Here is a 114,432-nt window from a genome sequence, read left to right on the forward strand (position 1 = left end):
GCTCGCGATGGCGAGGTTTTTTATTTCAGGCAAAACGATTAATTTTACTCAGCAACCACTGTGCTACCCACGCCACGGTTGTTGAACTCCCATAGACGGTTAGCATTCGCATCATTCAAATCGCGTTGGATTTCGCCTTTCTCGCCTTTAGTACCGATATTGCCGGTAAACGGACGCTTAGAACCAGCGGCATCACCCCAGGGTTTTGCACTGTTAAAACCTTCGTTAATCACGCTGTCACGGATAACAACCTGGCCGTTAGATGTCTGGCCTGCGGTATAACCATTTTCACTTGCTTCCACATCCCAGGCGCGACCCAGTTGGGCGACGTTATCGCCAGCTGCAGTGAAGCGGCTGTTGATGGCCAGGAAACCGTAATAAATATTCGGCAGTGTAGCTGGCGCAAATACGGTGCCTTCTTTTGTGCGGCTGTTAACCAGGCGGAAGTCGGTATTTTCGAACACCACAGCACCACGACCTGCAACCACATCCACATCACCTTCAATGTAGCTGTTAGTCACTAACGTACGTGTCTGGCGGTCATTTAACAGGCGGTTTTGTACATCGCTGTTAGTAACGAAGAAGGTGTTCTGGCGGCCCAGCAGGTGAACATTGTTCAGCTGTACTTTATCGCCATCAGTACGCAGTGCTACAGCCTGATGATTACCAGCATCTACGCTGTCACCTAAAGTGTTAGCGATAGTCAGGTTTTGCATCTGCAAGCCGCTGTTCTGAGACCAGACAGCAGCAGAACACATAATACCTACAGTGGCAGTACGCTTATTCTGGCAGCTATCAAACATGTACCAGGCGGGTTTACCTGGCATATATTTACCACCTGGGTTAACGGCACGACGCCAGGTATTCGCATCGATTTCAGAATCCAGTGGCATAGTGATTTTCACATCACTTGCATTATCAGTGGTGCCGTACAGCGTTACGCTGCCAGAAGCAGCCGGAATATAAACGGTGCCAACATATTCACCTGGCTCAATAGCGATGTATTGGCGGGTGTTGCTATGTTTCATGATGGCTGCATCAACGGCAGCCTGGACAGACGTATGGGTCACACCTGCGCCACCGGCAGCACCAACAACAAAGTCAGGTTGCTGCGGAATACGAATAGATGACGGCGCCCAAGGGGCTTCGTTTTTATTTTTGGATGAGAAGTAACGTGCCTGAACAAAGTTCTGGGCTTCATCGGACGATAAAACTGGACGAGATTGGGTGCCTGGTGCCACTTGCGTGGACGGTTTATCTTCTGGCGGTGTTGAACTACAAGCCGATAGCGCTACAGCAAAAGCGAGCACAGCTGCCCGACGAGAAACAGAGAAAGTGTTCAAGGGTTGCTCCTTGCAGTGCAAATTTAAAAGGGGATCTGAAAGCCTGCTTTTTTATACTAAGTTGAGCGAAACGGGAAGCCGAAACGTAAAATACTTATGAGTTATACTATTTTCCTACCATAGGTAAGGGAAGCATTATGACCAAACTGTATTCGTACATTCGCTGGAGTTCCGCAAAGCAAAGCTTAGGAAGTTCGCAGGCACGACAAACGAAAAAAGCTCAAGAGTTTGCCATCCTAAAGGGGCTTGAGTATACAGAGATTTTTGATCGTGGAGTATCTGCATTTCGCGGAAAAAATATACGCTCAACTGCGGCTTTGGGGCATTTTATAAAGGAAGTCGAGAGCAAGAGTATTCCAGCAGACTCATGGTTATATGTAGAAAACTTAGACCGCTTATCCCGTGATGATGTAACAAACGCAAACGAGCTTTTTCTCAGATTACTAAATCTCGGTCTGACGATTGTTACAGGTATGGACAACAAGGTATATACAAGAGAAAGCGTCAATCTAAATCCTGCTGACTTGATGTTTTCAATCATGATGTTCATGCGAGCAAACGAGGAAAGTCGTACTAAATCGGCTCGCGTGATTGGTCACGTTAACAAACTTCTCGAAAGTCATAAACAGGGGCTTCCGGTTAATATTAAAAGTGCAGGGAATTGCCCTTGGTGGATTGATGATAGTGGCCTACAAAACGAATCACCAAAACCACATCCAATTTACTTTGATATCGCCAGAGAAGTCATTCGATTGTTTCTTGATGGGCACGGTTCCTATCGTATTGCAAAGATGCTTAACAGAGATCGTGAAAAGTATCCCGCCCCTTCTGGTTGGTCAAAGAAAATATCTCGTACATGGTCGGTTCGAAAACTTGAGTACATGCGCCGCAGCAAGGCTCTAACGGGTGAATATGTAATCACTGTACGTGGAGTTAAGCACACTTTGGCGAAATACTATCCAGCAGTGTGTACAGAGACGGAATTTGCAAGGCTGCAAGACTCAGTTAGAAATAATCGAATTACACAATCTGAAGATCGAGAGCGTATCGCATTACTTTCAGGTATGAATATGCTCCGCTGTGCGAACTGCGGAGGTGCTATGTCGTTCTATCTCATGGAGGGTAAGATTCGTTATTGTTGCGGGCAAGCTCGGAACCAGGCTGAGGACGGATGTTCCTTTTGGAGTGTGGCAGGTGCGCCCATAGAACATGCTGCTTTTTATGCTCTTATGTATGCAGCTTTTGATTATGAGATGGGTAACAGCCGTGTTGTAGACACTGAAGCATTAAATCACGATCAGGATGCAAGAAGACTGAGGCTTCAAAAAATAGATAGAGATCTTGCTTATTTTACCGAAGCAATCTCTTTGGGTACTGGCCCGCTCATAACATTGGTCGAAAAAATCCAAGAGTTAGAGCAACAAAAGAGCTGCCTTCTTTTGGATATTGATAATGGGAATAACCAGTTGTTACTGGCTGAGCAAGATGATGTCGGAAGTAGAATAACAGATATAATTGAATTGCTTAGGTCAGAAGTATTAACGGATATAACTCATCCCATAAGGTTGAAAGTTCGGGAGATAGTGCGGAGGACGATTCAGCATATTGCAGTTGCGAAGCGAGAGGATAAATCGATTATCGCGATTTTCTGCTTGCCAAATGGAGAGTATTTTATCGCTAACGGGATTAAGCATGAAGTCAATGGCAGTATCGCTAAAGATGTCGGGGTTTTTAAAGGTGCTTTGGATGAAAACGGCGCCCCTTTAGAATTGAAGGCACGCACAAAAGCAGATGCAAAAGTGATTATTAAACTTCTCGATGCGGAAAAGTCCCTTAGACGGAAAATTGATGCAATTGCGGAACAGTTAAAGATCCCACCCTTAAATGGGAAAGATTTTTTTGCTCAACGATGAGCATAAATTTGGAACAGGCCTGCGAAGCTGGTCGTTAAACAAGCGCTTCTCGATATGAGGTTGTCAATGAGATCAATCAATCGCCTTCATGAACGTAGATCTTTTTTTAAATATATGCCATTTGATACAGCGAAGATTGTACTGGCTAACACAAGTTTACGGTGGAGTTCACCTATTATATTTAATGATCCATTTGATGTTCCAAGAGAACTGCTTCCTGATATAAATGAAGAGCACATTAGTAGGGCTCTTGCTCAAAAATTAGTTACTGAGCTTAAGAATCCAAGAGATAATTTCAATGGGATCAATTTGCGACTAAGAGGATTGCTCGAACTCTTTCAGAGAGCATTCCCTCAAGGACTTACTCCCGAACAAATTGCTGATTTTGCAAATTTCGTTGCCAACCCCCCTGTTGGTGCAGGCGCATCAGTTGCTATTAATGAACTTAAAGAGTTATGGCGAGTTCAGTTGGAAGGTAGAAGAATATTGTGCCTTTCTGAAAGCCCTCTAATATTGCCAATGTGGAATCATTATGCTCTTCAATACACTGGAATAGCTTTGGAGTTTGCATGTGAAGATGAGCTGGAAAGTGCTTGGCTGAGAGCGAAACCAATCGATTATACGGATGAAAAACCACTCACTTACAGTGCTGAGGGTATGGCGGAACTGCTTTTTTTAGAGGATGGCAGTGGGGTTAAATATTTAAACGATAAAATCACATACATTAAAACAACTGCATGGGCATATGAGCACGAATGGCGGGTTTCATCTTACAAAAGAACCGAGGATGCTGGTTTGTACAGTGACTTCCGATTTCATCCCCTTGAGTTGAAATCAATTATTTTAGGGCCTCAATTTGATATGGCTAAATTAGCATCTATCCTTGAGCTTGCTAAAAACTACCCAAATGTTAGTGTTCAGCAGGCGACTCTTAACGCTCGTAGAGATATATTCTTGGAGCCGATCTTTTAGCAGCAACTTGCCGCAATACATCCGAACATCTACAGCGCTGCGGTTTATATTGTGCCGCAGGTTGTATCGCAATTGACTCCGCAAAAAAATCAATTTTCCTATACAGGCTAGTACGATTTTCACTCAGAGTTCTCTGTGTTGAATGTCTTGCTATATGGGCAGCGCTTCGACTTTGCTTTATAGACGAAGCTGAAAATGCTATTGCTGTAAACGCATAGCGTTTGCCCGTTTTCGGTAGTTGACTGTTCTGGGTTGCTCATCGTGATCCACCCTGCATCGGCGCTAAACGTCAACATCAGCCCGCTAAATAACACCGGTAAGTAACCTCTCATTCCTCTATTGTCCCAATTTTTCAGGTACTTTGCACAAACATAATCTAGGATATTATCACATCAATCGATCGATAAAAATGATCGATAAGATCGATTTTATTTATTAAAGCGGTTAGAGTATCTTACCGAAAATGATGAGTTGGCTGTGTTAAGGAGAAGGTTTTGAAGAAGTTACTTTTGTTAGCTCTGGCACTGAGTACGGGCAATGCATATGCCGATGATGGATCACCTCAACTTAAAACTGAAAGTCAGGCTGTGGTTCGTAACGCAGGCTATCAATGTGACAAAGTGAATGGTGTTTACCCTGCGGCTTTTGGTGGCTCGGTCACTGTGTTCTGTGATGACGTATATCAGTACACAATTAAAGACAAGGGCGGGCGCTACAGTGTGGAAGTTGACGACTAAGGAAAAGTAATCATGGCAATGAAGTCTTGCAAGGAGTGTGGTCAGCAAGTTTCGTCCAAAGCTAGGGTTTGTCCTGGTTGTGGAGTCAAGAAGCCATATGATTCACCAGTGCGCGGTTTTATTTTTATAGGTATTGTAGTCTTTGCTGTCATCAAAGGTTGCAGTGGCGGCAGTAGTAGCTCAGACAGCTCATATCATTCAAATGATGTTGCCAGCAGTAGTACGCCGACAAGCCAGCCTTTCGTATCGCCTGATGTTGCAAAAGTTAAAGCAGCAGTGCCTGTAAATATGGCCCCAGCAGATACAAAACCGTTTTCAGCTTCTCAGGTATGTAAGGCTACAATTGCTTCGTTGTTTAGCCCTATGCTGGGTGATATCAAAGCAGCAACAACGAAGCAAGAAGGAGTATATCGGCTTACCTACAAGCGTCGTTTAGATGGCGAGAAGTATTCATATGACTGCAAATTGTCTGACGATAGCGTTATATGGACTGAAACAGGCCAAAGCACGAACCGCTGGCGTGGGACAGGTAATGTTGGGTACAGCGTAGCCTTCACCGTTAAGGGTTCGGATCTAATTATCACCGAACTATATGCTGACGCTGATAATGTGACGCACAAGTATGCACTGAAAGACTTCCGCTAAGCATCCCATGAGGCGGCTTTTTGTCGCCTCATTTCCCCCCAGCGCAGAAATTCCAACATATCCCCATCCTATTTACCTCAAATGTGAAAAATATCATCGGTGCAATGTCTGATCTGTCAGGCAGATATGCATCATTCCAGAAAGTTGTACATGATCTTCTGGAAATATCAGGGAGATCACGACGTTGAGCTGCTTTAGGTTCCAATACTTGCTCGTGGGAAAAATCGGGGATATAACATTTTTATGGCACTGCTCGTCTATGCAGATGCAGTTTGTTGTTGAGAACATCGTACTCAACGGCATTTGGATATCAGGCATCGTGCACTACTTAAGCCGAGCGCAGCAAATTTGATTAATCAGTTATGCCAAGGGGGGGTTATTGGCGCATGGATAAAGATTGGATTCTTCAACAGAAAGAGACTCGCCGTACTTTTTCTAAATCAACTTGGATTCCTTTGAGAGCATCGTCAGATAATGAGCAAGGAAACGTTAAGTATATAGGTTACATGAATGAGTTCTTTGGATGTGGGTCAGTTGCGTTCCCACCAGAGAATCGTGAAGTCGCCGAAAGATTAAGCTGGGGTGACATCGGGATTAGCACAACGATCGCCCCTTACGCCTACACGGATGGATACTATTCTGCTATTGATGAATATGAGTATAACGACAAAGACCCGATCGGTGTTCACTTAGTTTTGGAAATGCCTCAGCCAGTAGTCGGAGGCAGACAATGGATACTCAATCCTGACCTTATTGCAGCACTTCGTCTCATAAAAGAGGGAGAACAATGGGTCAGACCTGAAGAAAATTTTGTAGTTGTCGCTCGTGAAGTTCTCGATGAAAAAGGTGAGCAACGTCTTATCGAAATAAAGAGAGAATACTTGCTCGATTACTTAGCTGCTAGGAATCTATCGTTACGACTGTCTTACTACCGTCAAAGAGTGGAAAATGTAGCCTCTCTTGAAACTAGCCAATATGAAAATTTAGATAGCCATCAAGAACAGCGTGATGGTGGTCGATACGAGCTACTGATTCGCGAAATAAATGATGTTTTTGGTGGTAGTTGGGCTATGTTCCGTACATGGAGAACTGACATAGACGAAGATGAAGATGCACCCGTGATGGGGCCAGAAACTGACAAAAACACCGATTATGAAAAATCTCAAGGGCGCAAAGGTGGCTATGAAGGTGTTCGAGTAGAGGGAGAATTCTGGCGAGACGAGTGGATAGAACACCAAGGAATTAGTACGCGCGTAAGAGGTGATTCAGAAAAGAGCCTACCTCAGTTCATAGTCGAAACCGACGGAACACGTTTGGCATCTGCCGAATTAAATAATGAAGATATTGGAAGATGGTTGTGGTTTCGATCCAGCATTGTTAACGAGCTTCTTGATCTCCGAGGGTTTTCACTTAAGTGGTATACAGCAGAAACTGGGTGCATCATTTCTACTTCCGGATATTCGATCCACTTCGGTATAAACTCTTCTGATTTAATCACCATTTACGCTTATGACGTAGCTCGCCTTCCCGCTTGGGAGCAACACATTTGGGCTGCCCATAATGTTGTTCCCGATGGGAAAGTTTCAAGCGAGTTATTGGACTCTCAGGTGAAAACTCAACCAGCATCTACCCACGCTGTGGAGGAGCTTTTTTTCGAAGTAATAGATATGCTCGAGGGTGGCTTTCGCGAGGTTTTCGACGTTCCGCTTTTCACTCATGACATTAATCGCGCTGAGGCTATGAAGCACATATCCCGCTTCGCAAGCAAGGATCAGGCGTCTCTTTTGAGGTTAGCTAAAGAGCTTGTACGTATTTTTACTGATCGGTTGGACGTACGCGAACTTCGTAAACTTTCGACACACCCGAACAAAGATAAACTGGGTTCAAATAAACTCCTTGAGGACGTGCTGGCTCAAAAAGTTGGAGCCGACAATGCTCGAAAGGTATTTGGCTCCATTGCTGGGGCATACGATATGCGAGTAGGCGATGCTCATCCTACTAGTTCCAAAATCGGGGATGCATTAAAGCTGGCGGGTATTGATGACAACAATTCATATTTGAGGCAAGGTGAGCAGCTAATATCCAATTTTGGTCAATCAATTTGGTGGATTGGAAAGTTACTGTTTAAAGAAGCCTAAAACGATAATATGTAGACTCGCGGCAATAACATAGCCCCTATCGGACAAACTTTAACCCCTCTCCGAGTTATCCGCAGAAACAGTTATTGGCAAAGTCGGCTATTAACTTTTAGCCGACACTCAGAAACTTCGTTGTTATCCATGTACACGGGATAAAGTGGTATGTAACGAATATCCTGTCGTCTCGTTTGGGTATACCTGATATAGACTGAGATACAAAGTCTCACTAGGGTTTCATGACACTCTATTGACTATAAAAATGCATGATGTATTATTTGAGTATTGTTTATATATTTAAATGAGACTCACATGGCAAATGTCCGTATTTATTGTCGCGCATCAACAGAAGGTCAACATGCAGACCGCGCCTTGGTAAGTCTGCGTGAGTTCGTAGCGGACAAAAATTGGCAGATTGCCGGGGAGTATATCGAGAACGCCAGTGGTGCAAAGCTGGATCGCGTGGAGCTTATGAGCCTGCTAGATGATGCACAACCCGGCGACCTACTATTGATTGAAGCAATCGATCGCCTTAGCCGTCTGCAACATAAAGAATGGGCTGAACTCAAAGCTGCATTGAAGAAGAAAGGGTTAGTAATCATTTCAATGGATTTACCGACCAGTTGGCAGATGGTTGAAATGGCTGGAAGCGACCTTACCAGCGGGATTCTTCGCGCCGTAAACGATATGCTGATCGACATCCTTGCTACGATGGCGAGGCAAGACTACGAGACACGCCGCAAGCGTCAGGCTCAGGGGATTGAGAAAGCAAAAGAGGCTGGTTTGTACACCGGGAAAGAAAAGGATATGCAAGCCCGTGAGACGGTACATGAAATGCTGGCACAGAAGGTTAAGCCAGCCCTTATTATGAAAGCTGCGGGTATCAGTCGCGCTACGTTCTACCGTATCAAAAAGGAACTGGCTGAGATGCTGTAAGTAAGCCCACTACCATATTCTATCAATGAGCCTCGCATGTGTGCGGGGCTTTATTTTGCCCGTTATTTGAGGGTTAAATATGAGAAAATCCTGCGACTGCCGCCGTAGCCAATCACCAAATGGTAGCGCTTGGCACCTTCGTCATTGAGAATGCCAGCCCGAATTTTTATGTGCGAGTGACGCTGGCTGATGGAAGATAACCCTGTTAAACGAATTAGCCTAACAGCAGAAATTGACGTTTCACGTCAGGATTTGCATATGCGGCTATACCTTTCCTTCGTGCCTTACTAACGTGCGTCACAGTAACTAACGTTGTATGTAAAAGGTTAATGGGATTATTGGGATTTAGGGGGTTAATAATTTAAAATATTGATAATAATGGAAATAAAATTTATGGTGCGTGGGATTAACTAGGGCTTTAATGCTTCAGGGTGGGATTTTTTGCCTTAGAAAAAGAAAGGGGGCAGTTAAGCCCTCTTTAAAATGGTGTCGATCTGACATCGCAGCCAGTCTGTAAATTTTCTATCCACTGCGCCGCCTGTTTTGGTTTCCAGTTCCGTGGGAACCAGTAGCGGGAACGGTCTACGTTCTGCCCGTTGGTATAGATTCTCGCCTGACGGTAGCCCAGTTCTTCCAGCTTGCGCTTAACCTTATCAGGGCTTTCATTGAATACGTTTTTCAGCATATCCATTTTGAAAACCTTGTTGGATTCCAGCCAGTCGGTCAACTCAATATCCAGCATCGATCGTGATTGCTCTATCATGCTTGTTAACGTCGCTGTATGTTCGCAGCGGTTCGGGTTAAAGCCAGCCAGGTCATATTGCTGAAACCAGAAGTAAAGCGCGTCAAGATTCCCTTGCTCCTGCAACCATTTATCCAGGCGGTCAATAAATTGCGTGGTATCTTCGCGATCCTGTTGGTGCTCAAGGTAGCTGACTGCATACCAACGCCGTTCGTTAGCATCCAGTTTTAGGGGGCGCTTCTCGTTACTGGCGAGAATAAAGCGGGTACAGGTATCAATCATCTGCGCCTGGGCGTATTTTTCTTCAATCTGCTGTCGTCGTTCGGTCAGTAGCGACTTAAGCTGTGTTTGCAAAGTTTTCGACATTGACTGGCAGTCATCCAGGAAGACCAGTAGGCTGGACGAAAGCACGGAGCTAAACTTCCCGGTCAGCTTTTCATAGGAATTAAGCAGTGATGCCTGCTTGTTCAGCAATGGGTATAAAATCTGATTGAACAGGAAACCTTTCCCGGTTCCGGTGTCGCTTGTCAGCATCAGATGCCAGCTTGGCTTTTCTTCAGGGTGCTGGAACATATGCCCCAGCCACTGGCAAACGGTATGGCGCTCCTGAACTACAGGGAAGAGTCGCTCCAGATACTCAAGCCACAGCGAAAGATCCGCATCTGGCATGGCTTCAGCTTCTGGTTCGTATGGCTGCCATGTATTGAGCACTGGCACACCATCAGCTTCATAGATTAGCGGAACCGCTTTACCCGGCGCGAAGGTCTTACCGGAAACAAACTTTAGACGCTGGGCAAGAGTTTCATGAACCATTGCCAGATTAGGCTTCACGTTTGCATCAGACTGCTTTTTGTACCATTGAATAAATAAATTGTACTCCGCATGGTAGTGGTATGTTCTCTTAGTCTCAATGCTGTAAAGCTCTGGACCCTGCGAAGAATTTAAGTAAATAAAACCCTTGTTTTTCATGTGATTAGCAAAATTTTGGGCATGTAATTTCTTAGTTTCTTCCAACTCGCTATCGTAAACATCAACATCGTTTGCGGCGCGGTCTTTGGTCAGGTCGTTTGCTGTCTGGTTCTGCATGTATCCTCCACTGAGGTGTTAAAAATAGCATTGATAAGGTCAGTATGGTCTGTTGGTGTACTGGCGATCTCGGTGAGCAGGCGGCGTACAAAAACAGGCAGCGGCATGTTTCCCCGTGTGTCCGTCAGCCACTCGGCAACACTACTTGGTATAGTGATGTCATAGATTTTCATGGTCCTTTCTCCTCTCGGGCGGGGATTGATTTATAACGTTCTGGATCTGCCTCCCTGAGCCTTCGCGCTGCGGCTATAGCTCTTGCCAGAGCTTCCGGGTCGATAGTGCTGTCAAGGCATTTACATCCCCGTGCCGTGTTACTCATACTATCGCCCCGGTTAACAGGTTGCGAAGCTGTTTTCTCATTGCTAATTGATCGGTGGCAACCTGTTCATCTGCTTTGCGTTTAGCATCCTCTGCCGCTTCGGATATAAGTATGTCAATCTCTGCCTCCATCGCGTTAAAGAGTTCGGTGTGGTACTTCTCAGATATATTAGCCCGAAGGGTTTCGAGTTCCTGAGCAACCAACGAATCCGGTTTTTGAAGGGTGACCGATAGCATCGATGTATTGGACATTACCGGTTGGGGATTCGTCGTGCTATAGCGCCAGCCGTCGAGGATTAGGGACTGAAGTTTTTCCACCAGCCGCACAGGAATGTCTCCAAAGTTCTGATACTTGTTATAGCGGGCTTCTGCATTATCCATGTGGCGCTTTAAAACCTCATCGTTTGGTTGGTACTTTGCTGCGATCTTGTCGAGATAGATTTGTAATTCTGGGGCAATTTGATTTTGCATATTTCTCTTCGTTGCCATGTCGTTCTCCGTAGCGGTAATAAATAGGCGTAGCAATGTGCTGGCGCTGGTTGTGTGCGTCAGTCGTACCGTTTTACGGTTATTTTATTGAGTGTCAGTAGACGACGTTGAATGCTTGGTTGCAGGTCGGACAAAAGTTAGCGCGTTCGGTGTTCACTAGGAACCAACGGCAAACGCCCGAACGGTCAACGATGTAATCCACAACCCGAAAGTCGGCCAGGGTCGATAAGTTGCGGTGAATGGTCGAAAGGGGCGCACCCACCAATTTCGATAGGTCAAAAGCGGTGAGTGGGATTGTGGTTTGTGTCAGGTAGTGCAAAAGGTGAATCCGGGAAGTTGTTAGGGTTAGTCCCGTGGATTTTAGGATATTGACCAGCTTTTTACGTTCCTTAGTTAGCGGTGGCAAAAAATCTGGATGGGGAAAATTAAAACACAAAAGATCCTCTCATAAGTTATTCATCATAATAGCTATTTTATCATGAGTAGTGATAAAAATCAACTTAAATGAGAATTATTATCATTATAGAATTACAATAAATGCTACTCGTATGTAAAAACGAAACGGGAAGCCGATTGTGCAAATCGGCTTCAGAAAGATGGGATTAATTGAACATAGCGGTAATAGAGGCGCTGCCTAATGAATGGAAATGGACGTTGTAACCCACCATTGCGCCGGATGCACTCTCCGCTACATCTAGTTTTTCAACATCAAGCGCATGAACCGTGAAAATATAGCGGTGTACTTCACCTTTCGGTGGTGCTGCACCACCATAGCCCGGTTTGCCAAAGTCGGTGAATGTCTCCATGGCCGGTTCTGGCAGTTCAGCCAGGCCTGAACCTGCACCTTGTGGCAGAACGCGCGTATCGGCTGGTAGATTGATTACGACCCAATGCCACCAACCTGAACCGGACGGTGCGTCAGGATCGTAACTGGTCACGACAAAGCTTTTGGTTCCTGTAGGAACGTCATCCCACGCCAAATGCGGCGAAATATTATCGCCATCGTAACCCATACCATTAAGTACCTGACGCCATGGGAGTTTACCCCCATCTTTGAAATCCTGACTGACCAGTTTCATCTCAGCTCCTTGCGTTTAAATATTCAGTAATTTTAGTAACTCTTCGGCAGCAACTGTCGAAGAAGCTGGATTTTGCCCGGTAACTAAATGCCCGTCGACTACTGCGTACTCGCCCCAGTCGTCGGTGCGCTCAAATAAGCCACCTGCTTTTTTCAGCTCATCTTCTACCAGGAAGGGCACTATTGCGGTTAAACCTACACCCTCTTCTTCACTATTGGTAAATCCGGTTACCCGTTTGCCTTTGACCAATGGTGAGCCGTCAGGTTTTGTCACTTTGCGCAACACTCCGGGGGCATGGCACACCGCCGCAACGGGTTTGCCTGCGGCCCAAAATTGCTCAATCAATTTAATGGAATGTGGATCTTCCGCGAGATCCCATAATGGCCCGTGACCACCAGGATAAAACACTGCGTCATAATCATCGGCATGGATGTTTTCAAGTTTTTCGGTGTTGGCTAATAGTTCTTGTGCGGCGCTGTCGCTGCGAAAACGGCGCGTGTCATCGGTTTGTGCATCCGGTTCATCACTTTTGGGATCAAGCGGAGGTTGCCCGCCTTTTGGTGAAGCGAGAGTGATTTTCAACCCGGCATCGTGAAAGACATAATACGGCGCGGCAAACTCCTCAAGCCAAAAGCCTGTGGGTTTGCCGGTGTTGCCGAGCTGATTGTGCGAGGTTAAAACCATGAGGATTTTCATCTGAATCTCCCTGTTGGGGACGTGAAAAGATCCTCGAAGTGTAGTGCATACCGGAGAGGCTTGCTGATGCTCAGCTTCTGAAAAATGTCGGATTTTGCACCGCACACGCCACAGCTTGAATCAATTTACCCAGTTGTTCAGGGCTAATAACGTATGGCGGCATCAGGTAAATCAGGCGTCCAAACGGACGAATCCAGACACCTTGTTCAACAAAGAATGCCTGAAGGGTTGCCATATCTACCGGTAGATGAGTTTCTACCACGCCAATGGCGCCGAGCACGCGTACATCCGCCACTTGCTCACAGTCGCGTAAAGGCTCCAGCCCTTCCTGCAACTGCCCCTCAAGAGCTTTGACTTGCTGCTGCCAGTGGCCTTCCTCCAGCAACGCAAGGCTTTCGGTGGCAACAGCACAGGCTAGTGGGTTGCCCATAAACGTCGGCCCATGCATAAAGCATCCGGCCTCGCCGTCGCTAATGGTTTCTGCCACCAGGCGGGTGGTGAGCGTTGCGGAAAGAGTCATAGTGCCGCCCGTCAGCGCTTTGCCAAGGCACATAATATCTGGTGAAATTCCCGCGTGTTCACAGGCAAACAGCTTACCCGTACGGCCAAAGCCGGTCGCAATCTCATCGGCAATCAGCAAAATCCCTTCGCGGTCGCACATGCGGCGAATGCGCTTTAGCCATTCCGGGTGATAGAACCGCATACCGCCAGCCCCCTGAACAATCGGCTCAAGGATAACTGCTGCAATTTCCTGGCGATGAGCGGCCATTAAACGTGCGAATGGCACGATGTCCATCTCATCCCATTCATCGTCAAAACGGCAATTTGGCGCGGGAGCAAACAGGTGCTCAGGCAGGTAACCTTGCCACAGGCTATGCATCGAATTATCCGGATCGCACACCGACATCGCACCAAACGTATCGCCGTGATAACCGTGGCGGAAAGTGAGGAAGCGCTGGCGAGGTTCGCCTTTAGCGTGCCAGTACTGCAATGCCATTTTCATTGCGACTTCAACGGCAACAGAACCTGAGTCTGCAAGAAATACGCATTCGAGATTTTCTGGCGTCATGGCGACCAGTTTACGACATAGCGCCACTGCTGGTGGATGGGTGATACCACCAAACATGACGTGCGACATCTGGTCAATCTGGTCTTTCATTGCCTGATTTAAGCGTGGGTGATTGTAGCCATGAATTGCCGCCCACCAGGACGACATCCCGTCAACAAGGGCTTTACCATCAGCAAGTTGTAGTTCGCAGCCTGTTGCCGCCACAACCGGATAAACCGGTAGTGGTTCAGTCATGGAGGTGTAAGGGTGCCAGATATGTTGCTGGTCGAACGCTAAATCAGCAGGGGTCATAGGGTGACTTGTAAACCATTTGAAAAAGATTTAGGTTTACAAGTATAACGTCAATCAATGGCTAACAACACCCTTTTTGGAGATGCCCCATGGCTCACCACGCACGCTGGTCAATGTCGCAGGTCACTGCTTTATTTGAAAAACCTTTCCTCGAACTGATGTTTGAAGCACAAAAGGTGCATCGTCAGCACTTCGATCCCCGCCACGTTCAGGTCAGTACGCTGCTGTCGATCAAAACCGGCGCATGCCCGGAAGACTGTAAATATTGCCCGCAAAGCGCGCGATACAAAACCGGGCTGGCTTCAGAACGTCTGATGGAAGTTGAGCAAGTGTTGGACTCGGCACGCAAAGCGTTAAATGCGGGTTCTACTCGTTTCTGCATGGGGGCCGCGTGGAAAAACCCTAACGATCGCGATATGCCGTACCTTGAACAAATGGTGCAGGGCGTGCGCGAAATGGGGCTTGAAACCTGTATGACGCTCGGCACATTAACCGATACGCAGGCACAACGCCTGGCGGCGGCAGGGCTTGATTACTACAACCATAACCTCGACACCTCACCAGAATTCTACGGCAATATCATCACCACGCGTACCTATCAGGAACGCCTCGACACGCTCGATAAAGTACGTGATGCCGGGATTAAAGTTTGCTCCGGTGGGATTGTTGGTTTGGGGGAAACGGTGACCGATCGTGCCGGATTGCTGCTGCAATTAGCCAATTTACCAACGCCGCCAGAAAGCGTGCCAATCAACATGCTGGTGAAAGTGAAAGGCACCCCGATGGCCGATAACGAAGACGTCGATGCGTTTGATTTTATTCGCACTATTGCTGTTGCTCGTATCATGATGCCGACCTCTTTCGTGCGGCTTTCTGCCGGGCGTGAACAGATGAGCGAGCAAACTCAGGCCATGTGCTTTATGGCTGGTGCAAACTCGATTTTCTATGGCTGCAAACTACTGACTACGCCAAACCCGGAAGAAGATAAAGACCTGCAATTGTTCCGTAAACTCGGGCTTAATCCACAGCAAACAACCACTCATGCAGGCGACAACGAGCAGCAACAACAACTGACCGATCAATTGCTCAACGCGGATACGGAGAATTACTACAACGCGGCGGCTGTATGACCTGGCAGCAACGCATTGATAGTGCGCTTGCCTGGCGGCGGGCAAGCGACAGTTTTCGCACCAGGCAGGCCAACCAACAAGGTAGCGGGCGCTATCTTATCCAAAACGATACCCGTTATCTGAATTTTTCCAGTAACGATTATCTGGGAATCAGCCACCATGCTGAAGTGGTGAATGCCTGGCAACAGGGTGCTGAGATTTATGGAATTGGAAGTGGTGGTTCCGGGCATGTCACCGGGTATCACGAAGCCCATCAGCGATTTGAACAGCAGTTAGCTGACTGGCTGGGTTATCCGCGTGCATTACTGTTTATTTCAGGTTTCGCGGCAAACCAGGCACTGATTGCTGCACTGACAGAAAAATCAGACCGAATTGTTGCTGATAAACTTAGCCATGCTTCACTTCTGGAAGCAGCAATGCACAGCCCGGCGCAGTTACGTCGTTTTGCTCACAACGATATCGCATCGTTGCAAACGCTGTTGGCCTCGCAAACTGACGGTCAACAACTGGTCATTACCGAAGGTATTTTCAGCATGGACGGTGATGCCGCACCGTTGGCTGAAATTGCGCAGGCTACCCGCGAAGCACAAGGCTTGTTGATGGTTGACGACGCCCATGGCATTGGCGTGATTGGTGAAGAGGGGCGTGGCAGTTGCTATCAGCAACATGTTAAACCAGATTTGCTTGTCGTAACGTTCGGCAAGGCATTTGGTGCGAGTGGTGCCGCTGTATTGTGTAGCGAATCGATGGCTGATTATTTGCTGCAATCGGCCCGACATCTTATCTACAGCACCGCAATGCCACCTGCACAGGCGTGTGCACTGTCGGCGGCGTTGAATGTTATCCGCAGTGAAGATTCCCGGCGTACTCAATTACACGCCAATATTGCCCATTTCCGCGCAGGATCAGCACAACTACCGTTGCAATTAATGGCCTCACAAACTGCCATCCAGCCATTGATCGTAGGGGGAAATCAGCCTGCACTGAACCTTGCTGCGACCTTACGCGAACGCGGATTCTGGCTAACAGCGATTCGTCCACCTACGGTGCCAGCGGGTACGGCGCGGTTGCGTGTGACGCTCACTGCCAGTCACACCCGTGAAGACATCGACAAGCTTTTGGAGGCGCTGTATGACGCGACTCGTTGATAAAGCGGCTATTGCCGCTGCATTTGGCCGTGCGGCAAACACCTACGACAGCCACGCCGAATTGCAACGCACCAGCGGGGGCTTGCTGATGGGAATGCTTGAAGGCCGTAATATCAGCGACGTGTTAGATGCCGGATGCGGTACGGGTTGGTATAGCCGCGCCTGGCGTGAAAAAGGCTGCCATGTCACGGCTCTGGATCTTTCCCCGGCGATGCTGAACCACGCTGCACTTCAGGGGTCAGCTGATAACTATCTCGAAGGCGATATTGAAGCCATCAACCTTGCAGACCAGCAGGTCGATCTCGCATGGAGTAACCTGGCGGTGCAGTGGTGCAGCGATTTACGCAGCGGCTTAAGTGAGCTTTACCGTGTCACTCGCCCAGGCGGTTGCGTGGCATTTACCACGCTTGCGGCAGATTCAATATGCGAGCTGCATACCGCCTGGCAGGTGGTTGATGAACGATCTCATGCCAACCGATTTATGACGTTTGAACAGATTCAGGGCGCGTGTGAAGGGTGGTGCTGCTCTCTAAAAATTCATGAAATTAGCCAGTCTTACGAAAGCGTATTGAGTGCCATGCAATCGCTAAAAGGCATTGGTGCAACGCACCTTCATGATGGGCGTAAAGCATCGTTGATGACTCGCCAACAATTGCAAAAATTAAGCCTTGCCTGGCCGCAGAAACGGGGCCAATTCCCTCTGACGTGGCAACTTGTTTGTGGAGTGATTGAACGTGATTAAAAAATGGTTTGTAACCGGAACGGATACGGAAGTGGGTAAAACCGTTGCCAGTTGTGCTTTGCTGCAGGCCGCAGGAGATGCGGGTTACCGTACTGCAGGATATAAGCCCGTTGCCTCTGGCAGTGAAATGACCGCTCAGGGTATTCGTAACAGTGATGCGCTTGCTCTGCAGCGCAACAGTAACGTCAAATTAAGCTATGCCCAGGTAAACCCATTTGCATTTTTAGAGCCTACATCACCGCATATCGTTAGTGCGGAAGCACTGCAACCCATCGAATTTTCGCAGATGTCAGCAGGTCTTGAAGCGCTCGCTTCTCAGGCCGACTGGGTACAGGTTGAAGGGGCGGGCGGCTGGTTTACACCTCTTTCAGCAACGACCACTTTTGCTGATTGGGCAATACAAGAGCAGTTGCCAGTGATTTTGGTCGTGGGGGTAAAACTTGGCTGTATCAATCATGCCATGCTAACGGCGCATGCCGTGCAAAATGCAGGCTTGCGCCTGGCGGGCTGGATTGCCAATGATGTTCAACCTACCGGGAAGCGCCATGCTGAGTATCTCGCAACGTTACGTGATGTTTTAAAAGCCCCTATGTTAGGTGAGATCCCGTTCTATCCGCATATCGACGAACAAACTTCGGCAGGCCGCCACCTGGATATTTCCCTTCTTTCGCTGTAACTCGTAAATCCACAGTTCATTTTTGCAACGCCCGATAATTCTTGCGGGCGTTCTTCCAGATATCGCTAATTCTCAGATCTTCTCCTTGAAGAAAAATAGTTCGCAGGTAAATTGTTTCTCAATTTCCAGTTGTCATATGACAACTTATTTGCGAGTATGGACAGGAGGTTTTATGAAGCGGCGCATACACCCCAATAAGGACATTGAAGCAGCATTAAGTTATGCCGAATGTCAGGGCTGGCAAGTGCGGCCGGGTGGGGCACATTGCTGGGGGAAAATGTATTGTCCGTGGAACGACAAAGCCTGCCGTTGCGGTGAGTTTTGCATTAGCTGCATCTGGAGCACACCGCGCAGTGCTTATAACCATGCAAGGCAGATACGTCGTGTCGTCGATAACTGTAGCCAGCAAGGCTCGCCACCTTCCATCAGGCATTAATTTTCAAGGAGCAGAATATGTCAGAATTTAGCTTCACGTTGATTTTCACCCTGCCAGAAAATGGCCAGAATCCAGAGCAATGGGTCGAAGCTTTGGGTGCGCAAGGTTGCGATGACGCGCTGGTTGGTGTAGGTGTCACAGGGCGAATTGCACTGAATTTCATCCGCGAAGCATCGGCTGCGAAACTCGCCGTTGTTTCAGCTATTCAGGATGTAAAACGTATTATTCCAGGCACCACGTTGGTAGAAGTGATGCCAGATCTGGTTGGGCTAACCGATATTGCTGAGCTGCTTGGTTTTTCCCGGCAGTATATTCGCAAAGTGATGGTAAGCCGTGAGGCTTTTCCGCAACCAGTACACGACGGTAAAACCGCTATCTGGCATTTGGAACCGGTGCTGCGTTGGATGCGTGAAGCTGGTGTTTCAAAAGTACCTTTGCCGCTGGTGGAATTATCTGCTGTAACCCGGCAATGCAACTTACAACGGGAGCTCGCCGACCTCGATAGAAATATGCAAAAGCAACTTGGTAAGTTGTGACGGCAGAACCTGAGAGGCTGTTCATGCCGCCGTTTGAGGAACAATCATAGATCTATCCAACTGGATACCAGCTTGTCATCCAGAAGCGCGACATTTCCCTGAGCTACATTACGGCCCCGGTGTAGCAAGCAGAAACGGTCCGCCACACGGCGAATGAACGACAAGCGCTGTTCTACCAGCAGTATTGTGAGGCCAAAATCACGACTCAGACGGTGGATAATATTGCCCAGCTCATTGATAAAACGTTGGCCGCTGCCAAAAGTGGGCTCATCAAGAATCAATAGTTTTGGTTCTGTCACCAGGGCTCTTGCCAATGCCAGTTGCTGCTGAAGATCGCTTGTTAGCTCGCCACCGCGCATGTGTCTTAAGCTGTAGAGTTCAGGGAAAAGTTCATAAATCATGCCTGGAATGCTACGGGAACCCACGCGGGCAGCCAGTAGCGCAATTTGCAGGTTTTCCTCAACGCTTAGTTGGGAGAATATTCGCCGGTCCTGCGCGACATAACTCATTCCCAATGCGGCTCGGCCTTCTATAGGTTGGGTGAGAAGATCCTGTGGTGGGTGACCTGCCTCGAGCCAGGTCATAGTGCCACTTTGTACGGGTAAGTAACCCGTAATGCAGTTTACCAGCGTTGTTTTTCCCATCCCCGGCGCGCCAAAAACACAGGTGCACTCTCCAGGCGCCAACTCAAGATCCAGATTCCACAGTATGTGGCTTTCACCATAAAACTGATTAACAGCACGGAGGCTCAACATCGACATACTCCTTCTGGCAGGGTTAACGACCCAGGCTGCTTCTGCAACACGAAGCAAGAGTTACAAACTTTGCAATTACCTTGCCATTAACCCGTTTACTGCCCAGAACAATGCAACTTTGAGAAAAGCCTCATGAAAATGGTTGAATAAACCTTCGGCTTCTACGACTCGAAAAACAGAATGCACTTTGTCGGTGCCTCGTCTTTGGTGTGTTTGGTGCAACTCCAGACGACTGCTCCATACAAATGCGCAATTCGTGAGCAGGATCATAAGAACTGGCTGGCTTCAGACCAGTCCAAAAAGGGTAAAAATAATGAAGAAAAATATTTTTGGGCCCTGGCACAGAGAATTTATGGTTTTTTGCGGTGTGCGCTGCAAAAGGGCTGAGAGCAGTTATCCACTATTCCTGTGGATAACCATGTGCATTAGAGTTAGAAAACTTGCGGTAAGCGAGAGCGGGCGCGGGTTGCGCATGAATTGGCGCGAAACCAGACTTTCCTAAATAACATTTCTAAATCAACTAGTTGAATAAAATCAATCGTTGCAATAAAAGTGCCACGAATGTTCCTTACGCTTTTATGACACAGCTTGACAAATGTTAAAAGGTAAAAAAATCTGGGGATAACCATTTTGGTCAGCTGAAATATCTGTGAGTTGAGTATTTTACCGGCAAACCAGACGTTAAAGAGGGTAAGTATCATAAACTCGGCAGTGAGGAACTGGTTTTTCATCCAGTATTATTTTCTGGCAAAATTTTCTGTGCCGAGTAAAATTATCCTCCGGCCCGCTCGTTTCTTCATCAGGTAGCCTCTTCATGAGTAAAGCGTTCAAATTAAATTCAGCATTCAAACCTTCTGGCGACCAGCCGGAAGCTATTCGCCGCCTTGAAGAGGGGTTACAGGATGGGCTTGCTCATCAGACGTTGCTTGGTGTAACCGGCTCTGGCAAAACATTTACCGTGGCGAATGTGATTGCAGATTTGCAACGCCCCACTATGGTGCTGGCTCCTAATAAAACGCTGGCCGCGCAGTTGTATGGTGAGATGAAAGAGTTCTTTCCGGATAACGCGGTAGAATTCTTCGTCTCTTATTATGACTACTACCAACCAGAAGCTTACGTCCCAAGTTCCGATACATTTATCGAGAAGGACTCTTCGGTTAACGAGCACATCGAGCAGATGCGTCTGTCTGCGACCAAAGCGTTGCTCGAAAGACGAGATGTTATCGTGGTGGCGTCAGTCTCAGCGATTTACGGTCTGGGTGACCCGGACCTTTATCTGAAGATGATGCTGCATCTGACCAAAGGGATGATTATCGATCAGCGATCAATTCTGCGCCGCCTGACGGAGCTGCAATATACCCGTAACGATCAGGCATTCCAGCGCGGCACTTTCCGCGTGCGCGGTGAAGTGGTTGATATCTTCCCGGCTGAATCAGACGATCTCGCCTTACGCGTAGAACTCTTCGATGAAGAAGTAGAACGGCTGTCGCTGTTTGACCCGCTGACCGGTCAAATTGACCAAACTATTCAGCGCTTCACTGTCTATCCCAAATCGCACTACGTCACACCGCGTGAACGTATTCTGCAAGCCATGGAAGAGATCAAAGTTGAGCTGGCAGACCGCCGCAAGGTTCTGTTGGCAAACAATAAACTGCTTGAAGAACAGCGCCTGACGCAACGTACTCAGTTCGACTTAGAGATGATGAATGAACTTGGTTACTGCTCAGGGGTAGAAAACTACTCGCGATTCCTCTCTGGTCGCGGCCCTGGCGAGCCACCCCCTACGCTTTTCGATTACCTACCAGCAGATGGCTTGCTAATTGTTGATGAATCTCACGTAACAATTCCGCAAATCGGCGGTATGTACAAAGGTGACCGTTCGCGCAAGGAAACACTTGTGGAGTATGGCTTCCGTTTGCCATCAGCACTTGATAACCGCCCGCTGAGATTTGAAGAGTTTGAAGCGCTGGCACCGCAAACCATTTATGTTTCGGCAACGCCGAGCAATTATGAGCTAGAAAAGTCTGGCGGCGATGTTGTTGATCAGGTTGTCAGGCCTACCGGCTTGTTGGACCCGGTTATCGAAGTTCGTCCGGTCGGTACTCAGGTTGACGATCTGCTCTCTGAAATTCGCAAGCGCGTTGAAGTTAACGAACGCGTGTTGGTCACGACGCTGACTAAACGCATGGCCGAAGATTTGACGGAATACCTGGAAGAGCATGGTGAGCGGGTGCGTTACCTGCACTCAGATATCGATACCGTTGAGCGTATGGAAATCATCCGTGATTTACGACTTGGCGAGTTCGATGTGCTGGTGGGCATCAACTTGCTTCGTGAAGGGTTGGATATGCCTGAAGTGTCGCTGGTGGCGATTCTGGATGCCGATAAAGAGGGTTTCCTGCGTTCTGAGCGTTCACTGATTCAGACTATTGGCCGTGCGGCACGTAATATCAATGGTAAAGCGATTCTGTATGGCGACAAAATCACACCGTCAATGGCTAAGGCTATCGGTGAAACAGAACGTCGCCGTGAGAAGCAACAGCGCTATAACGAAGAAAACGGTATTACTCCGCAAGGGTTGAATAAAAAGGTTGTGGATATCCTTCAGCTTGGTGAAGGAATGGCGAAAACCAAAGGCCGGATGAAGAGTAAAGCGCGCAGCGTGATTGAAGATGATGAAATCATTCTAACGCCAAAAGCTTTGCAGCAAAAAATTCACCAGTTGGAAGGGAAGATGCTGGAGCATGCGCAAAATCTGGAATTTGAAGAGGCCGCTCAGATCCGTGACCAACTCCATCAGTTGCGGCAATTGTTCATCGCGACTTCGTAGTTCACTTCACAGTGGCGGATGTCGCTTACGCTAATCCGCCCTACGAAAAACGGTTTTGTAGGTCGGGTTAGCGCAAGCGACACCCGACAAAACGCTACCCCAATTGCTGAAGCGCTTTCTCCAGCGCCTGGCGAAGGAGGTGCCGGTCATGGCGGTAACGAATATCGCGAGCTTCCAGCGGTTCCTGAATCACCACACGGTCGGTAATTTCAGACACATCAACCTGCGGGCCAACCACCACCGCATCGATAATACGTTTCCCGACGCGCTGTTCCATGATGTCTAAAGTTTGCCCAAGCGACAAACTGGCTGCGGCGGTGCTCAACTCTTTACCCAAATTACCGATAAAAACCACTGGCGCAGGAGTGCGGCGCAGTGCTTGATCCATATCCTCAAGCAGCAGTATCGGCATCAGGCTGGTGTAAAAACTACCTGGGCCAATCAGAATCAAATCCGCTTCGGCAATGGCCTGCACCGCTTCGCGAGTAGCGTGCGCCTTGGGATAAAGTGATAACTCCTGCGGCGGCGAGGAGAGTTGGTCAATATCCACCTCACCATAAATAAAATGGCCATCTGCGTCTGTTGCCATCAAATCCACAGGGTGTTCAGACATCGGGATGAGAAATGCATCCACTTTTAGCAGGTTACGAATTAAATTAATGGCTTCTAAAGGCCTCACGCTCAGGTGATCCAATGCCTTTAACATCAAGTTTCCGAGGTTATGCCCGGAAAGTTCACCATTGCCGCCAAAACGGTACTCAAACATAGACGAAGCAACGCTTTGTTCAGTAATTAACTGATTTAAACAGTTGCGCATATCACCCCAGGCGATGCCTCCCTCAGAGCGCCTGATACGACCTGTGGAACCGCCGTTATCGGTTGTAGTTACAATGCCGGTTAAGCGTGAACCTAGAGAGGACAGAGATGACATAACCCTGCCCAGACCGTGCCCACCACCAAGGGCGACCACCCGGTCTAAATCCGCAAACGTACGATTGCGCATAACTATTCCTTATGACGAACTATCGAAATAAGGTAGCGCAAAAGAGTGCAGAATACGATTCAGCCTCGGAGGTTAATGATGTATATCAAAGCAAAAGTTCACTTTTCGCGTAGTCTGTGGCGAAATTGAACGATTAGCTCGTTATATATAGATTTATATAGCGAAAGCTGCTATGGCGAATAACTTCCCCACGCGCTACTATCGCTCTAAACACACTAAGCCTATGGACCTAAGTCGAAAGATACGGTGCTTTGGCCGTGACCTTGAGTCACCAGGGTGCAGAAAGAAATGACTGCATCTCCCGAATTTGGAAGGTGTACATGGCTACTCAGCTTACCGATGCATTCGCACGTAAGTTTTTTTACCTGCGTCTGTCTATTACCGATGTTTGCAATTTCCGTTGCAACTATTGCCTGCCTGATGGCTACAAGCCTTATGGCGTGGCAAACAAAAGTTTCCTCAACGTCGATGAAATTCGCCGTGTTACCCGCGCTTTTGCCGCCCTGGGTACTGAAAAAGTACGCCTGACAGGTGGTGAACCCTCTTTGCGTAAAGACTTCACTGACATAATCGCCGCGGTGCGTGAAAACCCAGGTATTCGCCAGATTGCCGTGACAACGAACGGCTATCGCCTTGCGCGTGATGTGCAGCAATGGCGCGATGCAGGGTTGACCGCTGTGAATGTCAGCGTCGATAGCCTCGATGCCCGCCAGTTCCAGGCCATTACCGGGCAGGATAAATTCCGCCAGGTAATGGATGGTATTGATGCCGCTTTCAGCGCCGGTTTTGAACGCGTAAAAGTGAATGCCGTGCTGATGCGCGATGTTAACCACCACGAACTCGACACCTTCCTTGCGTGGATCAAACCCCGTCCAATCCAACTGCGTTTTATTGAGCTGATGGAAACCGGCGACGGCGGCGATTTGTTCCGTAAACACCACATTTCTGGCAAAACCATTCGCGACCAGCTTCTGGCTCGCGGCTGGATTCACCAGCTTCGCAGCCGCAGCGACGGCCCGGCACAGGTCTTTTGTCACCCGGATTACGCGGGTGAAATTGGCTTGATCATGCCGTATGAAAAAGACTTCTGTGCCACTTGCAACCGCCTACGCGTGTCGTCGGTCGGCAATTTGCATCTGTGTTTGTTTGGTGAACAGGGTATTTCATTGCGGGATTTGCTGGCGGATGACGGGCAAATCGACGAGCTTGAGGCGCGCATTGCTGAAGCTTTAACGCACAAGAAACAGACCCATTTCCTGCATGACGGTGATACCGGCATCACTCAAAACCTGTCTTATATCGGCGGCTAAAATTCGCTGTATCCCAATGATTTGGGTATAAAAAGGAAGATAACAATGAGCCAGATAAGTAACGAATTTATCCCGGTACATATTGCCATTCTGACCGTCTCAAGCCGTCGTGGCGAAGAAGACGATACCTCCGGCCATTATCTGCGTGAGGCGGCAACAGATGCGGGCCACCACGTGGTTGCCAAAGCTATTGTGAAAGAAAACCGTTACGCGATTCGTGCCCAGGTTTCCCAGTGGATTGCTGATGATGAAGTTCAGGTGGTGTTGATTAACGGTGGTACTGGTTTTACCGATGGTGACCAGGCTCCAGAAGCGTTACTACCGCTGTTTGATCGCGAAATCGAAGGTTTTGGTGAAGTGTTCCGTATGCTCTCTTTTGAAGAGATCGGCACATCAACGCTGCAATCGCGCGCGCTGGCTGGCATCGCGAACCGTACGCTGATTTTTGCTATGCCAGGTTCAACCAAAGCATGCCATACCGCATGGGAAAATATCATTCAGCCACAACTGGATGCCCGCGTGCGCCCTTGTAATTTCCACCCACATCTCAAGAAATAAACTATGTCGCAACTGACTCATATTAATGCGCAAGGCGAAGCGCACATGGTTGATGTTTCCGCCAAGGCAGAAACCGTGCGCGAGGCGCGTGCGGAAGCATTTATCACGATGGAAGCTACAACGCTTGCCATGATTATTGAAGGCAGCCATCACAAAGGTGATGTATTTGCCACGGCGCGTATTGCCGGAATTCAGGCTGCAAAGCGCACCTGGGATTTGATTCCGCTCTGCCACCCGCTAATGCTCAGTAAAGTCGAAGTAAATTTAGCCGCTGAGCCTGAACATAACCGCGTGCGCATTGAATCTGTATGCCGTTTGACGGGTAAAACCGGTGTTGAAATGGAAGCCCTGACCGCAGCATCAGTCGCGGCGTTAACCATCTACGATATGTGCAAAGCCGTGCAAAAAGATATGGTGATTGGCCCGGTGCGTTTGCTGGCAAAAAGTGGCGGCAAGTCTGGCGACTTTAAGGTAGAGAGCAATGATTAAGGTCCTGTTTTTTGCCCAGGTGCGTGAATTAGTCGATTGTGACCAACTGCAACTGGATGCCACTTTTAGCGATGTCGAACAGTTACGCGAGAGCCTTGCAGCCAAAAGCGATCGTTGGGCGTTGGCTCTGGAGTCCGGGAAATTGCTGGCCGCCGTAAACCAGACGCTGGTGAGTTTCGACCATCCACTTACCGACGGTGATGAAGTCGCTTTCTTCCCACCAGTGACCGGAGGTTGAAATGGAAAACACCCGAATCCGCGTAAGCCATGAAAATTTCAACGTTGGTGATGAATATCAGTGGCTCTCGCAGTGTGATGAAGACGGTGCAGTTGTGACCTTTACCGGCAAAGTGCGTAACCACAATCTTGGTGATAGCGTGAGTGCGTTAACCCTCGAACACTATCCGGGCATGACGGAAAAAGCGCTGGCTGAAATTATCGAAGAAGCTCGTCTTCGCTGGCCACTGCAACGAGTAAGTGTGATTCACCGCATCGGTGAATTGTGGCCAGGTGATGAAATCGTTTTTGTCGGGGTCACCGGTGCACACCGTAGTTCGGCATTTGAGTCTGCGCAATTCATCATGGATTATCTGAAAACTCGTGCTCCGTTCTGGAAGCGTGAAGCCACTGCAGAAGGCGACCGTTGGGTCGAATCACGCGAAAGCGATAAGCAGGCGGCCAAACGCTGGTAACAGGCACCTTCGCGCAGTTGTGTTAATCTTAAGGTACAGGCTGGCAAGCCTGAAATTCGGTCAACGTAATTCACTTAAGGAAGCATCATGGATCGATTCCCACGTTCCAATGACACCATCGTGCAGCAGGCCCGTACCGGTTTGCAGGCATATATGGCACAAGTTTACGGCTGGATGACCTGCGGCCTGTTACTGACGGCATTTGTCGCCTGGTATGCTGCGAATACGCCAGCCGTAATGGAATTCGTCTTTTCCAGTAAAATCACTTTCTTCGGGCTTATCATCGTGCAGTTGGGTTTAGTGTTTGTGCTCTCGGGCATGGTGCATAAGCTCAGCGCGGGTATGGCAACCAGCTTGTTCATGCTCTATTCGGCATTAACGGGCCTGACGCTTTCCAGTATTTTTATTGTCTACACCTACTCGTCCATCGCCAGCACCTTCGTTGTCGCAGGCGGGATGTTCGGGGCCATGAGCCTGTACGGTTATACTACCAAGCGTGATCTCAGCGGTTTTGGCAATATGCTGTTTATGGCGCTGATCGGTATTGTGTTGGCTTCACTGGTGAACATGTGGCTGAAAAGCACGGCGCTGATGTGGGCTGTAACATATATCGGCGTGATTGTGTTTGTTGGTCTGACAGCCTATGACACCCAGAAGCTGAAAAACATCGGTGAGCAAATTGATACCCGTGATACGCAAACCATGCGCAAATATTCCATTCTTGGCGCATTGACCTTGTATCTCGACTTCATCAACTTGTTCTTGATGTTGTTGCGTATTTTCGGCAACCGCCGTTAATTTCGATTTATATAGGGTGGATTAGCGTAAGCGACATCCACCCTGATTGTTACGAACTCTCCTGAATATTCTTCTCGTTCTTCACTCGCATCTTCTTCGCCCGACTCTCAAGCCCTAAATAGCAAATAATCGCCAGCAGCAGTGGGGCGATAAAATAGAGCATTCGATAGGCAATCAAGGCGGCGATAATAGTACCGTTGCTTACATGCTCCCCTGCCAGTAGTGCGATAAACACCGCCTCTAGCACACCGATCCCGGCAGGAATATGCACAATCACCCCGGCAATACTGCTGACCAAAAGTACGCCTAATACGAAGAAGTAATTCACATCCTGACCCAGCAACAGCCAGATAATCGCGCCCATAACCATCCAGTTGCCGCCCGAAATTGCTAATTGCAACAGAGCAAACTTAAAGGATGGGAGCACCAGACGCTGGCCTTTTATCGTCATATGGCGATGTTTAGCAAAGGCGCAGAACCACAGATACACCGCGATAATCGCCAGTAGAACGGCACCTAAAATCCGCAGCGTCGTCTCATCGATATACCAGTGCTCTGGCAGTTGCACCACGCCGACGGTAAAAATCATACCTGCCAGCAGAATATAGCCGAGCCAGTTAGTGGAAATACTTAACGAAAAAATACGTGTGATGGTGGCACTGGGCAGGCCAAGCCGAGAATAGAGCCGATAGCGCATGCCAATGCCGCCAACCCAGGTACTCAGCGTTAAGTTAAAGGCATAACAGATAAACGACACTAACATCACCTGGCGCTTTGCCAGTTTATGCCCGCAATACGATCGTGCCAATAAATCATAACAGCCATAAATCAGGTAGCTCAAAATAACCAGGCCGACTGCGCTAAACAGTGCGAGGCGGTTGTAGTTGCGGATAACCTTCCACACCTCCTCCCAGTCAACCTTCGTTGCATACACCGTCAGCAGCACGATCACAGCGATGAAAAACAGCCAGGTGAGTATCTTCTTTGCTTTGCGCCATTTTGGATGCGAGTGCGACATCAGTATTTCACCCCCGGATTATCTGTCTCAACCCGATCCTGCGTTTCCATATGCGGCTGCGCGGGCGGCATCACTTGCGCAAGTTTTGGTGTATGCGCAGGCAACCAGCCGACCATCGCCGGGAAGTGGCGTAAGAAGTGGAACGCCAGCACGCTCTTACCCAAATTCCACCAGGTGCGTTTTGGCAGCATCGACTCAACAACCGGGTGACAATCTTTGGCAATCAACCCGGTTAGATTGGCACGCAGAGTGTCATTGAATGTGCGGTCGTGAATAATCAAATTCGCTTCAAGATTTAGCGACAAACTCAGCGGGTCAAGATTGCTGGAGCCGACCGTTGCCCAATGGTCATCCATGATGGCGACTTTGCCGTGCAGCGGGCGGCGGTGATATTCATAGATTTTCACTCCGGAACGCACTAAGTAGTTGTACAGCAGGCGTGCACCGACTTTGACAATCGGCATATCAGGCTCGCCCTGCACAATCAATTTCACGGATACACCACGGCGAGATGCAGTACGCATTGCATGAAGCAGCCTGTAGCCAGGGAAGAAATAGGCATTGGCAATAATCACTTCTCGCTTCGCTTTACTGAGCATTTTCAGGTAATAACGTTCGATATCATCGCGGTGCTGGTTGTTGTCACGCCAGACAAACAACGCTTGCGCTTCACCGGGCGTCAGGTTTTCTTGCGCCAGATTACGGCGGCGTCGCCACCAGTGGCGTTTATCTTCGTGGCCGGGCAGGTTAGAAATCACGTACTGGTAAATATCATCCACCACTGGCCCTTCAACTTTGGCCGAATAATCTTGCTTCGCCTCAGGGCCGTAATCACTCATCTGTTCTGCGGAATAGTTAATACCGCCGACAAATGCAACGATGCCATCCACCACCACGATTTTGCGGTGCATACGGCGGAACAAATTAGTACGCATGCCAAACACCAACGGGCGCGGATCGTAATAGCGGAACATCACTCCGGCGGTAGTCAGTTGGTTGACAAAATCATCGCTTAAATCTGGTGAACCATAGCCATCAAGCAAGACTTCGACACTCACACCGCGACGGGCAGCATTAAGCAAAACTTCATGTAATTGCTTTCCGACATCATCTTCAAACCAGATGAATGTCTCGAGAATCACTTTGCTGCGTGCATTTTCGATGGCTTTAAATACCGCCGGGAAAAACTGGTCACCGTTTTCGAGTAATGTAATTCGGTTCCCGTCACGCCAATTATTTTTCATATATGAATCTCCACGGCTAATGGCGCATGGTCGGAGAGATGTCGCCACTGCCGCAATGGCAGCGCTGTTGGTGCACTCGCGGACGCATTTTTCACATAAATTCTATCGAGGCGAAGCAGCGGAAAGCGGGCAGGGAAGGTGCGCGCCGGGCGGCCAGATGCGCGAGTAAATACTTCATCTAATCCGGTTTGCTTTAATTGCCGGTTAGCGCGTTGCTGCCAGTCGTTAAAGTCGCCAGCCACTATGACAGGCTCACCTTCAGGAAGCTCATTTACCAGTTGGCAGAGCAGATTGAGCTGAGCCTTACGATGAGCGTCATGCAAACCAAGATGCACACAAATGACATGCGCACGAATATTGGCTCCCGGTAGGTTTATCTGGCAGTGCAGCATGCCGCGTTTTTCGTGGCCTTCTACCGAGATATCGCGATTTTCAAAATGACTAATAGGAAAGCGAGACAAGACGGCATTGCCGTGATGACCTTCGGGATAAACCGCATTGCGCCCGTAGGCAAAATCGCTCCACATTGTATCAGCCAGATATTCGTAGTGGCTGGTATCTGGCCAGTTATCAACGTGCACAGAGTGGGCTTCATGAGCACCCATTACCTCCTGCAAACAGACAATGTCAGCAGAAACTGCACGTACTGCATCACGCAACTCAGGCAAAATGAAACGCCGGTTGAGTGCGGTAAAACCTTTGTGTGTATTAATTGTGAGCACTTTAAAGGATAAGTGCTGAGTCTTATTACTCATGCTTCTCCCGGCATTGTTAACATCCTGATGAAAATAAAGTGTAGTCTCTGTCACAAATAGGTGCCGGGTTACAGAATTTTCCGCATACTGCGGTACTCTGAATGACAAGAAATAGCGGCCAGGAGAGAAATAATGAAATGGCAACAACGCGTACAAGTGACAACAGGCCTAAGTTGCTGGCAGATAATGCTGCATCTTTCTGTGCTTTGTTTACTGCTCGTTGGCTGGAAAACTGCCTCCCTCATACCGGTCGGCATTGGCTTATGTTTGCTCTATGCAGCAACAGTAATTTTAATGTTCGCCCTGCAGCGTGTGCGCAGCGGGCGGTTACGTGACATTGGTGATTTTCTTGAAGAGCTGACTACCACCTGGTATTTCGGCAATGCGATGATTGTGCTGTGGCTGTTGTCACGCGTGGTCGAAAACAAATTCCTGCTGGCAGGCGCAGGCCTGGCAATGATTGCCGGGCCGATTATTTATTCACTGCTGGTTAAAGATATGCCCAAAGTTATTCGAGTTGCAGGAAGGCGGTAACGCAGTGAGTCCCCAGTCACTTACTTGAGTAAGTGACTGGGGTGAGCAAGGATACCAACGCACAGGCAACTTGAAGTACGTCGGGCATCAGGCGATTTTGCGCCGAAACATCCAATACGCCGCTGAACCCGTTGTGACCGCTATCACCAATAGTGGCCACACACTTCCCCACACAATGTCAAAACTCGCGTTCTTCAAATAAATCTGTTTAGTGATATCGGTGAAATGCCGTATTGGATTTACCCATGTCAGATTCTGCAACCACACTGGCATATTCTCGACGGGCGACACATAACCCGACAGTAAAATCGCTGGCATCATAAAGACAAATACCCCGATAAACGCCTGCTGCTGTGTTGAACACAGAGACGAGATAAGCAAACCAAACCCCACCAGCGACAAACCGTATATCAGCATCGTGAAGTAAAACAGTAGTAGCGAGCCGGAAAACGGAATGTGATAACCCCATATCCCAACAGCCAGCACGATAGTTGCCTGGCCAAGCGCTACAATTTGCGCAGGCACCGCTTTGCCGACAAAAATTTGCCAGGTTGCGAGTGGGGAAACCAGAAGTTGATCAAGGGTGCCTTGTTCACGCTCACGCGCTACGGAAAGCGAGGTCACAATCATCACGCCGATGGTGGTTATCATTGCAATCAGCGACGGCACCACGAACCATTTGTAATCCAGATTTGGGTTGTACCAGTTGCGGACCACCAGTTCGCTGTTATTCGGTTTTGGCTGCCCGGATACCAGTTCCTGCTGGTAATTCTTGACGATCTGTTGCAGATAATTTGCCGCAATCTGTGCGCTATTGGAGTTACGCCCATCGAGAATAATTTGCAGTTTGGCTTGCTGCTGGCTGGCAATATCACGTGAAAACTCGGCCGGGAAGCGAATCAAAAGCAGTGCCTTTTGGTTATCAATTGTCGGCTGGATCTCCTGCGGGCTTTTCAGCAGCAGGACATGACTAAACGCTTTAGCGCGCGCAAAGCGCTGAGTCAGTTCAACGGAGTGGCTGCCGTTATCTTCGTTATAAATGGCAATGGTCGCATTCGTGACTTCAAGCGTGGCGGCAAACGGAAACAGAACTACCTGCAACACCACAGGCAGAATTAAAATCGCGCGCGTTTGCGGTTCGCGCAGCAGGGATTGCAGTTCTTTGCGGATCAGTGTCCAGAGTCGATAAAACATGTCGTTCCCCATTAACAGGCTATTTTTTTGCCATTTTGGGTTTGGGCAGTGCTCGGAATCCTCACGTACTTCATGTACGCCCGGTTCCTCCGCGCTGTCCGCGCCCAAACTGACCGCAACTATTACGCCTTTAGCCAGTTGTGCCTAATCAAGACGACGTTTGGTTTTCAGTGCCGTCAGGCCGATAAACATCACCGCTGAGCCAATTAAAAACAGCACGTTGATGATTAACACGGTTGTGATATTCCCCGCCAGAAACAGGCTTTGCAGCGTACTGACGAAATAGCGCGCCGGAATGATATAGGTCACCGCGCGGATAATCGCGGGCATGCTGTCAATCTGGAAGATAAAACCCGACAGCATAATCGACGGCAGAAACGCGGCGTTTAGCGCCACCTGGGCTGCGTTAAACTGGTTGCGGGTGATGGTTGAAATCAGTAGCCCCATACCGAGTGTGCTGAGTAAAAACAGGCTGGTGATAAAGAACAAAATCAGCAGCGAACCGCGATAAGGCACGCCAAGAATAAACACCGACACCAACATGCACAGCAACATTGCCAGCATACCCAGCACGTAATAAGGCAGCAGTTTGCACAGCAGTAGTTCAGTGCGTGTCACCTGGGTGGAGAGTAGCGCTTCCATGGTGCCGCGTTCCCATTCGCGCGCGACGACCAGTGAGGTCAGGATCGCACCAATCACCGTCATGATGATGGTAATGGCTCCCGGAATAATAAAATGCTGGCTAATGGCCGCCGGGTTAAACCAATAACGTAGTTGCACGTCAATTAACGGCTCAAACTTTTCACCCCGGTCTTCTGCGCGCTGTTGTTGCCAGATTTGCCAAATCCCCTCCATGTAACCCTGCACGAAGTTGGCGGTATTGGGTTCGCTGCCATCGGTTATCACCTGCACCGGCGCGGTGGCCCCGGTTCGTGCCATATTTTGTGCAAAATCAGTAGGGATAACGACCAGCCCGCGAATTTTCCCCGCCTGCATCAGTTGAATCAGGTGCTGGCGGTTATCGCTGATGGTCGGGTCGATGTAGGGGGAGGCTGTAATGGTATGGGCGAAATCCAGAGCTTCCTCGCTTTGCTGCTCCAGCAGCACGCCAACGCGTAGACGGCTGGAGTCGAGGTTGATGCCATAGCCAAAGATAAACAGCAGCAACAGTGGGATAACCACCGCAATCAACCAACTGCTTGGGTCGCGCACGATCTGGCGTGTTTCTTTCACGCACAGAGCACGTACGCGCCGCCAGGAAACGGCTTGGTTATGTTCGCGCATTTTCGTGCTCCTTATCCCACTGATGGATAAGCGTAATAAATGCCTGCTCCATAGTCGGGTCAGTTTGCTCGTCGTCGGCGGCTTGTTCTTTCAGGTCATCCGGCGTGCCGCTGGCTATTAACTTACCGCGATAAACCAGCCCGATGCGGTCACAGTATTCGGCTTCATCCATAAAGTGCGTGGTCACCATAACGGTCACGCCTTTCTCCACCATGCTATTGATATGCAGCCAGAACTCACGGCGGGTGATCGGGTCAACGCCCGATGTTGGCTCATCAAGAAACAAAATATCTGGCTCGTGCATCAGCGAACAGGCCAGCGCCAGGCGCTGCTTAAAGCCCAGGGGGAGCGCATCTGTTGAGCTGTTCATGATTGGTTTTAGGCTGAAAGCTTCACTCATACGGTTAATTTTCTCCTCCTGAGCTTTGCCGCGCAGACCATAGACGCCGGAGAAAAATCGCAGGTTTTGTTCTACGGTAAGGTTGCCGTATAACGAAAATTTCTGTGCCATATAGCCAAGATGCTGGCGAGCTTTTCCTGAGCTGGTTTTCAAGTCCATATCCAGCACCAGAGCTTTGCCGGAGGTGGGTACCAGCAGGCCACACATCATTTTAAAAGTAGTGGATTTCCCGGCACCATTTGGCCCTAACAGACCAAAAATCTCCCCGCGCTGGACGGTAAAATCAACGTTATCGGTGGCTGCAAAATCACCGAATTTTTTGGTTAGTGATTCGGCTTTGATAACGGTTTCCCCTGGCTTCCCTTCTACAGTGTGCAGAATTTTCCCCAGTGGAGATTCCTGGGTTGCCGCGCCGCCTAGCAGGTCGATAAACGCATCTTCAAAGCGTGGTTCGGTTTGTGAAATATTTTCTGGCGACACATTCAGCGCCTGGGTGAGTTCTTCAACAGAGGCGTCTTTGGCGAGTATCAGGCGCACCGAACGGCCCTGAATCACACCGTCGCTGACCTGCGGCAATTTCAGCGCACGTTGCAGCAACTTGCGGTTGTTCTCATCACTATGAGTTACCAGCAGTGAGCGCCCAGCCATTTGCTGCGTCAGTTCTTTAGGGGCACCGTGATACAACAGTTCGCCTTCGTTCATCAGTAGCACGTCGCGGCATTGTTCGGCTTCGTCGAGGTACGAGGTACTCCAAAGAATCAGCATGCCGTCGCCTGCCAGTTCATGCACCATTTGCCACAATTCACGGCGCGAAATCGGATCGACGCCAACGCCGGGTTCATCAAGCAATAGCACTTTTGGCTGGCCGACAAGTGTGCAGGCGAGGCCGAGTTTCTGCTTCATCCCACCGGAGAGTTTCCCGGCAAGGCGGGTGGTAAACGGGCCGAGCGCGGTAAATTCCAGCAGCCGCTTAAAAGTTTTTTCGCGTTCCTCCCCGGTCACACCACGTAAATCGGCGTACAGCGTCAGGTTTTCCATCACGGTTAAATCTTCATACAGGCCAAACTTTTGCGGCATGTATCCCAGAACCGCATGTAACGCACGGTCATCTTCTATGGGATCAAGCCCGATGACGTTGGCATTCCCTTCGCTTGGTTTTAACAGCCCCGCCAGCATGCGCATCAGCGTGGTTTTCCCCGCGCCATCCGGACCGACCAAACCTGTCACTGAACCGGTATGAATCTCACACTCAAGGCGTGCCACAGCCGGTTTTTCCTGGCCGGGGAACTGCTTCATTAGCCCTTGCAGGCGAATGATACCGTCCTGGCTACTCATGCGCTTTCTCGTCATTGAATTTCACGGTGACCGGCATTCCCTGGCGCAGCGCGTCGTCGGCATCGGTGACGATAATTCGCAGGCGATAAACCAGGTCGGTGCGTAAGTCAGGTGTTTCGACCGTTTTCGGGGTGAACTCTGCGGTTGGGGAGACAAAGCCAATCTTGCCGTGATACGGCTTATCCGGGCGACCATCGGTGTAAACCAGCAGTTCTGTACCTGGTTTTGCCTGATTCAGACTCACCTCGTTGACGTAAGCACGTACCCAAACCGGGCGGGTGAGGGAGAGGGTAAACACGGTACTTCCGGCGTTCAACATGGTGCCAGGTTCAACCGCGCGGGTCAGCAGCGTGCCGTCAGACGGCGCGATCAGTGTGGTGTCTTGTAAATCCAGTTGCGCCTGAGCAAGCTGGGCTTTCGCCTGTTGCAAGCTGGCTTGGGCCTGGGCAATTTCCTGTGGGCGGTTACCGGTACGATACTGGCTTAACTTATCGCGCGCGGCTTTCAGCGTCGCTTTCGCCTGGTCGCTCGATGAGCGGGCATTTTCCAGTTCGTTGGCAGAAATCACGCGGCGTGCCCACAAACCTTGCTGGCGCTGATAAAAGTTCTGCGCGTAATCAAAAGCGGCCTGGGCCTGGTTTACCTGCGCTGCGGCCTGAGCGATTTCTTCGTCACGGTAACCGGCGATGATCAAATCAAATTTTGCCTGCGCCGCTGCGGCATTTGCCTGTGCCTGAAGAAGCGCATTTTGATACGGCCCTTGATCCAGCTCGCCCAGCGTTTCTCCCGCTTTGATTACATCACCTTCGTCAACCTGTAACGCCGCAAGACGCCCGCCGACGCGGAAGCTCAAATTAACGGTGCGAATATCCACGTTTCCATACAATGTCAGGCCCTGGTCTTGCTGGCTTTTGTACCAGTACCAACCGCCAAGTCCCGCCGCGATAAGCGCCACCAGCGCCACGATAATTATCGGCTTTTTACTTTTCATTGCTGGCATTTCCTCGTTCCATTGATAACCCCTGCAAAATGAAATCGATATGGCTGCGTACCACATCGCTGATTTGTTTCACGTTCTCTTTATCAAACGTCGGCCAGCCGGCGCGCAAAAGAATGGTTTCTCGCCCGAGTCGAAAAGCCAGTATTTGTCCAAGCAGCGCATGGGTATGGAGAATTGTTTCGGTATCATCCGGATGGCGCCCGGTATATCGCCCGACCAGGCATGTCAGATGCGTATGCATCGGCGCAATCACTTGATCGTGAATCAGTTGGTAAGCGGGAGTTGGCGAGAGCTGTTCGCGGGAAATAAACTTGCTGAGGTTCAGCGTTTCATCGGCGGTCAGCAGGACAATCATGTGTTCACAAGCGGTATGAATGAGCTCGCGAATTTGTGATTTATCGGGTTGTTGCTGGTTGAGAATAGCCTCGGCTCGTTCGACATGAGGCTTGAAATTTTGCGTGATAAAGTCGGCTATCCATTGCGCGGATGCCATATACAACTCTTCTTTTGAACCAAAATAGTAGGTGATGGCAGCAATATTTTGCCCGGCAAGGGCGGCAATATCGCGAGTGGTGGCATGTAGACCATACTCACCAAACTGGGCGATAGCGGAAGCAATCAGCGTATTTTTTGCCTGTTCACCGCGGGAAGTTGCAGGCGTCGGTGTTGCATTCATACCGACCTCTTAAAAAAGTTAATCAATCGATTGATTAAGAGTAGGCGCCTGAAACCCAGGTGTCCAGTTCCCAACAATTATCTTGTGATTGCGTCGAAAAATAGAATTTGTGCGCAGAGTCACAAAACCTGTTACACTGCGCGGCTTACGGCACCGTGGTTTGTGCCCCTCTCTCGCGCCAGAATGACTGGCGTCATATGAACCCCTGGAAACTACACCGCACCTCGCGGTCAGGGCGATTCTGGAGTACCTATGTCTTTTGATTCTCTCGGCCTGAACGCCGATATTCTGCGTGCAGTGGAAGAGCAGGGCTATCGTGAGCCTACCCCTATTCAACGCCAGGCGATCCCGGTCGTCTTAGCAGGTCGTGACCTGATGGCTAGTGCCCAAACCGGTACTGGCAAAACAGCAGGCTTTACCTTGCCGCTCTTGCAGCGCCTGGTAGACAAACAACCGCATGCCAAAGGTCGTCGCCCGGTTCGTGCGCTCATCCTGACCCCAACTCGTGAGCTTGCCGCTCAGATTGGCGAAAATGTGCGTGACTACAGCAAGTATTTAGATATCCGTTCGCTGGTGGTTTTCGGCGGCGTGAGCATTAACCCGCAGATGATGAAACTGCGCAGCGGTGTAGATGTACTGGTGGCGACACCTGGCCGTCTGTTAGATCTGGAACACCAGAACGCTGTGAAACTCGATCAGGTAGAAATCCTGGTGCTGGATGAAGCCGACCGTATGCTGGATATGGGCTTTATCCACGATATCCGTCGTGTGCTGGCTAAATTGCCTGCGCGCCGCCAGAACCTGCTGTTCTCTGCGACCTTCTCTGACGACATTAAAGGTCTGGCTGAGAAGTTGCTGCACAATCCGGAAGAAGTTTCCGTGGCGCGCCGCAACACCGCTTCAGAGCAAGTGACTCAACACGTTCATTTCGTAGATAAGAAACGTAAAAGAGAACTGCTGTCACAGATGATTGGTGAAGGTAACTGGCAGCAAGTGCTGGTGTTTACTCGTACCAAGCATGGCGCCAACCACCTGGCAGAACAGTTGGGTAAAGACGGCATCACTGCTGCGGCTATCCACGGTAACAAGAGCCAGGGTGCGCGTACTCGTGCATTGGCTGACTTCAAAAACGGTGGCATTCGTGTGCTGGTGGCAACTGACATTGCCGCGCGTGGTCTTGATATCGAAGAACTGCCACATGTTGTGAACTACGAACTGCCAAACGTGCCGGAAGATTACGTGCACCGTATTGGCCGTACTGGCCGTGCAGCAGCAACTGGCGAAGCGTTGTCTTTAGTTTGTGTTGATGAACACAAACTGTTGCGCGACATCGAACGTGTGCTCAAGCGTGAAGTACCGCGTATGGCGATTCCTGGTTATGAAGTCGACCCGTCGATTCCTGCCGAACCTATCGTGAACGGTCGCCAGCAGCAGCGTGGCGGCGGTCGTGGCAACGGCGGTGGTCAGGGTCAACGTCGTGGCGGCAATGGCGGTGCATCATCCGATCGCAGCAGCGCTCCGCGTCGTCCATCACGCCCACAGGCTGATGGTGCCGCTAAACCAGCTGGTAGCAATGCCCGTCGCCGCCCAGCTCGTAAGCCTGCATCAGCATAATTAATTAGGCTTTGCCAACTCAAACAGAGGCGCTAACATAGCGCCTCTTTTTTTACCGGAAAAACGCTATGCGTGTACTACTCGCGCCGATGGAAGGGGTTCTCGACTCACTGGTTCGTGAACTGCTGACAGAGGTTAATGACTACGACTTGTGTATCACCGAGTTCTTGCGCGTGGTCGACCAGCTTTTGCCGGCAAAATCCTTCCATAAACTTTGCCCTGAACTTCATCAGGCGAGTCGTACATCCTCCGGTACGTTAGTTCGTATTCAACTCCTGGGGCAACATCCGCAATGGCTGGCTGAAAACGCTGCGCGTGCGGTGGAGCTGGGTTCCTGGGGCGTTGATCTTAACTGCGGCTGCCCATCCAAACTGGTGAATGGCAGTGGTGGTGGCGCTACACTGCTCAAAGACCCCGACCTGGTTTACCGTGGTGCGAAAGCGATGCGTGAAGCCGTACCTGCGCACTTACCCGTCACCGTTAAAATTCGACTCGGTTGGGACAGCGACGCACGGCAGTTTGAAATTGCTGATGCGGTGCAGCAGGCGGGTGCCACCGAACTTGTCGTTCATGGGCGCACCAAAGAAGATGGCTACAAAGCCGAACGTATTAACTGGGCGGCGATTGGTGAAATCCGCAGGCGGTTATCGATCCCGGTGATTGCCAATGGCGAAATCTGGGACTGGCAAAGTGCACAAGATTGCATGGCGGCAACGGGCTGTGATGCCGTGATGATTGGCCGAGGTGCGCTGAATATTCCCAATTTAAGCCGCGTGATCAAATACAACGAGCCACGTATGCCATGGCCGGAAGTAGTAAAACTTCTGCAAAAATATAGCCAGCTGGAAAAACAGGGCGATACCGGTATGTATCACGTTGCGCGTATCAAACAGTGGCTGGGTTACTTGCGTAAAGAATATGTTGAAGCAACGGACTTGTTTACTGAGATTCGTACACTCAAGCATTCTGCGGACATCGCCCGGGTGATTTGTCACCCGGCAGGTTAAGCCGCGATCTTCGTCACGATTTTCAATTCATTCATTTGAGTGATGTTTCGAAGCTGATAGAGTGTCGTTGTTGGATTGTTACTGCTGCGGCAGGCAAAACCTGATTTTCTGGCTCCTGCCGGATGTCAGGTTTTTTTGTTTCTGGGGTACTGATGAAAATCGCCAAAATACTCAATAACAATGTTGTGGTGATTCTTGACGAACACGGACGTGAACAAGTGGTTATGGGGCGGGGTCTGGGTTTTCAGAAGCATATTGGCGACACTCTGGAAAACGACAAGATCGAGAAAGTGTTTGCCCTGAAAAGCGATGAACTGGTAGCGCGTTTAGGAGAGCTGTTAAGCCAAATCCCGCTGGAAGTAATGACGACCTGCGATCGTATTATCGAGTTTTCGCGCCAGAAATTGGGCAAGTTACAAGATAGCCTCTATATCACGCTGACCGACCACTGCCATTTTGCCATTGAGCGGCATAAGAAAGGGGTGACAATCCGTAACGTGCTGCTTTGGGAAATTAAGCGCCTTTACCCCAAAGAGTTTCTGCTGGGTCAGGAAGCCGTAGAGCTGATTGGAAAACGGCTTAATGTGCAGCTCGCTGAAGATGAGGCCGGGTTTATCGCGCTGCATCTGGTCACTGCGCAGCTAAACAGTGAAATGCCGGAAGTGATGCATGTTACGCGGGTCATGCAGGAGATTTTGCAAATCGTAAAGTATCAGCTACGGTTTGAGTATGACGAAGATAGTTTGAGTTATCAGCGCTTTGTTACGCATCTTAAGTTTTTCGCCCAGCGGATGCTAAGTCGCAACGTGGTGGCAGATGATGACTTAACGCTCCATGCGGCGGTGAAAGATAATTATCCCCACGCCTGGCGCTGCGCTGAAAAAATTAGCCGTCATCTGGTGACTGAATATCAGCGCGAACTGACGACGGAAGAAATTATGTTTCTCGCAATTCACATTGAGCGAGTGCGTAAAGAGAGTCTTAAAGTTTCATAAAGGCGCGTCGTAGACGTGCGATAAAAACGGATTGTTACTGCTGCGGCAGGCAAAACCTGAGTACTGGCTTCCCTTGACGGGAGGCTGGTCTCAGGTTTTTTTTTACTCAAGACACACGTGCCGAAAGGTGAAAGGAAAGCATTATGGGATATCAAGAGGTTGCCAGAGACATTCTGACCCATGTTGGTGGGCGCGAGAATATAGCAAGCCTGGTGCATTGCGCTACACGGCTGCGTTTTAAGTTAAAAGACCAGAAAAAAGCCGCTGCTGAGGCGCTCAAAAAGAATCCTGATGTGATTATGGTGGTGGAAAGTGGCGGTCAGTTCCAGGTGGTGATTGGTAACCACGTCCATGATGTTTACAACGCTGTATGCGCTGAGGCGGGGATTACAGAAGATACGACCCAACAAGAACAGGTATCGGGCGAAAAAGTGACTCTGCTCAGCCGGTTGATTGATATTGTCTCGGCAGTTTTCACCCCGTTTATTGGCGTGATGGCGGCCTCCGGTATTCTCAAAGGCTTACTGGCTATGGCGGTGGTGTTCGGCTGGTTGGCGACCGATAGCGGTACTTACAAGCTGTGGTTTGCGGCAAGCGACGCACTGTTTTATTTCTTCCCGCTGGTCCTCGGTTATACCGCAGGCAAGAAATTTGGCGGAAATCCATTTATTACCATGGCCATTGGTGGCGCGTTAACCCACCCGGTGGTGATGCAGGCATTAGATGCGGGCGCTGCCACTGAATATTTCCTCGGCATACCTATTACTTTCATTAACTACAGCTCATCGGTTATCCCCATTATTTTTGCAGCATGGGTAAGTTGTTGGGTGGAAAAGCAGGGCAACAAACTGCTGCCTTCTGCGGTACGTAATTTCTTTACTCCACTGTTTTGCCTCGCGATTACCGTACCGTTGACTTTCCTGTTGATTGGTCCGGCGGCAACCTGGCTTAGCCAGATGCTGGCGCATGGATATCAGGCTATTTACGCCTTTGCTCCCTGGCTTGCTGGTGCCGTGATGGGGGCTATCTGGCAGGTGTGCGTGATCTTCGGCCTGCACTGGGGCATGGTGCCGCTGATGATTAACAATTTATCGGTATTTGGGCACGACACACTGTTGCCGCTGCTGCTGCCGGCGATTATGGGGCAGGTTGGCGCCTGTCTCGGCGTCTTCCTGCGAACCCGTGATACCCGCCTGAAAATGCTGGCGGGTTCAGCGGTGAGTGCCGGGATATTTGGTATCACTGAACCCGCAGTTTATGGCGTCACACTGCCGAATCGTCGTCCGTTTATTTTCGGCTGTGTAGCAGGGGCGTTTGGTGGTGCCATCGTTGGACTCAGCCACAGTAACGTCTACTCATTTGGCTTTGCCAATATCTTCACCATCGCGCAAATGATTCCGCCAGGCGGTATTGATGCCAGCGTGTGGGGCGCGGTTATTGGGATGTTTGTGGCTTTGGTGCTGGCTTGCGGGCTGACCTATTTTGCGGGATTACCGCGCAGCGAAACCACACGGAAGGTTGCGACGAGCACGAGTGAGAACGACATTCTTGCACCAATGAGCGGCACCGTTCTGGCGATGGATCAGGTCCCTGATTCCACCTTCGCCAGTGGTTTACTCGGTGAGGGGGCGGCAATCATCCCACTCACTGGCAAAGTTATCGCACCTTTCTATGGCGAGGTAGCCTCGTTATTCCAGACTCGCCATGCCATTGGCTTGCTTAGCAATAGCGGCATTGAAGTTCTCATTCACATTGGTATTGATACGGTAAAACTGAACGGTCAGCACTTCACTACCCATGTGAAAGTGGGGGACAAAATTAAGCCAGGCGACCTGCTCATTGAATTCGACAGGCAGGCCATCCTGGATGCCGGATACGATCTGGCGACGCCAGTGATTATCAGCAATAGCGATGAATACTCAGCAGTGACACGTTTGACCAATAACCATTCGATTGATTCGGGCATGCCGTTCCTGACGGTTCAACATTAAGGAGAAGTAGATGAAAGCATTTCCTGAGAAGTTTTTGTGGGGCGGGGCAATTGCCGCCAATCAGGTAGAAGGCGCGTGGCAGGAAGACGGGAAGGGGATTTCAACGTCCGACGTTCAGCCGCATGGCGTATTTGGTGATGTTGCCGAACGTAAACCTGGGGATTTTGGCATTAAAGACGTCGCCATTGATTTCTACCACCGCTATCCAGAGGATATCGCACTGTTTGCTGAAATGGGCTTTAGCTGCCTGCGAGTCTCCATTGCATGGACGCGTATTTTCCCACAAGGGGACGAAACTCAGCCAAATGAAGCGGGCCTTGCCTATTACGACCGTTTGTTTGATGAATTGGCGCAACATAACATCACGCCAATGGTGACGCTGTCCCACTACGAAATGCCGTGGGGACTGGTGAAAAATTATGGCGGTTGGGGCAATCGTGAAGTCATCACCTTCTTTGAACGTTACGCCCGCACCGTCTTTACGCGTTATAAAAATAAAGTGAAGCTGTGGCTGACGTTTAACGAAATCAACATGTCGCTGCATGCGCCAATGACTGGCGTTGGGCTAAGTGAGAGCAGCAGTAAGACAGATATTTATCAGGCGATTCACCATCAACTGGTCGCCAGTGCGTTGGCCGTAAAAGCCTGCCACGAAATCATTCCGGATGCGCGTATCGGTAACATGCTACTTGGTGGCCTGGTTTATCCGCTAAGCTGCAAGCCAGAAGACGTGCTCGAAACCATGCAGGAAAACCGCAACTGGTTGTTCTTTGGTGATGTGCAGTGCCGGGGTGAATATCCAGGCTATATGCTGCGTTACTTCCGCGACAACGGCATTAAGCTTGAGATCTCAGATAGCGACCGCGAAGCGTTGAAAACCACAATCGACTTTATTTCGTTTAGCTATTACATGACGGGTTGTGTCACTTCTGATGAAGCTCTCAATGAGAAGGCGCGTGGCAATATCCTCAATATGGTGCCCAACCCGCACCTGCCGAGTTCCGAGTGGGGTTGGCAAATTGACCCAGTTGGCTTGCGTATCTTGCTCAACAAGCTGTGGGATCGTTATCAGAAACCCCTGTTTATTGTTGAAAACGGCCTTGGTGCTAAAGACAAGCTCGAAGCCGATGGCACGGTGCATGATGACTACCGTATCAGCTACCTCAACGACCACCTGGTGCAGGTGCGCGAAGCGATTGAAGATGGTGTTGAAGTGCTGGGCTACACCTGCTGGGGGCCAATTGACCTGGTGAGTGCATCGAAAGCAGAGTTATCAAAGCGCTACGGCTTTATCTATGTCGATCGCGACGACCAGGGCAACGGCACCCTTGAGCGCCGCCGTAAGAAAAGCTTCAATTGGTATAAAGAAGTGATTGCCAGTAATGGGGCGAGTCTGAAGTCGGTCGAATAAACTTGCGCCATCCGACATTTGGCGGATGGCATTTTATTTTAAATAACCTTAACCCACCAACCGCTTAATAAACCCACGAACCCACATCAGCGCCGCGTCACTGTTATGGCGTTGATGCCATAGCAATGCCACATCAAACGGGATCATCTCCAGCGGAACAGGGCTGCTACGTAATCCCCATGTTTTCTGCCAACTTTCACAAAGCCCCTGCGGCACGGTCGCAAGGACGGGCATCATGCTTAGCAAACCCGGTAATGCGGAGAAGTGTGGCGTGGTGTAGCTAATCTCACGTTTTAGACCCTGCCTGGCTAACAATGTGTCGATGTGGCTGCTGGAGGCTTCACGGTAGCTCACCAGGACATGTTGCTGCGCGGCATATGTTTCAGCACTTAGTGGCGCCTCGAGCTGTAGCTGAGTGGGATTCCAGAGAGTGACAAACTCCATTGCACTCAACTGTTCACGCTCCATCCAGCGCGCGGACTGATTCGCCACGCTGATGATCATATCCAGCTCGCCACCTTCCAGACGTTGTGAATCAGTGAAAGGATCGCTTGCCACCACATTAAGGCGTACACCGGGAGCCTCTTCACGCAATGCAGGAAGAAGTTGCGGCATTAACCACATCTCTACCCAGTCTGTCATGCCGATGGTAACTGTTGCTTTTGCATTTGCAGGATTGAACTGTGCCTGTTGGAACAGTGCGCTTTGCAATTGTTCAAGCAGCGGCATCAGTTCGCTATGCAGTTCAGTCGCTCGTGAGGTAGGTTGCATACGGTGCCCGCTACGAATAAATAGTGGGTCGTCGAACATCTCTCGTAGGCGAGCAAGCGAGCCGCTCACCGCAGGCTGTCCCAGATGCAGCTTGTCAGCCGCCAAAGAGACGCTTTGTTCGCGAAATAACACCGCAAAGGCAATCAGCAGGTTGAGGTCAATTTTGCGAAAATCACTTTCTTTGATAGTCATTATTTCTCCAATCAATTGGAGTGATAATAATGCTTCGCCACCAGGGTTCGCAAGTGCAGGGGGATTTAAATCGAAGGAGGGTAAAAACAAAGGGGTGCCACCAGAGTGGCACCCGCAGATATCAGAAAATCATTTTAAACACGCCAGTCACGACCAGTAAGCCAATAATAAAGATAATCAAAACTGCCCATAGAATAATTTTCATCAATGCTTCCTATTTTATGACTCGTGTTTAAAGAGTATAGGCAAGGATAAGCACAAACGCGGGGAGTTGCCTCCCCGAAAGTGGAAACTAAGATAAATTGAAGGTTGTTAGATTAGGGGTTTACGTGCGGCGAGCAGGAAAATCATCGGGCGCTCTTTTTCTTCATCAAGTGCCGTGTTTTGCGCGATCTGCTCAGCACCTGGCCCCCACTCATCAAGTTTCTCGAGGACAAATCCGCTGGTGATAAGAGCGTTTATCCAGCTTGAAAGCTTGCGATGCTGCTTTTTAACACAGTCGGCAAACCAGTTACTGATGCGCTCGCCTTCTTGCTGGTAGTGATTCACCGGCCAGGATTTTTGCCCGTTCGGGTCAGACAGCCAGCCCTGCTGTAGCGGTGCGGTATAAATAGGATGTTCTGCAGAGAATACCAGCATGCCGCCAGGTACCAGAGTCTGATAAAGCGTGGCAAAAAGCGCGGGAATATTTTCCAGATAATGCAGTGCCAGTGAGCTGTAGAACAGATCAACGCTTTGCGCTTCAAGCTGCAACTGCTCGAGATCTTCACGGCGATATTCAATACCTGCGTCGGTTGTCATCTCTTGCGCCTTTTCCAGCATTTTCACTGATACATCGAGCCCGAGCACATTCGCTGCTCCCTGGTCACGGGCGTAGCGGCAAAACCAGCCATAGCCGCAGCCTAAATCCACGACTGTTTTTCCCTTGAGCGGAGGAAGCAGCTTTTGCATGCTTGACCATTCCGGTGCGCCATCCAGCCCTTTAATTGAGCGGTCGAGCGTGGCGTATCCTTCAAAAAATGCGGGGTTATCATAGATATTTTGTGTCATTGCAACTCCTGTTCGCAAAACCATAATTGGCAGGTTGCCTGCACGTAGAAACCAGTATGAACAACCTGATAGTGAGACGCTGAACTGCCCAAAGTATACCTATAGAAAAGTCACCAACCTGGATGTGATTTCATTCTTGATGTGAATATAACCAGAAAAGCAAAGCTGCCGCACTGATTCCCGCACCTAACGCGCATACTGCCCCCCAACCCCAAAGTGAGTAGAACTGGGTTGAGGCAATGGCTCCCAGTGCGCTGCCCAACGAATAAAAGCACATATAGGCCCCGACCAGGCTGCTGTGTGCATTAGGTCTTGCAGAAAATATAAGGCTCTGGTTTGTCACGTGGACTGCTTGTACGGCGAAATCCAGAACGATGACGCCGATAATTAGCAGTACAAGTGATGTTTCTGCGAATGCGATGGGTAACCAGGAAAGGAGTAATAGGGCTAGTGATAAGCCTGTAGTACGTTGCCCCATGCCCCGATCGGCCCACTTCCCGGCTTTTGACGCAGCTAATGCCCCCGCAATACCTGCCAGACCAAACATCCCTATCTGTGTATGTGAGAGCGATTGCGCGCTTAACGGTAAGACCATGGATGTCCACAATACGCTGAAAGCGGCAAAAATAAGCAGGGCAAATATCCCTCTGGCTCTTAAGGTTGGTTCGGTTATAAATAGCATGAGTACTGACTTCAAAAGTACCCAATAAGAACTCTTCATCAGGGGCTGTGGGGAAGAGGGGATTGCTTTGTAAAGTACGCCAGCCATCATTAGCATGAGGCAGGCTGAGCTGAGATACACGGCACGCCACCCCGCAAGATCAGCGATAACACCTGATGTAAAACGAGCCAGGAGAATGCCCAGTACTACGCCACTTGTCACAGTACCGATGGCTTTTCCTCTCTGGTGCGCCGCCGCCAGCGAAGCCGTATAGGCCACCATTATCTGAACGACCACTGCCATAAGCCCGACAAAAACCATCGCTCCAAGAAATGTTGCCCAGTTCTGAGAGAAACCAGCAATGAACAATGCTGTCGCTAAAAGCATGAGTTGGGTAATGACGAGATATTTACGATTAACGATATCGCCAAGGGGAACGATAAAAAGCAGGCCTGCTCCATATCCAATCTGAGTCATTGTCACAACCATACCGATTGCAGCTGACTGTACGTTGAGGCTTTTTGCCATAGATTCGAGAAGAGGCTGCGCGAAATAAACATTCGCGACGGCAAGTGCAGACGTCAATGAAAAGAGAAGGGTGAGACCCGGTGTTAACAAAGGGGCAGCCTGTGTCTGGTTTTGATTACTATCTTCTGTTTGTGTAACAACAAGCGGGGCTGCTCTTTCTTCTTTAACGACTGGTTTCGTATTCATCATTAATTTCCAGTGGAATTGTGGTTTCTTTTAGCAACCAGGTTAATCGTTTTTATCAGTGGTGGTTTTTTTTTGCAACCAGTTTATTTTGCGATTATGCTCTCGATAGATAAGTACGCAGATTAAAAGGAAGCTCAGATGGCTAAACAGGAATCACTCACAGGTAGCGAATGCCCTGTCGCAAGGACTTTAGAGGCGATTGGCGAGCGATGGTGTTTGATGATAATTCGTGAAGCATTTGACGATGTTCGCCGTTTCAGCGAGTTTCAGAAAAACCTGGGTCTGGCCAAAAATATTCTGGCTGCGCGGTTGAAGCATTTGGTCGAACTTGGGGTGCTAGAGATATGTCCAGCCTCAGACGGTAGTGCTTATAAAGAATATGTACTCACAGAATGCGGCCGTTCCGTCTTTCCTATCGTTATTGCTATGCGCCAGTGGGGTGAGCGTTACATGTTCGAAAAAGGAGAGACGCACTCTGTGTTGCTGGATAACGAGCTTGAACAAACCATTTTGCCACTAGAAGTGCGTTCAACTCAGGGGAAAAAACTCGAGCCTGGAGACTGCCACAGACGCCTTATGGTTAAAGAAGAGGACAGTGCCTGAAGAGAATATAGTAATCATGGTTATATTTAGTATGTTAATAATAATTTCCGTGAATTAATTTCAAGTTGTAACCCTTATTTACCCCATGTGTATTGCCACTGTTACCTAAACTTTTTAGTCCCGGAATGCGTAACTTGAGCCCTTTCTATTACTCTGTGGCTAATTATGACTTCCTCACGTTTCCCTCTCGCGGCGGCTGGTGTCGCGTTCATGATCGTTTTGTCTGGCTGTGCGCCAATGCACAATGACGATGCGCCTCTGGCTCAAAAAACACCTCCACAGCAGCTTGATACCAAACTTCCGCCTGAGCTGGCTCACGGCTGGCCGGGTAGTGATTGGTGGCGGGGTTACCACGATAGTCAAATAGACAGGCTTGTAGAACGCGCACTCAAAGACTCACCGGATCTCGCCGTTGTGCAACAACGCATTAAGCTTGCCCAGGCTCAGACGCAAATGCAGGAGGCAAGCGACGGGCCGCAGATGGATTTCTCGGCCAATATTGAGCGCCAGAAAATGTCCCAGGAGGGGGTTATGGGGCCGTTTGCCCTGACAGACCCGGCAGCGGGCACTACTGGCCCGTACTACACCAACGGTACTTTTGGGCTGACCGCCAGTTGGGATCTGGATTTATGGGGTAAGAACCGCTCGGAAGTTGAAGCTAAAGTGGGTGTCATGAGGGCGAAACAGGCAGAAATGGCCCAGGCGAAACAGGTTATTTCGGCAAATGTGGTGCGTTTATATTGGGATATGCAGACTCTGCTGGCACTAAAAGATGTGAAACAGCAAACGCTGGCGGCTCAGAAAAGTATCGTTGATGTTGAGCTTAAGCTGTACGACGAGGGGATAAATTCATCGGTTGATGGCGTGGAAAACAATATCGATTTCGTGAAAACCCAGCAGCAAATCGATGATATCGACGGGCGTATCAATATGGCTAAAGCGCAACTCGCCGCCATTACTGGCGACGCTCATGCAGCCGAAAATATTAAACCCGCACTGCTGCCGGAAGTGAAAAGCCGTATGCCAGACCATATAGGTTACGAACTGCTGGCTCGCCGTCCCGATCTCCAGGAAGCACACTGGTACATCGAATCTTCATTGAGCAGTGTTGAGGCTGCCAAAGCAGCATTTTATCCAGACGTTAACCTGGGCGCCTTCCTGCAAAACGATGCGTTGCATTTAAGTGATTTGTTCCGTGGTTCCGCTCAGCAAATGGGGGTGATCGGGGGCTTCACGCTGCCTATCTTTGATAGTGGCCGACTCAATGCCAATCTCGATATCGTGCGAGCAGAAAGTAATTTGTCAATTGCCAGCTATAACAAAGCCGTGGTTGGAGCGGTAAATGATGTGACGAAAGCGGCCAGCCAGCTAAATGCGGTTGCCGCGGAAAATGAGCATCAACTCACTATTTTGAAAGGTACGCAAAAACTGAAAACTCTCGCCACGGCGCGTTATAAAGCGGGTCTTATTTCGAGTGCCAGAATGAGTGCCGCAACACTGCCAGATTTGTCAGAACAGGCAAAAGCTATTGAGCTCCACGGCCAGTGGCTGAACGCTGATGTGCAGTTAGTCTCTGCATTAGGCGGTGGTTACCGGGCGGGAACTGCGTAACGGACACATCTTTTTCGCCACCTTCTATAATTACCTACAGGTCAAAAAGTAGTCTGGAGGTGGTGATGTCTAAGGCTAACAAAGTCGTTATCGTCACGGCGTCGGATTCAGGAATTGGCAAAAAATGTGCCCTGCTTCTCGCGCAGCAGGGCTATGACGTGGGTATCACCTGGCACTCCGATGAACAGGGCGCGCAAGAAACGGCAGACCAGGTAAGAGGTTTTGGGCGACGAGCCGAAACTGTGCAGCTTGATTTAGCCAATCTCCCGGACGGAGCAGCAGGCATTGATGAACTTATTAGCCGTTTCGGGCGTGTTGATGCGCTGGTGAATAATGCGGGGGCAATGAGCAAAAATCCTTTCCTTGATGTCACACTCGAAGAGTGGCGTAAACTTTTTACTGTCGATGTGGACGGCGCATTTCTCTGCTCACAAAAAGTGGCTCGCGCGATGGTTTCGCAAGGTGAGGGCGGGCGAATCGTGAATATCACGTCTGTTCACGAGCACACGCCGCTTCCTGAAGCATGTGCTTATACTGCGGCAAAACACGCATTGGGTGGATTAACTAAATCGATGGCCATGGAGCTTGTGCACCATAAAATCCTGGTCAATGCCGTCGCTCCTGGGGCTGTCGCCACGCCGATGAACGACATGAAAGAAGGTGACGGTGCGGGGAGCAAAATCCCGGAAATCCCACTAGGGAGAGCGGGGGATACCGAGGAAATAGCCAGCCTGGTCGCGTGGCTTTGTTCAGAAAGCGCCAGCTATACCACCGGGCAATCGTTTATCGTCGACGGCGGTTTTATGTTTGCCAACCCGCATTTCAAACCGAAAGATTAGTCTTGCTCCCGGCTCTCGCGGTGTTTAAACCACAATCGCACCAGCCACACTAAGGCGACCACGCCGAGCAACCAAATCCAGTGCTTAATATGTTGGTCCAGGTTATGCAGCCACGGGCCAACAACCTCACCGCCCACATAACCTAGCGTGGTGAAAAGCGTTGCCCAAATTAATGCGCCTATGATGTTAAGAGGCAGGAATATTTTCGGGGGCAGGCGGCTGGCTCCGATTAAAATCGGCCCAATCACACGAAAACCGTACATAAAGCGCGAACCTATCACAAACCAGTAAGGGTGGCGGTTTATCAGCTTCTTAGCCTTAGTGATCTTCTTTTGATGCTTTTTAAAACGCTCCGAAATTGAACCACCAAAACGCCTGCCAACCAGATACAGCAGTTGATCGCCAATCATGCCCCCAAGCGCCACAGACAGCACCACCAGCGGGAATTTGAGCAGCCCCTGGTGTGCCACCACGCCGCCCAGCAGCGTAATTGTTTCCCCTTCCGCCATGCTACCCACAACCAGTGCGGCGTAGCCGTAATGCTCAATCAGATTATTAATATCCACGATGTATGATGTAACTCCTTGTTCTTCTACAACATCAGTATAGCGGTTGTTACGACGCTTCTGGGTGTTGTCTTCCTTACTGCTGCTCAGGTCGGAAATTCACCGGCTTTTGTTTAAGCCAACGCTCGCCTAAAGAAAGCATCACTATCAATACAAACCCTGTTCCGCTGAATAAATACAGTGAAAACACCACGCCAAAGTACTGAGCACCGTAACCCGCGCCTATGGAAACCAATGCAGTTACCACCATCTGTAACCGATAACTTTTTGCCATTGCAGCTGAGATATGAACCTCATCAAACTTCTTCAGGATGGTATAAATCGCCAGTGAAAACACCACGTTTGAGAATAAGTGAGCCATAAAAATAAACGCCAGCGCCAGATATTTTGACGGTGAAAAGGGGACTAACCCGTAGCAGGTAATAAAGGCGAAAAGACAACTGACCATCAACAGATTGCTGTTGCTGTTTTTCTCAAATTTCTCAGGATTTAAGAGTAAAGGCCCTGCTAACTGCCCGAGACTGCGGACAAAAAGTAGCGCCAGAGCCATGTTTTGCGCCTCAGATCCTGAAAATGTTGGAGGAACCAGTGCGGGTAGCAGTGCCATGGCAGGGGCTGCAGTTAACGCCAGCAGTGGCAAAAGTAAAATTCCACGCCGCTGTGCGCCTGACAATGTTCGCCAACTAATGCGCGCTTGCGAGGGTGAAACTTGAATGAAGTTTTTCGCGAAACGTGACCGCGACAATCTCAGCAATATGAGTGCGATGACAAAGCTTGAAGCATCGAGAACCAGTAATGACATTACGCTGATATGCCCCAACAGCAGCAGACCCAGACAAACGCCAAAAATCACATAACAGGCGAAAATGATGGTTTCGAGCGTAGTGGCAACCGGCAGTTCTTTCTCGCTCAGTCCCGTTTTGAAAATCTTACTCATTGCCGGGAATGTCATACCGATAGTGAAGGCTGAAGCAGTCTGGGCAATGAGAAATAGCGGAATAGAACCCGTCATCACGGCGCTAAATGGTGCAAGAAGACCCAACATCCCTAAACATTCTCCCACTATTAGAATCTGGTAGGGGTTTGTTCTCTGGCAGTAACGCTCGCCTATTTTGCTGCCAATTAAACCTGGAACGGTTGAAAGAACGTAGGCGAGGGCGAGTGAGGTTGCTGGCGCTGACAGGCGAATGAGTTCACTGAAAATGACAATGTAAGTTATGCCATTTCCAATAGATGAAACAACGAAAGAGAGCCCAAGAAGTCGCAGCCACGGCTTTTCAGCCAGGGCCTGGCATAGTGCTTTTAGCATGGTGATTTCCGTAATAATCCAATAAGTACACATTTCTCAACAGTGTTGAGAAATAACAAAGTCATCGTGTCGATACAGGCTTATTGGCTACGGAATTACATTGGGGAGTTGTCCTGATAAAGCACTATTGGGCGGTGTCAATTAAATATGACGCTTTTGCCGTTTCGTCAACGTGGCGGCATAAATTCTGCTATTTGCGGCATGCAGATAATTTCGGGTGATTAAAAAACAATCAAGCCGCTGTGCATTATACTTTGATTGTGCTCAATCGGTTTTTTTGGCATGTCAGGAGGCGTTATGAGTCATGTCTGGGGGCTTTTTTCCCATCCTAATCGTGAAATGCAGGACATTAAACGCGAGAACGAAACGGTAACACATCACTACACTCACCATGTATTAATCATGGCGGCCATTCCGGTTATCTGTGCTTTTATTGGCACAACCCAAATTGGCTGGAATTTTGGTGATGGCACCTTCGTTCAATTGTCGATGTTTACCGGATTCTATTTAGGCGTACTGTTTTATGCACTGATGTTGGCTGGTGTCGCCGTCATGGGGCGGGTCATCTGGTGGATGGCGCGCAACTACCCGCATCGCCCGTCGCTTGCTCGTTGCATGGTGTTTGCCGGTTACGTAGCAACTCCGCTGTTCATCAGTGGCTTAGTCGCATTGTATCCATTGGTGTGGTTATGCGTGCTGGTTGGGGCCACCGCCCTTATTTATACCGGATACCTGTTGTACGTAGGTGTACCTGAGTTCCTTGGCATTAACAAAGAAGAGGGGATGAGCTTTTCCAGCTCAACACTCGCAATTGGCGTGCTGGTCCTTGAGGTATTGTTAGCCCTGAGCGTTATTCTTTGGGGTTATGGTTACCGCCTATTTTGATACTTATTTACGAATCAATAGTGGCAGTTTTCAGGGGCGTCAGCGTATTATGCTGGCGCCTCATCTATTCATACGAATAGTGAATAGATTTGATGGGCCATTACATATATCTAATGGCTTTCCTGTTGCAGGAAGGTGGTAAAAAAGCGAAGCCCAATGAGCTTGGTCAACTAAGTGATTTTGGTGAGTGAAACTAGCCAACACACCTGCAATTTGAAAGACGAAGGGTATACCTGAATACTTACAGAAGTGTCACCATGTCGACAAAAATCCGTCTATCGTTGCTCAGCCTTGCGCTGATGATTGCCGTACCATTCGCTTCCCAGGCCGCGAATAAAACCACCGTACAACAGGTCAGTACCGGGCAAGAGATCGCCTCTGGCAGTGCCATGATCGTCGATCTGCAAACCAATAAAGTTCTCTATTCCAGCCATCCTGATCTGGTACGCCCGATTGCCTCAATTACCAAATTGATGACAGCAATGGTGGTGCTTGATGCGAAGTTACCGATGGATGAAGTGCTGAGTGTCGATATTAGCCAAACGCCGGAAATGAAAGGAATTTATTCCCGCGTGCGCCTGAATAGTAAAATTGACCGTAAAGACATGATGCTATTAGCATTAATGTCTTCAGAAAACCGTGCGGCAGCGAGCCTTGCGCACCATTATCCTGGTGGCTATAACGCATTTATTCGCGCCATGAATGCTAAAGCGAAATCCCTCGGGATGACTCATACACGTTATGTTGAGCCGACAGGGCTTTCGATTCACAACGTTTCTACGGCACGTGACTTGTCTAAGCTGCTGATTGCCTCCAAGCAATATCCGATGCTCGGCCAGTTGAGCACCACCAAAGAAGATATGGCTACTTTCAGTAATCCGCCGTACACGCTGCCGTTCCGTAATACCAACCATTTGGTTTACAACAATAAATGGAATATCCAGCTGACTAAAACCGGCTTTACTAACAATGCGGGACATTGTTTAGTGATGCGCACCATGATTAACAATCGCCCGGTGGCACTGGTGGTACTGGATGCGTTCGGGAAATATACCCATTTTGCGGATGCAAACCGTCTGCGTTCTTTCCTGGAAACCGGCAAGGTGACCCCAGTTCCAGGCTCGGCATTAGCGTATAAAAAGCAAAAAGCTGCGCAGATGGCGAGTAATAGTACTCAGGGCAACGCGCTCGACGACTAATATTATTGAACAATCCCCTAAATTCGAGTTGCAGACTGGAGTTTGAAGGGGATTACGGCAGCGTCCAATCGCCTTCATTGAGCGGACGCTGCATAATTATCGTATCCCGCCACCCGCCAAGCTTAAACCCCACACTACGTAATTGACCGACCACCTCGAAACCGAGTTGGCTGTGCAAGCGACATGAACCGGTATTGTTTTCGCCATCGCCAATGACCGCCACCATTTGCCGCCATGGCCCGTTTTCACAACGCTCTATAAGATGGCTTAACAGTTCGCGCCCAATACCTTGTCCGGTCATGCTGGCGTCGATATACACCGAATCCTCGATTGTGAAACGATACGCCGGGCGAGGGCGATAAACGGTTGCGTAGCAATAACCCACCACAATTCCGCTATACAGTGCGACCAGCCAGGGGAGTTCCTGCTTGCGTATGGCTTGTAAACGTTCTGCCATTTGGCTGAGCGTGGGTGGTGATTCCTCAAAAGATCCCCTGCCGTGCAGGACGTGCCATTCATAAATGGCAGTGATTGAGGGAATATCATCGCTTGTGGCATCACGAACCTGTATCCGAGCGGACGGCATTGTTTCAAGGACTGACATTTCTCGCTCCTGTACGTAAAAAATCAAAGTGGCGTGAGGTCACACCACTTGTCGCATTTTAATTTAGTACGAAAAATAAGCGAAAAATAGCCCGGGTTCTGGCAGTTGACAGTTCTACTTAATGGGGATCGTGGTGATGCGTATGGCTACAAGCCTGCTCTTCCCACCATTTGTGCTTCGTAGTTTTTCCAATCCCTGGGTTCATGCTATTAGTCGGGTCATTCGCCTTATAAAATTGTTTTAAGCTTTCTGGTGCTTCATACAAATGTCCGACATTATGTTCTGCCGGATATTGCGCCCCACGAGTACGCAATAATTCAAGCATTTGCTCTTTCAACGCATGGACATCAACCCCTTTCTTAACAATGTAATCCTGATGGAAAACATGGCACATAAAGTGGCCGTAATAGAGGCTGTGGCTGATTTGGCTGCTGATTTCTGGCGGTAATTGCTCGAACCACTGCTGGTCATTACGACGCAGGGCAATATCGAGCGCCAGAATATCCTCCACTTCGTTGGCATGTACGGCGTGATAACGCACTGCCGCACCGGCCGCTGCAAAACGGTGTAAAAAGGCTTTCGCCCCTTCGGTTGGTGTACAAACGAAAAAGCCACCTTCTGCCTGCTGGAAATAGCTCTCAAGCCAGTTACGGGCCTCACTAATCCCTTCGCCAGACATTTTCAACAGCAGATGGTGTTCGTATTTACCACGCCATTCTTTCATACGTGGTGGTAAGTGGCCTGGGCTCCAGCCGCTCAGGCGTTGTAATACGCGATCGGTGAAGTGGGGTTTTACAAACGGGACTTTTTCAATCCACGCATCGGTACGGCCTTTCAGGGTAAAGAACAGCGGCATTTTATCGGTGCCGAGTTTGTCGATCATCATGAAGGTGTCTTTGCCATACACTTCGGCAATATCGTAAATATCGCGGTGCATGTATTCGCCCGCCACCGGCAGGTTTTCAAAATTCGCCAGGATATGGCGGCGGATTTCGGTAAGCACTTCCGGTTTATTGGTGCCGATGTAGAACACTTCGTTTTGTTTTTCTGCCACAAAAGTGTCGAGGCGCACGGCGAATACCGCAAGCTTTCCGGCGCAGCCAGAGGCTTCAAACAGGCGGCTTGGGTCGGCGTTAAAGCGCGATGGGGTATCAGCATCTACATCACGTACACGCTCAGCGTAATCCTTATCGGAGGCCTGACGCTGGTCATGGAGCACATTTTCAGGTTTCACGCGCTCGTCATCGAGCTTGCCAAGGATCTGTTCCGGCGTCACACCCAGATCGATACCCAGATGGTTCACCAACGTTAATTTTCCTTGCTCATCAATGCGGGCGTATAGCGCCATTTCGGTATATGCCGGGCCACGTTTGACCAGAGAACCACCGGAATTATTACAAATCCCACCAATCACCGATGCGCCAATGCACGATGAGCCAATCACCGAATGAGGCTCACGACCCAATGGTTTTAGGGCTTTTTCCAGTTGATACAGGGTGCTTCCAGGGAAGGCCAACACCTGTTTTCCGCCATCTAACAGCTGCAATTTATCCAGACGTAGGGTGCTGATAATGACAATTTCACGGTCGTAATCGTTGCCATTTGGCGTTGAACCTTCCGTCAGACCGGTATTTGCGGCCTGCATCAGAATAATTTTGTCGGTGCTGACGCATGCGCTCAAAACACGCCATAACTCTAGTAACGTCCCGGGGAAAACGACCGCTAGCGCATCGCCCTGGCCGGAACGAAAACCTTTACGGTAACGCGCGGTTTTAGCCGCATCGGTTAAGACATGTTGGCTGCCAACCAGACGGTTTAGTTCAGTAATAAATGGGTTAGACATTGATCCACTCCTTGGGAAAATAGTGACGTCTTCAAGCATAGCTCGCAAATTGGTAATGAATCGTCTGAAACGCTCGGAAAATCAGCATTTAACACCGAGGCGACTCTTCTTACAGCAGTAACCTTGTGGCACACTGCACGTCTTATCACTTCGTGCGGCCCTATGTGGCGGCTTGAGCAAGAGAGTAATGTCGATGAAATGGCTCTGTTCTGTAAGTATTGCAGTTAGCCTTGCGCTGCAACCCGCGCTGGCTAACGAAATGTTTGGCCCACACCCGTTAACACCGGAAGCGCGTGACGCATTCGTCACTGATTTGCTGAAGAAAATGACCACCGATGAGAAAATCGGCCAGTTGCGCTTAATCAGTGTTGGACCAGATAACCCGAAAGAAGCCATTCGCGAGATGATCAAGGATGGGCAAGTCGGGGCGATATTCAATACCGTGACTCGTCATGACATTCGTACTATGCAAGACCAGGTGATGGATCTTAGCCGCCTGAAAATTCCATTATTCTTTGCTTACGATGTGGTCCACGGTCAACGTACGGTGTTCCCAATCAGCCTCGGTTTAGCCTCTTCGTTCAATCTGGACGCCGTGAAAACGGTGGGCCGCGTGTCTGCTTATGAAGCAGCAGACGATGGCCTGAACATGACATGGGCACCTATGGTGGATGTGTCGCGCGATCCACGTTGGGGCCGCGTCTCCGAAGGTTTTGGTGAGGATACTTATTTAACGTCAATTATGGGTCGTACCATGGTTGAAGCGATGCAGGGTAAAAGCCCGGCAGACCGTTACTCAGTCATGACCAGCGTGAAGCATTTCGCGGCATATGGCGCAGTGGAAGGCGGCAAAGAGTACAACACCGTTGATATGAGCCCGCAGCGCTTGTTCAACGATTATATGCCGCCATACAAAGCCGCACTGGATGCTGGCAGCGGTGGTGTGATGGTGGCACTCAACTCCCTTAACGGCACTCCGGCATCTTCCGACTCGTGGCTGCTTAAAGATCTTCTACGTGATGAGTGGAAATTTAAAGGCATTACCATTTCTGACCACGGTGCCATTAAAGAGCTGATTAAACATGGTGTGGCGAGCGATCCGAAAGATGCGGTGCGCGTAGCATTGAACTCTGGCATCAACATGAGTATGAGCGATGAGTACTACAGCAAATACTTACCGGAGCTGGTGAAAAGTGGTGCTGTACCCATGGCTGAACTCGATGATGCCGCGCGCCATGTGCTCAACGTGAAATACGATATGGGCTTGTTTAATGACCCGTACAGCCACTTAGGGCCGAAAGAATCCGACCCGCAAGATACCAACGCTGAAAGCCGTCTGCACCGTAAAGAAGCTCGCGAAGTGGCACGTGAAAGCATGGTGTTGCTGAAAAACCGCCTGGATGTATTGCCACTGAAAAAATCTGGCACTATCGCCGTGGTTGGCCCGCTGGCTGATAGCAAACGTGACATGATGGGGAGTTGGTCAGCTGCTGGTGTAGCCGATCAAACCATCACCGTACTTCAGGGCATCAAAAGTGCTGTAGGTGACAAAGCCAAAATCGTGGTTGCCAAAGGTGCTAACGTCACTGATGAAAAAGGCATCGTTGAGTTCCTCAACCAGTACGAGCCAGCCGTTACGGTTGATACCCGTTCTGCACAGGCGATGATCGATGAAGCGGTTAATACTGCGAAATCTGCTGATGTTGTTGTTGCTGTTGTTGGTGAAGCGCAAGGCATGGCGCACGAAGCCTCAAGCCGTACCGATCTGGTGCTGCCACAAAGTCAGCGTGATTTAATTGCCGCGTTGAAAGCGACCGGTAAACCGTTGGTGCTGGTGCTGATGAATGGCCGTCCACTGGCGCTGGTCAAAGAAGACCAACAGGCTGATGCGCTGCTGGAAGCCTGGTATAGCGGCACTGAAGGCGGTAATGCGGTGGCCGACATCCTGTTTGGCGATTACAACCCGTCAGGCAAATTGCCGATGTCCTTCCCGCGCTCTGTCGGGCAGATTCCAACGTACTACAGTCACCTGAACACTGGTCGCCCGTACAACCCGGAAAAACCAAACAAATATACATCTCGCTACTTTGATGAAGCCAACGGCCCACTGTATCCATTCGGTTACGGCCTGAGTTACACCACCTTTACCGTGTCTGACGTGAAAATGTCTGCACCAACTATGAAAGCAGACGGCAAAGTTGAGGCTTCTGTTGAGGTGAAAAACACTGGTGATCGCGAAGGAGAAACGGTGGTGCAGATGTATTTGCAGGATGTCACCGCATCGATGAGCCGCCCGGTCAAGGAGCTGAAAGGCTTTAAGAAAGTCTCACTCAAACCAGGTGAAACGCAGACTGTGACTTTCCCGATTGACGTAGAAGCATTGAAATTCTGGAATGCACAGATGAAACATGTTGCCGAGCCTGGCAAGTTTAATGTGTTTATCGGCCTGGATTCCGCTCGCGTGAAGCAGGGTGAGTTTGAGCTGAAGTAATTCTCTGGTCACACCTCCCATAAAGAGCCGGTTTTCCGGCTCTTTTCCAATTCTCACCACCTCGCTCCACCAACCTGCCAATTCTCGACTAAACTTTTGCGACTCCATGATTTTTAAGCAAAGAAAAACAGTGAGGAAGCACATGAACGTATCAGCGCGTTGGAGCATGGCGGGATTAGTCTTGCTGGCCGCAGGAGCACAAGCTGCGGAACCGGTGAAAGTGGGTTCAAAAATTGATACCGAAGGCTCACTGCTTGGCAATATCATTTTGCAGGTACTGGACAGCCACGGCGTCAAAACTGTGAATAAAGTGCAGCTAGGCACTACGCCGGTTGTCCGTGGGGCGATTACTGCGGGTGAGCTGGATATTTACCCGGAATATACCGGTAACGGGGCATTTTTCTTTAAAGATGAAAAAGACGCAGCCTGGAAAAACGCCCGGCAGGGTTATGAGAAAGTCAAAAAGCTTGATGCTGAAAAAAATCATCTGGTGTGGCTAACGCCTGCGCCGGCCAACAATACCTGGACCATCGCGGTGCGCAAAGATCTGGCCGAAAAAAACAAACTCACCTCGCTTGATGATCTCAGCGCTTATTTGAAAAAAGGCGGTGAATTCAAACTTGCGGCTTCCGCTGAATTTATCGAACGCTCCGATGCGCTTCCGGCCTTTGAAAAAGCCTATGGTTTTAAACTCGAACAGCCACAGTTGCTGTCTCTAGCCGGTGGTGATACCGCTGTTACGATTAAAGCTGCTGCTCAGCAAACCTCAGGTGTGAATGCGGCAATGGCCTATGGCACAGACGGCCCGGTGGCAGCACTGGGTTTGCAAACGTTAAGCGACCCGAAAGGCGTGCAGCCGATTTATGCTCCAACGCCGGTGGTGCGTGAAAGTGTGCTCAAGGCTTATCCTCAAATGGGCGAGTGGTTAAAACCGGTGTTTGCCTCCCTTGATGAGAAAACCCTGCAGCAGCTTAACGCCAGCATTGCAGTTGAAGGCCTGGATGCTAAAAAAGTGGCTGCTGATTACCTGAAGCAAAAAGGCTTCGTGAAGTAGGTCGCTGATCTTGTGGTGGATGCCGCTTACGCTAATCCACACTAAAGGTTGAAGTAGGTCGGATAAGCGCAAGCGTCATCCGGCAAGACAACAATTACAGGATGTCTGTTTGCTCAAAATTCATAATCGCGTCCTGTTACTGCTGGTGGTTTTACTGGTGGTAGCAGGCGCAGTTTTGCCATTTATCAACTTTGCACCCAACCGCCTGGTTTCCGGGGAATCTATCGCGCTTAGCCGGCTTCCTGAACATGTTGGTCTGATTCTCTCTCTTCCAGTACTTATTCTGGCATGCCTGACTCTGGCACCTTCCCGGCGACTGTCATTGATACTGACGTTTATTACGGGCGAGCTGTTGTTTATCGCCATGTTGTGGATGATGGGGCACACCGCTTCACAATTTGCTGCGCAAGGGAGTACGCTTGCGCGAACGTCTCCTGGTAGCGGATTATGGCTATCTTTAACTCTGTGCCTTCTGCTTTGTGCCGATACCATCAACCGCCTGACAACCAATGCGCTCTGGCGTTTACTGCTCAATATGCAGGTCTGGCTCATACCGATAGCTCTGCTGTGGAGCGGCTTTTTTTCCGACCTTTCACTGCTTAAAGAGTATGCCAACCGGCAGGATGTGTTTGATGACGCGTTGACTCGACATCTTGCTTTGCTGCTGGGCACGTTGTTCCCCGCGCTGTTAATCGGCGTGCCGTTGGGCGTGTTTTGCTATGCCCGTCCGGCCTGGCAGTCTTCGGTGTTCTCGGTGCTCAATGTCATTCAAACTGTGCCCTCGGTGGCACTGTTCGGGCTATTAATTGCGCCTCTGGCAGGACTTGTGAAGTTAGTTCCGTGGCTCGGCTCGCTAGGAGTGAGCGGGATTGGTGTGGCTCCAGCACTCATCGCACTGGTGTTATACGCTTTGCTGCCATTGGTGCGCGGTGTTGTCGCAGGTTTGCAGCACGTTCCACGCAATATTATTGAAAGTGCCGAGGGTATGGGGATGTCGCGCTGGCAGATTTTCTGGCAGGCCGAAGTGCCGCTGGCATTGCCAGTCTTGCTACGCAGTCTACGCGTAGTTTGCGTGCAAACCATTGGTATGACGGTGATTGCAGCGCTGATTGGTGCTGGTGGCTTTGGGGCGATTATCTTCCAGGGCTTACTCAGTAGTGCGTTGGATTTAGTCTTGCTCGGTGTGATCCCGGTTATTGCACTGGCAGTTATTCTCGACGCGCTTTTTAAACTGTTTATCTCATTACTTGAGGAAAAACAGCCATGATCGAATTTGAAAATGTCAGCAAGTTCTTCCAGGGCGAAGCCGCTGTAAGTGAGTTGACGCTTAACATCAAGGAAGGCGAATTTACGGTACTGATTGGCACTTCCGGTTCCGGGAAATCCACCACGCTGAAAATGATTAACCGCCTGGTAGAACATGATACCGGGCGCATTCGCTTCGCCGGAGAAGAGATCCGCAATTTTGACCCTAAAGCGCTACGCCGCCGTATGGGGTACGCGATTCAGTCTATTGGGTTGTTCCCTCACTGGAGCGTTGCGCAGAACATTGCCACCGTTCCGCAACTGCTCAAATGGCCGAAAGCACGTATCAGTTCGCGTATTGACGAATTGCTTGCTTTGCTCGGTCTGGAAGCTGAGCAATTTCGTGACCGTTACCCACATCAACTTTCAGGCGGACAACAACAACGTGTGGGTGTCGCGCGGGCGCTGGCGGCCGACCCGGAAGTGCTACTGATGGATGAGCCGTTTGGGGCGTTAGACCCGGTAACACGCGGCGCGCTTCAGCAAGAGATTATTCGCATCCACCAACTGCTTGGACGCACCATTGTGCTGGTTACGCATGATATCGACGAAGCGCTGACGCTTGCTGACCGCATTGTGTTAATGGATGGGGGAAAGGTGATTCAGCAAGGTACGCCGCTGGAGTTGTTAACTCACCCGGCGACAGATTTTGTACGTGACTTCTTTGGTCGCAGCGAGTCAGGTGTGCGCTTGTTATCGTTGCGCCAGGTTGCAGATCGCGTACGAACACAGGAACGTTTAGAGGGCGAACCGATCAGTGAAACGATCACTCTGCGTGAGGCACTATCGCTGTTTGTTGACCGCCAGTGCCAACAGTTGCCGGTAGTAAATCAGCAAGGCGAACCCTGTGGCGTACTGCATTTTAGTGATTTAGTGCGCGGTGAAGAGCTACGAGGTGAAAATGCGCCTGTTACGTGATCCGTTACTGTGGTTGATTGCTCTCTTTATCGCACTGCTGGTGGTGATGCCATACAGTAGCTCATTGTTCAGTTGGCTGTTTCCAGAACTGGAAAGGCCGCTTTATCAACAAGATAGTTTTATTGCGCTGGCGTTAAAGCACTTCATGCTGGTTGGGGTTTCAAGCGTAGTGGCGATTGTTATTGGTATGGGGCTTGGCATTGCAGTGACGCGGCCTGCGGGGCTGGAATTTCGATCTCTGGTTGAAACCATCGCTGCCGCCGGGCAAACATTCCCGCCCGTAGCGGTGTTGGCGATAGCCGTGCCGGTGATGGGGTTTGGCCAGCAGCCTGCGATTATCGCCCTGGTGCTATACGGCTTGCTGCCTATTTTACAGGGAACACTGGCTGGAATTGGCTCAGTGCCGGAAGCAACCAAAGAGATTGCGTTGGGCGCCGGTATGAGCCGCTGGCAGATGTTGAGAAAAGTTGAGTTGCCACTGGCAGCACCGGTGATTCTGGCAGGGATTCGCACTTCGGTGATTATTAATATCGGGACTGCGGCGATTGCATCAACCGTTGGTGCCAGCACTTTAGGCTCGCCGATAATCATTGGCTTGAGCGGTTTTAACACCGCCTATGTTATTCAGGGGGCTGTGCTGGTCGCGATGGCGGCAATTGTTATTGACCGCCTGTTTGAACGTCTTTTGCGCTACATCACGCGTTATGAAGGATGACGATATAACCCATCAGCATCACGCCGCCAATTCCGCCGATAGCCATTACCAGCATGCCGCCCACCAAGGCTATTTTACTTAGTTTCATCTTTATGTCCGCTCCATACGTTACGCAGGCGATTATAAGATGAAGCGGGCTTGTTAATGAACTATTAACTTTGCCTTATGCGCGTTCGGTCGACTGCCCGTTGCTCATCAGTGGGAAAATTTGCAGTCCTGCACAGCGCCAAAGCTCCAGTTGGTCGAGCTGATGGGTGGTCGGTGTATCGCCACACCACACCAGCAATGTCTGATGAGCAAAAAGCTCAGGTCGCAGTTGATGGAGCGGATGGGCCAGAACATCAATACGCCAACCTTGCTGGATTGCCATCCATGCAGCCATCCACAAGCGCGTGGTATCCGGCGTGTCCCAACCCACCAATAACGCATCTTTTCCGCTGCGTTTACGCGCCGACGCGAGGCATAGCGCAATGTAGTTGATCAGTGCGCCGTCCAGTAGGCTAAGCAGGGTGTTCAATGTGACTTGATGGCATTGCAGGCGGCGGCGAAGGGGAGTGTAAAGCTGGTGAACGAGGGTTTCTGCGGGATAATCACGGCCAATGTCAGCCATCCAGGTACGTAATCGGTTCGGGCTGCCGCTTTGCAAATGGTGGAGCAGCAGTTCCTGGCGCTCACGCCAGCCGCTTTCCAGATCCTGAAGCTCGCAGCCCAATAAGGCTTTCACCTTGCCGACCTGAACGCCGTTTTCAATCCAGCGTTTGATTTCACGGATACGTTCGATGTCGTCATCGTCAAACAAGCGATGCCCGCCATCCGTGCGCTGAGGTTTTAATAACCCATAACGTCGTTGCCAGGCACGCAACGTCACGGGGTTAATATCGCAAAGCACAGCCACTTCACCGATGGTATAAAGCGCCATGTTATCCCCACAATCTGCTCGGGAAGCCCCCGTATAAATGTAGTCAGTGGCGATAATTTTGGTGAACTATTTATACCCTTCATACTTCAAGACGCATCTTTGCTGACTGCGTTCACTCGCCCGAATCACTTACTGATGTAAGCTCATCGGGACTCGTTTTCTTGCCGCCGCGATGCAACTCGAATTATTTTGGGTATATACCCTTCATACTTCAAGACGCATCTTTGTTGGCTGCGTTCACTCGCCCGAATCACTTACTGATGTAAGCTCATCGGGACTCGTTTTCTTGCCGCCGCGATGCAACTCGAATTGTTTTGGGTATATACCCTTCATACTTCAAACCGCATCTTTGCTGACAGCGTTCACTCGCCCGAATCACTTACTGATGTAAGTTCATCGGGACTCGTTTTCTTGCCGCCGCGATGCAACTCGAATTATTTTGGGCATATACCCTTCATACTTCAAGCCGCATCTTTGCTAACTGCGTTCACTCGCCCGAATCACTTACTGATGTAAGCTCATCGGGACTCACTATCTTACTGCCTTGATTCAACTCGAATTATCTAAGGTATAGATCTGTCGTTAAGTCATTGGATCAGATTTAGTCGTCGAAATACCAGTAGCCCTGATTAACCAGCTCAGTCAGTACGTTAACAAATTCCGGATTCTCTAACGCGTCGCCGAGTTCTGTTTGACCAAGGGTGGTGTAACGGCACAATGCATCCGCTGCTGCCGGGACAGGCGCTTCCATTGCTTCGCTATTGACGAAGAACTCACCGTCAACATTCAGCACGCGTAAACCGCTCAGACGTGTCAGGTTTTCGCCACCCATTAACGCATCAAGGATTTCATCTTGCTGATATGGCGGCTCTGCGGGGGCAACATCCAGTTCGTGGCGCGGTGTGGTAACAAAGCGGCCGAACCACTGCTTGAAATCTTCCGGCTGGCTGATGACTTCCATCATCATGTCACGCAGGCGATTAAGTTCGTAGCCTTCAACTTTGCCAGGATGTTCGCGAACGGTTAAGTCAGGATCGCTGTAGTGCTCACCACCCAGATCGTTTTCCAACGCGTAATCAGCAAAACTACTGATCAAATCACGGCCATTTGGCCCACGGAAACCGACGGAATAGTTGAGTGCAGTTTCGTGAGTGAAACCATCATGTGGGAAGCCCGGTGGAATATACAGAATATCGCCACGTTCCAGGTCTTGATCAATGATTGGCTCGAACGGATCAACATGCAACAACGCAGGATGTGGGCAGAACTGGCGCATTGGCAGTTTGTCACCCACGCGCCAGCGACGGCTACCCATTCCCTGAATAATAAACACATCGTATTGATCGATATGGGGTCCAACACCGCCGCCAGGTACGGAGAAAGAGATCATCAGATCGTCTAAACGCCAGTCTGGCAATACGCGGAACGGGCGCACCAGTTCAGCAGATGGTGCATGCCAGTGGTTAACGGCTTGCGCCAGCAATGACCAACCAGTATCACCGAGGTTGTCAAAATGCTCGAAAGGACCGTTGGCGGCCTGCCATTGACCATTAGTATGGCTGACCAGTCGGCTATCCACCTCTGCTTCCATGGCAAGACCGGCTAATTCATCCGGAGTAATCGGATCGACAAAATCAGGAAACGCATTTTTTAAGATGACCGGCTTTTTTTGCCAGTATTTTTCTAAGAATTCAGGCCAGTCTAAATTAAGTTGATAATCCATTTTTTGATACCAGTGGAGGATAAACGGGCTCGATTATAGAGAAGGTACGCCGCAGACCGCCTTGTCATGAGTCAAGGCTTGCTCACAGTGGTTGCGAAAAAACAATACAGCCTGGCTTTAAAAAGTGGGACAATAGTGGCTGTTTATACAGTAAAAGTGGTTTTTATGGCCTTGTCCTCCGCTCAAAAAGAGCAAATCGCCGCCTGGTATAAGGCGCTACAGCAGCAGATCCCAGACTTTATTCCGCGCTCTCCGCAACGGCAAATGATTGCCGAAGTGGCGAAAACGCTCGCGGGTGAAGCAGGGCGTCATCTGGCGATTGAGGCTCCAACTGGCGTGGGAAAAACGCTTTCATACCTGATCCCCGGTATCGCTATTGCACGCGGCGAGCAAAAAACGCTGGTAGTCAGCACCGCGAACGTTGCTCTTCAGGATCAAATCTTCAGCAAAGATTTGCCGCTGTTGCGCAAAATTATTCCCGACCTGAAATTTACCGCAGCATTTGGTCGTGGGCGTTACGTTTGCCCGCGCAACCTTGCAGCCCTTGCGACGGACAATGCCTCACAGGGCGATCTGCTGGCATTTCTCGAAGATGAAATGGCGCCAACCAGCAAAGATGAACAGCAGCGTTGCGTAAAACTGAAGACCGATCTAGATGCCTACAAATGGGATGGGTTACGTGACCACACTTCGCAAAATATTGATGATGATCTCTGGCGGCGCCTGAGCACTGATAAAGCAAGTTGCCTGGGGCGTAATTGCCACTGGTATCGTGAATGTCCGTTCTTTGTGGCGCGACGTGAAATAGACGATGCTGAAGTGGTGGTCGCCAACCACGCGCTGGTCATGGCCGCGATGGAAAGTGACGCGGTTCTACCGGAAGCAAAAAACCTGTTGCTGATTTTAGATGAAGGCCACCATCTGCCGGATGTGGCTCGCGATGCGCTGGAAATGAGCGCCGAGGTCACCCCCGGTTACAGCCGCTTGCAGTTTGATCTGTTCACCAAACTGGTCGAAACCTGCATGGCTCAGTTCCGCCCGAAAAGCCCGCCACCACTGACGAATCCTGAACGCCTGACCAATCATTGCGATGAAATTCATGAACTGCTGAGTTCGTTTAGCAACATCGTTTCGTTGTGGTTACCCGGCGAGCATGAAGCTGAACATCGCTTTGAAATGGGCATTCTGCCCGAAGAAATCATGGTGATTTGCAAGCGACTGGCGAAGCTGATGGAAGGATTGCGCAGTCTGTCTGAGGCCTTGCTGAACGATCTCGGTGAAAAAACCGGAACACACGATATTGTACGTTTGCACCGCTCACTTTTGCACATGAACCGTGCGTTAGGCTATTTCGAAACGCAGAGCAAACTGTGGCGGCTTTCAGCAATGGAGCAGGCATCGGGAGCGCCTGTGTCGAAATGGGTGACGCGTGAAATCCGCGAAGGGCAGCCGCATCTGTATTTCCATTGTGTGGGAATTCGTGTGTGTGATCAGTTAGAAAAACTGGTCTGGCGCAACGTTCCGCATGTGATTGTGACTTCCGCAACGTTGCGCTCGCTGAATAAATTCGACCGTCTGCAAGAGATGAGTGGGTTGGATGAAGATGCGGGTGACAGATTTATTGCGCTGGACTCGCCATTCAACCATGTCGAGCAAGGGAAACTGGTGATTCCGCAGTTAACGGTTGAGCCGACCATGGAAAACGAAGCTCAACATTTGGCTGAAATGGCGGCATTTTTCCGTGCTGAACTGGCAAAAGGTGAGCATAAAGGCATGCTGGTGCTATTTGCCAGCAACCGTGCAATGCAGGTATTCCTGACGCATGTCACCGATTTGCGCCTGACATTACTGGTGCAAGGGGATATGCCACGTTACAGGCTGGTGGAGCTGCACCGTAAACGCGTCGAGCAGGGCGAAACCAGCGTGCTGGTTGGTTTACAATCTTTTGCTGAAGGGCTTGATTTAAAGGGTGATTTACTCAGTCAGGTACATATCCATAAAATCGCTTTCCCGCCTATCGACAGCCCAGTGGTGCTCACTGAGGGTGAATGGTTAAAAACCCTGAAACGCTATCCTTTTGAAGTGCAGAGCTTACCAAGTGCATCATTTAATCTTATTCAACAAGTTGGGCGTTTAATTCGTAGTCATGGCTGTTATGGTGAGGTAGTGATTTATGACCGCCGCCTGTTGACCAAAAATTATGGTCAACGTTTACTGGGTGCGTTACCGGTGTTTCCAATCAGCCAACCCGAGGCGTCAGCAGCTAAACTGATTGATACCACGCCGAAAAAGACGGTACGGCGCAAACGTGTGAGCAAGAAATAGAAAGGAGAATCTGAGTGGATTACCGTAAGATCATTAAAGAAGTCGGGCGCGGTAAGAACCATGCTCGCGATCTGGATTTTGACACCGCTCGTGGCTTATATGCCCACATGCTCAGAGGTGAAGTACCAGAACTGGAGTTGGGTGGGGTACTGATTGCATTGCGAATCAAAGGGGAAGGCGAGGCGGAAATGCTCGGTTTCTATGACGCGATGAAGCACCACATGATTTCTCTTACGCCTCCAGCCAACAAACCGATGCCAATTGTTATCCCCTCTTACAATGGTGCTCGCAAACAAGCGAACCTCACGCCATTGCTAGCTATCTTGCTTAATCGCCTTGGATTTCCGGTGGTTGTGCATGGGGTTAGTCACGATCCAACGCGTGTATTAACGGAAACCATTTTTACACTGATGGGCATTGAACCAACGTTACATGCGGGTCAGGCGCAAGCCAAACTGGAATCCCATCACCCGGTTTATATTCCTGTCAGTGCGCTTTGCCCTCCGATGGAAGATCAGCTCGCAATGCGCTGGCGTATGGGGGTTCGTAACAGCGCGCACACACTTGCCAAACTGGCGACCCCATTTGAAGAAGATGCCGCATTGCGTCTTGCCAGTGTTTCCCATCCTGAATATGTCCCGAAAGTCGCAAAATTCTTTGCCGATATTGGCGGCCGTGGCTTGCTGATGCATGGAACCGAAGGGGAAGTGTACGCGAATCCGCAACGCTGCCCACAGATTACACTTATCGACAGCTTCGGCTCGCGTGTAGTGAGTGAGCGCCAGACGGAAGTCAGCGACAAGGAAGTGGTTCTGCCTGTTGGAAAAGATCCGGAAGTGACCGCCCGCTGGATTGAGCGTTGCGTTGCAGGTGTTGAACCCGTACCGCAGTCATTAAAAACACAGATGGCATGTTGTCTTGTCGCAACGGGGGAAGCTTTGACATATGAGGAAGGTTTAGCCCGCGTTAATCAGGTCTTCTGATTAACGGCAGTTTGACGGAAAAATGACAAAAAAAGCCCGCGATAAATGGTCGCGGGCAACAAGGGTTATAACAGAGTCAAACAGGGTGGAGCAGAGCTCCAAAATGAGGGTGTATCAGGTATTGCTCGGGCTACACAAAATAATTCCAGTTGCAATCAACGCGTCTGCAACTTGAAGTATGACGTGTAACTACTTGTAGATAACCGCAGTGCCGCTCATCTTGCCGTTAGTGTTAGCTGAAGTGATGGAATACGCACTTGCACCAGCTTCTTGTGCTTTTGCAGCCAGTTTGGCTTCCAGTCCATCCAGAGTTGTTGCACCAACCGCTGAAACCACACCCACTTTATTTAAGTTCTGAGCTTCAGATGGGTTGATGGATTGTGCAGCGAAAGCACCGAAAGAAAGAGTAGAAAGGGCGATGGCTGCTACAGCATATTTGATGGTTTTCATAATTAATTCTCGCAGGTTATTCTGTTTAAGGTGACGTTGTTCCGTCGATGTGATTATGGTCACACTTTTAAGCAGAATAATAAATCGAATAGAATTGACCACCTTATTCAAAATTTTTGAAGCTAATGTAACTCATTGAAATGAGTAATGATTAGCACGCGAATTATCATCCGTATTTTTGTGACACAGATCCCGCTTCGCTTTTCGCATCTTTTGCTACTTTTTTTCATAAGATAGAACAGGTCTGGCCTGCAATCGCTTGCGCGTTCTTTTTACGAATGAAGAAATAAAAAACGGCCCGAAAGCCGTTTTTTATTTAGGGTTTACATCAATCCCAGAAGTTTAGGAATAAACAGGGAAATTTCCGGGATGTAGGTAATCATCATTAATGAGACGAATAGGGCTGCGTAGAAGGGTAACAGTGGTTTGATAAGGTTCTGAATTTTAACTCCAGTGATGGAGCAGCCAACAAACAGCGCACTACCCACCGGCGGCGTCAACAGGCCGACACAAAGGTTTGCCACCATCATGATGCCGAAATGAACCGGGTCCATACCCAACTCCTGGGCAATCGGCAGGAAGATTGGTGTGAAAATCAATACCGCGGGAGTCATGTCCATAAAGATGCCGACAATCAGCAGGACGATGTTGATAAGCAGCAGAATAATCAGTGGATTATCTGAAATGCCCATTAACGTGTCGCTAATCATGTACGGAATATCGGCGTTGGTCATTGCCCAGGACATGCCAACGGAAAAGCCAATTAGTAACAGTACAATTGATGTCGTGACGACGGAATCAAGGATGAGTTTTGGTAAATCGCGCCATTTCACTTCACGGTAAATAAGAACCGAAAGCACAAAGGTGTAAACCACAGCGATTGCCGATGCTTCTGTTGCAGTAAATACCCCGCCCAGAATCCCACCCATGACGATAATCACCAGCAATAAACTTGGCAGCGCATCAAGAAACGCTTTTGCCGCCATCGCGCAGGTAGGGCGTGCTGATACAGGGTAACCGCGTCGTTTGGAAATAATCCAGCAGACCAGCATGATCGACAGGCCCATTAATATGCCAGGCAAATAACCGGCCATAAACAGCGAAGCGACCGATACGCCACCCGCAGTGAGTGAAAAGACAATCAGAACGTTAGACGGTGGGATCAGTAGCCCGGTAATGCAGGATGACACGTTAACCGCAGTCGAGAATGCCGGATCGTAACCCTCTTTGTTTTGAATTGGCGAAAGCGTGCCGCCAACGGCAGCAGCAGCTGCAACAGCTGAACCGGAAATAGAACCAAACATCATGTTTGCCAGTACGTTAACGTGGCCCAATGAACCCGGAATACGACCAACCATAATCTGCGCCAGATTAATTAAGCGTATAGCTATTCCCCCGCTGTTCATCAGGGTTCCGGCAAAGATAAAGAATGGAATGGCCAGCAACGCGAAGTTATCCAGCCCGTTCGCCAGACGCTGGGAAACGGTGATGATAGCGACATCCCATGGGAACATGATTAGCATTGAGCTGACGGTGGCGATCCCAATTGCAAATGAGATAGGAACCCCGATAAACACCAGAACGAAGAAGGCGCCAAATAAGGTGAGGGCGATATACGTTTCCATTATTGACCCTCTTTGCTGATTAATGACTGAGCATCAGTCAGGATAAAATAGAGTGAATAAAACATCATGATTGCTCCACTTAACGGCAGCACGATATAGACATATCCCATCGGGATTTGTAGTGCCGCAGAGAGCTGTGCAGTGGCTAATGTTTTTTCAATAAGCTTCAACCCTCCATTGACGATAACCATCCCTGAAAACAGAAGAATCAATGCATTGATGAGAATGCCAAGCAGTGGCTTTTTGTTGTCCGGCAACATCATGGCAAGAAAATCAATCGAAAGGTGACGTTGTGCACCTACCGTATATGATGCACCCAATAGACCGACCCATATCATCAGAAAACGCGCCAGTTCATCTGTGAGTGTGCTGGGTTGGTTGAGTACATAGCGGCTGAAAACTTGCCACACCACGCACAGAACCAGAGCGATCATCACCAACACCGAAAAAGTGGCAATAGTCCGGTCTACCGCAAGCTTTATGGGCTTAAGTATCATTTTTACATACCTGAGAAAATTAACTGTTCCTGAGCGGGTGAAATTGCTTCACCCGCAGATACCTACTCTACAACGCCAAAATCATTGAGCAGCGTTTTCGAATTTAGCCAGCAAAGCTGCCTGTTTTGGATCTTTAGCAAAGTCGTCATAAAGCGGTTTTACTGCAGCACGGAATGGAGCTTTATCAACGCTCACGATAGTTGCACCCATTGCTTTTGCCTGGGCACGCGAATCGGCATCGACTTTTTCCCACAGTTTCTGCTGGTAGGCTTCGGAGTTTTTCGCGGCGCTAATCAAGATTTGTTGCTGCTCGGGCGAGAGTTTGGCCCAGGTTTTAGTCGAGATAACAAGGAAGTCAGGAATGGAGGTGTGTTCATCTTCAGAGAACACTTTGGCAATTTCAATATGACGAGTCTGAACCCATGACGGTACGTTATTTTCTGCGCCATCTACCACGCCTTGCTGCATGGCGGTATAGACTTCACCAAATGAAATAGGTGTTGGCGAGCCGCCCATCAGTTCAACCATTTTGAGTGTAGTGGGGCTTGCCTGGACACGAATTTTAAGCCCTTTTAAATCTTCAGGTTTGGTAATAGGTTTTTTTGCATAGAAACTACGAGTGCCTGCAACATAAGCGGAAATAGCAAAGAAACCTTTATCTTTTGTTGAATCCATAATTTCTTTACCTACTTCACCAAATACCACGCGGTTAAAATGGGCCTGGTCTTTAAATAAGTAAGGTAAATTATAAATAGCGTAAGTATTGTCGAAAGATTCTAAATCACTGGCAGAACCTTTGGTCATATTCAGTGCGCCATTTTGCAAAAGTTCCAGGGTTTCTCTGGCACTTCCCATCTGGCTGCTCGGATAAATACGAATACGCATATTACCGTCGGAAAGTTGTTGTACCTCTTTGGCAAGTTCTTCAAAAGCCTGGTGTACCACATGGCTGCGTTCCAGGTTGTGAGCCAGTTTTAAGGTTATCTTATCTGCAGCATTTGCGCCTGTAGCACACAGTGTGATGAGTGAAGCGCAAAGTAATTGGCGAGGTAGAGTGAAAAGATTCATGGATTTTGCTCCCTGCAAAATGTTAAGAAACGAGTAGAGTCAAACATTGCTGTATAACAGCTTATGATATTTGTCCGATAACCATAATGTTCCTACCTCACATTTTTTATTTAACCGGGGCGGCTTTATTGTTTTTTGTGTCCTCGCTCACTTTATTTTTTTATTTTAGAAGTGATTTCAATTTCACAAGCGAATTTACATGATTATTAGAGGTGGAAATGGAAGGAATAATCGATTGAATAGCTCGGAATTACTACGTTTATTAATTGTGGAAATAATTACAATTTATAAGAAATAATAAAATAACGGTCTCCAAAAAGGAAACCGTTATCATTGATACCCCGGGAGTCAACCTGTTGGGGCTATTTATAAATAGTTGCGCTACCAAACATTTTGTTTTGACCGCTAGCTGAGTTAACAACAAAGCCTTTTGCCCCTTCTTCTTTCGCTTTTTCTCCAAGCTTGGTTTGTAGATCGTCAAGATTGCTTGCACCGGTGACAGTGACTGTTCCTGCGGGGCGGAGTTGACCGGTGTTTCCCGCAGACAATTCCTGGGCTGCCATGGTTGCGAATGGTAATGCCGCAAGGGTGACAACCGCAGAAAAATACAGAAATTTTTTCATAATCACATCCTCATCGCTTTTGGGGGCCGATTAAAAAACCATCAGCACTAAAAGTGTAGGTGTTATGTGATAAACAATAGCCGCAAAAAACTGATGGACTTGTGCTTATTTTTTGAACGACAAAACTTGACGAAATACTTACAGATCAGTGAGATACAGGCTTATGATTTTGCTGATTTTATCGTGCGTCAGGGCGAATCATATCGAAGCGGTAAGTCTCATCTATCGTGTAATAAGCTGATGGCCCGCCCGCTCGCAGTACCGGTTTTGCCAGCGCCGTCTGGTAAATGCCATCTTTTAGCAGTGATTCATCAATATGAACCGCGACCACTTCACCTAGCACCAGCCAAGTATCAATCGCCGTACCGTCGGCAGCCGTGAGCTGAATGCACTGCGACAAACGGCATTCAAAGTTGACCGGGCTTTCCGCAACGAGGCTTGCTTTGACTTTACGCCCTGTAACGGCGGTTAACCCTGCGCGGAGAAACTCATCTTCACCGTGCGGTATTGAGGCTGAAGTTTCATTCATCTGTTCAGCCAGTTCACGGGTGGTGAGATTCCAGACGAACTCTTTAGTCTCAACAATGTTGCGTACGCTGTCTTTCCAGCCGCTACTGGCGAAACCGATAATCGGTGGGCGATAATTAAAACAGTTAAAGAAACTGTAGGGTGCCAGATTGCGTGCCCCCTGCTGGTTATATGAAGCAATCCAGCCAATAGGGCGTGGGCCGATAATGGCGTTAAGCGGATCATGTGGCAAACCGTGCCCATCGGCAGGTTCGTAGTAATAGCGTTTAGACATAGCGCACCTTATGTTGATTTATCTCAGGCGAAAATCACGCGGCGTATTTACCCCGCAGGGTTCACAGAGTATCTTACGCGCCCACACAAGGAGAAGCCGCAATGAAAACCCCTGACACCACTAAACCGGGTCTGCACCCTCGCAACCGCCATCGTAACCGTTATGATTTCCCTGCTCTGACGCAAAGCAGCCCGGAATTGAGCGCATTTTTACGACCTGGCCCGCATGGCGATACCACGGTTGATTTTGCCGATCCTATGGCGGTGAAAGCGCTGAATAGGGCGCTGCTTGCGCACTTCTATGGCGTAAAAGAGTGGAGTATTCCAGACGGTTTTCTTTGCCCACCGGTACCGGGCCGTGCTGATTACATTCACCATCTGGCCGATTTATTGGCTGAAGGTAACGGCGGTGTGGTGCCATCTCAGGCTTCGGTGTTGGATGTAGGCGTTGGTGCGAACTGTATTTATCCACTGATTGGCCAGCACGAATACGGCTGGCGCTTTACCGGCACCGATGTGGACCCTGAAGCAATGCGCAGCGCCACGGCGATTATCGATGCTAATCCAGGGCTCTCTCGTCTGATTCGGCTGCGTCGTCAGAAAACGCCAACCGCGATTCTGCCTGGTGTGATTCATAAAAATGAGATGTTTGATGCCACACTTTGCAACCCTCCGTTCCACGACTCTGCACAGGCTGCGCGCAGCGGTAGTGAACGTAAACGCGTAAACCTCGGCCAGGATAAAAATGGTGCGTTGAACTTTGGTGGTCGTGAACAAGAGTTGTGGTGTGAAGGTGGCGAAGTTGCCTTTGTCACTCAGATGGTTAATGAAAGCAAAGAGTTTGGCCGTCAGGTGCAATGGTTTACCTCATTAGTTTCTCGTGGTGAGAATTTGCCTCTGATTTACCGCGCATTGCAGGAAGCTGGCGTTGAGAAAGTCGTGAAGAAAGAGATGGCCCAGGGTCAGAAGCAGAGCCGCTTCATCGCCTGGACCTTTATGAATGACGCACAACTCGCTCGTTGGGCCGCTACGCGTTACAAATAGTCAGATAGTGGGATTGGCAGGTGGCAGTGCCCCCGCTGCTGCCTGTGACTCCTGAAGCGCCTGAGTGGTATCGCTGCCGGGCTGCATAACCTGCACGGTTTGTACCGGCGGGCGAATCCCCGCCGCGTCAAAGTGTTTCTTCACCATCCCATCTAATGCAAATCGCACCGACCACTGTTTTAAAGGTTGGGTGGTGAATGATACGCGCACGGTAAAGGCCTGGTTGGTTAGGCCGACAATCCCGGCAAACGACGGCTCACCAATCACTAGCTTGCGAATATCATCCTGTTCCATCAGTTCATCTACAGCCTCTCTCAGAATACGATTGGCCTTATCAACATCCTCCTGCCGATCCACGTCGTAATTGGCGACAAACGAACCAATGCCTCGTACAAAGTTGGCAAAGGTAGTGATCGATGACCACGGAATGATGTGATAAGCACCGGTATCCTGGCGCACGCCTACTGAACGAATGGACATGCGTTCAACGGAACCGGTAATTGGTCCGATGGTGACTAAATCACCGGTATTCATTCCATTTTCAAACTGAATAAAGACGCCGGTAATAATATCTTTCACCAGGGTTTGCGCGCCGAAACTAATGGCTAAACCCAGTGCGCCAGCCCCAGCCAGTAATGGGGCGATATTCACTCCAATTTCTGAAAGCAAAATCATGATAGTGATGGTGCTGATAACTACCGCCAGAGCGTTGCGGAACAGTGTCAGCAGAGTGCGGGTACGGGCACTGGGCAGCGGGCGACCGTGAATATCTGATGCCAGGCGGTTTTCAATCAGACTTGCCAGCAAAGTCCAGCCTACGGCTGAGAACAGCAGAATTAACACGATGCGGATAATAATATCGATAGTTTTCTCACCGGCATCGTTGGAAATCCACGCCCACATATCAAACAGCCCCCAGGCGTTTAATAGCAGCATTACTGCCACGCATACTGTCATAATTCGCGCCAGTTTCAGAGCGGCGGAGATCCAGCCATTAAGGCGTTTTTGCAGTTCAGGATAGTTGCGCTGTACCTGCTGTGAAAGGGTGATGGTTTTCGCAAGCCAGCGCGACAGCATGCCCGAGATAAATGCCGCGATGCCAATAATCGCCAGGCTATGCACAGACGCCGCCATCATCCATTTCAGACTGTTTCCCGGATCGAAGAGCGAAAAGAAAAACAACACTACGAAATAGATGCTCGCCAGCCAGTGCCAGACCAGTGCAAAAGCACGAATAAACAGGCTGAAAAACGCCATTGAGCGATCGGCTAATTGAATCAGACTTTGTTGAATCTGGCGTTTGTTATGGAAAATCAGATACAGAGCCCAAAGGGTGATGCAGAGCATAATCACCACATTGACAATCGCGCCCACCTGCACGTTTACCTGATTAGAAATAATTGGTACTGCAACCAAAATACCGTAACCAATCAAGCTACTTAGCCCCGCAAGGCGGAGGTTCCAGTAGTGCGCACTTTGATCGGGCACCGGAAATGGGCGTAGGTCAGGAAATCGAGGGCAGAAAATTAAACGCAGGATGGCTTTGAAGAATTCAATCAGCGCGAAGGCATTCAGAAATAGCCCTTGCTGGCGAGCGATAGTGCGGTTGCCTGAGTTCATTATGTCGCTAAAGATCTGCCCGACGAAAATGGTTAATGCCAGCAATAACAAATCAATGATAAACGCACCGATAATCATCATCGGCAGATGAAACCAACTCGATCGGTCGCGATTCTTTTTACGCCCCCACTTGCCCATACGTGCCCAGATGGGCGTCATGCAGGCGCGGATCACCAGGTAGAAGGCAAAAACGCTTACGACGAGCATCGTAAAATGCGTCAGTGCATTATAAAAAGTTTGTTGATTGAAGGCCTTGTGTGGAGCACCGGTAATATTGCGGTGCAGTTGGGCAAAACGCTGGGCCAGCTCACCGCCGTAGTGGCGGCTTACATCGGTCACATTTTCGAGAACCGTTTTGTCTTCACTTAATTGTTCTGGCGGAACGATAGCAGGCACCGGTTCAGGCGGCGGTGTGGCGGCCACTTTGCGCAATTGCCCAATCAGTTCATCACGCGACTGCGAGTTATCAAGCACATCGGCCAGGGCACTATAGGCCTTCTTTTTTTCTTCGAGATTGGGTTCTGCGGGCGGAGTGGTCGTATTCTGTTGGGCAGATGCGGCAACTGCCGCAGCCGGTAGAGTGACGGCCTGCGTTTGAAAGCTAAACATGCACAGCAGTAGCAAGAGTAGCGGCACGGCGTTCCTCCGAACTGAAAAGTCAGACAAAGGAATAAGTATAGAGCGCGGGTGTTTGTGGTTGGGAAAACAGGAATTATCTGGAGGGTTGCCTCTCAGCCCGGCCCTCTCCTGAGGGAGAGGGGTAGGGTGAGAGTAATACTCAGGAAACGTGTTGCAAGAATTCCTGCAAGCGCTGGCTTGGTGGGTTATCAATCAGCTCTTGCGGATTGCCATCCTCAGCGATGCGGCCTTTATCAATGAAGATCAGGCGCGAGGCAACTTTGGCGGCAAATCCCACTTCGTGAGTCACAATAACCATCGTCATACCTTCTTCAGCCAGATCCTGCATAACCTTCAGCACTTCATGGCGAAGTTCAGGGTCAAGGGCTGAGGTTGGCTCATCGAACAGCATCATTTTTGGCTTAACCGCCAGCGCGCGAGCAATCGCTACACGTTGCTGCTGGCCACCGGAAAGCTCTGATGGGTAGTGATGCGCACGCTCAGCAAGGCCCACTTTTGCCAGCAACTCTTTCGCCAGTTTATCGGCGGTATCTTTGCTTAAGCCACGTACCCGAATCGGGCCAAAGGCGACGTTTTCAAGCGCAGTCAGGTGTGGGAACAGGTAGAACTGTTGAAACACCATTCCCGCTTCCTGACGGATCAGGCGCTCATCAACTTTCGGATCGTTGACCTTCAGCCCATCAACAAACAGGTCACCGCTGGTAATGTCTTCAAGTTTGTTGATGCAACGCAGCAGTGTAGATTTACCGGAGCCAGACGGCCCGATAATGACGACCACTTCACCTTGTTTGATGTTGAGATCGATATTGTGCAGCACCTGGGTTTTACCAAAGTGCTTAGAGACATTTTTAAATTCAATCATAGGATTTTCATCCTTCTTTCAAGGCGACGAAGCACGAAGCTCAGCACCAAAGTAATAATCAGATAGAAGACCGCAACGGCGCTCCAGATCTCCAGCGCACGGAAGTTCCCTGCAATGATTTCTTGCCCTTGACGGGTCAGCTCAGCCACACCAATAACGATGAACAGCGAGGTATCTTTAATGCTGATAATCCACTGGTTACCCAATGGCGGCAGCATACGGCGCAGCGCCAGCGGCATAATCACATGGCGAATGGTTTCACGTTTAGACAGGCCGAGGGCCAAACCCGCTTCCTGAAAACCTTTATGAATCGACAGCACCGCACCACGGGTAATTTCCGCAATATAAGCACCGGAGTTGATCATAATGGTGACGACGGCGGCGCTGAACGGATCAATGCGCAGGTCAGGGATCGCCATTGGCAAAGCGAAGTAAATAAACATCACCTGTACGACAATCGGCGTACCGCGAATCACTTCAATAAATACCAATGCGATGTGGTTGGCAATCCAGCCGCCGTAAGTACGGGCGAAACCGGCGACCAGACCAATTATCAGACCGCCAAACAACCCGATGACCGAAATCAGCAAAGTCATTTTGGCGCCTTCAATCAAAAGCGGGATTGCAGGCCAAATGGCACTCCAGTCGAACTCCATGATTTTATTCCTATTAAGTACCGTGGTTCAAAAATAGCAGGGGCGAAAATGGTCGCCCCTGAGTCACTCATAAAACTTTAGAATTATTATTTTGGCTCAGTGCCGAACCATTTTTTGTAGATTTCGTTGTACTTGCCGTTCTCTTTCAACGTTTTCAGTGCGCCGTTCACTTTCACGCGCAGATCATCGCTACCTTTAGGGAAGGCGATACCGTATTGCTGTGCTTCCAGAGAGTCACCAACAGCTTTGAACTTGCCCTGACCTGCAGTTTTGATGAAATACAGGATGTTTGGTGTGTCGTGCAGAACTGCATCAGCACGGTTGGTGCCCAGTTCCATGTATGCGTTGTCGATGTTCGGGAACTGACGCAGGTCTTTAGTTTTGATGTTGGCTTTCGCGTAATCAACAGAACCGGTGCCGCTCTTAACCGCAACCACTTTACCGTCGAGATCTTTCACGCTTTTTACTGAGTCGTTGTCAGCTTTAACCATCACTAACAGACCACTTTTGTAATAGCCGTCAGAGAATTCGATCGCTTTTTTACGTTCTTCGGTGATGGTGATACCCGCCAGTGCCAGGTCAATGTTTTTAGTTTGCAGCGCAGGAATGATGCCGCTGAAATCCATTGGCTTGAGGGTGTAATCCAGTTTTAATTCTTTTGCTACGGCATCCCATAAATCGATATCAAAACCGACGTATTTGTCGCCTTGTTTAAATTCGAAAGGAACGAATGCGGTGTCGGTCGCAACGACCAGTTTCTTATCAGCGGCGTGGGAAGAAACCGCAAAAGCCAGGGTCAGTGCAGCCAGTGAAACTTTCAAAATCGACTTCATAGCATTTCCTTGTTTATCCATGGGGCAGTCCCCTGCATCAGTAAGCCGCAACATGGAAAAATCATGCCAGGTTTTCAACCTACTGTTTTGCAAGGATGTGAATATGTAACATTGCACAATATTGGTTGCAAGCGGGTTGCTATGCACTGTTATGGTGCCCAGTTATGGTGCGTGGTGTATTGCAAGAGGGCGAAGTGTAGTTTTACCGCATATTAAGGCGGCAAAACAATCGTCTGTTAACGATTGTGTGAAGTGATTATTACAAATGAGTAACTTATGCGGCAGGGATAAACAATTTCATGCGCTAAAATAGTGCAACTATCCTCCCTAAAAAGGGAGGATGAAGTAACAAATTGCTAGCAATTATTCGATATTTGACTCGATAAACCACAGGAACTTATCAAGGTCTCGAGAAGCAGCAGTCAGGATATCGGCGGTATCTTCGTCCTTCGCTTCGCTGATTGCCTTACGCACATCGTTTGCCACAATTGCGTAACGGTCCGCCAACTCTTTCAGGTGATCTTGCACGTTGTGAATATCCAACGGATAGCTTTTCAGCGGAGTTTTGCTGTTAATGACCTGTGTGGTACCCAGTGCAACGCCACCGAGCTGAACAGCGCGTTCTGCCATGGTATCAAGGTGGTCTGTCAGTGCTGTACGGAAGCCGTCGAGCATTTCATGAACGGCAATAAAGTTTGCGCCACGCATGTTCCAGTGCGCTTGCTTGGTAATTAACGACAAATCAATGAACTGAATGACCTGGCGATTAAGCAGCTCAACGGTAGCTTTCTTTTCGCTGTCTGCAACATCATTACGGGTATGCAGTAGGTTGGTAGATTTGGTTTTTACCAGTTTAGCGGTAGTCATAATCTTTCGTCCTCTTGATGTTATGTCCAATGAATTACCGGAAATAAGTATAGCACCGGATTTAGCATGTGACGGAGTAGATAAAACCTATCAGATAAATAGCAGGTTCAAGATGGATTTTAGTAACTAATTGTTAGTAATGGATTTTAAATTTATTATTGTGAGGCATGACGGAAATAAACAAAGCGTGGTTATTGAATGGGAATAATTTCTGTTTGTATCTAAGAATAAGTCTAAATATAAATACTTGATCGTGGGAGAATATTTACCGTGGTCACAATAACCACGGTAAATAATATGGGGAATTAATTTACGTCAACGCTGGTAATCTGAGCTTCGCGTTTGATTGTGAGAGTTGAACCGATGGAAGCTGCAATAATTGACAGTAATGCCAGCCATTGCACAAGTGTCAGATGCTCACCGAGGAACAACATACCCGACAAAGCTGCAAGCCCTGGTTCCATGCTCATTAACGTACCAAAGGTGCGTGTAGGTAAACGAGTCAGGGCGATCATTTCCAGCGAGTAGGGCAATGCTGTTGATAAAATTGCCACACCCAAGCCCAGTGGTATCAATGACCAATGCCAGAGCGCTTCACCTGCCTGCCATGCCCCAATAGGGACAAAAATCACTGCAGCAATTAGCGAGCCGAAAGCTACTGTTGCCGGGCCATGGTCGGCTCCCGCTTTTTGGCCAAATAGAATGTAAATTGCCCAACAGCCACCCGCACCCAATGCGAAGGCGGCACCGGCTAAATCGACACTCGAAATCGACTGACCCAGCGGCAATAGGAACCACAAACCGAGTACCGCCAGAATGACCCAGACAAAATCAACGGCACGGCGCGATGCAAACAACGCTACGGCAAGCGGGCCGGTGAACTCCAGGGCGACGGCGATACCCAAGGGAACAGTCTGAATCGACAAATAGAACAGGTAGTTCATTCCACCTAAAGCCAGACCGTACATCAGCAAGGGGAAACGTTGCTCTGCTTTAAATCGCAAACGCCATGGTTTGAAAATCACAACCAAAATTAGTGTACCCAACGCCAAACGCAGTGCTGTCACCCCTGGAGCACCCACTAACGGGAACAACGATTTCGCAAGTGAAGCGCCACTTTGAATTGAGGTCATAGCAATTAAAAGAACGACAATGGGTAACCAAACTGGGGTTTTACGTGGCGATAGCGGCATCCTGCTTCCTGTCAGTCAGTGTCTAATTCGGTCAAGAAAATAAAAGTAACCCCAGTGTAAATGAATAAGTTATGGCTGGTTGAGAATTCATTGAAAAAAATAATTTGCTGATGCAGTACCATAACGGCCTGAATGCATAATTTTTGTTCAGATAAGTTTAAGAATTATCTGGATGACGATGTTGTGATTCATGCCAATAATTAGCGCGCTTTTGGTTAAAAGCGCTGCAAATTGAAGGGACTACGATGTAATGGAAATGTTCTGTTACAGGAAAGGAATCGTTAGACAACGTAAATGTCGCAGAGTTTCTTACACAATTTTGATATATTAAAAACTTAGAAGTTACTTGAAGCACATTTGAGGTGGATTATGAAAAAAATTGCATGTCTTTCAGCACTGGCTTGTGTTCTGGCTGTTTCCGTTGGTACCGCATCTGCAGCAACTAGCACCGTAACTGGTGGCTACGCACAGAGCGATATGCAGGGCGTTGCTAACAAAGCTGGCGGTTTTAACCTGAAATACCGTTATGAAAACGACACCCCACTGGGTTACATCGGTTCTTTCACTTACACCGAGAAAAACCGCAGTGAAGATGGCGTTTATGACAAAGCACAATACTACGGCATCACTGCTGGTCCTGCTTTCCGCATCAACGACTGGGCAAGCATCTACGGTGTAGTCGGTGTTGGTTACGGTAAAAACCAGGCAACTGATGTTTCAGATAAAGCATCTTCTAGCGACTACGGTTTCTCCTACGGCGCAGGTATGCAGTTTAACCCAATGGAAAACGTTGCTCTGGACGTTTCCTACGAGCAGAGCCGCATCCGTAACGTTGATGTTGGCACCTGGATCGCAGGCGTGGGTTACCGCTTCTAATTTCACTTTAACCAGTGAAAATAAAAATCCGCCCATAGTGGCGGATTTTTTTTGCTTCAATAATGTGGAATGTCGCTAACGCTAATCCCAATTTTGAAGGCTGAACATTGAGTCATCAGCGAGTCTTAGTTTCAAACACATCCGTCTGCAAATGAGTATAGTCCACCTTCTTAAGCTTAAAGTTGGTGATGTAGACAGGCCCCGCATTCTGCTCAGAAATGAATTTGTACTTCGGCGTTAGCTCTTTGGTTTTTATCCCAGTCCATGCCGAGAAGAAATTCAGGAAATCGTTCGCTGAACGCCGCGCCTTTATCTGGCGATGTTCTTTATCATCACTTGATAGCACCATAAATGGTACCTGGAAGTTTTGCTGGAACTCATCATCATGCGCCAGATATTGCACCTTGGTGCCGCGTTCTTTAATGGCAAGACCGTGATCGGAGAAGTAAACCATCGAGAAACTGTCACCACTATTTTGCAGCTGTTGATAGAGCTGTTTTAGCAAGTCATCGGTTTGCGTCATGCTGTAGATATAACAAGAGGTTTCTTTCGACTGAATGAAATCTTTATATTTACCTTGAGTGCGGTCGCAAGCCTGGGGATGAGAACCCATCAAATGCAACACAATCAATTGCGGAGTAGTGCGTGGGGTAGCAAATACTTGTGCCGTCATTTTAAGCAGTGCTTCGTCACGGGTATTTTTATCCGCTTCAAAATCTCCACTCTTCAGGAACTGTACTTCATCAGCGCGCTTGGCGATGCTGGCAATGGCCGTATCGTATTCACCAATTTGCCCCTGGTTTGAGAACCACCAGGTCTGGAAACCAGCGCGGTTTGCCAGCGTAATAATGTTGTCCTGATATTGCGGTTTGCCATCAATGACACGGTTAAGCGTCATGCCCAGCGATTTCTGTGTTGAACCACTGGCCGACACATAATCCATGAAGATATTCCCCTTCACCTGGCTTGCAAACGGCGTGTTATCCCAATGGCCACCAAATGCACCTAATGCATCGCGGCGCGCGCTTTCACCAATGACCACAACATAAGTGTGATACTTCGGTTTTACCGCCAGCACATTCCAGGTGTCCTTCATTTGTGAGAAGGCCTGCATGCGGGTTTGTTCGTCAATGACTTCCTGGTTGTTAACCACCACATCTTTAACAAAGCGGAACACTGGATAACCAGAGTCTTTGATTTTAAATACACCACCGTAAGCCAGGTTCTGTACTGGCGCGACAAAGAAGCAGACCACGCTTATCACCAGACATAAACTGTCGAAATGGCACCATGCTCTTTTTTTCGGCGTAACTTTGCGACGCACGGCGATAACACCGAGCACCAGAATAAATAACGACACCAAATAGCTATACCACGGGAAGATAGTCATCAATTCCGTGGATTCTTCAAAGTTGGTCGAATGCAGGGCAAGCAGAGTATTAAAGTTCGGCGAGCCGTAGGCCTGGCCAAAAGGGAAATACATTGCAGCAATCAGGCTGCAAATCGCCAGCAAACCTTTTTGTAATTTGGGTGCGCTGCGCCACAGCAGCATTAATACGCAACTAAATGCCACGGCATAGAGAATGCTAAATTCATAACCGAGTGCGAAGTTAATCAGTAATGACTGCAGGAAATAAAAGCCAGTCCACGGATTGAGCGCAATTGCGCGGGTCGTCAGGGTATCTTTAACCGTTAAATTCATGTTTATCGAGATCTACTAAACGCCATGCGAAAACCCTGGCGACGAGGGTAAGAACCTGCCTGACAGACGGAAAAGAAAGGAAACTGGACCGCATCTACGGGCCGCTTCATGTTCAGGGCTGCAAGAAGATAGAGCGGTACGATAAGAAGATCAACTGATAAGCGAAATGTGTTTTGCGAAGCAGGTAACAAATCCGACAAATGCCAGGGTTAATGCTCGAAAACGCGAGATTTTCATTGATTCTATTTAAATGAAGAATTACAAACAGGCGAAAGAAATTATTCAGAGAGACTGAAGGAGAAGAAGGCAGGGCGACTGCCTATGACTTCGGTTTTTCGCCCTGCTGTGGTTTCCCGGAAACCCAATCACACAACATATTGAGCAGCATCAGCCGCACTTGAAACGGGGAATGTGTAAACACGCTCATACACCTCTTAAATTCGTTCATTTTTTCCTCCTCTTAACATCTGCTGCCCTTAGATCCTTTAAAGGCTGACTGCATTACATACAGATATAGCATAGGCTATATTGTATAGCTATTGCTAATTCGTTAAATTTTTGTGCTTACGTGATGCTGGTTTACAATGGGGCCAAATGTCGTCATTGGACGATGCCGTGCCACTGTTAGAGGAAGCATCATGAGCCGTACTCCGGGCCAAAAAAACAAACAGAAAGTGATGCCGTTGGTAAATGTTGAAGAGCATGTAGAAGGCTTCAGGCAGGTGCGGGAAGCGCATCGCCGTGAGTTAATTGATGATTATGTTGAGCTGATTTCTGATTTGATTCGCGAGGTCGGCGAAGTCCGCCAGGTTGATATGGCCGCGCGTCTTGGTGTCTCCCAACCAACAGTTGCAAAAATGTTAAAAAGGCTGGCCTCGGTTGGGCTTATTGAACAAATTCCGTGGCGCGGTGTGTTTCTGACTCCGGAAGGGGAGAAACTGGCGCAAATGAGTCGTGAACGTCATCAGATCGTCGAAAACTTTTTCCTCGCACTGGGTATTAGTGCAGAAACTGCAAGGATTGACGCCGAAGGTGTTGAGCACCACGTTAGTGAAGAGACGCTGGAAGCATTTCGCCTGTTTAGTGAGAAGCGAGGATTCACGCAGTAATGTTGCTCAATCTGGTTCGCCCGTTTGCTCGCGATCGTTTTCTTCATCTATTGCTGCTTGTCGGTCTGGCGTTGAGTTTTGTTGCGCCATTTCAGCCGAAGCGTTGGGTCCATGCTATCGATTGGCACACCATCATTACGCTCGCAGGTTTAATGATGTTAACCAAAGGCGTGGAACTGAGCGGTTATTTCGATGTGCTGGGCCGTCGCATGGTGAAGCGTTTTGATAACGAACGAACCCTGGCGATGTTTTTGGTCAGCGCAGCGGCTCTGCTTTCTACGTTTCTGACCAACGATGTCGCGCTGTTTATTATTGTTCCGTTGACCATTACGCTGAAGAAACTATGTGCGATACCGATTAGTCGGCTCATCATATTTGAAGCCCTGGCGGTGAATGCCGGGTCGCTGCTCACACCAATTGGAAACCCGCAGAATATTTTGCTGTGGGGGCGGTCGGGTTTATCGTTTGGCGAATTCACCTGGCAAATGGCTCCGCTGGCGCTGGCGCTAACGGCCAGTTTGCTTGTGTTGTGCTGGTTCTGCTTCCCCAATAAAAAGCTTATCTATCAGACTCACGATAAACGCCATGAGTGGCAGCCGCGATTAGTGCTGAGCTGCGTGGCACTTTACGTTGTATTTATTGTTTCATTGGAGTTAAAGCAGGAGGTCTGGGGGCTGGCCCTGGTGGCGGTGGGGTTTTTGTTATTGGCGCACCGGGTGCTGCTGAGTATCGACTGGAGTTTGCTGCTGGTGTTTATGGTGATGTTTATCGACGTTTACCTGATAACGCAGCTACCGGTGTTACAGCATGCACTGGCGGGGATTAATCAGCTTTCAAACGGCGGGTTGTTTGCACTGGGCATTGGTTTATCGCAATTCATTAGCAATGTTCCATCGACTATTTTACTGCTCAATTATATTCCAGCCTCGGCGTTGCTCGCTTTTGCGGTAAACATTGGCGGTTTTGGTCTGCTGCCGGGGTCGCTGGCAAATCTGATAGCTCTGCGCATGGCTAACGATCGACGTATCTGGATACGCTTTCACTACTATTCATTGCCGATGCTGTTGTGGGCGGCTGTGGTAGGTTACGGTCTGCTGGTGCTGCTAAAACAACTGTAGAATGAAAAAGGAGAGGGGCTTTACCGCCCCTCGCTTTGTATCACGCGTTAAACGGTGCTTCTTTCTTCAAAACTTTTTCAATCACATCCAGCACACCTTGCTGGTTGCAATGCCCGGCCTGATAAGACGCGATTTGTTTGATTTTTTCAGGGGCATTTGCCATTGCAAAACCATATTTGGCCTGGCGCAGCATTTCTATATCGTTACCACCATCACCAAAGGTCACAACTTCACTGTCATCAATACCCCATTTTTCCTGCAATATCCGCAAACCGTTGGCTTTATGAATGCCAGGAAGAATCAGGTCAATTGAGCCGTGACCGCTGGTGACCGGGACCATAACACCGTCGAGAATTTCTGACAGGGAAGTCATAGTGTCATCTAACAGGCTGTCTGGCAGATTCAACGCGAACTTGAAGAAAATATCGTCCAGATTCGAGAAATTTTCTACCAGCTCCAGGCGGTGATAGTAGCTACGCGCCATAGTGATAAAGGCGTCGTCATAGCTTTTCAGGGTATAGCCGTTACGCTTGCCACAGGCGATGATATCCACATGTGGCAGTGTCAGCAGGTGATCAATAACCGTGTTGAATTGCTGCTTTGTTAGCTCGCCATTGAAGGTGTCTTTTTCTTCACTCACTACCCAACCGCCATTATCGGCAACGAACGAGATCTCGTGGGCAATCTCCGGGAAAAATGAAATGAGTTGGAAATATTGGTTACCACTGGCGACCACAAAACGAATCCCTTGCTCTTTCATCTGTGCATAAAGTTCTGCAAAGCGTGCACGGTTGTACTCTTTGTTATCGTTAAGGAACGTACCATCCATGTCGACGGCAATTAATTTCACACTCATCGAACTCTCCCTTCAAGCGAGTCAGTAACAAGGTCTGTAGGTTTTGCGACGGCTTTCGCGATTAGCGCTGCGACAACCATCAAACTTAATACCACTAACATGGCAAGGCGCAGGCCGTAATGTTCACCGAGGAAGCCAAGCAGAGGTGGCCCTACCAGGAATGCAATATAACCCGATGCAGCAACCACACTTACGCGAGTCGCCGGATCTGGGCCAGTATCGCCTGCGGCCGAAATGGTTAATGGGAAACCGAGCGAGGTGCCCAATCCCCACAAAATGACAGAAATACCCGCCACAAAGGCGTTATCAACAAAGATGATTAGACCAATACCCAAAATGCCCATCAACGCGCAGGCACGCACTACCGTGACGCGACTATAACGGTCAATAAACCAGCCGCCTGTAAAGCGCCCAACTGTCATGCCCAGAGTAAAGCCGACATATATCATCGAGCCAGATGTTGGGTTAAAACCATGGCCATCAACCATCAAAAGCGGCAGCCAGTCATTCGCGGAGCCTTCGGCAAACGCCATCGCCAGCACAATAGTGCCGATTAATATCAACTGGAGATCTTTATAAAAGGGTGGGTGAGGCTCGTGTGGGTTTTCTGCATCTGCCCCTTTGTCGCTCTTACCTACTCCATGCGGAATGGCAGTAATAGCAATAACAATTGGTGTAATGACGAGGAGGCCAATCACTAATAAGTGCCCATAAGCGCTGAAATTGAAGGCGGTTAAACTCATACCGATACCCGCACCTACAAGGGTGCCGAGGCTATAGAAACCATGCATCATCGGTAGCACGGTCTTTTTCAGCAACCCTTCAACAATGGCACCTTCGACGTTCATCGCCACTTCCGAAGACCCAAGCCCGGCACCCAAAATGGCCAGGCCCAGCGCGAATAAAACGGGTGAAGAAAGGAATAGTGCAACGCCCATTACCAACATGCCGGTTACCATTAATGTCATCCCACTGCGGATGATATTGCGCGTACCAAAACGCTTGACCAGCCAGCCGGAGCATAAAATTCCGCTCATCGAGCCCACCGACAGCCCAAACAGCACAATCCCCATACCCGCTGTCGAAACACTTAACGTGTCACGAATGGCTGGAGTACGAGTAGCCCAGGAGGCCATAACCAGGCCCGGCAGAAAGAAGAAGGCGAACAGCGCCCAGGTGCGAAGTTGAGTGGCTTTGCGGTTAGGAATGACGGCTGACATGGATATACCGGTTGGCGGTGAATACAAATTACACTAGCAAGTTTGTGTACATTTGTACATATTGCCTGGTAAACTCTTTTAGTCAGTTATAAGTGAGCGAAACAGATGAGCAAAGCCCCAAGGCGCAACGATCCAGACCGGCGAGAGCGTATTTTGCAAGCCACGCTGGATATGCTGGTAGAACACGGGATTAGCCATATTACCCACCGTAAAATTGCCGATGCGGCGGACGTTTCGTTAGGGTCAATGACCTATTATTTCGATGGTATAGAATCGCTACTGAGCGAAGCGTTCACGCAGTTTGCATATCAGATGTCAGACGATTACCGCGCCCGTATGGAAAAAGCGCGTGATCGTGACGAAGCCTGTGAGGCGATAGTCGAGATGATTTGCGGGGAGAAAATCGCCACATCGTACAATATGCAAGTGATGTATCAGCTTTACGCTTACGCCAACCGCAACCCAGCGCTAAAAATCATCATGCAGGACTGGATGTGCCGTAGCCAACAAGTATTGGAAGCCTTCTTTGACCCGATTACCGCGCGCGCGTTGGATGCTTTTATCGAAGGTATGACGCTACATTATGTGACCGACAGGAATCCGTTAAGTCGTGAAGACCTCAGAAGAATGCTGGCGAAAATTGTAGGCTAAGGTTTGAATTTAAACCCGTTATATCGTTGTTGTACCCGCAGTCATGTTGACCACCGTTGCCGTCATTGCACCTGCATGATCTGACGCCAGAAATGCCATAAGTTCGGCTACTTGTGAAAGCGTTGGCAGGCGTTTCAACATGGTGCTTTGCGCCGCACCCCCCACCCACTGCTCCACGGTTAACCCCATTGCTTGCGCCTTAGAAGCGAACACTTCATTAGTGTAGGAACCGGCCTGAACAGCGCCGACAAGCGCATGTGAACGCACGCAGATAACGCGAATGTTTTTGGGAGCAAGTTCGCAGGCGAGAGCTTTAACAAATGCTTCAATACCCGCGCAGCCGACAATATGGCCGGAGTGACCCGGAATCGCCATTACGCCTGCAGGAGCGACAACCGTCAGGATGGTTCCCGCGCGTTCACCGCCCATATATGGAGCGACAGCTTTTGAAATATTGAATTGCGCGGTGAGGAACGGGTCAAATCCCTGCCTGAACTCTGCCAGGGATAATTCAATAACACTCTTTCCCTGGTCATGCACAAAACCGGTAGTGTTTATCACCACATCAAAGCCACCGGTCTGCTGGGCCAACTGCGCAGTTCGCTCAATTGTGGACTGTTCATCGAGTACGTCGATATTGAATGTTTCGACGCTTCCTCCCGCTACGCGGATATCATCAGCAACCCGGTCCAGTTTTTCCTGGTTACGCGCACCAAGAAATATATGCGCACCTTCGCGCGCCATCACATGCGCCACAGCGCCGCCGATGGCACCGCTACCACCGAAGATTACAGCTACTTTGTCTTTAAGTAACATTGGGTATTCCTCTTCACCAAACCGCACTACTCAAAATTATGGACGATGTACAGATATTGGTTCAGGTGATGGCGTGTTGGTTTTAGGAGGGGTATTTAACTTTCTGATTTAACAGAGAACTCAAATTTCAGGCAATAAAAAACCCATCAACCTTGAACCAAAGAGGCGGGGTTGATGGGCTCCACAAATTGGGGACATCAAAGAAAAGCAGTGGCACTAATTAAGACTTTGCCCCGGGCAAAAAGTTCGCACTGTCATAAAAAAATGTTTTTTCTTTGTCTGCGGCACCGATCACAAACCGGGCCATATTATTACGATAAGCGTCCCCGCCAGTGTTAACAACACGTTAGCGATAGCGTAAGTCCCGGCGTATCCAAGGGCCGGAATGTTGCTGCGTGCAGTGTCGCTGATGATTTCCATCGCTGGTGCGCAGGTACGTGCACCCATCATTGCCCCAAATAGCAATGCGCGGTTCATACGTAAAACATATGCACCAAACAGGAAGCAGATAACGACGGGCACCAGGCTTACGATAAGTCCAGCAATCAACATTTGCCCGCCAACGGCACCTAAGCCGTTGCCAATGCCGCTACCGGCGCTTAGTCCGACGCCAGCCATAAATACCATCAGGCCGAATTCTTTCACCATATTCAGTGCCCCTTGCGGGATATAGCCGAAAGTAGGATGGTTGGCTCGCAGGAAGCCCAGCATGATACCGGCGAACAGCAGGCCAGCGGCGTTGCCGACGCCAAAACTGAACGAGCTGAACTGGAAGGTGATCATGCCGATCATCAGGCCAATGATGAAGAAGGCGCAGAAGGCGAGCAGGTCGGTAATCTGGCTGTGAATCGAAATAAAGCCGATACGCTCTGCCACCGTTTTCACGCGGCGGGCATCACCGCTCACCTGCAAAACGTCGCCTTTGTTGAGTACGATGTTGTCATCAATAGGCATTTCGATCTGGCTGCGGATAACACGGTTCAGGAAGCAGCCGTGGTCGGTCAGCTTTAATTGCCCCAGGCGGCGGCCCACGGCGTTGTGGTTTTTCACCACGATTTCTTCGGTCACGATGCGCATGTCCAGCAGATCGCGGTCGAACACTTCTTTGCCGTTACGGAAGCTGGGATCAAGACGTGAATGTGCATCCGGGTAGCCCACCAGGGCGATTTCATCACCCTTTTGCAGCACAGCGTCACCATCCGGGTTTGCCAGAATGCCGTTGCGGCGGATACGTTCGATGTAGCAACCGGTCTGGCGATAAATGCCCAGCTCACGCAGGTTTTTACCATCAGCCCAGGCGACCAACTCAGAACCTACGCGATAGGCGCGAATGACAGGAAGGTAGACTTTACGTGCGGCATCGGTGTCCAAGCCACGTTCGCGGGCGATTTGTTGCGCGCTGGTTTGCAAATCCTGGTGCTGAAGTTTTGGCAAATAACGTGCGCCAACAATCAGGCTGACCAGACCAATAAGATAGGTTAGTGCGTAGCCAAGGCTCAGGTTATCGAGCGAGGTGGCTAATTGGGCGCCGGCGGCTCCCGAATGTCGCAAGGTATCACCTGCACCGACCAACACTGGTGTTGAGGTCATTGAGCCTGCGAGCATCCCCGCCGTGAGGCCAATATCCCAGCCAAAGAGTTTCCCCAATCCTAAGGCAAGCAACATAGCGCTTCCCACCATCACCAGCGCCAGCATCAAATAATTCTTGCCATCGCGGAAGAAAATTGAAAAAAAGTTTGGCCCAGCTTCCACGCCGACACAAAAAATGAACAACATAAAACCCAGATTTAGGGCATCTGTGTTAATGGAAAAATGTTGTTGGCCGAGCAATAAAGAGACTACTAAAACACCAATGGAATTACCCAGTTGGACTGGTCCGAGGCGTAATTTACCCAGGCATAAACCTAAGGTCAGAACAACAAATAATAACAGGATGTAATTCCCGCTTAACAAATCTGCGACGTTTATATTCACGAAGGATAACTTCTTGTTTACTAGTAACTTGTTGAAAGAAATGGTTTTTTGCGTTAGGGTTTCTACTAATTACGACGCAATTTAATGTATTTTTATTGCATTAAAATATCCAGTGCGCAGACCTGATAATAGCCGTTAGTTTAATCTTTATGAAGTTTTACGGCTAGTAAGAATATTGTGCTAATTACACTATCTATTTTTTTAGCAGGGATTGCTGAGACTCTATCTGACTGGGGCAAGGTTCTGCGTGCGGAACTGAAAATTTAAGTTTGATACAAGCGATCGTCAGGAGGATGTGTGTTCATGCGTGGACAACGTTGGTTTGGAGTCATTTGCTGCTTCGTGTTGTTTGTTGGCGTATTTCTCTCGCAGAAACTAAGTGCTGCCAGCAGCTACCCGGGTGACAGGCATTCGGAGTGGGGGTTGTTATTTTTTATCCTGCCGGGTGTCATCGCTAGCGTGTTTTCACGCCATGGCCGAGTGATCAAACCGCTGATGGGCGCCGTGCTGGCTTCACCATTTTGTCTGTTAATCATTCATTTTTGGTTGTCGCCAACGCGAACGTTCTGGCAAGAAATGGCGTGGATGTTTAGTGCTGTGTTTTGGTGTGCTCTTGGAGCATTGTGCTACTTATTTGTACGTAGTGTGCTCCGCCGTCAGCGGCGATAAAAAAACCGGCTCGGTTTAAATAACGGAGCCGGTTTTTTTAGTTTGAGGTTTATTCCGCGTTCTGGAATAAGCTCAGATGTTCTTTAGCGTACGCTTCAAAATCAGTGCAACCGCCAATGTGTTTCTGGTCGAGGAAAATCTGCGGTACGGTTTCAACTGGTTTACCAACCGTTTTTTCCAGATCGGCTTTGCTGATACCTTCAGCATGAATATCAACATAACGGAAGTTGAAGTCATCACGCTCAGCGGTCAATTTCTCAGCCAACTCTTTAGCACGAACACAATATGGGCAGCCTGGGCGACCAAAGATTACTGCAAACATGGAATCTCCTTTATTTTTTGTGGCCGAACGAGCCGGCGAATGGCAACTATAATGCCGCTAACTGTTGAGAATGGAAAGAAGGTCTTGCCTGTTAGTCTGATATTCCTGGCCTATATTACGCGGACAGAACCGCCGATAACCAGGATATACTAAGCCGATAATTACTTCTGGAGACAAGTGGATGCGTTCACTCGGTGCGTTACCGAAACCTGTGTTAATCCTCGAAGTTATCGGTATCGCTTTTTTACTGCTCTCATATCTTTCCCTGAACGGCTACGTGACTTTACCCGCACCCTTTGGGAATGCCACTGCAGCTATCATCATGGTATTTTTAGGCATTGCGCTGATGCTCCCGGCGGCTGCATTTATGGTTTGGGCGATGGCTCAAAACGTTGCGCCGCTGCTGACCAAAGGCCAGGCCCCACTCGATAAATCTCATTCAGACAAGCCAAAGGATAAACGCGATGACGCCGACCATTGATCTGCTGCGTTCACACCGTTCCATTCGTCGTTTCACCGACGAGCCGATTACAGACGAGCAGCGTGCAGCAATTGTTGCCAGCGCCCAGGCGGCCTCGAGTTCTAGCTTTTTACAATGCACGTCGATTATTCGTATTACCGATAAGGCTTTGCGTGAGCAGCTGGTTCCGTTGACGGGTGGTCAGCAGCATGTGGCGCAAGCGGCCGAGTTTTGGGTATTTTGCGCTGACTTTAACCGCCATTTGCAGATTTGCCCTGAAGCACAACTCGGCCTGGCAGAGCAGTTGTTGCTTGGCGTTGTGGATACGGCAATGCTTGCGCAAAATGCGTTTACCGCGGCCGAGTCATTGGGGTTAGGCGGTGTTTACATTGGTGGTATTCGTAACGGTATTGAAGCGGTAACAGAATTACTGGCTTTGCCAAAACACGTTCTGCCGTTGTTTGGTTTGTGTCTGGGCTGGCCTGATGAAGATCACGGTATCAAACCGCGTATGCCCGCCGCGATGCTGATGCATGAGAACAGCTATCAACCAGTAAATGAAAATGTTCTGGCTCAGTACGATGAGGAGATGGCGCAGTATTATCTCTCGCGTGACAGCAACACGCGCCGCGACACATGGAGCGACCATATTCGTCGCACCATCATTAAAGAAAACCGTCCTTTCATTCTCGATTATTTGCATAAGCAAGGTTGGGCAGTGAGATAGAACGGCTTGCGGTGATGCTCGTCACCGCCAATCAATACATTTTCACTATCAATCACCCGCCTAAACGGTATTGGTTGAAGGTACTTATCAGTCGGTATAACAGTTCCAGGATTTTAACTCTGTTATTTCGACCTTCTGATAAGGAACTCCCGATGCCGATGACAACACTTGATAATTCCCCGTTTTACGCCGCAGACATTATTCGTTCACGTATTAACGGGCTTGTGCCACGCGTGGCTTTTATTCTGGGGTCTGGGCTCGGTGAACTGGCTGAGAAAATCGAACAACCGGTTGTGTTTCCCTATGATGAACTGCCTGGTTTCCCGGTAAGCACGGTACACGGCCATGCGGGTGAGCTGGTGGTTGGAACGCTTGCGGGCATACCCGTTGCTTGCATGAAGGGTCGCGGTCACTTCTACGAAGGGCGCGGTATGTCAGTGATGACTAACGCTATTCGTACATTCAAACTACTTGGTTGCGAAATTCTTTTCTCAACTAATGCCGCTGGTTCATTACGCCCTGAAGTCGGCCCTGGTCAACTGGTGGCGCTGAACGACCATATCAACACCATGCCTGGCACGCCGATGGTTGGCCCGAACGATGACCGTTTTGGTGAGCGCTTTTTCTCGCTGGCGAATGCTTATGACGCGGATTACCGTGGTGTTTTGCAAAGCGTGGCAAAAGAGCAGGGCTTCCCGCTGACTGAGGGCGTGTTTGTTTCTTACCCTGGTCCGAACTTTGAAACAGCAGCAGAAATTCGCATGATGCAAATTATCGGTGGTGATGTGGTGGGTATGTCAGTGGTGCCTGAGGTGATCAGTGCGCGCCATTGCGGCCTGAAAGTTGTTGCTGTTTCGGCAATTACTAACCTTGCTGAAGGCCTTGGAAGTGTGCAGCTCTCCCACGCGCAAACACTGGCTGCAGCGGCACTATCGCGCCAGAACTTTATCAATCTGATTTGCGGTTTCCTGGGCAAGCTTGCCTAAGGCACTTCCAACACACCGGGTAAAACACATGGCTATTAACACTATGGCGATTAAACCTCGCTTGAAAATCATGTTGTTTTTGCAGTACTTCATTTGGGGAGCCTGGCTGGTCACGCTGGGTTCATACATGATTAATACCCTCGGATTCCGAGGGGCTGATGTTGGTATGGTGTATAGCACCAAGGGTATTGCTGCGCTATTAATGCCGGGGATTGTCGGCATTATTGCCGATAAATGGCTGCCTGCGAATCGTGTCTATGCTCTGTGCCACCTGGTGTGTGCGCTAATGCTGGCCTGGGCGGCCAGCATTAATCAGCCAGGATTAATGTTCTGGGTTATGTTGGGCAACGCGATGGCGTTTATGCCAACAATCGCACTGTCGAATACTATTTCTTATGCCAGCCTCGAAAAAGCAGGGCTGGATACTGTCAGCCATTTCCCACCGATCCGCGTCTTCGGCACTATTGGTTTTATTGCGGCAATGTGGACAGTGAGCCTGATGCGATTTGAACTTAGCAATACTCAGCTTTATATCGCAGCTGGAGCGTCATTAGCGCTGGCCCTCTACTCACTAACTTTGCCAACCATTCCCGTGGTGAAAGGTGGGATCTCTCGTACTTGGGTAAGCCGCCTGGGGCTTGATGCTTTTGTGTTGTTCAAGAATCCGCGCATGGCTGTTTTCTTCTTATTCGCCATGTTGTTAGGTGCGGTATTACAGATAACCAATACCTTTGGTAACCCATTTTTGCATGATTTTTCCCGCCAACCTGAGTTTGCAAATAGCTTTGTCGTGCAGTATCCATCGATTTTGTTATCTGTTTCTCAGATGTCTGAAGTGGCATTTATCCTCACCATTCCGTTCTTCCTGCGCCGCTTTGGTATTAAGCAGGTGATGTTGATGAGTATGGTGGCCTGGGTGCTGCGTTTTGCACTGTTTGCCTGGGGTGACCCGTCAGCGTTTGGTTTTGTATTACTGCTGCTTTCCATGGTGGTGTACGGCTGTGCATTCGATTTCTTCAATATCTCTGGTTCTGTGTTTGTAGAACAAGAAGTGGATTCTCGTATTCGTGCCAGCGCTCAGGGGCTGTTTATGACGATGGTCAACGGAATTGGTGCCTACCTCGGCGCAATTCTCAGCGGATATGTCGTGGACTACTTCAGCGTTGATGGCGTTAAAGACTGGACCACAATTTGGTTGGTGTTTGCCGGATATGCGTTAGTGCTGGCGGTTATCTTCCACTTTAGTTTCCAGTATCGCCACAACCCAACACTCAAGGCTTCGGCACCGGTCGCACATTAACAGTCGGCTGGATTACAGCGAGCAGCAGGAGTGATAACGTATGGGGCTGCCAGCAAAGGGAGCCCCATGACTATTTCACAGCGAACTTACCGCACCGATTTAAAACTTCTGCGTTATTTCCAGGCCGTGGCGGAAGAGCTGCATTTTGGCAAAGCTGCTGCACGGCTCAATATGTCTCAGCCACCACTGAGTTTTCATATCAAAGAGCTGGAATCACAGCTCGGCACCGTTTTGTTTATACGCCATTCTCGCAGCGTGGCCCTGACTCACGCAGGGGAAATCTTGCTTGAGGAGACCCGACGATTGCTCGACAGCGCAAACCTTGCATTGGCCCGGGTAGAACAAATTGGCCGTGGTGAAGGTGGGCGCATTCATCTGGGCATTGTTGGTACAGCGATTTGGGGTGGATTACGTCTTGGATTACAACAGTTTATCGCTGATTTTCCTGCCATTGATATCCTGTTTCGCGAGAAGTCGCCGGGCGATCAGATCTCCTTAATTGAGCGTCACGAAATTGACGCAGGTATCTGGCGCATGGAAACCAATCCTCCCCCGGGTCTACGAAGTGAAAAACTACATGAGGCTACGTTCCTCGTTGCTTTGCCAGAAAAACATCCGCTGACGAAACAATCTGCTATTGATATTGAGCAGTTACGCCACGAAGCCTTTGTCACCATGACAGCCGTGCATTCCGACTGGACCTTTTTGCAAGGCGTTTGCCGTGAAGCGGGATTTTCGCCGCGAATAGTCAGAGAAGCGGTTGAGCCGCAAACCGTACTGGCGCTGGTGAGTATCGGTATGGGGCTGACTATCATGGCCGATAGTTATGCGCAGATGAGTTGGCCGGGTGTCACCTTCCGTCCGCTGACAAAAGCGATCCCGGCAGATCTTTATGTGGTGTACGATCCGCATCATCTGGCATCTACGACGCGTCACTTAATCGACGTGTTAAAGCAGTCGCCAGACACATTGCCCGTTCGTTGAAACCAGATGGCAGTGATATGATAGTTGCGCTGTCATTATTGGACTGGAAACGCTGAGGTGCAGGGTGAAAATCGCCATTTTATCCCGGGATGGAACGCTTTATTCTTGTAAACGCCTACGTGAAGCGGCGTCTCGCCGTGGTCATGCAGTCGAAATTATTGATCCCCTTTCTTGTTACATGAACATCAATCCTTCTGCACCATCAGTGCACTATAAAGGCCGTCAGCTTCCTCATTACGATGCGGTTATTCCACGTATCGGCTCTGCGATAACGTTCTACGGCACGGCGGTGTTGCGCCAGTTTGAGATGCTTGGTAGTTACCCGCTCAACGAATCTGTTGCCATTACGCGCGCGCGGGACAAGTTGCGATCGTTGCAATTAATGGCGCGTCAGGGCATTGACCTGCCAGTTACAGGCTTTGCTCACTCTCCAGATGACACCAGCGATTTAATTGACATGGTTGGAGGGGCACCACTAGTGGTGAAACTGGTGGAAGGCACTCAGGGAATTGGCGTGGTGTTAGCTGAAACGCGCCAGGCGGCGGAAAGTGTAATAGACGCATTTCGTGGCCTGAATGCTCATATTCTGGTGCAAGAATATATAAAAGAGGCGCAGGGCAGGGACATACGTTGCCTGGTGGTGGGGAATAAAGTCGTTGCCGCAATTGAACGCCAGGCGAAACCGGGAGATTTCCGCTCCAACTTGCACCGTGGTGGCGTGGCGAATCAGGTCTCAATTACGGAACGTGAGCGGGAAATTGCCTTACATGCAGCGGCGACGCTGGGTCTGGACGTGGCTGGGGTGGATATTTTACGTGCTGAACGTGGGCCATTGGTGATGGAAGTTAATGCGTCACCCGGTCTTGAAGGCATTGAAAAGACAAGTGGAGTCGATATCGCGACATTAATGATCCAATGGATTGAGCAGCAAGCGCAGCCAGGCTATTGCCTGAAAACGGGTGGCTAACCGCTAGCATCATTGCTTATGGGCGCATAATAATAGTATGAAGCGTCATTTTTGCGTAAGCTATGGCGCGACTCATTTACCCCCTTAAAGAGGCTACGGCATTTATGGATTCACTCGTTGTCCCTACTCTGGACATCTTACGCCGCTGGCTGGACGAAATCGGTGTGACCATCTTCGAGTGCGATACTTGCCAGGCGCTCCATCTGCCGCATATGCAGAATTTCGATGGTGTCTATGATGCGAAAATCGATCTGGTCGACGATATCGTCTTGTTTTCAGCGTTGGCCGAAGTAAAGCCATCTGCTTTACTGCCATTGGCATCCGATCTTTCGTCGATTAACGCCAGTTCACTGACGGTGAAAGCGTTTTTGGATATTCAGGATGATAATTTACCTAAGCTTGTGGTTTGCCAGTCACTCCAGGCATCGGTAGGCATTACCCGCGAACAGTTCGCCGCTTTTGTTAAACAAAGCGAAGAACAGATCTCCATGGTTATTCTGGAAGCCTGCGCAAACCAGTTGCTCTACATCTCTGAAGGAGAAGAAGAGCAAGAAGGCACCATTATTCAAACCCACTTTCTGCATTAATCGTTTCATTCTTAACCGCAGCGGCGACCAAAACCGCTGCGCTTCGCAATTTTTTATTCTGCCTTAATCCTCCCCATCCAGCATGATTCACGCCGATATTGCCCGTTCCGGGACACAGCATAGCTATTTAATTGTTAAAAAATTGATAAAGCCCACTTTTTTGCCTGGGCTATAGTGGCTAAGTCTGGCTACAGTTATTCTTGCAAGACGCTTAATTCTTCATACTTCGAGCCGCAAGGGTGTTGACTGCACTCACAAACCCCAGTCACTTACTCAAGTAAGCTCCTGGGGATTTGCTCCCTTGTCGCCTGGCCGCAACTCGAATTATTTTGGATATAAAAGCGTGCAACGCCTGCAGGGGAAATTCCTTCCTTTTTACTGCAGTTTGAATAGAGATGCATGATTCTTGCATGCAACAAATGCGGGAATGAAATGCGTAAAAGTTTGATTGAGTAAATTATGCTCGCGAAAGCGAGATTTACCCTTTATTCAGAAGGAATGAAATATGTTCGCCCAACGTAAAAAACTGTTGTCGGGTATGGTGGCGGGTTTGTTGATGGCGGTTTCTGCCACGACGTTTGCCGCCGAACAAAAGACGCTGCACGTTTATAACTGGTCAGATTATATCGCTCCAGACACGCTGGAAAACTTCACTAAAGAAACCGGCATTAAAGTGGTTTATGACGTTTTCGACTCCAACGAAGTGTTGGAAGGAAAGTTGATGGCGGGCAGCACGGGCTATGATCTTGTCGTCCCATCTTCCCAATTCCTTGAGCGCCAGGCTCAGGCCGGTATTTTCCAGCCTCTTGATAAGAGCAAACTGCCGAATTATAAAAACCTCGATCCGGAAATGCTCAAGTTGGTGGCGCATAACGACCACGACAATAAATACGGCATTCCCTACATGATGGTGACGACGGGGATTGGCTACAACGTCGATAAAGTCAAAGCGGCACTGGGCAAAGATGCGCCGGTAAATAGCTGGGATCTGATTCTTAAACCAGAAAACCTTGAGAAGTTGAAAAGCTGCGGTGTGTCCTTCCTTGATGCGCCAAGCGAGGTTTATGCCAGCGTGCTGCATTATCTGGGCAAAGATCCTAACAGCACCGATCCGAAAGATTACACCGAGACGGCCAACGATCTTCTGCTAAAACTGCGCCCGTCGATCCGCTATTTCCACTCATCCCAATACATCAACGATCTGGCTAACGGCGACATCTGCGTAGCGATTGGCTGGTCCGGCGATATTCTCCAGGCGGCTAACCGTGCCAAAGAAGCAAAAAATGGCGTGAATATTGCTTATACCATTCCTAAAGAAGGCGCGATGGTTTACTTCGATATGTTCGCGATGACGGCTGATGCGAAAAATAAAGACGAAGCGTATCAGTTCCTGAACTATCTGATGCGACCAGACGTGGTTGCGAATATCAGTAATCACGTTTATTACGCGAATGCGAATAAAGAGTCGCTTCCGCTGTTGAATGCTGAAATTCGTGATAACCCGGGAATTTATCCGCCAGCGGATGTGCGTGCCAAATTGTTCACCCAGGGTGTGCAATCGCCAAAAGTTGACCGTGTGATTACCCGCGCCTGGACTAAAGTTAAAACTGGGAAATAATACCCGTCATACTTCAAGCTGCAGATGCGTTGACTGCACCCGTGCGCCCCAGTCACATAGTTATCTATGTTCCTGGGGACTTACGGCCTGGTCGCCTTCCTGCAACTCGAATTATTTTGGGTATAAGTGTTATCTAATTAGATTTGCAACACAGTGGCGCACCGAAATAGTGCATGCGCTCCAACACGGACAGAAACCTTAAATCTTCTGTCCGTCATTAGTACGGCAACCGGGCCGTACCTCTATTTTGTTTTTGCCGGAGAGCAACATAATTGAACGACGCAACCCCTCGTCCGCAAGCGAAAACTCGCAAAGCGCTCACGCCGCTGCTTGAAGTTCGCAACCTCACCAAGTCCTTTGACGGCCAGCACGCCGTTGATGATGTTAATCTGACGATTTATAAAGGCGAAATTTTTGCGCTGCTAGGGCCATCCGGCTGTGGTAAATCCACTTTGCTGCGCATGCTGGCGGGTTTTGAACAGCCGAGCGCAGGCCAAATCGTGCTCGATGGCGTGGATTTGTCGCATGTGCCGCCATATCAGCGCCCAATCAACATGATGTTCCAGTCCTATGCTCTTTTCCCGCATATGACGGTGGAACAAAACATTGCGTTTGGACTCAAGCAAGATAAATTGCCGAAAAATGAAATAGCCCAGCGTGTGCAAGAAATGCTAACGCTAGTGCATATGCAGGAGTACGCCAAACGTAAACCGCACCAGCTTTCGGGCGGGCAGCGCCAGCGCGTCGCTTTGGCGCGTAGCCTGGCGAAACGACCAAAATTATTGCTGCTTGATGAACCGATGGGCGCGCTGGATAAAAAACTGCGCGACCGTATGCAACTCGAAGTGGTGGACATCCTGGAGCGAGTGGGTGCGACCTGCGTCATGGTAACGCACGACCAGGAAGAGGCGATGACCATGGCGGGGCGCATCGCGATTATGAATCGCGGCAAGTTTGAACAAATCGGCGAACCAGAAGAAGTTTATGAATACCCGGCGACGCGCTACAGCGCTGAATTTATCGGCTCGGTAAACGTCTTTGAAGGTTTGCTAAAAGATCGTCAGGACGATGGTCTGGTGATTGATAGCCCTGGTCTTGTGCACCCCCTAAAAGTTGATCCTGATATTTCCGTTGTCGACGGTGTTCCGGTGTATGTTGCTTTGCGTCCGGAAAAAGTGATGCTTTGCGACGAGCCGCCGGCCGATGGTTACAACTTCGCGGTCGGAGAAGTGGTGCACATTGCTTATCTTGGCGATCTGTCGATTTATCATGTGCGCCTGAAAAGCGGCCAGATGATCAGCGCGCAATTACAAAACGAGCACCGTAATCGGAAAGGGATGCCGACATGGGGCGATGAAATTCGTCTGTGTTGGGATGCCGAAAGTTGTGTGGTTCTCACGGTTTAAGGGGGCGAAATGAGCACGATAACTGAACGCCCGGCCGAGCCACCGGCAAGCGGTTTTAAATTGTGGCTGGCAAAAATGCAAATGCGCCATGGCCGCAAGCTGGTGATCGCTTTGCCCTATGTGTGGCTTATATTGCTGTTTATGCTGCCGTTCTTGATTGTTTTCAAGATAAGTTTTGCAGAAATGGCACGATCCATTCCGCCTTATACTGACCTGATAACCTGGGCTGATGATCAGATAACGTTTGTGCTTAACCTGGCAAACTATCTCCAGTTAACCGACGATCCGCTTTATGCCGAAGCCTATTTGCAATCGTTGCAAGTGGCGGGTATTTCCACTATTTGCTGTTTGTTAATGGGGTATCCATTAGCATGGGCGGTGGCCCACAGTAAGCCATCAACCCGTAATATTCTGTTGTTACTGGTTATTTTACCTTCATGGACGTCGTTCTTGATCCGCGTTTACGCGTGGATGGGGATTCTGAAAAATAACGGAGTCCTGAACAATGTACTGATGTGGTTAGGCGTTATCGATCAACCGCTGGTGATTCTGCATACCAATCTGGCAGTTTATATCGGTATCGTTTATGCCTACCTGCCATTTATGGTGTTGCCGATTTATACCGCGTTGACACGACTCGATTATTCTTTGGTGGAAGCCTCATTGGATTTAGGTGCGCGCCCTCTGAAAACGTTCTTCAGCGTCATCGTGCCACTGACTAAAGGCGGCATTATTGCGGGTTCGATGCTGGTCTTTATCCCGGCGGTAGGTGAGTTTGTTATTCCTGAACTGCTTGGAGGGCCAGATAGCATCATGATTGGTCGCGTATTGTGGCAGGAATTCTTCAATAACCGCGATTGGCCGGTTGCGTCCGCAGTAGCGATAACCATGCTGATTCTGCTGATTGTGCCGATTATGTGGTTCCACAAATACCAGAATAGAACGGCGGGGGACCATGCATGAATAATTTACCGGTAGTGCGTTCACCGTGGCGCATTTTGATTTTGGTGATTGGTTTCACTTTCCTCTATGCACCTATGCTAATGCTGGTGATCTACTCGTTTAACAGCTCAAAACTGGTGACGGTATGGGCAGGATGGTCAACGCGTTGGTATGTTGAGTTGTTCCAGGACTCAGCAATGATGAGCGCCGTCGGGTTGAGTTTGACCATAGCGGCGGCAGCGGCCACGGCGGCAGTGATTCTTGGAACAATTGCGGCAGTGGTGATGGTGCGTTTTGGTAAATTCCGTGGCTCGACGGGCTTTGCCTTTATGCTCACCGCGCCGCTAGTTATGCCGGATGTGATCACCGGGCTTTCGCTGCTATTGCTGTTTGTGGCGCTAGGGCACGCCATTGGCTGGCCAAGCGATCGCGGCATGTTGACTATCTGGCTTGCGCACGTCACGTTTTGTACCGCGTATGTTTCGGTGGTGATCAGCTCGCGTTTAAGAGAACTGGATCACTCCATTGAAGAAGCCGCGATGGATTTAGGGGCAACGCCGCTGAAGGTTTTCTTTGTGATAACCGTGCCAATGATTGCTCCGGCGATTATCTCCGGCTGGCTGTTAGCCTTTACGTTATCGCTCGACGATTTGGTGATTGCCAGTTTTGTCTCAGGGCCTGGTGCGACAACATTGCCGATGCTGGTCTTCTCAAGCGTAAGAATGGGGGTGAATCCTGAAATTAACGCTTTGGCGTCTATAATTTTGGGCGTTGTCGGGGTTATCGGTTTAATCGCCTGGTGGTTTATGGCCAGGGCAGAAAAGCAGCGTCTGCGCGATATCCAACGGGCAAGGCACACCGCTTAGATAATACGGGTTGCAGCCAGCACCCTTGCAACTTAAAATCTGCAGCGATAATTCCCACAGTGCCGCGTCAGACGCGGCACTGTGTCGTATGGAACACGAGGTTTGCGGAAATTTTCAGTAAACGAAGTCAAACACAAGCCAAATTGAACGCTCCCACTTTAGTGCTGGTGGCGGCAATTGCTATTCTTTCAACCCGGATGCTCGATCTTATGTTGCTTTTCAACATGCTCGGGGTTCGGGGCGTTATTGATTTTGTTCATCGTAGTGTGCAAACGTGGAACCTGACGCTAATTTTTCTCGGTAGTCTGGTGATGCTGTGTATTGAGTTACGTTGTGCGTTTGTCATTATGAAAGGGCGCAATTGGGGACGCTGGGTATTTCTTGCCACGCAGGTCATTGCAGTTGCCTATCTGTGGGCGGCGTCGCTTGGTTGGGGCTACCCTGAGCTATTCAGTATCCCTGGTGAATCAAAACGTGAAATTTTCCGTTCGTTGATGACGCAAAAACTTCCCGATTTGTTAGTGCTATTTCTGCTGTTTATCCCCTCGCGGAGTCGGCTTTTTTTTAAACTTCAATAACCGCGTAGTGCTACAATCTGTGCCCCCGGTTTTCAGGACTTAATTATGCATTGCGCGCTCTATCAGGCTAATCGCTGCCGCTCTTGTCAGTGGATCGAACAGCCGATTTCCGAACAGCTCACCGCCAAAATGAACGAACTTCAGTACCTGCTGGAGGGCATTGCGGTGCATGACTGGCGTGAGCCGATGAGTGGTCCTGAACAGGCATTCCGCAATAAAGCCAAAATGGTGGTCAGCGGCAGCGTAGAAAAACCGTTATTGGGAATGTTGCATCGTGACGGTACTCCTGAGGATCTAACGGAGTGCCCGCTTTATCCTGCCTCATTCCAGAAGGTTTTTGCCGTACTGAAGCCTTTTATCGCTCGTGCGGGTTTGACGCCTTATAGCGTCTCCCGTAAGCGTGGTGAGTTGAAATACCTGTTGCTGACTGAAAGCCAGAAAGATGGTGGCATGATGCTGCGCTTTGTTTTGCGTTCTGAAGCCAAACTGGAACAACTTCGTGCGGCATTGCCGTGGTTAGTGCAACAATTGCCACAGTTAAAAGTGATTTCTGCCAATATTCAGCCAGTACATATGGCGATTATGGAAGGAGAGCAAGAAATCCCGCTGACCGAACAACAGGCACTGGAAGAACAGTTTAACGGCGTGCCGTTGTATATCCGCCCGCAAAGTTTCTTCCAAACAAACCCAACGGTTGCCGCCTCGCTGTATGCGACTGCGCGTGAGTGGGTTCGCGAATTGCCCGTCAAACATATGTGGGATTTGTTCTGTGGAGTAGGCGGGTTTGGCCTGCATTGTGCGACACCCGATATGAAATTGACCGGGATTGAGATTGCCCCTGAAGCCATTGCCTGCGCACGTCAGTCCGCAGCAAAAATAGGGTTAACGGATATTCACTTCCAGGCGCTTGATTCCACAAAATTTGCGACTGAGCAACAGGATATCCCTGACCTAGTGTTAGTGAACCCGCCAAGACGCGGTATTGGCCAGGCGCTCTGTTATTTCCTTAATAACATGGCCCCGAAATACATTATCTATTCAAGTTGTAATGCGCAGACTATGGCGCGGGATATTTCTTCATTGGCGGAATATCGGGTCGAACGCGTGCAGTTATTCGATATGTTCCCGCATACGGCACATTACGAAGTTTTGGCATTGCTAATCCGTAATAAGGCGTAGTTTTGTCAATTTTTATTAAAAGGTACTGTGAGATAATTTTTTCTCGAATTACCTATAGATAAAAACCGTGAAAAAAATAATAGTTTTGCCGTTGGTAGCACTCGGCCTGGTCGGCTGTACGTCAGTAAAAGTAAGCCCGTTACCTAAAACAGAATTGATTGATCGTATATGTATTCAAAAAAATGATGCTGTAAAAGTAACCGACTTGTTGGCAGTCGTGCAACAAAGGTTACAATATCATCATATAAATTCTGAAGTATTCTCTACAACCCGCCCTGATAATTGCCGCTATATCATGAATTATGTGGCGTATCGAACCTGGGATATTGTGCCTTATTTATCTTCGGCTGATTTTACTATTAATCGTGAAGGCGTGATGATTGCATCCGCAAATTTCCATTTAAGGGCTGGTGGGGGATTATCTCTTATGAAGTGGAGAGGGACAGAGTATAAGATCAATCCTGTGATTGATCGTTTGGTGGGTGAGCAGTAATGCTAGTTTGTTAGTAGTTACTTACCACATCAGAAGGCCCGCAAATAAATTGCGGGCTTAAAATTATTACTGCGGGAACCACTGCTCGCTAATCTTTTTATAAGTCCCGTCAGCTTTAATCGCCGCCAGTGCGGTATTGAGTTTGGTCAACAGAGCCTGGTTGTCAGGACGAACTGCAATACCCAAACCTGTGCCAAAGTATTCTGCATCAGTAACATGCTCGCCAACTGTGCCTAATTGCGGGTTTGTTTTTAGCCACTCGTTCACTACTGCTGTATCACCAAATACCCCATCAATACGGCCATTTTTCAGATCGATAATCGCATTCTGGTAGCTATCGTAAGAGACGGTTTTTATTTCCGGATGTTTGTCCTGGAGATATTTTTGATGCGTGGTCCCATTTTCCATACCAATACGTTTGCCTTTCAGCTCTTCAAAGGATTTGAATGCGCCTTTTTTGGCAATAACGACTGCTGAGTTAGCGTAATACGGCGTGGTGAAAGAAACTTGTTTACTACGCTCAGGCGTGATGTCCATACCAGAAATGACTGCGTCGTATTTACGGAATTTCAGCGACGGAATAAGGCTGTCAAATGCATGGTTAGTGAATGTGCACTCTGCCTGCATTTGTTTGCATAAAGCTTTAGCCAAATCGATATCGAAACCGACAATCTGATTGTTGGCATCAAGTGATTCAAATGGCGGATAAGTGGCCGAAGAACCAAAGTTGATTTTGTCGGCAGCAACCACGTTAAATGCGGCTGTTGCGAACATGGCGGCCAAAATAAACTTCTTCATGTGTATTGCTCCCGTCTGTCATGTTTTATTGTATTCACCGTTTCCCGGCGTCAAAAAAGCATGCCATTAAGTGAATTTGTATGCAATAAAAATGTATAATTATATTTTTCGGGGCGTAAAAAAGGCGGGGAGATCCCCGCCTGATTTGACTGACTTATTACAACTTAATTACGGCGTTCAAATGCCAGTGCACGGCGTTCTATCACACGCATCAACAACGTTAATAGCCCGTTCACCACCAGATAAACCAGGCCTGCAGCACCGAACACCATCACATCGTATGTGCGACCGTACAGAAGTTGCCCGTGGCCCATCACTTCCATCAGCGTAATGGTGTACGCAAGAGAAGTACTTTTAAACACCAAAACCACTTCATTCGAATAAGAAGAAAGTGCGCGTTTAAATGCATAAGGAAGCAAAATGGCTAGCGTATCTTTCTTGCTCATCCCTAATGCATCACATGACTGCCACTGGCCTTCAGGAATGGCGCGGATTGCTCCGTAAAATAGCTGCGTAGTGTATGCCGCACTGTTCAACGACAGCGCAATCAATGCACATAGCCATGGCTCAGAAAGTAGATGCCACAGAACGGGGTAGTTCTGAATGGACGGGAACTGACCTGGGCCATAATAAATCAGGAAGATTTGCACCAGCAAAGGCGTGCCGGTAAACAGAGTGATATAGGCGCGCACCACGTAAACCAGTACCGGTGTTTTCAGCGTCAGAACGATGGTGAAAAGCAGCGATAAAATCAACGCGACCACAATAGATGCCGCGGTGAGTGTCAGGCTGGTATGCAGGCCTTTAAAAAGCTCTGGTAAATACTCAAGCATCAGCCGGGTCTCCGTTCAAAACGAGTCGCTCTCTGGTCAATACGTTTGAGAACATACTGGCTTATGAGGGTGATCACGAGGTAGATCGCGGCAGCAACCACATACCAGGTAAACGGCTCCTGAGTACGAGTGGCGATACTCTTAGTCTGTAGCATCAAATCGTTAACGCTAATCAGTGACACCAATGCGGTATCTTTGAGCAATACCAGCCACTGATTACCTAAACCCGGCAGCGCATGGCGCCACATTTGCGGCATCACCAGGCGGAAGAAAATGGCTGCTTTCGACATGCCTAATGCCTGGCCAGATTCCCATTGCCCAACTGGCACGGCTTTAAGTGCGCCACGCAAAGTTTGTGATGCATAAGCCGAGTAGAGCAGGGAAAGGGCAATCACACCGCACAGGAACGGGCTGACATCGAAATTCTCAATTTGTAATTGAATGGGGATTTGTACAAAACCGAGGTTGAGTGCAAAACCATCTGAGAGAATCAGCAGTAATTGCGAGGCGCCGAAGTAAATAAACAGCACCACCAGAATTTCAGGCAGACCGCGTAACACCGTAACCAACGCTGAACCCAGCCAGGCTACTGGACGCCATTTCGCAGACTCCCATACGGCAAAAATCATCGCCAGAGCCAGGCCGATGATTAGCGCACAAACGGCAAGGCCGACGGTCATCCCGGCGGCGCTCGCTAAAGTAAACAATTCGTTCATTCAGATTACTTCTGGAACCATTTTTCGTAGATGGTTTTGTAGGTACCATCTTGCTTCACTTTTTCCAGCGCAGTGTTGAACTTCGCTTGCAGGTCAGTGTTGCCCTGACGAACAGCGATGCCCAGACCGGTACCGAAGTAGTCTTTATCCGTCACTTTATCGCCAATTGCGGCCAGTTTCGGATCGGCTTTCAGCCATTCGGTTACCACAGCAGTGTCACCAAATACCGCGTCAATACGACCGTTTTCCATATCCAGCTTGGCATTCATGTAGCTGTCGTAAGGAACGGTGGTGATTTCCGGATGTTTATCCATGATGAATTTCTGATGCGTGGAGCCATTCTGCATCCCCACTTTCTTACCTTTCAACGCAGCAATATCAGCAACTTTGCCTTTCTGGCCGACAAACAGCGCAGAGTTTTCATAATACGGGCTGCTGAACAGGACCTGTTTTTCACGCTCTGGGGTGATATCCATACCAGAGATCACCGCGTCGATACGACGGAACTTCAGGCTTGGGATCAGGCTATCAAATGCCTGGTTGCTGAAAGTACAGGTCGCGTCGATCTCTTTACACAGGGCGTTGGCCAAATCGACATCAAAACCAACGATTTTGTTGCTGGCATCCATTGATTCAAACGGAGGATAAGACGCCTCCATAGCAAAACGAATAGTTTGTGCAGCCGTCGCGGAAAGGCTCAGGCTGGCTAATAATGTGGCAAGCAGAACTTTTTTCATGGTTATTTTCCCGGATACATCAGTGTGACAGATAGAATTTAAACGCTTCGGTCTGTGGTTTTGCGAAGCAACTCGCATCACCTTGTTCAACGATGTGGCCATTTTCCATATACACCACACGGCTTGCGGTTTTACGCGCAACTTCCACTTCGTGGGTAACAATGACCTGAGTGATGTTGGTTTCAGCCAACTCACGAATAATGCTGACGATTTGCGCGGTGATTTCCGGGTCCAGTGCTGCAGTGGGTTCATCAAACAGCAGAATCTGTGGTTCCATCATCAATGCTCGTGCAATCGCGACACGCTGCTGCTGACCGCCAGAAAGGTGGAGCGGGAAACGGTCCTGATAAGGTTTCAGGCGTAAACGCTCAAGCAGTTTGTCGGCACGAATACGTGCTTCATCTTTACTGATACCCAGGACACGACACGGCGCTTCCATCAGGTTTTGCAGCACGGTGAGATGAGGCCAAAGATTGTATTGCTGGAACACCATGCCAACGTTGCGACGTAATTCACGAATGGCTTTATCGCCAGGCGCTTTTGCAAAGTCAAAATGGTTGTCTGCAATGGTGAGTTGCCCGGAGCGCGGCATCTCAAGCAGATTGAGTACGCGCAGAAGCGAGCTTTTACCTGCGCCACTTGGACCAAGCAGCACCAGCGTTTCGCCCTGTGGGCAACTAAGGGTGATATCGAACAGCGCCTGATGAGCGCCATAAAAACAATTAATGCCGTTTAGTTGAATACTCATGCGCATAAGTTGAATAGCAATTGAAGCCGCAAAGGGTACCTTTAACAGAATAGTTATGCAATCTTTGTGCGTTAAAACCTAAAAATAACTACTCCCATGCATTAAAGTTAGCACAATATAGCGGGGCGGGAGGGAGGTAAGAATAAATGTCGGAGTTATTCAAAAATTCCAGACTATTTACAAGGGTTACCTTTCCCGCCTGATGGATAATGTAAATATTAGTTTGTTTCTATCGCCTGACGCAGGCTTCCTGAAGGCGCATGGCTGTTCTCGCCTAAGTAACGCACGTCATCGACAGCCCAACATTGGCCTTCACGAATCATCAGCACTTCGTCCTGCCAGCTCTGACTACCTTTCGTGAGTTTTACACGCAGCGGAATATTGCGCGCATCATTATTAAGAATGGTTGATGCGGAGGCTACTTCTGCACTGTCGGCGCCATCGGCATTGCTGGTAAACATATTGCTTCGCATAAACTCATTCTGCGCGTTCGGTGACGTGCTGGCTTTTTGCATTTGCTGTGCCAACGCGTCACTCATATAAGGACGTAAGCCGGTAATCGCACTGCTGCCCTGCGTTTTATGGTTTATTTGGTAATCGTAAAACTGTTGCGCCACGCTATCCGGGCCACCATCAATGCAAGGGCCGCTGCGAGTGCCAATATCTTTAAAAGCGGGAGGGACACTGGTGGTACAAGCCGTGAGTAACATCGCGCACGGAAGAAGAACCAAAACTGAGCTGCGCATTTTTATTTCCTTATCTTCTCAGGAGGACTAACTTAGCATAGCGTATCGCTGTCAAAATGCGTGGCGGGTTTGTGCGCTAAGATGTTGATACAAAGAGAGGAGAAGCTTATGCAATTTACAACAACCCCTACCCTTGAAGGGCAGAGCATCACGGAATATTGTGGCGTGGTGACTGGGGAGGCGATTCTGGGTGCCAATATTTTCCGTGATTTTTTTGCTGGCGTTCGCGATATCGTTGGTGGCCGTTCTGGTGCCTATGAAAAAGAGCTGCGCAAAGCGCGTGAGATAGCGTTTAGAGAATTGCAGGAGCAGGCGGAAAGCCTGGGTGCTAACGCTGTGGTGGGTATTGATATCGACTACGAAACGGTGGGCAAAGATGGCAGCATGTTGATGGTGAGCGTCACCGGCACCGCGGTGAAAACGCGTCGATGAAAGGTCATCTGGCTGCATTTTTAATCACGCTTTTGCTTGCTGGGTGTGCCAGCAAGCCTGAAGTTGCTGAAAAAACCGTTGTCGACAAAGGCGATTTTAAAGTCGACACCAGCCACACTGCGCGAGCTGCCTGGCCACGTGTGAAAGTGTTGGTTATTCACTACACGGCAGATGACTTTGCCGGTTCGTTATCCACGTTGACTGAACAAAATGTCAGTTCCCACTACTTGATCCCCGATACACCACCGACTTCCAGCGGTAAACCGGTTATCTGGCAACTGGTGCCTGAGAGTGAGTTAGCCTGGCATGCCGGGGTGAGCTTCTGGCGTGGCGCGACGCGAATTAACGATACGTCGATTGGTATTGAGCTTGAGAATAAAGGTTTTACGCGGCAGGGCCGCGTAAAGCAGTTTTATCCGTTCAACCCGGCGCAGATCTCGGTGCTGGAGAAATTGGCGAAAGTGATCATCGCGCGTTATCAAATCCAGCCGCAAAATGTGGTAGCGCATGCGGATATTGCCCCGCAGCGTAAAGTTGATCCTGGCCCACTATTCCCGTGGCAGCAACTGGCGCAACAGGGCGTGGGTGCCTGGCCGGACGCCAACAGAGTGGCCTTTTATCTGAATGGTCGAGGCCCATACCAGCCTGTAGATAAGCGAGGTCTGCTCGATTTGCTATCTCGTTATGGCTATCAGGTAACACCTGAAATGTCGTCGGAGCAGCAAAAAAGAGTGATTCAGGCTTTCCAGATGCACTTCCGGCCAAAAGAATATTCGGGCCTGCCGGATGCGCAAACTGAAGCCATCGCAGAAGCATTGCTGGAGAAATACGGGCAGGGGTAAACGTGCCATCCTTCAAACTGCAGTTAACACCCCTGCGGTTTGAAGGATGCGGGTCTGATTAGCGGTGCAGCGTTCCGTGGTCACGTAACCAAAGGGCTGTGCGTCGAATGCCTTCATCAAGTGTGACAATCGGCTGGTAACCTAACTCTGTTTCCGCACGAGTTGTATCCAGCGTTAAATCAAAATTCAGCTTAGACACACCATAGTGAGTCAGCACCGGTTCTTTTGCTGATTTGCTACCCAGGCGTTCCATGCTGCGGGCAATCACATCCAGCATAGGGTAGGGCACAGAACGAATCCGGCATTTGATCTCTAACTCATCAATCAATTTCTGCACGATAACGCGTAGCGGGCGAGCTTCCATATTAGTGATGTTGTATGCCCGGCCTGATGGCTGCGTTTCGCACTGTGTGGCAAGCCACATCGCATGCACCGCATTTTCGATATAAGTCATATCCACCATCGCCTCGCCACCGCGTGGCAACAGCACGCTGCCATAGTGGCGCATCATCTGCACCAGGCGTGGGAAAAAGACTTTATCATGTGGGCCAAATAAGCTTTGCGGGCGCAGAATCGTGAAACGTGTATGCGGGTTTGACTGCGCTAACAGTTGAATCACTTCTTCGCTGGCGGCTTTGCTTCGAGCAAATTCGTTAGCAAAACGCACCGGACGAAACTCTTCACTGATATTGCGATGGTGATGGTAATCAAAATAGAGCGACGGCGAGGAGATATGCACGAAGTTGCGCACGCCCCAGGCAACGGCCCATTCACCCAAACGGCGAGTGGCGCGGACGTTAGCGAGATCAAAGGCTTCCTGAGTTCCCCACGGAGAGGTGAAGCTTGAACAGTGCCAGAGCGTATCTACATCGGCCAGCATCAATTTGGCTTGTGAAGAAACCAGATCTGTCAGGTCTGCATGAACAAACTCTGCACCCATTTTTTCCAGCAGTTTACCCATGGCCTCATTACGACCAGTTGCCCGAACGCTGATGCCTTTTGCGCGAAGAAATTCGACCGCGTTTCGGCCTAAACCGCTGGTGGCGCCCGTTACCAGTACCTTCATGTCGACCAACTCATGATAATTGAGATTTACGCTGCGCATTTTTCCGTGAAATGGCAGCGCTTGCAATGGGGAAAGCCAAAGATTAGGAGGAGTTAACAGACTTTATGTGACAAATGTTCGGAAAGTTGGCAAATCCGGCGGGCCATACCCCGAAAAATGAACAGATGCGCGGGGATCATCATCAACCAGTAGAATAAACCTGCGGTTCCATGGGGGTGCCACCAGGCGCGAACATCCAGGGTTCGATACTCACCGTGGTCACGTAGCGTGAAAGAAAGTCGCCCCAGCCCTGGTGCTTTCATACCAAATAACAGCGTCAGCTCTTTTTGCGGCTCAACAATAATCACTTTCCAACTATCGACGAGGTCGCCGACTTCGAGCATCTCCCGCTCCGGACGTCCTTTTGCCAGCCTGTGACCGACCAACAGATCCATATAGCCACGGGTTTTCCACAAAATATTGCCGAAGAAATATCCCTCTTTCCCACCTATCTGATTAACGACCTGCCACAAATCTGCCAGCTCAGCGCTCGTTTTTAGCGTGCAACCTGCCTGTTTTGGGAAGTAGCCATACTCTGGTCTCCAACGGGCAAATGCCTGGGCGTCATAACCCCAGTCCTGTGAATTCGCGAGTTTGTGTTCATCTTCAAGCGTTGCGCGCACAGCATCGTCAAAAGTGAGAAGTTTTTGCGGGATCAACCTGCGAAGGTCACGATCGTCGGCAAGCAGATCGTGCTTCAACCCCTGGATCAGCGCTTTGGCAATCGTTGGTGGCACCGAAGTGATCATGTTCAGGAACCATACTGAGATCCAACTGGTCGGCAACGGAATGGGGATAAGAGGGCGACGTTTACCGCTAATTGCCATAAAGCGCTCGAACTGCTGCTGATAGCTCAGTACTTCCGGGCCCGCGGCTTCGAAAACACGATTTTCCTGTGATGGATGATTGAGCAATTCAGTTAAATAATGCAGCAAATTTTCGAGGGCGATTGGTGTGGTGCGTGAGCGTACCCAGCGTGGAGGGGTGAGTACTGGTAGG

Annotated in this window: 116 protein-coding genes and 1 riboswitch (1 of these 117 only partly in view); of the genes, 59 read left to right on the plus strand and 57 right to left on the minus strand. The window is 49.4% G+C overall.

What is annotated here, in order from left to right:
• Nucleotides 1–44: 44 nt before the first annotated feature.
• Nucleotides 45–1,343, minus strand: a complete 1,299-nt coding sequence (locus tag M979_RS02340; RefSeq protein WP_034456575.1) for a putative acyl-CoA thioester hydrolase — start codon at nt 1,341–1,343, stop codon at nt 45–47.
• Between the two features lie 137 nt (nt 1,344–1,480).
• On the opposite strand from M979_RS02340, the gene M979_RS02345 reads away from it, so the two are divergent.
• The gene (locus M979_RS02345; RefSeq protein WP_064553504.1) at nt 1,481–3,256 is read left to right on the plus strand and encodes a recombinase family protein; all 1,776 of its coding nucleotides are present in this window, start codon (nt 1,481–1,483) and stop codon (nt 3,254–3,256) included.
• Between the two features lie 66 nt (nt 3,257–3,322).
• On the plus strand, nt 3,323–4,228 hold the full coding sequence (locus M979_RS02350; RefSeq protein WP_064553506.1) for a DUF2971 domain-containing protein: 906 nt from the start codon (nt 3,323–3,325) through the stop codon (nt 4,226–4,228).
• Nucleotides 4,229–4,347: 119 nt separating this feature from the next.
• Here M979_RS02350 and M979_RS23710 read toward each other — a convergent pair whose 3' ends face one another.
• On the minus strand, nt 4,348–4,560 hold the full coding sequence (locus tag M979_RS23710) for a hypothetical protein (RefSeq protein ID WP_074388622.1): 213 nt from the start codon (nt 4,558–4,560) through the stop codon (nt 4,348–4,350).
• A gap of 162 nt (nt 4,561–4,722) precedes the next feature.
• Here M979_RS23710 and M979_RS02355 point away from each other — a divergent pair, with 162 nt between their 5' ends.
• From M979_RS02355 to M979_RS02370, 4 genes are all read left to right on the plus strand, one after another.
• Entirely contained in the window at nt 4,723–4,965 is a 243-nt protein-coding gene (locus tag M979_RS02355; protein ID WP_064553509.1) for a hypothetical protein, read from the plus strand.
• A gap of 12 nt (nt 4,966–4,977) precedes the next feature.
• Nucleotides 4,978–5,610: a hypothetical protein gene (locus tag M979_RS02360; protein ID WP_245164631.1), complete on the plus strand. Its 633-nt coding sequence runs from the start codon at nt 4,978–4,980 to the stop codon at nt 5,608–5,610.
• A gap of 386 nt (nt 5,611–5,996) precedes the next feature.
• Complete coding sequence (locus M979_RS02365) at nt 5,997–7,748, plus strand: hypothetical protein (RefSeq protein WP_064553511.1); 1,752 nt, start codon at nt 5,997–5,999, stop codon at nt 7,746–7,748.
• Nucleotides 7,749–8,057: 309 nt separating this feature from the next.
• Nucleotides 8,058–8,681 (plus strand): recombinase family protein, encoded by a 624-nt coding sequence (locus M979_RS02370; RefSeq protein WP_064553513.1) that lies wholly within the window; start codon nt 8,058–8,060, stop codon nt 8,679–8,681.
• Between the two features lie 478 nt (nt 8,682–9,159).
• Here the strand turns inward: M979_RS02370 and M979_RS02375 are convergent, their stop codons facing one another.
• The 7 genes from M979_RS02375 to bioA all read right to left on the minus strand — a co-directional run bounded on the left by M979_RS02375 (nt 9,160) and on the right by bioA (nt 14,451).
• The gene (locus M979_RS02375; protein ID WP_064553515.1) at nt 9,160–10,509 is read right to left on the minus strand and encodes a primase-helicase family protein; all 1,350 of its coding nucleotides are present in this window, start codon (nt 10,507–10,509) and stop codon (nt 9,160–9,162) included.
• Nucleotides 10,482–10,682, minus strand: a complete 201-nt coding sequence (locus tag M979_RS22335) for a hypothetical protein (protein ID WP_074388623.1) — start codon at nt 10,680–10,682, stop codon at nt 10,482–10,484. The genes M979_RS02375 and M979_RS22335 overlap by 28 nt, the downstream gene beginning before the upstream one ends.
• A gap of 142 nt (nt 10,683–10,824) precedes the next feature.
• Nucleotides 10,825–11,316, minus strand: a complete 492-nt coding sequence (locus M979_RS02380; protein ID WP_064553517.1) for a hypothetical protein — start codon at nt 11,314–11,316, stop codon at nt 10,825–10,827.
• 94 nt (nt 11,317–11,410) lie between these two features.
• Complete coding sequence (locus M979_RS23990) at nt 11,411–11,752, minus strand: helix-turn-helix domain-containing protein (RefSeq protein ID WP_157093197.1); 342 nt, start codon at nt 11,750–11,752, stop codon at nt 11,411–11,413.
• Nucleotides 11,753–11,918: 166 nt separating this feature from the next.
• Nucleotides 11,919–12,395: a kinase inhibitor gene (locus M979_RS02385; RefSeq protein ID WP_034456573.1), complete on the minus strand. Its 477-nt coding sequence runs from the start codon at nt 12,393–12,395 to the stop codon at nt 11,919–11,921.
• Between the two features lie 15 nt (nt 12,396–12,410).
• Nucleotides 12,411–13,091, minus strand: a complete 681-nt coding sequence (locus M979_RS02390) for a type 1 glutamine amidotransferase domain-containing protein (RefSeq protein ID WP_064553519.1) — start codon at nt 13,089–13,091, stop codon at nt 12,411–12,413.
• A 70-nt stretch (nt 13,092–13,161) separates the two neighbouring features.
• A complete protein-coding gene (bioA, locus tag M979_RS02395; RefSeq protein WP_064553521.1) occupies nt 13,162–14,451 on the minus strand; it encodes an adenosylmethionine--8-amino-7-oxononanoate transaminase in 1,290 nt (429 codons plus the stop codon).
• A gap of 89 nt (nt 14,452–14,540) precedes the next feature.
• On the opposite strand from bioA, the gene bioB reads away from it, so the two are divergent.
• The 6 genes from bioB (at nt 14,541) to M979_RS02420 (ending at nt 19,119) form a co-directional block, all read left to right on the plus strand.
• On the plus strand, nt 14,541–15,581 hold the full coding sequence (gene bioB, locus M979_RS02400; RefSeq protein ID WP_064553522.1) for a biotin synthase BioB: 1,041 nt from the start codon (nt 14,541–14,543) through the stop codon (nt 15,579–15,581).
• Entirely contained in the window at nt 15,578–16,729 is a 1,152-nt protein-coding gene (gene bioF / locus M979_RS02405; RefSeq protein WP_064553524.1) for an 8-amino-7-oxononanoate synthase, read from the plus strand. Before bioB ends, bioF begins: the two co-directional genes overlap by 4 nt.
• Nucleotides 16,713–17,471 carry a malonyl-ACP O-methyltransferase BioC gene (gene bioC, locus M979_RS02410; RefSeq protein WP_064553526.1) on the plus strand — a complete coding sequence of 253 codons (759 nt, stop codon included), beginning with the start codon at nt 16,713–16,715 and terminating at the stop codon, nt 17,469–17,471. Before bioF ends, bioC begins: the two co-directional genes overlap by 17 nt.
• Nucleotides 17,464–18,147 (plus strand): dethiobiotin synthase, encoded by a 684-nt coding sequence (gene bioD, locus M979_RS02415; RefSeq protein ID WP_064553528.1) that lies wholly within the window; start codon nt 17,464–17,466, stop codon nt 18,145–18,147. Before bioC ends, bioD begins: the two co-directional genes overlap by 8 nt.
• 172 nt (nt 18,148–18,319) lie before the next feature.
• Nucleotides 18,320–18,583, plus strand: coding sequence for a hypothetical protein (locus M979_RS22340; protein ID WP_072009414.1), 264 nt, complete (start codon nt 18,320–18,322; stop codon nt 18,581–18,583).
• A gap of 17 nt (nt 18,584–18,600) precedes the next feature.
• Nucleotides 18,601–19,119 (plus strand): helix-turn-helix transcriptional regulator, encoded by a 519-nt coding sequence (locus M979_RS02420; protein WP_034456558.1) that lies wholly within the window; start codon nt 18,601–18,603, stop codon nt 19,117–19,119.
• A gap of 44 nt (nt 19,120–19,163) precedes the next feature.
• Here M979_RS02420 and M979_RS02425 read toward each other — a convergent pair whose 3' ends face one another.
• Nucleotides 19,164–19,874 carry an ABC transporter ATP-binding protein gene (locus M979_RS02425; RefSeq protein WP_064553530.1) on the minus strand — a complete coding sequence of 237 codons (711 nt, stop codon included), beginning with the start codon at nt 19,872–19,874 and terminating at the stop codon, nt 19,164–19,166.
• An 814-nt stretch (nt 19,875–20,688) separates the two neighbouring features.
• On the opposite strand from M979_RS02425, the gene uvrB reads away from it, so the two are divergent.
• A complete protein-coding gene (uvrB, locus tag M979_RS02435) occupies nt 20,689–22,704 on the plus strand; it encodes an excinuclease ABC subunit UvrB (RefSeq protein WP_064553532.1) in 2,016 nt (671 codons plus the stop codon).
• Nucleotides 22,705–22,798: 94 nt separating this feature from the next.
• On the opposite strand, the gene yvcK is transcribed toward uvrB, so the two are convergent.
• Complete coding sequence (gene yvcK, locus M979_RS02440; protein ID WP_034456548.1) at nt 22,799–23,707, minus strand: uridine diphosphate-N-acetylglucosamine-binding protein YvcK; 909 nt, start codon at nt 23,705–23,707, stop codon at nt 22,799–22,801.
• A 199-nt stretch (nt 23,708–23,906) separates the two neighbouring features.
• Nucleotides 23,907–24,040, plus strand: a riboswitch (molybdenum cofactor riboswitch).
• Between yvcK and moaA the strand changes: the two genes are divergently transcribed.
• The 6 genes from moaA to M979_RS02470 all read left to right on the plus strand — a co-directional run bounded on the left by moaA (nt 24,028) and on the right by M979_RS02470 (nt 27,554).
• Complete coding sequence (gene moaA / locus M979_RS02445; protein WP_064553534.1) at nt 24,028–25,017, plus strand: GTP 3',8-cyclase MoaA; 990 nt, start codon at nt 24,028–24,030, stop codon at nt 25,015–25,017. It overlaps the preceding riboswitch by 13 nt.
• A gap of 45 nt (nt 25,018–25,062) precedes the next feature.
• Nucleotides 25,063–25,575: a molybdenum cofactor biosynthesis protein B gene (gene moaB / locus M979_RS02450; protein WP_064553536.1), complete on the plus strand. Its 513-nt coding sequence runs from the start codon at nt 25,063–25,065 to the stop codon at nt 25,573–25,575.
• 3 nt (nt 25,576–25,578) lie between these two features.
• A complete protein-coding gene (gene moaC, locus M979_RS02455; protein WP_034456542.1) occupies nt 25,579–26,064 on the plus strand; it encodes a cyclic pyranopterin monophosphate synthase MoaC in 486 nt (161 codons plus the stop codon).
• A complete protein-coding gene (gene moaD / locus M979_RS02460) occupies nt 26,057–26,302 on the plus strand; it encodes a molybdopterin synthase sulfur carrier subunit (RefSeq protein ID WP_064553538.1) in 246 nt (81 codons plus the stop codon). The genes moaC and moaD overlap by 8 nt, the downstream gene beginning before the upstream one ends.
• Nucleotide 26,303: 1 nt before the next feature.
• Nucleotides 26,304–26,756 carry a molybdopterin synthase catalytic subunit MoaE gene (gene moaE, locus M979_RS02465; protein ID WP_034456538.1) on the plus strand — a complete coding sequence of 151 codons (453 nt, stop codon included), beginning with the start codon at nt 26,304–26,306 and terminating at the stop codon, nt 26,754–26,756.
• Nucleotides 26,757–26,843: 87 nt separating this feature from the next.
• The gene (locus M979_RS02470) at nt 26,844–27,554 is read left to right on the plus strand and encodes a Bax inhibitor-1/YccA family protein (protein WP_034456535.1); all 711 of its coding nucleotides are present in this window, start codon (nt 26,844–26,846) and stop codon (nt 27,552–27,554) included.
• Nucleotides 27,555–27,603: 49 nt separating this feature from the next.
• On the opposite strand, the gene M979_RS02475 is transcribed toward M979_RS02470, so the two are convergent.
• The 3 genes from M979_RS02475 to M979_RS02485 are packed head-to-tail and all read right to left on the minus strand — an operon-like array spanning nt 27,604 to nt 30,571.
• Nucleotides 27,604–28,572 carry a lysylphosphatidylglycerol synthase domain-containing protein gene (locus M979_RS02475; RefSeq protein WP_064553540.1) on the minus strand — a complete coding sequence of 323 codons (969 nt, stop codon included), beginning with the start codon at nt 28,570–28,572 and terminating at the stop codon, nt 27,604–27,606.
• The gene (gene clsB / locus M979_RS02480) at nt 28,572–29,816 is read right to left on the minus strand and encodes a cardiolipin synthase ClsB (protein ID WP_064553542.1); all 1,245 of its coding nucleotides are present in this window, start codon (nt 29,814–29,816) and stop codon (nt 28,572–28,574) included. Before clsB ends, M979_RS02475 begins: the two co-directional genes overlap by 1 nt.
• Nucleotides 29,813–30,571 (minus strand): endonuclease/exonuclease/phosphatase family protein, encoded by a 759-nt coding sequence (locus M979_RS02485; protein ID WP_064553544.1) that lies wholly within the window; start codon nt 30,569–30,571, stop codon nt 29,813–29,815. The genes clsB and M979_RS02485 overlap by 4 nt, the downstream gene beginning before the upstream one ends.
• Nucleotides 30,572–30,703: 132 nt before the next feature.
• Between M979_RS02485 and M979_RS02490 the strand changes: the two genes are divergently transcribed.
• A complete protein-coding gene (locus tag M979_RS02490; RefSeq protein WP_034456528.1) occupies nt 30,704–31,105 on the plus strand; it encodes a YbhQ family protein in 402 nt (133 codons plus the stop codon).
• An 87-nt stretch (nt 31,106–31,192) separates the two neighbouring features.
• Here the strand turns inward: M979_RS02490 and M979_RS02495 are convergent, their stop codons facing one another.
• The 5 genes from M979_RS02495 to cecR all read right to left on the minus strand — a co-directional run bounded on the left by M979_RS02495 (nt 31,193) and on the right by cecR (nt 36,994).
• Nucleotides 31,193–32,299: an ABC transporter permease gene (locus M979_RS02495; protein ID WP_064553758.1), complete on the minus strand. Its 1,107-nt coding sequence runs from the start codon at nt 32,297–32,299 to the stop codon at nt 31,193–31,195.
• A gap of 144 nt (nt 32,300–32,443) precedes the next feature.
• Nucleotides 32,444–33,583 (minus strand): ABC transporter permease, encoded by a 1,140-nt coding sequence (locus tag M979_RS02500; protein ID WP_064553546.1) that lies wholly within the window; start codon nt 33,581–33,583, stop codon nt 32,444–32,446.
• Nucleotides 33,570–35,318, minus strand: a complete 1,749-nt coding sequence (locus tag M979_RS02505) for an ATP-binding cassette domain-containing protein (RefSeq protein ID WP_157093198.1) — start codon at nt 35,316–35,318, stop codon at nt 33,570–33,572. Before M979_RS02505 ends, M979_RS02500 begins: the two co-directional genes overlap by 14 nt.
• Nucleotides 35,311–36,309, minus strand: coding sequence for a secretion protein HlyD (gene hlyD, locus M979_RS02510; RefSeq protein ID WP_064553760.1), 999 nt, complete (start codon nt 36,307–36,309; stop codon nt 35,311–35,313). The genes M979_RS02505 and hlyD overlap by 8 nt, the downstream gene beginning before the upstream one ends.
• Complete coding sequence (cecR, locus tag M979_RS02515) at nt 36,299–36,994, minus strand: transcriptional regulator CecR (RefSeq protein WP_064553550.1); 696 nt, start codon at nt 36,992–36,994, stop codon at nt 36,299–36,301. The genes hlyD and cecR overlap by 11 nt, the downstream gene beginning before the upstream one ends.
• A 252-nt stretch (nt 36,995–37,246) precedes the next feature.
• Here cecR and rhlE point away from each other — a divergent pair, with 252 nt between their 5' ends.
• From rhlE to M979_RS02540, 5 genes are all read left to right on the plus strand, one after another.
• Nucleotides 37,247–38,608, plus strand: a complete 1,362-nt coding sequence (gene rhlE / locus M979_RS02520) for an ATP-dependent RNA helicase RhlE (RefSeq protein WP_064553552.1) — start codon at nt 37,247–37,249, stop codon at nt 38,606–38,608.
• Between the two features lie 68 nt (nt 38,609–38,676).
• Nucleotides 38,677–39,615, plus strand: a complete 939-nt coding sequence (gene dusC / locus M979_RS02525; protein ID WP_064553554.1) for a tRNA dihydrouridine(16) synthase DusC — start codon at nt 38,677–38,679, stop codon at nt 39,613–39,615.
• Nucleotides 39,616–39,767: 152 nt separating this feature from the next.
• On the plus strand, nt 39,768–40,610 hold the full coding sequence (gene licT, locus M979_RS02530) for a BglG family transcription antiterminator LicT (protein ID WP_064553762.1): 843 nt from the start codon (nt 39,768–39,770) through the stop codon (nt 40,608–40,610).
• Between the two features lie 143 nt (nt 40,611–40,753).
• Complete coding sequence (gene bglF / locus M979_RS02535) at nt 40,754–42,601, plus strand: PTS beta-glucoside transporter subunit IIABC (RefSeq protein WP_064553555.1); 1,848 nt, start codon at nt 40,754–40,756, stop codon at nt 42,599–42,601.
• 10 nt (nt 42,602–42,611) lie between these two features.
• Nucleotides 42,612–44,012, plus strand: coding sequence for a glycoside hydrolase family 1 protein (locus tag M979_RS02540; RefSeq protein WP_064553557.1), 1,401 nt, complete (start codon nt 42,612–42,614; stop codon nt 44,010–44,012).
• Nucleotides 44,013–44,060: 48 nt separating this feature from the next.
• Here the strand turns inward: M979_RS02540 and M979_RS02545 are convergent, their stop codons facing one another.
• The 4 genes from M979_RS02545 to M979_RS02555 all read right to left on the minus strand — a co-directional run bounded on the left by M979_RS02545 (nt 44,061) and on the right by M979_RS02555 (nt 47,304).
• Complete coding sequence (locus M979_RS02545; RefSeq protein WP_064553559.1) at nt 44,061–44,975, minus strand: LysR family transcriptional regulator; 915 nt, start codon at nt 44,973–44,975, stop codon at nt 44,061–44,063.
• Between the two features lie 121 nt (nt 44,976–45,096).
• Complete coding sequence (gene yohP / locus M979_RS23905; RefSeq protein WP_072009412.1) at nt 45,097–45,180, minus strand: small membrane protein YohP; 84 nt, start codon at nt 45,178–45,180, stop codon at nt 45,097–45,099.
• A gap of 107 nt (nt 45,181–45,287) precedes the next feature.
• Nucleotides 45,288–46,025 (minus strand): class I SAM-dependent methyltransferase, encoded by a 738-nt coding sequence (locus M979_RS02550; RefSeq protein ID WP_064553561.1) that lies wholly within the window; start codon nt 46,023–46,025, stop codon nt 45,288–45,290.
• 130 nt (nt 46,026–46,155) lie between these two features.
• Nucleotides 46,156–47,304 carry an MFS transporter gene (locus tag M979_RS02555; RefSeq protein WP_064553764.1) on the minus strand — a complete coding sequence of 383 codons (1,149 nt, stop codon included), beginning with the start codon at nt 47,302–47,304 and terminating at the stop codon, nt 46,156–46,158.
• Between the two features lie 234 nt (nt 47,305–47,538).
• On the opposite strand from M979_RS02555, the gene M979_RS02560 reads away from it, so the two are divergent.
• The 3 genes from M979_RS02560 to M979_RS02570 all read left to right on the plus strand — a co-directional run bounded on the left by M979_RS02560 (nt 47,539) and on the right by M979_RS02570 (nt 50,453).
• On the plus strand, nt 47,539–48,003 hold the full coding sequence (locus tag M979_RS02560; protein WP_064553563.1) for a winged helix-turn-helix transcriptional regulator: 465 nt from the start codon (nt 47,539–47,541) through the stop codon (nt 48,001–48,003).
• A 165-nt stretch (nt 48,004–48,168) separates the two neighbouring features.
• On the plus strand, nt 48,169–49,614 hold the full coding sequence (gene mdtQ / locus M979_RS02565) for a multidrug resistance outer membrane protein MdtQ (protein ID WP_064553565.1): 1,446 nt from the start codon (nt 48,169–48,171) through the stop codon (nt 49,612–49,614).
• Between the two features lie 65 nt (nt 49,615–49,679).
• Entirely contained in the window at nt 49,680–50,453 is a 774-nt protein-coding gene (locus M979_RS02570) for an SDR family oxidoreductase (RefSeq protein WP_064553567.1), read from the plus strand.
• Here the strand turns inward: M979_RS02570 and M979_RS02575 are convergent.
• The gene (locus tag M979_RS02575) at nt 50,450–51,019 is read right to left on the minus strand and encodes a DedA family protein (RefSeq protein WP_064553569.1); all 570 of its coding nucleotides are present in this window, start codon (nt 51,017–51,019) and stop codon (nt 50,450–50,452) included. The two genes, M979_RS02570 and M979_RS02575, sit on opposite strands and share 4 nt — an antisense overlap.
• 76 nt (nt 51,020–51,095) lie before the next feature.
• Nucleotides 51,096–52,328, minus strand: coding sequence for an MFS transporter (locus tag M979_RS02580; protein ID WP_064553571.1), 1,233 nt, complete (start codon nt 52,326–52,328; stop codon nt 51,096–51,098).
• A 297-nt stretch (nt 52,329–52,625) separates the two neighbouring features.
• Between M979_RS02580 and M979_RS02585 the strand changes: the two genes are divergently transcribed.
• Both M979_RS02585 and pbpG read left to right on the plus strand, forming a co-directional pair.
• Nucleotides 52,626–53,213: a Yip1 family protein gene (locus tag M979_RS02585; RefSeq protein ID WP_034456503.1), complete on the plus strand. Its 588-nt coding sequence runs from the start codon at nt 52,626–52,628 to the stop codon at nt 53,211–53,213.
• 257 nt (nt 53,214–53,470) lie between these two features.
• The gene (gene pbpG / locus M979_RS02590; protein WP_034456501.1) at nt 53,471–54,412 is read left to right on the plus strand and encodes a D-alanyl-D-alanine endopeptidase; all 942 of its coding nucleotides are present in this window, start codon (nt 53,471–53,473) and stop codon (nt 54,410–54,412) included.
• A 52-nt stretch (nt 54,413–54,464) separates the two neighbouring features.
• Here the strand turns inward: pbpG and M979_RS02595 are convergent, their stop codons facing one another.
• Nucleotides 54,465–55,016 carry a GNAT family N-acetyltransferase gene (locus M979_RS02595; protein ID WP_034456499.1) on the minus strand — a complete coding sequence of 184 codons (552 nt, stop codon included), beginning with the start codon at nt 55,014–55,016 and terminating at the stop codon, nt 54,465–54,467.
• 118 nt (nt 55,017–55,134) lie between these two features.
• A complete protein-coding gene (dld, locus tag M979_RS02600; RefSeq protein ID WP_064553573.1) occupies nt 55,135–56,859 on the minus strand; it encodes a D-lactate dehydrogenase in 1,725 nt (574 codons plus the stop codon).
• A gap of 193 nt (nt 56,860–57,052) precedes the next feature.
• Between dld and bglX the strand changes: the two genes are divergently transcribed.
• The 5 genes from bglX to M979_RS02625 all read left to right on the plus strand — a co-directional run bounded on the left by bglX (nt 57,053) and on the right by M979_RS02625 (nt 63,342).
• Nucleotides 57,053–59,350, plus strand: coding sequence for a beta-glucosidase BglX (gene bglX, locus M979_RS02605; RefSeq protein WP_064553766.1), 2,298 nt, complete (start codon nt 57,053–57,055; stop codon nt 59,348–59,350).
• Between the two features lie 142 nt (nt 59,351–59,492).
• Nucleotides 59,493–60,404 carry a glycine betaine ABC transporter substrate-binding protein OsmF gene (gene osmF / locus M979_RS02610; RefSeq protein WP_064553575.1) on the plus strand — a complete coding sequence of 304 codons (912 nt, stop codon included), beginning with the start codon at nt 59,493–59,495 and terminating at the stop codon, nt 60,402–60,404.
• Between the two features lie 109 nt (nt 60,405–60,513).
• The gene (locus M979_RS02615) at nt 60,514–61,671 is read left to right on the plus strand and encodes an ABC transporter permease (protein WP_064553577.1); all 1,158 of its coding nucleotides are present in this window, start codon (nt 60,514–60,516) and stop codon (nt 61,669–61,671) included.
• Nucleotides 61,668–62,627: an ABC transporter ATP-binding protein gene (locus M979_RS02620; protein ID WP_064553579.1), complete on the plus strand. Its 960-nt coding sequence runs from the start codon at nt 61,668–61,670 to the stop codon at nt 62,625–62,627. Before M979_RS02615 ends, M979_RS02620 begins: the two co-directional genes overlap by 4 nt.
• A complete protein-coding gene (locus M979_RS02625) occupies nt 62,611–63,342 on the plus strand; it encodes an ABC transporter permease (protein ID WP_034456490.1) in 732 nt (243 codons plus the stop codon). Before M979_RS02620 ends, M979_RS02625 begins: the two co-directional genes overlap by 17 nt.
• Here M979_RS02625 and M979_RS23715 read toward each other — a convergent pair.
• The 3 genes from M979_RS23715 to M979_RS02635 form a co-directional block, all read right to left on the minus strand.
• On the minus strand, nt 63,323–63,430 hold the full coding sequence (locus tag M979_RS23715; RefSeq protein ID WP_034456488.1) for a membrane protein: 108 nt from the start codon (nt 63,428–63,430) through the stop codon (nt 63,323–63,325). The genes M979_RS02625 and M979_RS23715 overlap by 20 nt on opposite strands.
• Nucleotides 63,431–63,505: 75 nt before the next feature.
• Nucleotides 63,506–64,261, minus strand: coding sequence for a MerR family transcriptional regulator (locus M979_RS02630; RefSeq protein ID WP_064553581.1), 756 nt, complete (start codon nt 64,259–64,261; stop codon nt 63,506–63,508).
• A gap of 601 nt (nt 64,262–64,862) precedes the next feature.
• Complete coding sequence (locus tag M979_RS02635; protein WP_064553583.1) at nt 64,863–65,984, minus strand: ribosomal protein uL16 3-hydroxylase; 1,122 nt, start codon at nt 65,982–65,984, stop codon at nt 64,863–64,865.
• A gap of 165 nt (nt 65,985–66,149) precedes the next feature.
• On the opposite strand from M979_RS02635, the gene dinG reads away from it, so the two are divergent.
• Entirely contained in the window at nt 66,150–68,309 is a 2,160-nt protein-coding gene (dinG, locus tag M979_RS02640; RefSeq protein ID WP_064553768.1) for an ATP-dependent DNA helicase DinG, read from the plus strand.
• Between the two features lie 14 nt (nt 68,310–68,323).
• Nucleotides 68,324–69,292 (plus strand): DNA-binding protein YbiB, encoded by a 969-nt coding sequence (ybiB, locus tag M979_RS02645; RefSeq protein WP_064553585.1) that lies wholly within the window; start codon nt 68,324–68,326, stop codon nt 69,290–69,292.
• Nucleotides 69,293–69,481: 189 nt separating this feature from the next.
• Here the strand turns inward: ybiB and ybiJ are convergent, their stop codons facing one another.
• The 6 genes from ybiJ to M979_RS02675 all read right to left on the minus strand — a co-directional run bounded on the left by ybiJ (nt 69,482) and on the right by M979_RS02675 (nt 74,357).
• Nucleotides 69,482–69,742 (minus strand): DUF1471 family protein YbiJ, encoded by a 261-nt coding sequence (ybiJ, locus tag M979_RS02650; RefSeq protein ID WP_034456483.1) that lies wholly within the window; start codon nt 69,740–69,742, stop codon nt 69,482–69,484.
• A 323-nt stretch (nt 69,743–70,065) separates the two neighbouring features.
• Nucleotides 70,066–71,367, minus strand: coding sequence for a TRAP transporter large permease (locus M979_RS02655; RefSeq protein WP_034456482.1), 1,302 nt, complete (start codon nt 71,365–71,367; stop codon nt 70,066–70,068).
• Nucleotides 71,367–71,864 (minus strand): TRAP transporter small permease, encoded by a 498-nt coding sequence (locus tag M979_RS02660; protein WP_034456481.1) that lies wholly within the window; start codon nt 71,862–71,864, stop codon nt 71,367–71,369. Before M979_RS02660 ends, M979_RS02655 begins: the two co-directional genes overlap by 1 nt.
• Nucleotides 71,865–71,945: 81 nt before the next feature.
• Nucleotides 71,946–72,932, minus strand: coding sequence for a TRAP transporter substrate-binding protein (locus tag M979_RS02665; protein WP_064553587.1), 987 nt, complete (start codon nt 72,930–72,932; stop codon nt 71,946–71,948).
• A 362-nt stretch (nt 72,933–73,294) separates the two neighbouring features.
• Entirely contained in the window at nt 73,295–73,555 is a 261-nt protein-coding gene (mcbA, locus tag M979_RS02670) for a DUF1471 family periplasmic protein McbA (RefSeq protein ID WP_034456479.1), read from the minus strand.
• Between the two features lie 178 nt (nt 73,556–73,733).
• Entirely contained in the window at nt 73,734–74,357 is a 624-nt protein-coding gene (locus M979_RS02675; protein ID WP_064553589.1) for a flavin reductase family protein, read from the minus strand.
• Nucleotides 74,358–74,458: 101 nt separating this feature from the next.
• On the opposite strand from M979_RS02675, the gene rlmF reads away from it, so the two are divergent.
• Nucleotides 74,459–75,400, plus strand: coding sequence for a 23S rRNA (adenine(1618)-N(6))-methyltransferase RlmF (gene rlmF, locus M979_RS02680; RefSeq protein WP_064553591.1), 942 nt, complete (start codon nt 74,459–74,461; stop codon nt 75,398–75,400).
• On the opposite strand, the gene ybiO is transcribed toward rlmF, so the two are convergent.
• The 6 genes from ybiO to rhtA all read right to left on the minus strand — a co-directional run bounded on the left by ybiO (nt 75,401) and on the right by rhtA (nt 82,070).
• A complete protein-coding gene (gene ybiO, locus M979_RS02685) occupies nt 75,401–77,656 on the minus strand; it encodes a mechanosensitive channel protein (protein WP_064553593.1) in 2,256 nt (751 codons plus the stop codon).
• 142 nt (nt 77,657–77,798) lie between these two features.
• Nucleotides 77,799–78,521 (minus strand): glutamine ABC transporter ATP-binding protein GlnQ, encoded by a 723-nt coding sequence (gene glnQ, locus M979_RS02690; RefSeq protein ID WP_064553595.1) that lies wholly within the window; start codon nt 78,519–78,521, stop codon nt 77,799–77,801.
• Nucleotides 78,518–79,177: a glutamine ABC transporter permease GlnP gene (glnP, locus tag M979_RS02695; protein WP_034456474.1), complete on the minus strand. Its 660-nt coding sequence runs from the start codon at nt 79,175–79,177 to the stop codon at nt 78,518–78,520. The genes glnQ and glnP overlap by 4 nt, the downstream gene beginning before the upstream one ends.
• A gap of 86 nt (nt 79,178–79,263) precedes the next feature.
• A complete protein-coding gene (gene glnH, locus M979_RS02700; protein WP_034457213.1) occupies nt 79,264–80,010 on the minus strand; it encodes a glutamine ABC transporter substrate-binding protein GlnH in 747 nt (248 codons plus the stop codon).
• 363 nt (nt 80,011–80,373) lie between these two features.
• Nucleotides 80,374–80,877: a DNA starvation/stationary phase protection protein Dps gene (gene dps / locus M979_RS02705; protein ID WP_034456473.1), complete on the minus strand. Its 504-nt coding sequence runs from the start codon at nt 80,875–80,877 to the stop codon at nt 80,374–80,376.
• Nucleotides 80,878–81,182: 305 nt separating this feature from the next.
• Nucleotides 81,183–82,070, minus strand: a complete 888-nt coding sequence (rhtA, locus tag M979_RS02710) for a threonine/homoserine exporter RhtA (protein WP_034456472.1) — start codon at nt 82,068–82,070, stop codon at nt 81,183–81,185.
• A 369-nt stretch (nt 82,071–82,439) separates the two neighbouring features.
• On the opposite strand from rhtA, the gene ompX reads away from it, so the two are divergent.
• Nucleotides 82,440–82,946: an outer membrane protein OmpX gene (ompX, locus tag M979_RS02715; protein WP_034456471.1), complete on the plus strand. Its 507-nt coding sequence runs from the start codon at nt 82,440–82,442 to the stop codon at nt 82,944–82,946.
• Between the two features lie 115 nt (nt 82,947–83,061).
• Here ompX and M979_RS02720 read toward each other — a convergent pair whose 3' ends face one another.
• Nucleotides 83,062–84,648 (minus strand): phosphoethanolamine transferase family protein, encoded by a 1,587-nt coding sequence (locus M979_RS02720; protein ID WP_064553597.1) that lies wholly within the window; start codon nt 84,646–84,648, stop codon nt 83,062–83,064.
• Nucleotides 84,649–84,967: 319 nt separating this feature from the next.
• A complete protein-coding gene (gene mntS / locus M979_RS02725) occupies nt 84,968–85,096 on the minus strand; it encodes a manganase accumulation protein MntS (RefSeq protein ID WP_034456469.1) in 129 nt (42 codons plus the stop codon).
• Between the two features lie 190 nt (nt 85,097–85,286).
• On the opposite strand from mntS, the gene mntR reads away from it, so the two are divergent.
• Nucleotides 85,287–85,757: a manganese-binding transcriptional regulator MntR gene (gene mntR, locus M979_RS02730; RefSeq protein WP_064553599.1), complete on the plus strand. Its 471-nt coding sequence runs from the start codon at nt 85,287–85,289 to the stop codon at nt 85,755–85,757.
• Complete coding sequence (locus M979_RS02735; protein ID WP_064553601.1) at nt 85,757–86,875, plus strand: SLC13 family permease; 1,119 nt, start codon at nt 85,757–85,759, stop codon at nt 86,873–86,875. The genes mntR and M979_RS02735 overlap by 1 nt, the downstream gene beginning before the upstream one ends.
• A 40-nt stretch (nt 86,876–86,915) precedes the next feature.
• Here the strand turns inward: M979_RS02735 and M979_RS02740 are convergent, their stop codons facing one another.
• Nucleotides 86,916–87,731, minus strand: a complete 816-nt coding sequence (locus M979_RS02740; protein WP_064553603.1) for a Cof-type HAD-IIB family hydrolase — start codon at nt 87,729–87,731, stop codon at nt 86,916–86,918.
• On the minus strand, nt 87,728–88,951 hold the full coding sequence (locus M979_RS02745) for an MFS transporter (protein WP_064553605.1): 1,224 nt from the start codon (nt 88,949–88,951) through the stop codon (nt 87,728–87,730). The genes M979_RS02740 and M979_RS02745 overlap by 4 nt, the downstream gene beginning before the upstream one ends.
• Before the next feature lie 105 nt (nt 88,952–89,056).
• Here M979_RS02745 and M979_RS02750 point away from each other — a divergent pair, with 105 nt between their 5' ends.
• Nucleotides 89,057–89,602, plus strand: coding sequence for a TetR/AcrR family transcriptional regulator (locus M979_RS02750; protein WP_064553607.1), 546 nt, complete (start codon nt 89,057–89,059; stop codon nt 89,600–89,602).
• An 18-nt stretch (nt 89,603–89,620) separates the two neighbouring features.
• On the opposite strand, the gene M979_RS02755 is transcribed toward M979_RS02750, so the two are convergent.
• Together M979_RS02755 and M979_RS02760 are read right to left on the minus strand one after the other, a co-directional pair.
• On the minus strand, nt 89,621–90,418 hold the full coding sequence (locus tag M979_RS02755) for an SDR family NAD(P)-dependent oxidoreductase (protein WP_064553609.1): 798 nt from the start codon (nt 90,416–90,418) through the stop codon (nt 89,621–89,623).
• Nucleotides 90,419–90,709: 291 nt separating this feature from the next.
• Nucleotides 90,710–92,392: an aspartate:alanine antiporter gene (locus M979_RS02760; RefSeq protein WP_034456462.1), complete on the minus strand. Its 1,683-nt coding sequence runs from the start codon at nt 92,390–92,392 to the stop codon at nt 90,710–90,712.
• Between the two features lie 303 nt (nt 92,393–92,695).
• On the opposite strand from M979_RS02760, the gene M979_RS02765 reads away from it, so the two are divergent.
• A complete protein-coding gene (locus tag M979_RS02765; protein ID WP_034456461.1) occupies nt 92,696–93,061 on the plus strand; it encodes an inner membrane protein YbjM in 366 nt (121 codons plus the stop codon).
• 49 nt (nt 93,062–93,110) lie between these two features.
• On the opposite strand, the gene M979_RS02770 is transcribed toward M979_RS02765, so the two are convergent.
• A complete protein-coding gene (locus M979_RS02770; RefSeq protein WP_034456459.1) occupies nt 93,111–93,383 on the minus strand; it encodes a GrxA family glutaredoxin in 273 nt (90 codons plus the stop codon).
• A 181-nt stretch (nt 93,384–93,564) separates the two neighbouring features.
• Here M979_RS02770 and M979_RS02775 point away from each other — a divergent pair, with 181 nt between their 5' ends.
• The 14 genes from M979_RS02775 to M979_RS23225 all read left to right on the plus strand — a co-directional run bounded on the left by M979_RS02775 (nt 93,565) and on the right by M979_RS23225 (nt 106,476).
• A complete protein-coding gene (locus M979_RS02775; protein WP_034456457.1) occupies nt 93,565–93,864 on the plus strand; it encodes a YbjC family protein in 300 nt (99 codons plus the stop codon).
• Nucleotides 93,848–94,570, plus strand: a complete 723-nt coding sequence (nfsA, locus tag M979_RS02780) for an oxygen-insensitive NADPH nitroreductase (RefSeq protein ID WP_064553611.1) — start codon at nt 93,848–93,850, stop codon at nt 94,568–94,570. Before M979_RS02775 ends, nfsA begins: the two co-directional genes overlap by 17 nt.
• Before the next feature lie 152 nt (nt 94,571–94,722).
• A complete protein-coding gene (xapA, locus tag M979_RS02785; RefSeq protein WP_064553613.1) occupies nt 94,723–95,556 on the plus strand; it encodes a xanthosine phosphorylase in 834 nt (277 codons plus the stop codon).
• A 43-nt stretch (nt 95,557–95,599) separates the two neighbouring features.
• Nucleotides 95,600–96,856 carry a nucleoside permease gene (locus M979_RS02790; RefSeq protein ID WP_064553770.1) on the plus strand — a complete coding sequence of 419 codons (1,257 nt, stop codon included), beginning with the start codon at nt 95,600–95,602 and terminating at the stop codon, nt 96,854–96,856.
• Nucleotides 96,857–96,922: 66 nt separating this feature from the next.
• Complete coding sequence (locus M979_RS02795; protein ID WP_034456451.1) at nt 96,923–97,840, plus strand: LysR family transcriptional regulator; 918 nt, start codon at nt 96,923–96,925, stop codon at nt 97,838–97,840.
• A 64-nt stretch (nt 97,841–97,904) separates the two neighbouring features.
• Nucleotides 97,905–98,807, plus strand: a complete 903-nt coding sequence (gene rimK / locus M979_RS02800) for a 30S ribosomal protein S6--L-glutamate ligase (protein WP_034456449.1) — start codon at nt 97,905–97,907, stop codon at nt 98,805–98,807.
• 104 nt (nt 98,808–98,911) lie between these two features.
• Nucleotides 98,912–99,394 carry a YbjN domain-containing protein gene (locus tag M979_RS02805; protein ID WP_034456447.1) on the plus strand — a complete coding sequence of 161 codons (483 nt, stop codon included), beginning with the start codon at nt 98,912–98,914 and terminating at the stop codon, nt 99,392–99,394.
• 505 nt (nt 99,395–99,899) lie between these two features.
• The gene (potF, locus tag M979_RS02810; RefSeq protein WP_034456445.1) at nt 99,900–101,012 is read left to right on the plus strand and encodes a spermidine/putrescine ABC transporter substrate-binding protein PotF; all 1,113 of its coding nucleotides are present in this window, start codon (nt 99,900–99,902) and stop codon (nt 101,010–101,012) included.
• Between the two features lie 272 nt (nt 101,013–101,284).
• Nucleotides 101,285–102,418, plus strand: a complete 1,134-nt coding sequence (gene potG, locus M979_RS02815) for a putrescine ABC transporter ATP-binding subunit PotG (protein WP_064553615.1) — start codon at nt 101,285–101,287, stop codon at nt 102,416–102,418.
• 9 nt (nt 102,419–102,427) lie between these two features.
• The gene (gene potH / locus M979_RS02820; RefSeq protein ID WP_064553617.1) at nt 102,428–103,381 is read left to right on the plus strand and encodes a putrescine ABC transporter permease PotH; all 954 of its coding nucleotides are present in this window, start codon (nt 102,428–102,430) and stop codon (nt 103,379–103,381) included.
• A complete protein-coding gene (gene potI / locus M979_RS02825) occupies nt 103,378–104,226 on the plus strand; it encodes a putrescine ABC transporter permease PotI (RefSeq protein ID WP_034456439.1) in 849 nt (282 codons plus the stop codon). Before potH ends, potI begins: the two co-directional genes overlap by 4 nt.
• Nucleotides 104,227–104,369: 143 nt before the next feature.
• Nucleotides 104,370–104,804 carry a YbjO family protein gene (locus M979_RS02830; RefSeq protein ID WP_245164634.1) on the plus strand — a complete coding sequence of 145 codons (435 nt, stop codon included), beginning with the start codon at nt 104,370–104,372 and terminating at the stop codon, nt 104,802–104,804.
• A gap of 45 nt (nt 104,805–104,849) precedes the next feature.
• Nucleotides 104,850–105,983: a 23S rRNA (uracil(747)-C(5))-methyltransferase RlmC gene (rlmC, locus tag M979_RS02835; RefSeq protein ID WP_064553619.1), complete on the plus strand. Its 1,134-nt coding sequence runs from the start codon at nt 104,850–104,852 to the stop codon at nt 105,981–105,983.
• A gap of 67 nt (nt 105,984–106,050) precedes the next feature.
• Entirely contained in the window at nt 106,051–106,476 is a 426-nt protein-coding gene (locus M979_RS23225) for an Sbal_3080 family lipoprotein (RefSeq protein WP_157093199.1), read from the plus strand.
• Between the two features lie 66 nt (nt 106,477–106,542).
• Here the strand turns inward: M979_RS23225 and artJ (M979_RS02840) are convergent, their stop codons facing one another.
• From artJ (M979_RS02840) to M979_RS02865, 6 genes are all read right to left on the minus strand, one after another.
• Nucleotides 106,543–107,274: an arginine ABC transporter substrate-binding protein ArtJ gene (artJ, locus tag M979_RS02840; protein ID WP_064553621.1), complete on the minus strand. Its 732-nt coding sequence runs from the start codon at nt 107,272–107,274 to the stop codon at nt 106,543–106,545.
• Nucleotides 107,275–107,438: 164 nt separating this feature from the next.
• Nucleotides 107,439–108,107 carry an arginine ABC transporter permease ArtM gene (gene artM, locus M979_RS02845; RefSeq protein WP_034456433.1) on the minus strand — a complete coding sequence of 223 codons (669 nt, stop codon included), beginning with the start codon at nt 108,105–108,107 and terminating at the stop codon, nt 107,439–107,441.
• Entirely contained in the window at nt 108,107–108,823 is a 717-nt protein-coding gene (gene artQ, locus M979_RS02850) for an arginine ABC transporter permease ArtQ (protein ID WP_064553623.1), read from the minus strand. Before artQ ends, artM begins: the two co-directional genes overlap by 1 nt.
• Nucleotides 108,824–108,828: 5 nt before the next feature.
• Nucleotides 108,829–109,560, minus strand: a complete 732-nt coding sequence (gene artJ / locus M979_RS02855; RefSeq protein WP_064553625.1) for an arginine ABC transporter substrate-binding protein — start codon at nt 109,558–109,560, stop codon at nt 108,829–108,831.
• A gap of 19 nt (nt 109,561–109,579) precedes the next feature.
• Complete coding sequence (gene artP / locus M979_RS02860) at nt 109,580–110,308, minus strand: arginine ABC transporter ATP-binding protein ArtP (RefSeq protein ID WP_034457207.1); 729 nt, start codon at nt 110,306–110,308, stop codon at nt 109,580–109,582.
• A 218-nt stretch (nt 110,309–110,526) separates the two neighbouring features.
• Entirely contained in the window at nt 110,527–111,054 is a 528-nt protein-coding gene (locus M979_RS02865; protein WP_064553627.1) for a lipoprotein, read from the minus strand.
• 108 nt (nt 111,055–111,162) lie between these two features.
• Here M979_RS02865 and M979_RS02870 point away from each other — a divergent pair, with 108 nt between their 5' ends.
• Nucleotides 111,163–111,486: a heavy metal-binding domain-containing protein gene (locus M979_RS02870; protein WP_034456425.1), complete on the plus strand. Its 324-nt coding sequence runs from the start codon at nt 111,163–111,165 to the stop codon at nt 111,484–111,486.
• The gene (locus M979_RS02875) at nt 111,483–112,328 is read left to right on the plus strand and encodes an N-acetylmuramoyl-L-alanine amidase (protein ID WP_064553629.1); all 846 of its coding nucleotides are present in this window, start codon (nt 111,483–111,485) and stop codon (nt 112,326–112,328) included. The genes M979_RS02870 and M979_RS02875 overlap by 4 nt, the downstream gene beginning before the upstream one ends.
• Before the next feature lie 58 nt (nt 112,329–112,386).
• On the opposite strand, the gene M979_RS02880 is transcribed toward M979_RS02875, so the two are convergent.
• Both M979_RS02880 and M979_RS02885 read right to left on the minus strand, forming a co-directional pair.
• Entirely contained in the window at nt 112,387–113,394 is a 1,008-nt protein-coding gene (locus M979_RS02880) for an NAD-dependent epimerase/dehydratase family protein (protein ID WP_034457205.1), read from the minus strand.
• Nucleotides 113,395–113,486: 92 nt separating this feature from the next.
• On the minus strand, nt 113,487–114,432 hold the 3' portion of the coding sequence (locus M979_RS02885; RefSeq protein ID WP_064553631.1) for an SDR family oxidoreductase. It continues 503 nt past the right edge of the window; 946 of the gene's 1,449 nt are visible here — the last part of the coding sequence; the start codon falls outside the window, past its right edge; the stop codon is at nt 113,487–113,489.

This window comes from Buttiauxella noackiae ATCC 51607 (assembly GCF_001654865.1).
GTDB lineage: Bacteria > Pseudomonadota > Gammaproteobacteria > Enterobacterales > Enterobacteriaceae > Buttiauxella > Buttiauxella noackiae.

What these genes read in the sequence shown, in the direction of transcription:
- bioA (WP_064553521.1), bottom strand. Translation starts at nt 14,451, where the DNA reads ATGACCCCTGCTGATTTAGCGTTCGACCAGCAACATATCTGGCACCCT.
- M979_RS02775 (WP_034456457.1), top strand. Translation starts at nt 93,565, where the DNA reads ATGCGTTCACTCGGTGCGTTACCGAAACCTGTGTTAATCCTCGAAGTT.
- potI (WP_034456439.1), top strand. Translation starts at nt 103,378, where the DNA reads ATGAATAATTTACCGGTAGTGCGTTCACCGTGGCGCATTTTGATTTTG.
- M979_RS02635 (WP_064553583.1), bottom strand. Translation starts at nt 65,984, where the DNA reads ATGGATTATCAACTTAATTTAGACTGGCCTGAATTCTTAGAAAAATAC.
- M979_RS02500 (WP_064553546.1), bottom strand. Translation starts at nt 33,583, where the DNA reads ATGCGCGAACATAACCAAGCCGTTTCCTGGCGGCGCGTACGTGCTCTG.
- M979_RS02740 (WP_064553603.1), bottom strand. Translation starts at nt 87,731, where the DNA reads ATGAGTGTGAAATTAATTGCCGTCGACATGGATGGTACGTTCCTTAAC.
- moaD (WP_064553538.1), top strand. Translation starts at nt 26,057, where the DNA reads ATGATTAAGGTCCTGTTTTTTGCCCAGGTGCGTGAATTAGTCGATTGT.
- dps (WP_034456473.1), bottom strand. Translation starts at nt 80,877, where the DNA reads ATGACTACCGCTAAACTGGTAAAAACCAAATCTACCAACCTACTGCAT.
- bglX (WP_064553766.1), top strand. Translation starts at nt 57,053, where the DNA reads ATGAAATGGCTCTGTTCTGTAAGTATTGCAGTTAGCCTTGCGCTGCAA.
- pbpG (WP_034456501.1), top strand. Translation starts at nt 53,471, where the DNA reads ATGTCGACAAAAATCCGTCTATCGTTGCTCAGCCTTGCGCTGATGATT.
- M979_RS02875 (WP_064553629.1), top strand. Translation starts at nt 111,483, where the DNA reads ATGAAAGGTCATCTGGCTGCATTTTTAATCACGCTTTTGCTTGCTGGG.
- nfsA (WP_064553611.1), top strand. Translation starts at nt 93,848, where the DNA reads ATGACGCCGACCATTGATCTGCTGCGTTCACACCGTTCCATTCGTCGT.
- moaE (WP_034456538.1), top strand. Translation starts at nt 26,304, where the DNA reads ATGGAAAACACCCGAATCCGCGTAAGCCATGAAAATTTCAACGTTGGT.
- bioF (WP_064553524.1), top strand. Translation starts at nt 15,578, where the DNA reads ATGACCTGGCAGCAACGCATTGATAGTGCGCTTGCCTGGCGGCGGGCA.
- M979_RS02345 (WP_064553504.1), top strand. Translation starts at nt 1,481, where the DNA reads ATGACCAAACTGTATTCGTACATTCGCTGGAGTTCCGCAAAGCAAAGC.
- M979_RS02545 (WP_064553559.1), bottom strand. Translation starts at nt 44,975, where the DNA reads ATGACTATCAAAGAAAGTGATTTTCGCAAAATTGACCTCAACCTGCTG.
- rhtA (WP_034456472.1), bottom strand. Translation starts at nt 82,070, where the DNA reads ATGCCGCTATCGCCACGTAAAACCCCAGTTTGGTTACCCATTGTCGTT.
- glnH (WP_034457213.1), bottom strand. Translation starts at nt 80,010, where the DNA reads ATGAAGTCGATTTTGAAAGTTTCACTGGCTGCACTGACCCTGGCTTTT.
- mntR (WP_064553599.1), top strand. Translation starts at nt 85,287, where the DNA reads ATGAGCCGTACTCCGGGCCAAAAAAACAAACAGAAAGTGATGCCGTTG.
- M979_RS22335 (WP_074388623.1), bottom strand. Translation starts at nt 10,682, where the DNA reads ATGAAAATCTATGACATCACTATACCAAGTAGTGTTGCCGAGTGGCTG.
- M979_RS02865 (WP_064553627.1), bottom strand. Translation starts at nt 111,054, where the DNA reads ATGCGCAGCTCAGTTTTGGTTCTTCTTCCGTGCGCGATGTTACTCACG.
- M979_RS02470 (WP_034456535.1), top strand. Translation starts at nt 26,844, where the DNA reads ATGGATCGATTCCCACGTTCCAATGACACCATCGTGCAGCAGGCCCGT.
- potF (WP_034456445.1), top strand. Translation starts at nt 99,900, where the DNA reads ATGTTCGCCCAACGTAAAAAACTGTTGTCGGGTATGGTGGCGGGTTTG.
- artP (WP_034457207.1), bottom strand. Translation starts at nt 110,308, where the DNA reads ATGAGTATTCAACTAAACGGCATTAATTGTTTTTATGGCGCTCATCAG.
- dld (WP_064553573.1), bottom strand. Translation starts at nt 56,859, where the DNA reads ATGTCTAACCCATTTATTACTGAACTAAACCGTCTGGTTGGCAGCCAA.
- M979_RS23710 (WP_074388622.1), bottom strand. Translation starts at nt 4,560, where the DNA reads ATGAGAGGTTACTTACCGGTGTTATTTAGCGGGCTGATGTTGACGTTT.
- mntS (WP_034456469.1), bottom strand. Translation starts at nt 85,096, where the DNA reads ATGAACGAATTTAAGAGGTGTATGAGCGTGTTTACACATTCCCCGTTT.
- M979_RS02620 (WP_064553579.1), top strand. Translation starts at nt 61,668, where the DNA reads ATGATCGAATTTGAAAATGTCAGCAAGTTCTTCCAGGGCGAAGCCGCT.
- M979_RS02665 (WP_064553587.1), bottom strand. Translation starts at nt 72,932, where the DNA reads ATGAATCTTTTCACTCTACCTCGCCAATTACTTTGCGCTTCACTCATC.
- M979_RS02625 (WP_034456490.1), top strand. Translation starts at nt 62,611, where the DNA reads ATGCGCCTGTTACGTGATCCGTTACTGTGGTTGATTGCTCTCTTTATC.
- M979_RS02795 (WP_034456451.1), top strand. Translation starts at nt 96,923, where the DNA reads ATGACTATTTCACAGCGAACTTACCGCACCGATTTAAAACTTCTGCGT.
- licT (WP_064553762.1), top strand. Translation starts at nt 39,768, where the DNA reads ATGAAAATCGCCAAAATACTCAATAACAATGTTGTGGTGATTCTTGAC.
- M979_RS02595 (WP_034456499.1), bottom strand. Translation starts at nt 55,016, where the DNA reads ATGTCAGTCCTTGAAACAATGCCGTCCGCTCGGATACAGGTTCGTGAT.
- yohP (WP_072009412.1), bottom strand. Translation starts at nt 45,180, where the DNA reads ATGAAAATTATTCTATGGGCAGTTTTGATTATCTTTATTATTGGCTTA.
- ompX (WP_034456471.1), top strand. Translation starts at nt 82,440, where the DNA reads ATGAAAAAAATTGCATGTCTTTCAGCACTGGCTTGTGTTCTGGCTGTT.
- M979_RS02420 (WP_034456558.1), top strand. Translation starts at nt 18,601, where the DNA reads ATGTCAGAATTTAGCTTCACGTTGATTTTCACCCTGCCAGAAAATGGC.
- M979_RS23715 (WP_034456488.1), bottom strand. Translation starts at nt 63,430, where the DNA reads ATGAAACTAAGTAAAATAGCCTTGGTGGGCGGCATGCTGGTAATGGCT.
- artJ (WP_064553621.1), bottom strand. Translation starts at nt 107,274, where the DNA reads ATGAAGAAGTTTATTTTGGCCGCCATGTTCGCAACAGCCGCATTTAAC.
- M979_RS02870 (WP_034456425.1), top strand. Translation starts at nt 111,163, where the DNA reads ATGCAATTTACAACAACCCCTACCCTTGAAGGGCAGAGCATCACGGAA.
- xapA (WP_064553613.1), top strand. Translation starts at nt 94,723, where the DNA reads ATGCCGATGACAACACTTGATAATTCCCCGTTTTACGCCGCAGACATT.
- M979_RS02790 (WP_064553770.1), top strand. Translation starts at nt 95,600, where the DNA reads ATGGCGATTAAACCTCGCTTGAAAATCATGTTGTTTTTGCAGTACTTC.
- rhlE (WP_064553552.1), top strand. Translation starts at nt 37,247, where the DNA reads ATGTCTTTTGATTCTCTCGGCCTGAACGCCGATATTCTGCGTGCAGTG.
- mdtQ (WP_064553565.1), top strand. Translation starts at nt 48,169, where the DNA reads ATGACTTCCTCACGTTTCCCTCTCGCGGCGGCTGGTGTCGCGTTCATG.
- dinG (WP_064553768.1), top strand. Translation starts at nt 66,150, where the DNA reads ATGGCCTTGTCCTCCGCTCAAAAAGAGCAAATCGCCGCCTGGTATAAG.
- M979_RS02735 (WP_064553601.1), top strand. Translation starts at nt 85,757, where the DNA reads ATGTTGCTCAATCTGGTTCGCCCGTTTGCTCGCGATCGTTTTCTTCAT.
- mcbA (WP_034456479.1), bottom strand. Translation starts at nt 73,555, where the DNA reads ATGAAAAAATTTCTGTATTTTTCTGCGGTTGTCACCCTTGCGGCATTA.
- artJ (WP_064553625.1), bottom strand. Translation starts at nt 109,560, where the DNA reads ATGAAAAAAGTTCTGCTTGCCACATTATTAGCCAGCCTGAGCCTTTCC.
- glnP (WP_034456474.1), bottom strand. Translation starts at nt 79,177, where the DNA reads ATGGAGTTCGACTGGAGTGCCATTTGGCCTGCAATCCCGCTTTTGATT.
- hlyD (WP_064553760.1), bottom strand. Translation starts at nt 36,309, where the DNA reads ATGAAAAGTAAAAAGCCGATAATTATCGTGGCGCTGGTGGCGCTTATC.
- M979_RS02380 (WP_064553517.1), bottom strand. Translation starts at nt 11,316, where the DNA reads ATGGCAACGAAGAGAAATATGCAAAATCAAATTGCCCCAGAATTACAA.
- M979_RS02360 (WP_245164631.1), top strand. Translation starts at nt 4,978, where the DNA reads ATGGCAATGAAGTCTTGCAAGGAGTGTGGTCAGCAAGTTTCGTCCAAA.
- M979_RS02370 (WP_064553513.1), top strand. Translation starts at nt 8,058, where the DNA reads ATGGCAAATGTCCGTATTTATTGTCGCGCATCAACAGAAGGTCAACAT.
- bioC (WP_064553526.1), top strand. Translation starts at nt 16,713, where the DNA reads ATGACGCGACTCGTTGATAAAGCGGCTATTGCCGCTGCATTTGGCCGT.
- M979_RS02755 (WP_064553609.1), bottom strand. Translation starts at nt 90,418, where the DNA reads ATGTTACTTAAAGACAAAGTAGCTGTAATCTTCGGTGGTAGCGGTGCC.
- M979_RS02745 (WP_064553605.1), bottom strand. Translation starts at nt 88,951, where the DNA reads ATGTCAGCCGTCATTCCTAACCGCAAAGCCACTCAACTTCGCACCTGG.
- M979_RS22340 (WP_072009414.1), top strand. Translation starts at nt 18,320, where the DNA reads ATGAAGCGGCGCATACACCCCAATAAGGACATTGAAGCAGCATTAAGT.
- M979_RS02490 (WP_034456528.1), top strand. Translation starts at nt 30,704, where the DNA reads ATGAAATGGCAACAACGCGTACAAGTGACAACAGGCCTAAGTTGCTGG.
- potH (WP_064553617.1), top strand. Translation starts at nt 102,428, where the DNA reads ATGAGCACGATAACTGAACGCCCGGCCGAGCCACCGGCAAGCGGTTTT.
- M979_RS02485 (WP_064553544.1), bottom strand. Translation starts at nt 30,571, where the DNA reads ATGAGTAATAAGACTCAGCACTTATCCTTTAAAGTGCTCACAATTAAT.
- artQ (WP_064553623.1), bottom strand. Translation starts at nt 108,823, where the DNA reads ATGAACGAATTGTTTACTTTAGCGAGCGCCGCCGGGATGACCGTCGGC.
- M979_RS02495 (WP_064553758.1), bottom strand. Translation starts at nt 32,299, where the DNA reads ATGTTTTATCGACTCTGGACACTGATCCGCAAAGAACTGCAATCCCTG.
- bioB (WP_064553522.1), top strand. Translation starts at nt 14,541, where the DNA reads ATGGCTCACCACGCACGCTGGTCAATGTCGCAGGTCACTGCTTTATTT.
- M979_RS02720 (WP_064553597.1), bottom strand. Translation starts at nt 84,648, where the DNA reads ATGAATTTAACGGTTAAAGATACCCTGACGACCCGCGCAATTGCGCTC.
- yvcK (WP_034456548.1), bottom strand. Translation starts at nt 23,707, where the DNA reads ATGCGCAATCGTACGTTTGCGGATTTAGACCGGGTGGTCGCCCTTGGT.
- M979_RS02770 (WP_034456459.1), bottom strand. Translation starts at nt 93,383, where the DNA reads ATGTTTGCAGTAATCTTTGGTCGCCCAGGCTGCCCATATTGTGTTCGT.
- artM (WP_034456433.1), bottom strand. Translation starts at nt 108,107, where the DNA reads ATGCTTGAGTATTTACCAGAGCTTTTTAAAGGCCTGCATACCAGCCTG.
- osmF (WP_064553575.1), top strand. Translation starts at nt 59,493, where the DNA reads ATGAACGTATCAGCGCGTTGGAGCATGGCGGGATTAGTCTTGCTGGCC.
- M979_RS02425 (WP_064553530.1), bottom strand. Translation starts at nt 19,874, where the DNA reads ATGTTGAGCCTCCGTGCTGTTAATCAGTTTTATGGTGAAAGCCACATA.
- rlmF (WP_064553591.1), top strand. Translation starts at nt 74,459, where the DNA reads ATGAAAACCCCTGACACCACTAAACCGGGTCTGCACCCTCGCAACCGC.
- clsB (WP_064553542.1), bottom strand. Translation starts at nt 29,816, where the DNA reads ATGAAAAATAATTGGCGTGACGGGAACCGAATTACATTACTCGAAAAC.
- M979_RS02805 (WP_034456447.1), top strand. Translation starts at nt 98,912, where the DNA reads ATGGATTCACTCGTTGTCCCTACTCTGGACATCTTACGCCGCTGGCTG.
- M979_RS02660 (WP_034456481.1), bottom strand. Translation starts at nt 71,864, where the DNA reads ATGATACTTAAGCCCATAAAGCTTGCGGTAGACCGGACTATTGCCACT.
- M979_RS02560 (WP_064553563.1), top strand. Translation starts at nt 47,539, where the DNA reads ATGGCTAAACAGGAATCACTCACAGGTAGCGAATGCCCTGTCGCAAGG.
- M979_RS02880 (WP_034457205.1), bottom strand. Translation starts at nt 113,394, where the DNA reads ATGAAGGTACTGGTAACGGGCGCCACCAGCGGTTTAGGCCGAAACGCG.
- dusC (WP_064553554.1), top strand. Translation starts at nt 38,677, where the DNA reads ATGCGTGTACTACTCGCGCCGATGGAAGGGGTTCTCGACTCACTGGTT.
- moaA (WP_064553534.1), top strand. Translation starts at nt 24,028, where the DNA reads ATGGCTACTCAGCTTACCGATGCATTCGCACGTAAGTTTTTTTACCTG.
- rlmC (WP_064553619.1), top strand. Translation starts at nt 104,850, where the DNA reads ATGCATTGCGCGCTCTATCAGGCTAATCGCTGCCGCTCTTGTCAGTGG.
- M979_RS02570 (WP_064553567.1), top strand. Translation starts at nt 49,680, where the DNA reads ATGTCTAAGGCTAACAAAGTCGTTATCGTCACGGCGTCGGATTCAGGA.
- M979_RS02655 (WP_034456482.1), bottom strand. Translation starts at nt 71,367, where the DNA reads ATGGAAACGTATATCGCCCTCACCTTATTTGGCGCCTTCTTCGTTCTG.
- M979_RS02765 (WP_034456461.1), top strand. Translation starts at nt 92,696, where the DNA reads ATGCGTGGACAACGTTGGTTTGGAGTCATTTGCTGCTTCGTGTTGTTT.
- uvrB (WP_064553532.1), top strand. Translation starts at nt 20,689, where the DNA reads ATGAGTAAAGCGTTCAAATTAAATTCAGCATTCAAACCTTCTGGCGAC.
- M979_RS02550 (WP_064553561.1), bottom strand. Translation starts at nt 46,025, where the DNA reads ATGACACAAAATATCTATGATAACCCCGCATTTTTTGAAGGATACGCC.
- M979_RS02375 (WP_064553515.1), bottom strand. Translation starts at nt 10,509, where the DNA reads ATGCAGAACCAGACAGCAAACGACCTGACCAAAGACCGCGCCGCAAAC.
- ybiJ (WP_034456483.1), bottom strand. Translation starts at nt 69,742, where the DNA reads ATGAAAACCATCAAATATGCTGTAGCAGCCATCGCCCTTTCTACTCTT.
- glnQ (WP_064553595.1), bottom strand. Translation starts at nt 78,521, where the DNA reads ATGATTGAATTTAAAAATGTCTCTAAGCACTTTGGTAAAACCCAGGTG.
- M979_RS02385 (WP_034456573.1), bottom strand. Translation starts at nt 12,395, where the DNA reads ATGAAACTGGTCAGTCAGGATTTCAAAGATGGGGGTAAACTCCCATGG.
- M979_RS02505 (WP_157093198.1), bottom strand. Translation starts at nt 35,318, where the DNA reads ATGAGTAGCCAGGACGGTATCATTCGCCTGCAAGGGCTAATGAAGCAG.
- cecR (WP_064553550.1), bottom strand. Translation starts at nt 36,994, where the DNA reads ATGAATGCAACACCGACGCCTGCAACTTCCCGCGGTGAACAGGCAAAA.
- M979_RS02350 (WP_064553506.1), top strand. Translation starts at nt 3,323, where the DNA reads ATGAGATCAATCAATCGCCTTCATGAACGTAGATCTTTTTTTAAATAT.
- moaB (WP_064553536.1), top strand. Translation starts at nt 25,063, where the DNA reads ATGAGCCAGATAAGTAACGAATTTATCCCGGTACATATTGCCATTCTG.
- M979_RS02630 (WP_064553581.1), bottom strand. Translation starts at nt 64,261, where the DNA reads ATGGCGCTTTATACCATCGGTGAAGTGGCTGTGCTTTGCGATATTAAC.
- M979_RS02475 (WP_064553540.1), bottom strand. Translation starts at nt 28,572, where the DNA reads ATGTCGCACTCGCATCCAAAATGGCGCAAAGCAAAGAAGATACTCACC.
- M979_RS02675 (WP_064553589.1), bottom strand. Translation starts at nt 74,357, where the DNA reads ATGTCTAAACGCTATTACTACGAACCTGCCGATGGGCACGGTTTGCCA.
- moaC (WP_034456542.1), top strand. Translation starts at nt 25,579, where the DNA reads ATGTCGCAACTGACTCATATTAATGCGCAAGGCGAAGCGCACATGGTT.
- M979_RS02750 (WP_064553607.1), top strand. Translation starts at nt 89,057, where the DNA reads ATGAGCAAAGCCCCAAGGCGCAACGATCCAGACCGGCGAGAGCGTATT.
- bglF (WP_064553555.1), top strand. Translation starts at nt 40,754, where the DNA reads ATGGGATATCAAGAGGTTGCCAGAGACATTCTGACCCATGTTGGTGGG.
- M979_RS02585 (WP_034456503.1), top strand. Translation starts at nt 52,626, where the DNA reads ATGAGTCATGTCTGGGGGCTTTTTTCCCATCCTAATCGTGAAATGCAG.
- M979_RS02365 (WP_064553511.1), top strand. Translation starts at nt 5,997, where the DNA reads ATGGATAAAGATTGGATTCTTCAACAGAAAGAGACTCGCCGTACTTTT.
- M979_RS02540 (WP_064553557.1), top strand. Translation starts at nt 42,612, where the DNA reads ATGAAAGCATTTCCTGAGAAGTTTTTGTGGGGCGGGGCAATTGCCGCC.
- M979_RS02390 (WP_064553519.1), bottom strand. Translation starts at nt 13,091, where the DNA reads ATGAAAATCCTCATGGTTTTAACCTCGCACAATCAGCTCGGCAACACC.
- M979_RS02580 (WP_064553571.1), bottom strand. Translation starts at nt 52,328, where the DNA reads ATGCTAAAAGCACTATGCCAGGCCCTGGCTGAAAAGCCGTGGCTGCGA.